Here is a 113,713-nt window from a genome sequence, read left to right as displayed (position 1 = left end):
CGATCAGAAGCCCGCGGCTGGTGTACTCGCACCCGAATGCGTAGAAGCTCGGCAGCAGTGTCACCATGTCGTTCTGCTGATCGAAGTCGACTTCGCATTTCGTCAGCGGGAAGAACGGAGGCGCCTCGGCCGGCATGTCGTACACGATGTCCTCCTAGTACATTTTTCGGGGCGGCAACATGCGCTTGGCCCGCAGGCGCTGCCTGGCAACGGCGCTGGCCTTCTTGCGCTTGCGCTCCGTCGTGGGCTTCTCGTAGCCGGTGCGGGCGCGCAATTCGCGAATCAGCCCGGTTTTCTCGATGCCGCGCCGGAATCGCCGCAGCGCGACATCGATCGGTTCGTTGAGCTTCAGCGTAATTGTCGTCATGTAGATCCTGTCGGGAAAGGCTGGAACGGAAAGCTAGCCGAGCCGCGTCATGACGGCGCTGGCTATCTCGTCGGATTCGAATTCCGAATATCCTGCTCCGATCGAGAGCGCACGTACCGCCATGAACATGTGCAGCTCGGGTTGGTGGCACATCGCTGAATCGGCGATTCTGGCGGGAACGACGGTGTCGATCCGGGTGACTTCATGCCGTTCGATCAAGCCGAGCAGTTCGTCGATGATCATTTCGTCCTCCAAAATACCGAAAAATTGCGTTGTGCCGACGAGCGCGCGTCAGCGCGCGCTGGAAAAGAAGCCCTGTTTGTCCCGATTGTCGTCGATGATGTTCTCGGCAAAGCGCACCGACGCACGACGTGCGTCGCCGGCATTGTCGAATGGGGAGATGTCGTGCAATCGGAAGGTCTGGCTCTGCGTCAGCGTATCGGTGGTGCCGCGCAGGCAAATCTTGACGGCCGCGTCGAACCCGGCGTCGTAGTTGTGCGGGCAGCCATGCGGCGCGGCCACGTGAGGGTAAATCAGCGGATAAATCTCGAATCCACGATAGACGTGCATGCTCATGACGAACTCCTGGCGTTCGGCCACGGCGAGTCGCATGGGCGAACACGTTCGGCCAGTATTCCCATTGCAGGGCGGGCCGGTGGGTGAAGGGGACAACGTTGCAGCGCGAAGGAGGGGCGATGCAGCAAGCGGGTGGGTGGAGGGGCGAACGTCGGAGGGCGGCCGATCGTTCGGATGAGCCCATCATACGCGCATCCTTCGTCGAACGTCCAACTTATTCCGGGTTGGCGCACGCACTTCGTCGAGGACGTCGCCCGGTTTCAGGCGGGTTATTGCGGAGCAGGCGGGCGTTTCTTCGCGCGCGATTTCGTGACCGCAGGCGGTTTGGGCGGCACCCAGTTCAATGCGGTGCCCAGCTTCGGCAAAGTGATGGCCTGGCTGGCACGCGCAGGCGCCTTGTTGCGGCGAGGCTGGTTTCGGGTCATGCGGGTTCTCCTGCTGCACCGCTTGCGCGGTTCGGTGAGCATGACGTGCGCCGCTTGCGCGCGTGCGGTCGGCCGTGCGGCGCGAGTGAGGGCCGGTGTCGGCATACGCACCGGCCGACGGCCGGATGCGAAGCGGGTGGCCGTGCCCGCGCCGAGTCGCGTTACCTGCGACGGAGGGCGCGGCACGTGAAGCGGCAGCGATGTGCCGCTTCACGAACAGGGGCTGACGGTTCAGCGATTACAGCGGGGTGATGTTCGACGCCTGCAGGCCTTTGGGGCCCGTCTTCGTTTCGAAGCTGACCTTCTGGCCTTCCGCGAGGGTCTTGAAGCCATCGCCGCGGATCTCCGAGAAGTGGGCGAACAGATCGTCGCTGCCGTTGTCGGGGGTGATGAAGCCGAAGCCCTTGCTGTCGTTGAACCACTTGACGGTACCGGTATCCATGTTGGATCTCCTGAAAATGAACGAGCGCATACGCCTCGTATGGACGAGGAAAAGGAATCAAGGAGGGAGAGGACAACGAATACCGCAGGCTGCGGTCGATGATGAGCAGCAATCGCGCTTCTTGAATACTTCCGCGGCCGACAGTACGCGTCGGCACGAAGCGTGTCAAGCGCTATCGGCAGGGGCGGAACGCGTGACGCCTGGGTCGCGATCGGTCCCTTGCCGGCACGCCTGTCGCCCGTGCGATACCCCGTCCCGGCGACGACGTCAGAGGGTCGTCAGCAAATGCAACTGACGTTCGGTCTCGTTTCCCGCGACCAACGAAAAGAACCCGGTCTCGCGACGCTCGACTATCGTGAGCCCCTCGCTGTCGGAGAAGACGTTCCAGGCGATGCCGTCGACATGTGCGATCGCTCCGCGCGTTCGCGCGAATGCCAGCAAGAGCCGACTCGCCTGGCGGCGGAGCACCTGACGATCCGAATTCAGCACATAAGGGGGGCAGCCCGCACGCAGGACGAGATAGTGAGGAATGACGCTGGGATCAATTTTCATGGGGCGGTTTCATGTGCGGGCCTGCGTTTGCCGTTCAGTTGCAGTCTGCGCGGTGTCGGGGAAAAGCGTTCGATCGCTCGACGGCAGCCTGCCGTCGCGTGCTTTCAGTTTATGCGCAGAACCGCCCGATTCGCAGGATATCGTCACGATGTGCCGCGGCGTCGACCGCATATCGGGCCCGCATCGGGTTGCGCGGCTGGCGACGAGGCGGCCCGGGCGCGTTTGACGGTCGTTGTTTTTGCCTTCCTGTTCCACGCGTCGAGCATGGCTGCCTGCCGTCGAAATGGTGTAGCGATATCTACCGAATTGCAGTGTTCGTGACGGCCACTTATGCTGCCGTCATGAATGCCGTCCCGACTTCCTGGCTCCTGTTGATCGTCAGTCTGCCGACCTCCGGCGCGACTGCCCGCATGCGCATCTGGCGTACCGTCAAGGCGCTCGGCTGTGGTGCACTGCGGGACGGCGCCTATCTGTTGCCTGCGCATGCCGAGCAGGCGGCGCAACTGCGTGAGCTCGCCGACGAGGCGCGCAACGGCGAAGGGCAGGCGTGGTTGCTGGATGTCCGGGCGGACGATCCTGCCGACGAAGACGCGTACCAGTCGCTGTTCGATCGCGCGGGCGATTACGCAGGCTGGCTCGCCGAGCTTTCGGCGGCCCGCAGCACGCTGCCCGATCTGGCGGTCGCCGAGCTCAACCGCCTGCAACGCCGCCATGCTCGCAACTACGAGGCGATTCGAAGCATCGATTTCTTTCCCGGCGAAACTTCGCTGCGCGCGCAGGCGCAATGGCGGGATTTCACCGCCGCGGTCGAAGCGTTGCGCTCGCCCGGCGAGCCGCATGCCGCGCAGCGCGGCATTCCGCGTCGCGACCGTGCGCAGTATCAGGGCAGGTTGTGGGCGACGCGCCGTCACCTGTGGGTCGATCGCGTCGCCAGCGCGTGGCTGATTCAGCGTTTCATCGATCCGCATGCACGCTTCGTGTGGCTGGACAATCTCGCCGATTGCCCGGCCGACGCGCTCGGCTTCGACTTCGACGGCGCGCCGTTCACGCATGTGGGCGATCGCGTGTCGTTCGAGGTGCTGGTCGCCAGCTTCGGGCTGGGCGACAACGACGGACTCGCCCGGCTGGGCGCCATGGTGCATGCGCTGGATGTGGGCGGCGCCACCGTGCCGGAAGCCGGCGGATTCGAGGCCATTCTCGCCGGCGCCCGAAAGCGCGTCGCCGACGATGACGCATTGCTGACGGAGATCGGCACCGTACTCGATTCGTTGTACGTGCATTTCCGCGGCAACCGCCAACCCTGACCATGCTGCTCGCGCCAACATGAATACACACCGGGACCGCCCGGCCTATACGCTGTGGCAAATGATCGGGTACTTCGCGCGGCTCGGCGCGACGGGGTTCGGCGGGCCGGTCGCGCTCGCGGGCTACATGCATCGGGATCTCGTGGATACGCGCCGATGGATCGCGGACGCGGACTACAAGGAAGGCCTGGCGCTCGCGCAACTCGCCCCCGGCCCGCTCGCCGCGCAACTGGCGATCTATCTCGGCTACGTGCATTACCGCATCGTCGGCGCCACGATGGTCGGGATCGCGTTCGTGCTGCCGTCGTTTGTGATGGTGGTGCTGCTCGGCTACGCGTACACGCGATTCGGCGGCCTGACGTGGATGCAGTCGGTGTTCTACGGCGTTGGCGCGGCGGTGATCGGCATCATCGCGATCAGCGCGCGCAAGCTGACCGCGAAAAGCATCGGCCGCGACACGCTGCTGTGGGCGATCTATCTCGCGCTGGTGGCCGTGACCGTGATCACCGAATCGGAAGTGGCGTGGCTGTTTCTCGCGGCGGGCGTGCTCGTCTGGCTCACGCGTGCGCCGCCCCGGTGGTTACGCCAGCGGCGCGTCGATGCGGTCGTGGCGTGGCCCGTTTCCGCCACGGGCGCATGGCTCGGTATCGTCGACTGGCCGCAGCTCGTGCAACTGGCCGCCTTCTTCGCGAAGGCCGGCGCGTTCGTGTTCGGCTCGGGGCTCGCGATCGTGCCGTTCCTTTATGGGGGCGTGGTCACCGAGCACCATTGGCTCAGCGAGAAGCAGTTTGTCGACGCCGTGGCGGTCGCGATGATCACGCCGGGCCCGGTCGTCATCACGGTCGGCTTCATCGGCTATCTGGTGGCGGGGTTGCCCGGCGCGTGCGTGGCGGCGGCCGGTACGTTCCTGCCGTGCTATCTGTTCACGGTGTTGCCGGCCCCGTACTTCAAGAAATACGGCAGGCTGCCGGCGATCCTGGCGTTCGTCGACGGCGTGACGGCCGCGGCCGTCGGCGCGATCACGGGGTCGGTGATCGTGCTGGCCCGACGCTCGATCGTCGACGTGCCGACCGCATTGGTGGCGCTCGCGACGATCGTGCTGCTGGTCAGGTTCAAGAAGCTGTCGGAGCCGATGGTCGTCGGCGGAGCCGCCGTGATGGGCCTGATCGTGTATCCGCTGTTGCATCACTGATCGTGGAGGCCGCCATGCAATGGATTACTCGCCAACGTCCGAAAATCGACCGGGTAGCGTGTCCTTGGCTCATTGCCCGTTTTATCGACGAGACGCCCGAATTTCTCTATGTTGCGCCGGGCGACGTGCTGCGCATCGCCGGCGAGAGCGGCGCGATCCCGTACGACATTCCCGGCGTTGAATTGACGCACGTCGGCGAGCAATGCAGCTTCGACGCGTTTCTCGGCAAGTACGGCCTGACCGACGATCAGGCGTTGCGGCACATGGCCCGCATCATCCGCGGCGCGGATACGTCGCGGCTCGACCTGACGCCGCAGTCGAGCGGGCTTCATGCGATTTCGCTCGGACTGTCGGACATGTTTCCCGACGATCACGCGATGCTGGAACACGGTCTCGTCATGTACGACGCGCTGTATGCGTGGTGCAGGCATTGTCAGGCCGAAGGCCATGCGTGGCCGCCGAAGCTGGCGGAGTGACGCGGCGGGGAACGGGGATTCGTCGAGCCCTCGGGCGTGGGCGCCGGCTCGCTCGCGCGATGGATGAAAAAAAGCCCGCGGCTGCCGCGGGCTTTACATCAACAATTGCCTTTCTTGGCCTGTCCCGGCGGACAGAATCCATTCCCCGGCCCGCCTTGCGGCGCGACCACGACCGGTGCGCCAGGAACATAGGCGACGCACCCGCCGAGCGCGCCCACCATGCTCGCCGCTGCGAGCAACGCGATCATCCCTTTTTTCACTTCGTTCTCCCGTTGGAAGGAAAGGGCCGTTCGGCCCTTTCGATGATGCCGTCAGCGCGTCAGAAACTGAAGTTGACGTTGGACTGACTGGTCGTTGCGTTGACGTTTGCCGATTGGGTCGCCCCCGATGCCGCGTCGGCCTCGATCGTGTATTGGCCTGCGGCGGCCGGCGCCGCGGCCAGCGCGACCGGCAGCGACCCCGAGTAGGTGCCGACGATCGGCGCGGCCGTGGGCACGGACAGCGAATAGGCGCCGGTGTCCATGTTCGCGTTGATCGACGTGATCTCGTACGCGTTCGCATCGATCGTCTGCAGCGCGCGCACGAAGGCGTTCGCGCTGGCCGTGACCGTACCGCTGACGGTGCTCATCGTCGACGCAGGCAGCGTGATCGGTGCGCTCGACGCCGACACCGCCGTGGTCGTGTTCACCACCACCGGCACCGAGCGGACGATACCCGACGCGAAGTTGTTCTTCACGATCACGACGTCGTAGTTGCCCTGCGTCGAGCTCTGGATCAGCGGCGACAGCACGAACTTCCCGGAACTGTCGGCCACCGTGCCGCGAACGACCTTGCCGCCCTGTTCGGCATAGACGGTCGAGCCGGCTTCGGCCGATGCGACGTAACCGGAAATCGCGCCGCTCACGACGGTCGGGATCGCGGTGACGACCGGCTTCAGCGCATACGAGCCGTTGCCGCGCTGGACGATCGACTTGCATGCATTGAAGTCGAGCACGAGATCGACGAGCGTGTTGGGCTGGACCGTGAACGGCTGGATGATCTTGTAGCCGCTTTGCGTCGCGCTGGGCGTGGCGAGCGCCTGTTCCGAGCCGCCGGTCGGGACGACCGAGTTCGCGAGGTTGTTGCCTTGATTCTGCGCGAGCACCAGCCGGACTTGCTGATACTGGCCGGCGGGCAGCGCGGTCTGGCCCAGATCGGCGAGCACGCCGTTGGTCAGCGACAGCAGGTCGATCTTCTGCGGCGTCGCGAGGGAAACGGTCGACCAGCCGGCATCGTTGTCGGAGGCATTCGCGTTGGCGTTGACCCGGACCTGCGAGACGGTGACGTACACATGGTCGAAGCCGCAGGAAGGCGCGTCCGTCATCGCGACGTGCAGCGTACCGGTTTGCGTGCCGCCGCCGTCGTCGCCGCCGCCGCAACCAGCGAGTACGAACGGCACGAAGGCGGCGCACAGGGCGCTCTTGATGATGGTGTTCATATGTCACCCCCAGATGGGATCGTTATTGTGGGTGACGGAAGAATAGCCGGACGGCAACTCACTATCTGGGCATCTTTGAAACGAACGGTAACTTTTTGTTCGGCCGGTCAATTTTTACCGGAATTGACCTCGCATCGGCGCGCGCCGGGCGGGTGGCGACGGCGATTGATTCGTACGGAGCGGCAGCAAGCATCTTTTGTCAGACGTTAGCGCTGCCTTTGGCGCAGAGTATTTGTGGCGGTCCGGCATCAGCCCGGCCCGTCGCTCGCGGCCGCGAGCAGCGGCACGACCAGATCGCTGATCGGCGTCGGAATGCCGTGCGTTCGTCCGTATCGCTGCACGACGCCATTGCGGCAGTCCCATTCGAGCGGGCGGTTGCCCTGCCGGTCGGCCAGAATGGACGTTCCCAAATCGGGCGGAAAGCCGTGGAATCCATCGATGATCTCCTGCGGCACTTCATCGCCCAGCTTCGCGCCCTCCGCACGCGCGACCGCGAGACATTCCCGCAGGTAGGCGAGCGACAGTTCGGTGATGTCGCTTCGCGAGAACATGCCGGCGCGGCGACCGGTCAGCACCATGAGCCCCGCCACCGCGTTCTGCAAAAGCTTTCGCCACGCGAGCGAGACGAAATCCTCCGCCACCTCGGGCGAGCAGCGCGTGCCGCGCAACGCCGAGGCCACCACGTTGCCGGCCGGCGTATCGGGCAGGGTGAGCCGGGGCCTGCCGCGCAGCCACACCGACTCGCCCGATTCGCGTTGCGCGGGAAACCAGACGACCGATGGCACGACCGCGGCGCCGGCCGCATACGGTGCGAACGCGGCCTGTTGCTCGACGCCGTTTTGCAGCACGCAGACGACGGTATTCGCGTCGCATAGCGCGGAGACCCAGGGCGCCGCGCTCGCTATCTGCGTCGACTTGACCGCAATGAACACGAGATCGAACCGGCCCTCGATCGCTTGCGGATCGGTCAGCACGGGCCCGGGCACGACGATTTCGCCGCCGTCGAAGCGCAACTTCAATTGCGCGTGCGCCGAGCGGCCGCAGATCACCGGCGTGCGGCCGGCTTCATGAAGGGCCGCGGCGACGGTCGTTCCGATTGCGCCCGGACCGACGAGGGCGACGGTCGGGTAGTCAGGTTTCGTCATGGTGTTCATCCTGTCGAGTCGTCCGCCAGATGCGGGCGCAGCGCGAGGGCGAGCGGAAAAATCGCGAGGGCCGTCAACGCGGTCGCATAGGTGGCGCCGTGCACGCCGATCCAGTCGCCCAGGAAGCCGTAGAGCACGGGCGACAGCGCGCCCGACGCGATCGTCCCGGTATAGAAGATCGCGAACGCGCGCTCGGTGCGTTCGGGCGCGGACATCTCCGGCACGGTTCCGTACAGCACCGACGAAGTGCCGTTGAGCATCATACCCAGAATGGGCAGCAGCACCATGGTCGGCGCCAACGGGAGAGACATCACCGCGATGATGCACGCCGCTGTCCCGCCCTCCGTGAGCAGCACCGTCCTGACCATGCCCATGCGCGCGCCGAGCCAGCCGCACATGAATTTGCCGGCCGCGCCGCCGATGAAAACGAGCGCAAGGGCCGTGCCCAGCAGTTGCGGCGAGACGCCCTTGGCCTTGAGCAGGAACGGCAGAAAGGTAAGCAGTCCCATGCGTACGGCCGTATCGAGCACGCCGATCGAAAACAGCGCGGAGAATCCGCTTCGCCCGGTGCCGCTGCGTTGAGTGGACGCCTGGCCTTTGACCGTCATGTTGGCGGCGGCGCGTGGCACGGCCGGAAACCAGAGCGCGATGACGGCGGCCACGACACCGCCCAATCCGGCGACGATCCATAGCGCATGACGCCACGGCATCATCGTCACGAGCAGCGAAATGGCGGCCGGCAGCGCGGATTTCCCCAGATCGCCGGAAAAGTTGTAGATGCTCAGCGGGCCTCGCGCGTCGCGCCCATAGACGCGAGAGACGGCGCCCGACGCGATCGGATGCTGCGTGCTGGAGCCGCCGCCCGAAATCGCGAGCGCAACGCCCAAGCCGAGCAGGCCGCCCGACATGCCCGCGATCGCATAGCCGAGCGCGGCGAGCAGCGTGCCGATTGCGAGGGTCGAGCGGCTGCCCAGGCGTTGCGCGAGGCGCCCGGCCGACAATTGCAGCGTCGCCATCGTGCCGGCATAGACGCCGCGCAGGATGGCGAGGGCCGCGAAGTCGAGCCCGAATTCCGACTGCCACACGGGAAGCAGCGCGTAGATCATGTCCGTATAGCCGTCGTGCATGGCATGCGCAACGCACGATAGCCACAGCACGCGCCGCCGGGGTGGCGCAGTCTCCTGCATCACGGGAGGGGAAAAAACCGGCAGGCGCATCGTCATTCGCTCCGTGCGAGCGGGGGAGGGAAGCCGCCCGTGGCATCGCTTTCACGCTCGATGCGTCGATTTTATGGCCGACGCGACAGCCATTTCAATTGAGCTAAAATCGCGTCAATCGGGAGAAAAAGTCACGTCATGAACGAAAGCCGGGATGCCGCGAAGCACCGGGGCGAGTTGCCCCCGCTCAATGCGCTGCGCGCCTTCGATGCGGTCGCGCGGCACGGCAGCTTCGCGGCTGCCGCGGCGGAACTGCACGTGACCCACTGGGCCGTGGGCAAGCAGATCAGGTTGCTGGAGGACTGGTTCGGGCTGCCGCTGTTCGACCGTCGTCCGCGCGGCGTCGTGCTGACCGACGAAGGGGCCGCGTTGCTGAACGACGTCAGCCACGCGTTCGAGCGCCTCGGTACCGCGGTAGGGCGGCTGCGCCACAACCCGTTCACGCACCGGATATCAGGCGTCGTGCGGGTGAATGTGCCGATGAGCTTCGCGCTTTGCTGGCTGCTGCCGCGGCTCGCCGATTTTCATTCGCGGTACCCCGACATCGACGTGAGGGTGTCGACGACGTCGCGCAAACTGCGCTATGTCGCCGACGCGTTCGATATCGGTGTCCGCTCCGGTCCCGAGCAGGGCGCGGGCGTCGTGTCGCGCTCGTTGATGCCTGATCTGCGCGTGCCGGCCTGCAATCCCGCCTTGCTGCGGCAGCATCCGATCCAGAGCGTGGCCGACCTGAGCCATCACGTCCTGCTGCATTCGGCCACGACGCGCTCCGCGTGGTCGCACTGGTTGAAGGAAGCGGGCGCTTCCGATCTGCGGGCCGCGCGCCATGTCGAATTCGATCACGTGAATCTGCAGTTGGGCGCGGCCATCGAGGGGCTCGGCGTGGCGCTGGCCTCGCTGCCGCTGATCGGCCGCGATCTCGCCGAGGGGCGCCTCGTGTGTCCCATCGCGGCGCCGGTATGGCGTGCCGACGACTACATGCTGGTGACGAACGCCGATCGCGCCGACGATGCCGCCGTGTCCGCGTTCGAGGAATGGATGGAGCGCATGGCGAGTCAGGAGGGCGGCTAGGTCCGCCGGTCAGGCCGGGCGGCACGACGCCGGGGTCGTGCCGCCACTGCGCCGGTGTTGCCGGTCGGCGATCAGAAGCCGTGGAACATGCCGATGTTGACCTGAACCTGGTTGCCGCCCGACGAGGTGTTGCCGAAGTCGGCGGCCGAGGCCTGCGCGCCCTTCGCATGCACGTAGGCGCCCATCGCGTACAGCGCGGTACTCTTCGACAGCGAGTACGTTGCCCCCAGCGACACCTGGTTGATCGAGGCCATCGTGCGACCTTCGGCGGCTTGCGCGGGCGTGGCCGCGGAACCGTAGACATACGTGTAGCCGGTCGCGAGCGACAGCGCCGGCGTGACCCGGTACTGCAGCAGCGCGCCGAGCACGTTGAAGTGGATCGACGGCTGGCCATCGTTGCCCTTGTACTGGGCGTTCGAGTAGCGCAGGCCAGCCGTGTACGGCCCCACCTCGTATTGCGCGGCGACTTGCGCGATGCCCGCGCTCTTGAACGCATTGCCACCGTTGTAGCCCGAACTCGGGTAGCCCAGCGCGCCGCCGAAACTCGGTTGTGCCGTTGCGTTCAGCCAGCCGTTCTCGCCCTGGTTGACCGCACGAAAGTAGCCGCCGGCGACCGTCAGGCCGCCTTGCGCGTAGGTCGCGGCCGCCGACCACGACTGACCCGAGCCCGTTGCGCCGGCCACGCCGCCGAACGAGTACGCGGCTTCGGCCTGGAAGCCGTGGATGATCGGCGAAATGTACTTCACCGCGTTGTTCTGGTTCGTCGTGTTGTCGTTGTTGTCGACGTCGCCCGGGGTCGAGAAGGTCGACGCCGAAATGGCGTCGCCCGTCAGGACCTGGACCATTTCCGTCACGGCGTCGAGCTGGCGCCCCAAGCGCAAGGCGCCGTACTGATTGGACGCGAGGCCCACGTAAGCCTGGCGGTTGAACAGCGAACGCGTGTTACCGATGGGCCCCTGGCCGCCTATGCCGCCCGTCCCAATACTGAAACCGTTCTCGATCTTGAATACCGCCTGGAGGCCGCCGCCGAGATCCTCCTGCCCCCTGAGGCCCCACTTGTTCGAACCGGCGGCACCGCCATCGAGGCCGTACCTGCTGTGGCCATTGATGTTCGACGTGTAGCCGATACCGGCATCGAGCATGCCATACAGGGTGACCGACGACTGTGCCATTGCTGCCGACGATGCTGCGAAGGCGGCAACGGCGATAACGCTGATGTTGATCTTCTTGTTTTTCATCTGCATTTCACTGTGAGGAGAAGTTTCGGGACGGATTGAAACGGCTTGTGTCGCATTCGAATGCAGATGACGACGCACGGCCTGTGCGTCGTTCCGGTCGCGCCGGCCGGCGTCGTATATTCGCTCGGTCCGATCGGCATGCCACATTCGACCATTTCGTTATCCTTACAATTTGATGCGGGGAACGCGACGCTGCTCGACCTATCCTGCACCCCCGATCAGAACGATCGCGGCGCCCCAACCTGAACGAAAGCGACTTCCTTGCTTTCGTTGCCGCTCCAGCTATCCTGTGTCGTCGCGCTTTGCAGGCGGAAAGACCATATCAGGAACATAAATTCCCGTCAAAATTAGTTTGATATAAGTTAATCTCGTTTGATAACGTCGCGCCTTACGGAGTTTCCCTGATAGGAACCGGGGTCCACGGAGGTGTATCGAGGTGCGCGCCGTCGCGCCGCCGAATGTCGACAACGGCAAGCGAAGGCGGAGAACGGAGGTGAACGCGATATTCGGTTGCGGGCCGCCACGACGATCAGCCATCAGGAAGGAAAGTACCGGTCGCCAGGGTCATTCTGGATAACCGTTCCATTTTCTCCGCGATTGCAATAATCGAAATGGAGAAGGCGATCGTTGAATATCTGTCCGGGCCGGCCGGCGCCGGACACTGACGCCGACCGAGATCGAACGTCAGCCGCGGACGAAACTCAGCGCTCGATCCGGCGCTGCATTAGATAAAATTTCATGTCGTCGCGCCCGCGCATTGAAATCGGAATCGGATCGCGATCGAAGCCGAGGATTTCATAGAACCGATATGCCGATTCGCGCGCCGTGCACCAGAGCAGAATGCCGCGTTGTTCGCGCACATGGCGAATGGACAGATTGACCAGCAGGCGTCCGAATCCCAGGCCGCGTACCGACGGATGGACGGCCATGCCGCGCAGGCGCCACGCGTCGGCGTCCGAAACGCCGGCGTGTCCTTCCTTGCAAACCGATGCGACGGCGACGATGGCGTCGTGGTCGCGAACGGCAAAGTGCATGGTGGTGGGGGCGAGGTCGCCATGCAGGGCGCTTCCCTCCTCGTCTCCCGCCATCAGGATTGCGGCTCTGAGGGGATAGGTTTCTTCCGCACGGACGGCACAGATGGTAAAGCGCACATCTTGTGAAATCATATAATTATCGGCTCTCTTCGTGACGCGGATTTTCTTCCGTTTCTCTTTCGGTATACCCACTCGCAAAATTAGCAGTTGCCGTGCGTTATGAGTAAGGGTAATTTCCTATCCGCGACTTCTTTTCAATCATACGCCAACTGCGATCACAGATGACGTCGAAAGTCTCGACAGATGCAGAGCTTGCCTACGACGAGATCCGATCGAGGATCTTTGACGGCCGGCTTGCGCCTGGACAGAAAGTATCTCATCGAGGCCTGTCGGATGAACTGGGTTTCGGCCAGATGCCGGTGCGCAGCGCATTGCATTTGCTCGAGTCCGAAGGGCTGGTCGTCGTGATCGAAAAGAGCGGCACCTATGTCGCTTCGCCGACCACGAGCGATCTCCGCGAAATTTTTGAAATGCGGCTGGCGCTGGAGAGTACCGCGGCGTTTCTTGCAGCGAGGTCGGGCGCAACGGCAGGGCTTCGCGAGGCCGCGGTAAAAATGCAGGAACTGGTTGAGCGGGACGTCTCGGACATCATGCTCGAGCAACGTATCGGCTGGGTGTTTCATCAAGAGTTGTTCGCTGCCGCACGGAACGTCCGGATCTCGTCGGCGTATGGTCTGTTGCGGGCCCAGACCCTGGCCCTGAACGAACTCCCGCGCGGCGACGCCGAAACCGTTCGGCGCGGCACGATCGAGCACCTGCACATCTTTCACGCAATCGAAGCGAACGACGGCGAGCTTGCACGTCAGCATATGTGGAATCACATCGTTGACGGTACGCCGGCACGGATCAAACTGTTAAAGGCGCGGCATGAACACGAAAAATAAAGGGCTTTCCCTCCCGATGCAGATGCTTGGCGGACTCGTCCTGGGCGCCGCGTGCGGCGTGTTTGCGCCGGGCTTTGCAGCGAAGCTCGGCTTTCTGAGCGCGATGTTCGGCCACGCGATCAAGATGGTCGTCATGCCGCTGATCTTCCTGTCGGTCACGGTCGGGGTCTTTCGGGCCGGCAGACTTCGCGAGCGGCTCGGAAAGGTCGCCCTGTCCAGTATCGGCTTCTTCGTGTTGATGACGGGCCTGGCCGCGTCGCTCGGCCTGCTGCTCAATCTTGCATTTCGACCGGGCCTCGGTGCGAGCATGACGCAATCCGGATCGATGCCCGCGGCGCTCGCGTCGAGCATCGACTGGACGAAATTTCTCGTCGATCTGATTCCCGCAAACATCGTCGCTGCGCTCGCGGCGGGAAATTCGCTCCCGGTGCTCGTCTTCGGCGTCATTTTCGGTGCGGCATTGGCGGCGGCCCCCGAGCGCGCCGAGCCTGCGATCGCCGTGTTCGAGGCGCTGCTGTCGGGGCTGTTCAAGATGGTCCAGTGGGTGATCGCATGGTCGCCGCTCGCGATCTTCGCCGCGATCGCGCAGTTGCTGTCAGCCAAGGGCTTCGCGGGCGCGCACTCGCTTATCGAGCTTCTGGGCGTCGCCTATCTCGGCATGGCGATTCTCGCGGTTGTACTCACGGCCGTCATTCGCGTCGCCGGTCAGTCGCCTCTGGCCGTGCTCAGGAAGGTGAAGGAACCGCTGATTCTCGGCTTCACGACGCGCTCTTCCGAAATTACCTACCCGCTGCATCTGAAGAAACTCGTTGAACTGGGCGTTCCGTACGGCGTGGCGTCGACGATCTTGCCTCTCGCCTATATTTTCAACCGCGACGGCGCGGTGCTCTACACGGCCCTTGCGGTCGGCTATCTGGCCGACGCCTATCACCTTGCGTGGTCCTGGCCGCTCGCGATCACGATTCTGATCTTGACGATCATCACCATCGACGGCGCAGCCAACGTGCCGTCCGGGGCGATCGTCGCCATCACCATCGTTCTGACGTCGATCGGGTTGCCGGCCGATGCGGTGCTGCTGCTCCTGGGCGTCGACGCGTTTTTCGACATGGGGAGAACCGCCCTCAACGTCTACGGGAGCACGGCGGCAGCTGCTGTTGCGGTGAGACTTTCCGGTTCCGACAGTATCGCCGCCGAACCCGTCACGGGTCAGGCGAGCGTGTAGGCGCTTCGGAAGCGACGGACGCCGCGCGTGGCGATGTTGAGCCCCGCCGATTACCAGGCGCTGGCGCACGTCCGTTCGAGCATTCAGGCAGGGCGAAGGGAACAGGTTGGATGGACGTGCGTTCCGATCAAGCTTCAGTGGGTGGAACGACGTATTTTTTGCCGGAGAAACAGGATGATTGGTTCAGAGTCCGCTGATTTTTTCATGCTGCGCCTGGGTACGCCGCATCCATCGTGGATGTTCACCGATGACAGCAACATGCTTGGCATCGGCGATTGCGACGGGGTGATGAGCGCCATGTTCGAGCTGGATCGCAACCAGGTCGCACGGATCAGAAAACTGGGCCGATCGGTGGAGAGGATTCGGTGCACGTGCGAGCGCGCTGGCCGGGAGCTGCACTTTTATCTCCATGGCAGGCAGGTATCCCAAGGCGTATGGGTCGGGGTCGCGTCGGCCGATCCCGACTATCTTCCGACCGACGAGATGATCGCCACATGGGAAGTACCGACGCCCGACGATGCGTTCAGGTTCGCGGGCGTGAGCGCAAACCGGGACGCATCGGTTAGCCCGGCCTGAACTGCGATCACAGATTATTGCGCGGGTTCGAGCGGGCAACGCTCCGATCGGCCTGATCGATCTCTTGACCTGCCCGCCCGTCACACCGCGCGCGCCGTTCAATGCATGTGGTTCTGGCACACACCAACCTCGGATCGCCAGGACCTTTTTGCTGGCCGGTTCACCGGCCAGCGCTTTTTATTCCATTGAGCCGATTGCATCGGTTCGTTTGCTTCGCGCTCACCGACCAGAGGGTGACGTGCCGCGCCGAAGCCCGCGTCGAACGAAGACGTCCGGGCTCGGTTGGCCTCATTCGTCGGTGAAGCGCGAGATAATCGGCGAAGGATTTCCGGCCACGCGAGCGCGACGCAGCGAGGCGCACGGGCGACGTCGTGCGTCGTCGATGCCCCGGTGGCGCGGCGCCGCCAGGCCGGGCGCTTGCTTCTCCGTGCATCCTTCGCCAGCCAAAGACAATGTCCCTGACCTTCGTCCCCGTCACGCGCGCCGACGCCGACACGCTCGTCGCGATCCGCATCGCCGCGATGCGCGACAGCCTCGAGCGCATCGGCCGTTTCGATCCGCAGCGTGCGCGCGACCGGTTTCTCGCGTCGTTCGACCCCGCGCAATGCCGTTTCATCGAAGCCGGCCATTCGCGTGCGGGCTTCTACACGCTTCGCCCGATGGTGGATCACTGGTTGCTCGACCACCTGTACATCCTGCCCGCGCATCAGCGCAAGGGTATCGGCGCCGCCGTGCTGCGCCGGATCCTCGCCGAAGCCGACGAACACCGGATGCCCGTTCGCGTCGGCGCATTGCGCGGCAGCGATTCGAACCGCTTCTACGAACGGCACGGTTTCGTGCGAACCGCCGAAGCGCAATGGGACATCTACTACCGGCGCGGACCGGGCACGGCGGCGACGTAGCGTTCGCGCGATGCATGCCGGTTGAAATCGACGCGCACGTATTAGCGTTTCCCCCGATGTGGAAAACGCGGAGCCGGCCGATGTTGCAGAGAGGGCGTAAATAATTGATCCGAGGCCGATTATGACGACATCTGCAACAAACGGCGTGAATGCCGTGCCGCCCGAAACGTCCGACACCGCGGCGGCATCCGGCGAAGCGGCGTCGATCCTGCTGGTCGACGACGAACCGAACGTGTTGTCCGCGCTCAGGCGCGTATTCCGGCCCACCGGCTACGACATCGTGACCGCCGACAGCGGCGAGGCCGCGCTCGACATCCTCGCGTCGACCGACATCGACCTGATCGTGTCCGACATGCGGATGCCGCACATGAGCGGCGCGGAATTCCTGGCGCGCGCGCGGGCGCTGTACCCGGACACGATGCGCATTTTGCTGACCGGCTATGCGGAGATCGCGTCGGTCGTGCAGGCCGTCAACGAAGGCGGCGTCTATCGCTACCTGAACAAGCCGTGGGACGATCACGACCTGCTGCTGACCATCGAGCAGGCGCTGGAGCAGCGCCGTCTGCGTCGCGAAGCGGCGCGGCTGGCGGCGCTGACGGAGGCGCAGAACGAAGCGCTGCGCCGTTTCAATACGGACCTCGAAACGCAGGTTCGCGCGCGCACCGAGGAGCTCGGCCAGACGGTGATGTTCCTCGAAGCGGCGCAAGGCGACCTGAAAAGCAGCTTCACGGCGATGGTTCAGGTGTGCGCGAGCATGATCGAGCTGCGCTGCGGGGCCGCGAGCGGGCATGCGATGCGCGTCGGCGAGATCGCGCGGCGGCTCGCGCTGGCCGCCGGAATGAGCGAACTGCACGCGCAGGACGTCTATTTCGCGGGGCTGTTGCACGGCATCGGCAAGCTGTCGCTGCCGGACGAATTGCTGCACAAGCCGCTCGCGAAGATGACCACGGACGAGCACCGCGTGTTCCAGGAGCATCCGTTGCGGGCGCAGATGGTGTTGACGCCGGTCGCCCAGTTGCACAAGGTCGCGTCGATCGTGCTGCACCAGTACGAGCGCTTCAACGGCCGCGGCACGCCGGACGGGCTGGTCGGCGACGCGATCCCGATCGGGTCGCGGATCGTCGCGATCGCGCGCGATTTCGAAGGCCTGCGCCACGGCGAAATCGGCGCACCGCATTCGATCGAGCAGGCGATCGACGTGTTGCGCTCGCAGGCGAGCGTGCGGTACGACCCGCAACTGGTTGCCGACTTCATCGAGTTGATGCGGGATCCGGCGAGTCTCGGCATTGCGGCGTCCGTCGCGGAAATCCGGTCGGCTCAACTGCGCGAAGGGATGGAGCTCGCCGACGATTTGCGCACGCATCGCGGCGTGTTGTTGATGACGAAGGGAAGCGTGATGTCCGCGCACCAGATCGAGCTCGTGCGCCGCTTCGAGACGCGGGAGGGCACGCCGTTCGACATTCTCGTGCTGGCGCGTCCGGCCGGCCAGACGCACGCTCCCAACGCAGGCGTGCCGCCGGCCTGACATCGAACGTCGGCCTGACGGCCGCGGGGCGCGCGACCGCCCGCGCCGCGGCGATGCATTCAACCCGTTCCGGGCGTCCGATCATGCATGGCATCTACAATCTTCCGCTCGTCCTGCTGTCGCTCGCGATCGCGACGCTGGCCTCCTATACGACGCTCGATCTCGCCGCGTTCATTTCGCTGCTCGACAATCCGAAGCTCAAGCGCGCATGGCTCGGCGGCGGGGCCGCGGCGATGGGCACCGGAATCTGGTCGATGCATTTCGTCGGCATGCTCGCGTTTTCGCTGCCGGTGCCGCTCGGCTACGCATGGCAGGAAACCGGCGCCTCGCTGGCGATCGCGGTGCTCGTGTCGTACTTCGCGCTGAACGTCGTCACGCGCGCACGGCTGGGCTGGCGGCGGCTGTGCGCGGGCGGCGTGCTGATGGGCGGCGGGATCGCCGGCATGCACTACACGGGGATGGCCGCGATGCACATGCAGCCCGGCATTCGCTACGACGCCGCGCTGTTCGCCGCGTCGATCGGAATCGCGGTGATCGCGTCGACGGCCGCGCTGTGGATCGCGCAGGCGTTGCGCATGCGGCAGGCGCATCACGCGACCGCGCAACGCATCGGCGCGGCCGTCATCATGGGCGTCGCGATTACCGGCATGCACTACACGGCGATGGCGGCCGCGCACTTCGCGCCGGATGCGCGGTGCGGCGCCGCGAACGGCGTCGACGCGCCGTGGCTCGCGACGACCGTCGCGTTGTTTACGATGGCGACGCTGGTCGTCACGCTGCTGGTGTGCCGTTTCGATGCGCGCACAACTTTCCTGCGCGGGATGACCGATACGCTCGAACGGCTCGTGCGGTTGCGAACCGGCGAACTCGAACGCGCGCTGCACAGCTACGAGCAGACGACGCGGATGCTGCAGCGCACGCGCGAGAACATGGCGACCGAGATCGACGAACGCAAGGCCGCGCACGCGCTGCTCGAACAGGAGAAGGACGAACAGCGGCGCCTGCTGCATGCGCTCGAGGAAACGCACGAACAGTTGCTGCAATCGGAGAAGCTCGCGTCGATCGGTCAGCTCGCGGCCGGCGTCGCACACGAGATCAACAATCCGATCGGCTTCGTCAGCGCGAACCTCAACACGTTGAAGACGTGGGTGCGCAGCCTGCTCGACGTGGTCGCCGCGCATGAAGCCGCGCTGCCGCAACTCGATCCGGCCACCCGCGACGCGCTGACGGCCGTGCACCGTGCCGCGGATCTCGACTACGTCCGCGGCGAGATCGCGCCGCTGATCGACGAGTCGATCGACGGCGCATTGCGCGTGCGTCGCATCGTGCAGGACTTGCGCGATTTCTCGCGCCCGGCCAGCGACGAATGGAGCGTGGTCGATCTGCATGCGGGCCTTGAGAGCACGCTCAACGTCGTCCATAACGAGCTCAAGTACAAGGCCGACATCGTGCGCGATTACGGCGATCTCCCGCACGTCGAATGCCTGCCGTCGCAGTTGAACCAGGTCTTCATGAACCTGCTGGTCAACGCGGCGCAGGCGATTGCCGAGCGCGGCGTGATCACGATCCGCACGTCGAGCGACGGCGATCAGGTGTCGATCGAGATCAGCGATACCGGTGCGGGCATGACGCCCGACGTCGTCCGGCGGATCTTCGATCCGTTCTTCACCACGAAGCCGGTCGGGCAGGGCACGGGGCTCGGGTTGTCGGTCTCGCACGGCATCGTCGAGCGTCACCGCGGCACCATCGACGTGACGAGCGAGCCGGGGCGCGGCACGACCTTCCGGATACGGTTGCCGGTTCGGCGCGCCGGCGACCGCGCGGGCGCGGCCGCGCTGGAGCAGCGGGCGTGACGACGTGATGGCCGGCGGCGCGGGTGTCGTGCGTCACGCCAGTCGTTTGCGGCGCTGACGACGGAAGAATTGCCAGAACATCGCCGTCGCGTCCGGCCCCTTGGCGGAATGGAACGGCTCGCCGGGATCTCCGCCGCTCCAGGCATGCGGCAGCCCGCGCACGATGCACACCCGGACGATCAACCGTCCACCCTTCAGATAATCGATAAAGTCCGCATCGCCCTGCGCGTAGCTGCGTTGCTCGCCGACGCGGATCGCACCATGTTCGTCGACGAGCCGGTTGAGCCGCGCGAACGCGATGCCGAGCTGCGTTGCGTTCCGGTCGGTCACGACCGTATCGAGCGCGCCGTGCACGACGAGCGCCGGCATGCCGGGATAGGACGCGACGTCGGCGCACGCGTCGAGCGCGTGGATCGGATCGTCGCGGATGCCGCGACGCATCAGGCTCATCGCGGCCATCGTCGACGACGGCGGCGCGATGGCCGGCCCGGAGTGCAGGCCGACGGCCGCGAAGCGGTCGGGATACCGTAGCGCCAGCGCCGCGGCGAGCCCGGCGCCGGCGGACAGGCCGGCTACGTAGATGCGGTCGCGATCGAAGCCGTGGCGATTCACGATCGCGTCGACGAGCGATGCGACGGCCGCGGCTTCGGACTGCGTCGCGTCGCCGTGCCAGTGCCAGCAGCGATGAGCATGGGCCGTCTTGGCCTGCTCGGGAAACAGCACGGCGAAACCGGACCGCTCGGCGAGACGGCAGATGCGCGTGCCCGCGGCGAACGATTCGGCCGTCTGCTTGCAGCCGTGCAGCATGACGACGGCCGGCATGCCCGCTGTGCTGGCAGGTGCCGCGGGCAGGTACAGCGCATACGCAAGATGGTTCACGAGCCGGCCGGCGCTCGGGCCGGCGGAATGAAACGAGCGGAGCCAGGTGCCGGCCGGCCGGGCCGACGGAGCGCGGACGGCGGGCACGATGCCCGTCCGTTTGGCGGCAGGGGCGGCGACGGTCGGCCTGCCGGTTCGTTGAACGACCTTCGTGGCGGCCTTTTTTGCGGCCGGCCGCGCCTTGCCGGCCCGTTTCTTCGGACGCGCGCCGGCCGCAGCGGAAAACAGTTCAAGATGCCGCAACCAGATGCTGGATTTTTTCCTGGGCATGTGCAATCTCGTAGCGGCGGCCGGATCCGCCGCAGGGTGAAAGTCGAATGGGGGCGGGGAGCAAGGTTCGTGCTGCGCCGCCCTGCAAAACGGGGTTGACGCGTGTCCGTTATCGGCGATGCCGGGTTGATCGAAGTACGCCGCTGGTGCGACTCGACTGGTACGCACGTTGCAGTGGGCTTCCCCTTTCCCGTCCCGGCTGGCGATTCCCCGTGGAGGCGAAGATCGAATCGCCCGCCGGGCTTCACGTGATATCGTGCGGTTCGACAGCAGCATCCACCGTTCATTCCATTGTGAGGGGCGACATGCGCCTAGCTGACTTCATCATACGAAACATGGAGCCGATACTGGTCCAGTGGGAGGCGTTTGCCGCCACGCTGTTACCGGCTGCGCGGCACATGAACTCGCATGGGCTGCGCGATCACGCGCGCGAGATCCTGACCGCCGTAGCCCAGGACATCGCCGTTCCGCAAACGCGGGAGGCACAACACGAAAAATCCTTGGGGCGCGCGGCCGAGCCGGCGAATGCCGCGGAGACGGCCGCGCAGACGCATGCCGTGCTGCGTGCGCGGCGCGGCTTCAACATCAACCAGTTGGTGGCCGAGTATCGCGCACTGCGCGCCAGCGTGCTGCGCTTGTGGATCGACGCATGTCAGCCGAGCCCGCCTCATCTGGACGACATGATTCGCTTCAATGAGGCGATCGATCAGGCGGTGGCGGAATCGGTCGCCTTTTTTACCGAACAGGTCGAGCAGTCGCGTAACTTGCTGCTGGGTATGCTGGGCCACGACATGCGCACGCCGTTGCAGACGATTCAGGTCACGGCGTCGTATCTCTCCGCACTCAATGCGGGCGAGGAAGTGTCCGAGGCTGCCGGCCGGTTGATCAGGAGCGGCGGTCGCATGCAGGGCCTTCTCGACGATCTTTGCGATTTCAACCGGACGCAGCTCGGACTCGGCATCAACGTCGTTCCTCGCCATGTCGATCTCGCACACGTGCTCGCCAATGTGGTGGACGAACTGCGGGCGGGGCACCCTGATCGCGATATCGACGTCGATATACGTGGCGACCTCCGCGGCGATTGGGACGATCAGCGAATGCAGCAGTTGCTGAGCAATCTGGTGGGCAATGCCGTGAAGTACGGAACGCCCGGGACGCCGGTGCGGGTGACGGCCGCGGCGAACGATTCGGAAGTGTTCGTCGAGGTCGGCAATCGCGGGCCGGTGATCGATCGGCTCACGCTGGACCGTATCTTCGATCCGCTGCAGCGTGGCGAGGACCGTCCGGACAGGAAGCGTGACGATGGCGGCCTGGGGCTCGGTTTGTTCATCGCCAACGAAATCGCGAAGGCGCATCGCGGCTGGATCGATGCGCGGTCCGACCGGACGGAAACGGTATTCACGGTGCGGTTGCCGAGAGGCGGGTGAAGTGGGGGAGCTGGGGAGACGCGGCTTCAGGCGGCTCGCCATCCAGCTTGCGGCCGGCGGTGGCGACAGGCCGTCACCGGCCAGTTTCAGACGCTCGTTGTTGGGCGAGCCTAGACTTTCAAGCGGCTGGTCCTCCTCAACAAGGGGCCGCTCCGCCTGAGCGGCTGGAGAGGGACAGCAAATCACCGTCCAGGTTGCATATCCGGTTCGCCTCGGTTCAGGAGCGAAACCTATTTCAAATGTAGTCCCAAGGGCTCCGCAGCTAAGCGCGTTATCGTCGGTTCGTTGAAATGACTCCAAGGCGGATCTTGGGAGATATGCCAGCCAAAGACGATTACTCTCCTCAGAAAAAGCGAAAATTCGGGCAAAATTCAAGCTTCCGAAACTGAGCGATGGCACCTTTCCATGTTCGATCCATATATGTCTGTTATCGCTTCGTTGCTGAAAGCTTGGCAACGGGGGGGAGCAAAGTCGCGTGCAGCGATGACGTTGGCAGTGCTCTTGGGTTTTGCTGCAGGAGTCATCGGCGCGCTCGGGCAAGACTCGACTATCGATCCAAAAGTTGCCACACCTATCGCGGTAGGCGCCGCCATTGTCGCGTTCATAACTCTTCTTGTGGTGTTAGCGTACGAGAGCGTTGCGGAACAGCTGGCCCGTGAGCAGCAGATTGAAAGCGTCGAGGAGCGGATTAGAGAGCATCCCGAGAAACCCCAGTTCGCTTGGGATTTAGCCCGCACAAAGCTCGAAAACTATCTGGATCGGAACTTGGCCCAAGTACGTTCGATCTATTGGCTGACACTTTTGGTTACGTTATGCGGTTTTGGCTTTGTGATGTATGGTCTGTTTCAAGCGTCGAAGTATCCCGACAAACTCCCGGTTTCCGTCATCGCATCTGCATCCGGAGTCTTGATTAGCTTTATCGGTGGTTCCTTCCTGCTTATCTATCGCTCGATACTGGCTCAGTCCAAAGAATATGTAACTGTGCTTGAGCGCATTAACGCCGTAGGGATGGCCGTACAGGTGATCGCCAGTATTCCGGATGCCAACGGGGACCTCAAGCACGGTACCACCGCGGAACTGGCGAAGCAGCTGTTGGGACTTTACGCGACCCGACGAAACGATGCAGAAGGCGAAGAAAGAAAATAGCGATTATTGACGTCGCGCCGTCGCCTACGGCCGTTCGTTAGCAGAGAGCGGCCATTGACGTGGCTCCACGTTCAACGGCGGCTAAGGGTCGCAAACAGCCATTCGCCTCTCGCCGCAACGGTCATTCAGCGTCGCCGCCATTCAGCCGGACACACGGCGACAAGCCAGGCAGCCAGACAATTAGCACTCCAGTCCGCAACCTGCGACCACCGGCATAGCCCACCGGCGCGTCGCACCGCGTCGCCGCGCGCGCCGGCAAGCCTCCCGCCATCAATGCGCGTCGATGAACCGCGAATCGATATACGCGTCGACGTCCTGCGACTGCTTGTACACCGCATTACGCACATTGAACGCATTCGCGTTGCGCGTCGAGCCGTAGATCGAATCGAGCCCGTCGCCCTTGCGGAACGCACGCTTCGCGGCCGCCTCGTCGAGCAGATGCGTGCCCTTCAGCAGCGGAAGGTATTGCGCCGGCGCGAGCCCGACGCGCGCCGACATGATCTTGACCGCATCGGCTTGCGTCTTCGGATCGTTGATGTACGCGACGCAGCGATACCAGACCTTGACCACCTTTGCCCAGTCGGCCCGGCGCGCGGCGAGGCTCGCCGGCGCGACGGTGATCGCATCGTAGATCAGCCCCGGCGCGTCCGCCGACGTGAAGATCGCCCGCGCGCCCGGCGCGCGCTTCAACGCCTCGCCGGCATTCGGTTGCCATGCGGCCACCGCCGCGATGTCGGCCGACGACCCGAGCACCTGCGGCAGCTCGTTGGTTTTCGCATTCACGAGCGTGACGTCGCTGTCCTTGAGCCCGTGCTTCTGCAGCGCGGTTTCGAGCAGAAGATGGTCGACCAGGCCGAGCTCGACGCCGATCTTCTTCCCCTTCAGCGCCTCGACGGTGCGCAGCGGCGGCTTCGCGACGATCATGTCGTTGCCGGCCGAATAGTCGGTCAGCAGGATCATCACGTTCTTCGCGCCGGACGCGCCCGTCACGAGCGCATCGCCGTTGGTCGCCGCGACCGCGTCCAGCTTGCCCGCGGAAAACGCGTCGAGCGACGCCGAATAATCGAACCATTCGAAATCGACGTCGACGCCGGCCTCCTTGAACCAGCCCTTGTCGAGCGCGACCTGGAACGCGACCCAGCCGGGCCAGTCGCTGTAGCCGATCTTCAGTGGTGCGGCAGCCTGTGCGGCGGGCGCCGCCCATAGCGCGGCAGCCGCGGCGGCGGCGCCCAGTGCGTGACGGATGAAACGGAAGGACGACAGGCGGCGGAACGCCGAGGCGGGACGGGTCATCGTTGTTCTCCAGGAGACCGGGATCGGGATCGTCGATACGGACCGTGCGCGAGCGCACGGTCCGGCTGCGTGACCGGTTCCTGCAGATGTGCAACGAACGGGGCGGCCACGGAGAGGCGCGACGGCCGTTGCCATCGCCAATCTCCCGGGCTTTTGTCCCGCCGTGTAGCACGCGTGCACCCGCTCTTGCGATCGGATGAACCCGCGCCGGGCTGCTCTCGGACCAGACGTTCGATGAACCGGAACCCTAGCACCCCTAAGATGCGACGCCGCCGCACCTCTCGGCGTCATGCCGAGCGAGAAGCGTGCCAACGGCGCGGGGCAACGCGATTCAACGGCGGCGCGTGGTGCGCTGAAGTTCGATGAAGCGGGCGGCGAACAGCGCGTGCAGTACGCGCCGCAGCAGGTCGAGCTTGTTCATGAAGGATCGGGGATGAGGTGGCGGTGCATGGATTCAGCAATGCCCATGCCATCGCGGATCGGCCGGTGCGCGAGCGCGCGACGCGCACTGCGCCGGTGCGCGGTTGCGTGCGCATGGTGCGCCGCGCGCCCGCCGCGAGGGCAAGCAGACGCGTCCGCCATCCGCATGCCGTGCGGCATCGCGCCGTCGGGCCGTGTCGTGCGGCGATCGGGCGATGGCTGGCACGTAACTCGCTTGTTCGATGCCCGAGAGGTGCGAAGCAATTTGCATCATCTTCAGGATCGCTAGGGTTCCGGTCGTGCGGCGTGCGCCGCGCGATGCCTGGTCCGAGAGCAATCCGGTCTTGCCTTCGCCTCGATACGAGGAAACGGCGAGGCTCCACGGAGGGATAAAAGCCCGGGAGGTCGCGATGTCGTTCGGTCGCCCTCTCACGCCTTTTGTCCAACCGACCCACGGAGCCGCCATGTCGCCGAGCCCCCAAGCCGTCCTCGCCCCCCCGTCGCACGTCGCGTGGGAAACGCTGATTCCCGCCGGAACACACTGGTCCGGCATTCTGCGGCGCGGTCTCGCGCTGCGCATCGTCGATGTCGACGGCGGCGCGAACCTGTCCGCCGTCTTTCATCGTCAGGAAGATTTGCTAGAGCGCTACAACATGGCCGACACGCTGAAGGCGCAGCACACCGCGCATCTCACGCGCGGCCATGCGCTGTACACGGACATGGGGCGCGTGATCGCGTCGATCACGGCCGATACGCTCGGCTGGCACGATCCGCTCGGCGGCGTCGGCGATGCGCGGCTGTTCGCGCACAAGTACGGCACGTCGTCGTATCAGGCCGATCGCAACGCGATGATCCGCAACGGCCGCGACAGCCTCGTGCTCGAGCTCGCGAAATACGGGCTATCGGCACGCGACCTCGCCGCGAACGTCAACTTCTTCAGCAAGCTGAGCACGTACGACGACGGCGCGCTCGAATTCGTCGCCGGACATTCGCCGGCCGGCAGCGCGTTGGACCTGCGCTTCGAGATGAATACGCTCGCGGCGTTCTCGACCGCGCCGCATCCGCTCGACCCGCGTCCGGACTACGCGCCGAAAGCGGTGAAGCTGATCGCGTACCGCGCGTATCCGGCCGACGGCGCGGCGCCCGACGACGACCCGTGCCGGCGCGCGTGCGCGGAGAACACGCGCGGCTTCGCCAACACCGACCGTCTGTTCGCGTAAGGAGCGAGAGCATGCCGATCATCGAAAGCCGTCTCGACCCGCGCGACGCGATCCACGACATCACGCTGAACGCGGGCGACCCGTGGCTGCACGACCTGAAGCGCGGGCAGACCTTGCGCATTCTCGACCTGGAAGGCAACCAGGCCGTCGACACGCTGTTCTACCGCACCGACGCTCCCGAGGAACGCTACAGCGCGCAGGACACGATCCGCGCGCAGCGCAACCTGTACCTGAGCGCGGGCAGCGTGCTCGTGTCGAGCCATGGCAACCCGATGGCGACGATCGTCGCCGACACGTGCGGCCGTCACGACACGCTCGGCGGCGCATGCGCGGCCGAGAGCAACACGGTGCGCTATGCGCTCGACAAGCGTTACATGCACAACTGCCGCGACAGCTTCCTCAACGCGATCACGCACTGCACGTGCGGCGCCGGGGCGCGGCTCACGAAGCGCGATCTCGTGGGCAACGTCAACTTCTTCATGAACGTGCCCGTCACGCCGCTCGGCAGGCTCACGTTCGAGGACGGCATCTCCGCGCCGGGTAAATACGTCGAGATGCGCGCGGAGATGGACGTCACGGTGCTGATCTCGAACTGCCCGCAACTGAACAATCCGTGCAACGGCTACAACCCGACGCCCGTGCGCCTCATCGTGTGGGGGGCGCAATGACCTGCCCCCACGCTCACTATTGTTCGCTGCCCCCCAAGGGGGCGGTTGCCTTCCTTGGGGCGGCCCGGCGGGAGGCAACATGAGATTCGCCAAAGTCCTCGTCGCGAATCGCGGCGAAATTGCCTGCCGCGTGATCCGCACGCTGAAGCGCCTCGGCATCGCATCGGTCGCGATCTATTCGGATGCCGATCGCGACGCGCGCCACGTGGCGCTCGCCGACGAAGCTGTGTGGGTCGGGCCCGCGCCGGCGGCCGACAGCTATCTGAACGTCGCGGCCATCCTCGCCGCCGCGCGCGAGACCGGCGCGCAGGCCGTGCACCCCGGTTACGGCTTCCTGTCCGAGCACGCGGGCTTTGCCGACGCGTGCGAAGCGGCGGGCCTGCGCTTCATCGGGCCGCGCGGCGATCACATACGCGCGTTCGGCCTCAAGCACACCGCGCGCGAACTCGCCGCCGCACACGGCGTCGCGCTGCTGCCCGGCACCGGGCTGCTCGACGACGTGGCGACGGCGCTCGCCGAAGCCGACGCGATCGGCTATCCGGTGATGCTCAAGAGCACCGCGGGCGGCGGCGGCATCGGCATGTCGCTGTGTCGCGATGCCGCGCAGCTCGGCGCGGCTTTCGAATCGGTCGTGCGGCTCGGCGCCGCGAATTTCGCACATGCGGGCGTCTATCTCGAGAAGTTCGTCGAACACGCGCGGCACATCGAAGTGCAGATCTTCGGCGACGGCCGCGGCGGCGCGATCGCGCTCGGCGAACGCGATTGCTCGGTGCAGCGCCGCAACCAGAAGGTGATCGAGGAAACGCCCGCGCCCGACCTGACCGACGCCGAGCGCGACGCGCTGCACGCAAGCGCGGTGCGGCTCGCGCGCGCGGTGGGCTACGCGTCGGCCGGCACGGTCGAATTCGTGTTCGACGCGTCCGCGCGGCGGTTCTATTTCCTCGAGGTGAACACGCGGCTGCAAGTCGAACATTGCGTGACCGAGGCAGTGACGGGCGTCGATCTCGTGGAATGGATGATTCTGCAGGCCGAAGGCGACCTGCCGCCACTCGACACGCTTGCCGTCGCGCCGCGCGGCGCGAGCATCCAGGTGCGGCTCTATGCGGAGGATCCGAACAAGCAGTTCCAGCCGAGCGCCGGGCTGCTTACGCACGTGTCGTTTCCGGAGAACGTGCGGGTCGACGGCTGGATCGAGGCAGGCACGGAGATCAGCGCGCATTACGATCCGTTGCTCGCGAAGCTGATCGTGCGCGGCGACACGCGACGCGACGCGCTGGCCGCGCTGCGTGCCGCGCTCGACCAGACCGAGCTGTACGGGATCGAGACCAACCTCGACTACCTGCGCGCCGTCGTCGGCTCCGACACGTTCGCGCGCGGTGCGCCGACCACTGCCTTCCTGTCGCGCTTCGCGTTTGCGCCGCACACGATCGACGTGCTCGACGGCGGCGTGCAGACCACCGTGCAGCAGGCGCCCGGGCGGGTCGGCTACTGGAGCGTCGGCGTGCCGCCGTCGGGGCCGATGGACGATCGCGCGTTCGATCTCGCGAACGCGCTGCTCGGCAACGCGCGCGACGCGGCCGGGCTGGAATTCACGATGGTCGGCGCGACGCTGCGCTTCAATACCGCGACGCTGTTCGTGCTCGGCGGTGCGCCGCTCGCGGCCACGCTCGACGGCGAAGCGGTGTCGTTCTGGCAGGTCGTGCGCGCACGGGCGGGCGCGGTGCTCAAGCTGGGCGGCGTGACGGGCGCGGGCGTGCGCGCGTGTCTCGCCGTCAAGGGCGGGCTGCAGGTACCCGACTATCTCGGCAGCAAGGCGACCTTCACGCTCGGCCAGTTCGGCGGCCATGCCGGCCGCGCGCTGCGCAAGGGCGACGTGCTGCATCTGCACGCGGACGCCGGGCGCGGCGACGCCGGCGCGACGCTGGCCGCGGCCGACATTCCCGAGCTGACCCACGCATGGACGCTCGGGGTGCTCGACGGTCCGCATGGCGCGCCGGATTTCTTCACGCCGGACGACATCGCGATGCTCTACGGCACGCAGTGGACCGTCCATTACAACTCCAGCCGCACCGGCGTGCGGCTGATCGGCCCGAAGCCGCAATGGGCGCGTGCGGACGGCGGCGAGGCGGGGCTGCATCCGTCGAACATCCACGACAACGCGTATGCGATCGGTGCCGTCGATTTCACCGGCGACATGCCCGTGATTCTCGGACCGGACGGGCCGAGCCTCGGCGGCTTCGTGTGCCCGGTGACGGTCGTGCGCGATGAGCTGTGGAAGCTCGGGCAGTTGCGGCCGGGCGATACCGTGCAGTTCGTGCGCGCGGGCGTGTCGGCCGGGATATCGGCCGGGAAACCGGCTGCCGCGATCGTGGATGCGACGCGTGACGTGGCAACGGCTGCATCCGGCGCATCCGACGATTGCGTGCTGCACCGCGACCCGTCCGCGGGCGGCGGCATCGGCGTCGTCTACCGGCGCTCGGGCGATCGCAACGTGCTCGTCGAATACGGGCCGCTCATGCTCGACCTGAACCTGCGCTTTCGCGTGCACGCGCTGATGTGCTGGCTCGACGCGCACCGGTTGCCCGGCATGCTCGACCTGACGCCGGGCATCCGCTCGCTGCAGGTGCAGTTCGACGCACGGACGCTGCCGCTCGATGCGCTGCTCGCGCATCTGCAGGCGGCCGAGCGCGAGTTGGCCGACGTGGCCGACATGCGCGTGCCGAACCGCATCGTCCATCTGCCGCTGTCATGGGACGACCCGTCGACACGCGTCGCGATCGAACGCTACATGCAGTCGGTGCGGCCCGATGCGCCGTGGTGCCCGAGCAATATCGAGTTCATCCGGCGCATCAACGGCCTGGCGAGCATCGACGACGTGAAGCGCATCGTGTTCGACGCACGCTATCTGGTGATGGGGCTCGGCGACGTCTACCTCGGTGCGCCCGTCGCGACGCCGATCGATCCGCGGCACCGGCTCGTGACGACGAAATACAACCCCGCGCGCACCTGGACGCCGGAGAACGCGGTCGGCATCGGCGGCGCGTATCTGTGCGTGTACGGGATGGAAGGGCCGGGCGGCTATCAGTTCGTCGGCCGCACCGTGCAGATGTGGAACCGCCACCGCACCACGCGGGAATTCGAAGCCGGCAAGCCGTGGCTGCTGCGCTTCTTCGACGAGATCCGCTTCTACGAAGTCAGCGAGGCCGAACTGACTGCGCTGCGTGCGGATTTCATCGCGGGCCGCGCGACGCTGAAGATCGAGGAATCGGTGTTCGATCTGCGCGAATACAACCGCTTCCTGCACGACGAGGCGGATTCGATCGCTGCGTTCAAGGCGACGCAGCAGGCCGCGTTCGACGCGGAGCGCGAGCGGTGGCGCGCGGCCGGCCATGCGGAATACGTCGGCGACGCGGAGCAGGGCGACGCGCAAGCGGACCGGGCGGCGGCCGCGCTCGACGACACGCAGCGGGCGATCGCCGCGGACGTGTCGGGCAGCGTGTGGAAAGTGTTGGTGGAAGCCGGCGAGCGCGTGACCGAAGGGCAGGTCGTCGCGATCGTCGAGTCGATGAAGATGGAGGTGGCGGTGACGGCAACGGAAGACGGCACGATCGAAACGATCGATTGCGCGCCTGGCGCGGCGGTGGTGGCCGGACAGCGGCTGATGGTGATGAAGGCGGGCGCCGCCGAGGAGGTCGCATGAGTACGACGGAACGCTCGATCCTGCCCGGGCTGCACTCGATTGCCGCGCTGCGCGCACGCTACGCGGCGGGCGGCCTGACGCCGCATGCGCTCGTCGACGCGATCGCCGCGCACTTCGACGCGGGCGACCCGCACCATGCGTGGATCCGGCCGCTGACGCGCGACGAGATGATGCCGTATGCCGAAGCACTGGCCGGCCGCGACATCGCGTCGTTGCCGCTCTACGGCGTGCCGTTCGCGGTCAAGGACAACATCGACGTCGCCGGCATCCCGACGACGGCGGGCTGCCCCGCCTACGCATATACGCCCGAACGCAGCGCGCCCGTGGTCGAGCGGCTGATCGCGGCCGGCGCGATTCCCGTCGGCAAGACGAATCTCGACCAGTTCGCGACCGGGCTCTCGGGGCAGCGCTCGCCATACGGCGCGTGCCGCAATGCGCTCGACCCGCGCTACGCGTCGGGTGGCTCGAGTTCCGGCTCGGCCGTGGCCGTCGCGGTCGGCGTCGCGACGTTCTCGCTCGGCACCGATACGGCGGGCTCCGGGCGCGTACCCGCCGCATTTCATGGGCTCGTCGGGCTCAAGCCGACCCGGGGCGTGCTCAGCACGCTCGGCGTGGTGCCGGCCTGCCGGTCGCTCGATTGCGTGTCGGTGTTCGCGCGCTCGGCGGACGACGCACGCACCGTGTTCGCCGCCGCGCACGGCGTGACGGAAGGCGATCCGTACGGGCGCGCCTGGCAGCCGCTGCTGGGCGCGGACGGCTTGCGCGCGCAGCCGGCGCGGCCACTCGCGCAATTGCGTTTCGGCACGCCGCGAGCCGATCAGCTCGAATTCTTCGGCGACGCATCGTATCGCGCCGCATGGGGCGCGGCGCTGGAACGGCTGCGCGCGACCGGCGCGCGGATCGTCGAGATCGACTTCGGCCCATTCCTGGCCGCCGCGCGGCTGCTGTACGAAGGCCCGTGGGTCGCTGAGCGGCTCGCCGCGATCGGCCCGTTCGCCGCGCGCGAGCCCGATGCGCTGCATCCGGTGATTCGCGAGATCCTCGGCGGCGCGTCGCGCTTCAGCGCCGCCGATGCGTTCGCCGCATTCGACCGGCTTGCGGCGCTGCGCGTCGATGCGGCCCGCGCGTGGGACGGCCTCGACGCGATCGTGATGCCGACCTCGGCGACGACCGCGACCGTCGATGCGCTCGAAGCCGATCCGATCGCGATCAATTCACGCTTCGGCTATTACACGAACTTCGTGAACCTGCTCGACCTGTCGGCGATCGCGGTGCCGGCAGGCACGTGCGCGACCGGGCCGCATGCGGGCTTGCCGTTCGGCATCACGTTCGTCGGTCGCGCGCACGACGATGCGCGGCTGCTCGATCTCGCGCAGGCATGGGGCGACGGCGTGGCAGCGGGCGGCGACGTACGGCCGCCTGCGGCCGCGATGCCGCCGGGCGCCGCATCGGCGGGTGTCGTGCGGGTGGCCGTCGTCGGCGCGCATCTGCGCGGCGAACCGTTGAACGGGCAGCTCACGCAGCGCGGCGCGCGCTTCGTCGGCGCGACCACGACCGCGCCGGCCTATCGTCTCTATGCGCTGTCCGCCGATGCAAGCGGCGGCGTCGCCAAGCCGGGGCTCGTGCGCGTGCCGGACGGCGGCGCGCCGATCGCGGTCGAAATCTGGGAGATGCCGGTCGACGCGTACGGCAGCTTCGTCGCCGGTATTGCGGCGCCGCTCGGCATCGGCACGTTGACGCTCGCCGACGGTTCGCCCGTGCAAGGCTTCCTGTGCGAGCACGTGGCGCTCGACGAAGCGCAGGACATCACGCGGTTCGGCGGCTGGCGGGCGTACCGCGCGCAGGCCGCGAGCGGCGCACGGCAATGAACGCACGGTCGCGCGATGCCGCGGCATTCGCGCGACCGGCACCCGAAACGATACGGAGATTCCGATGACAACGACCCGCAACACGACCGGCTGGCTCGCCGTGCGGCGCGAGCTGACGACGCGCGGCAAATGGGCGCTCGGGCTGGCGTCCTTCCTGCTGCCGTTCGCCGTCTGGTGCCTGATCAGCTATGTCCCGTTCGTCTGGCATCCGCAAATTCGCATCACGAATCCGGGCAGCGTCGACTATTTCCAGGCCGGCATGCAGATCGATCGCGACGTGTTCGACGACGAGCTCGCGCATGCGCGTGCGGCGCACGCAGCCGTGCCCGAGGGCGAGCGCGCGAATCCGGTCTACCTGCCGGCGCCGCACCAGGTATTGCGCGCGTTCTACACGGCGTTCACGACACCGCCCGCGTCGCGCGACGGCGTGTGGCTGCACGAAAGCCTGTGGCACAGCATCCGCATCATCTTCTGGGGCTTCGTGATTTCGTCGGCGATCGGCGTGCCGCTCGGCATCGTCTGCGGCACCTTCAGTGCGCTCGCGCGGCTGCAGGAGCCGTTCCTGGAGTTCTTCCGCTACCTGCCGGCGCCCGCGTTCGGCGCGCTGATGGTCGCGATCCTGGGCATCTACGACGCGCCGAAGATCGCGATCATCGTGATCGGCACGCTGTTCCAACAGGTGCTGATCATCGCGAACACCACGCGCAAGCTCGAATACGGGCTGTTCGAGGCCGCGATGACGCTCGGCACGAAGAAACTGAAGCTGCTGACGCACGTCGTGATTCCGGGCGTGCTGCCCGACCTGTATCGCGATCAGCGGATCCTGCTCGGCTGGGCGTGGACTTACCTGATCGTCGCCGAGCTCGTCGGCACGAGTTCGGGCATCACGTGGTACATCAGCCAGCAGGCGCGCTACCAGCATTTCGACAACGTGTATGCGGCGATCCTGATGATCGGGATCATCGGCCTCGGCACCGATATCGTGCTCGCGCTGCTCGGCCGCCGGCTCTTTCCGTGGGACCGCACGCTGAAAGCGTGAGCGCCGCCCGCACGTATCCATCGACCGATTTCAGCAGAGGGCATCATGCAGAACCCGCAAGCCGTCCCCGATTACCTGATTCAATCCGACGCGGTGCGCGAGCGCTTCGCGCGACTGAAGGCCCGAGACGTGATACTCGACGTGCGGCACGTCGGCAAGCGTTTCACGACACCGCAGGGCGAGTGCGTCGCGCTCGACGACATCAGTTTCCGCACGCACCGGCGCGAGTTCGTGTGCGTGATCGGCCCGTCCGGCTGCGGCAAATCGACGTTGATCCGAATCCTCGCCGGGCTCGACGCGCAGACGAGCGGCGAAGTGCTGCTGGACGGCAAACCGGTGGACGGGCCGGGCGCCGATCGCGGAATGGTGTTCCAGGGCTATACGCTGTTTCCGTGGCTCACGGTCAAGAAGAACGTGATGTTCGGCCTGCGAATGAACGGCAGCAGCAGCGGCGTGGCCGAGCGCGAGGCGCTGCAGTGGCTCGATCTCGTCGGGCTGACGCGTTTTGCGGACGTGTATCCGCACCAGTTGTCGGGCGGGATGAAGCAGCGCGTGGCGATTGCCCGTGCGCTCGCGAACCGTCCGCGCATCCTGCTGATGGACGAACCGTTCGGCGCGCTGGACGCCCAGACGCGGGCGAGGATGCAGACGCACCTGCTCGACATCTGGCGCAACATCGACGTGACGATCCTGTTCATCACGCACGACCTCGACGAGGCGATCTTTCTGGCCGACCGGATCCTGGTGCTGAAGGCGAACCCCGGCGGCGTGCAGGAACTGATCGAGGTGCCGGTGCCGCGGCCGCGCGATTACTCGCAGGTCAATACGCCCGAGTTCATCGCGACGAAGGCGCGGCTCGAAGCGCTGATTCATCCGAAGGAGGCCGCGACGGCCGAAGACGACGGCATCAAGCCGCACATGATCCGGATGACGGACGTGGCGGACAACGTCGAATAGCGTGGAGCCAGTTCATTCTGGAACGCCTGACGGTCTCGCCAAAATAATGTCGTCAATTTGCTTACACCCGAATTAATTTTGTCCGCTCTTAGTGGATCTCGACTTCCCACGGTAAGCTGATGAACTCCTGATCGATTCTTCGGCCTGCAGGACAATGCGATGAAGGTAACCATTGCGTACATCGAGGAACCGCCGTTCGGCTGGACCGAAGCGGACGGCACCGCCATGGGTGCCGATCTGGAGCTCGCGGCGACGATCCTGCGACAGATCGGCGTTACCCGGATCGAGTATTGCCCGACGACGTTCAGCGAATTGCTACCCGGCGTCGCATCGGGTCACTGGGACATGAACGTGCCGCTGTTCGTGACGCCGCAGCGCGCCGATACCGTCGCGTTCAGCGTGCCGGTGTGGGGCATCGAGGACGGCTTTCTGGTGCGTCCCGGCAACCCGAAAGCGCTCACGAGCTATGCGTCGATCGCCGAACGTCCCGATGCGCGCCTCGGCATCATTGCCGGACAGGTCCAGCAGGATTCCGCGATGGCGTCAGGCGTGAGTCGGCGGCAAATCGTCGTGTTCGAACAGCAAGCCGACGCGATCGCGGCCGTTCTCTCCGGCGTGATCGACGCCTATGCGAGCACGGCGCTGGGGAATCGAATCGTTGCGAGCCGGATAGGCAGCGCGATGATCGAGGCCGTCGCGCACGAGCCGGGCGTCAACGGCGCACGGCGAGCGCCTCCGCTCGGCGCGTTTTCATTCAACCGGGAAAACCGGCGTCTTCTCGACACGTTTGATCGACAACTTCGTGCCTATCTCGGCTCGCCGGACCATCGCGCCCGCATGGCGAGATTCGGACTGACCGCGCGCGAGATCGATCCTGCCCTCGCGCAGACAGTGTAGCTGGCGCTCGCCGGCGGGCCGCCGCGCGCTCGCGAGCCGGCGCCGGAGCACTAGCGCGTGCCGACGCCCCCGTGCATGCTCGACAGTTCGACCAGAAAATCCAGGAACGCGCGGGTCTTGGCCGGCACGTGATGCCGGGACGGGTAGTACGCGTATAACGGATACCGCTCGTCCGCCCATTCGGGAAAGAGATTGATCAACCGGCCGTCGGCGATCAGCGGCTCGGCACCGAGCAGCAGCATCTGCGCGATGCCGGAACCGGCGACGCATGCGTTGAGCAGGGCGCCTGGATCGTTGACCGTGAGGCGTCCGCGGGTGTCGACCACGATGCGTTTGCGCTTGCGATGGAATTCCCACGCGAACGGCTTGCCTGTTTCCGGGTTCCGAAATTCGAGGCAGCGGTGGTTGCGGTTTTCGAGGTCCTCGGGTTTTTCCGGCCGCCCCCGGCGCGCGATGTACGCGGGCGCCGCGACCGTCACGACGCCGGTATCGAGCAGCTTTCTCGCGATCAGGCTGGATGCCCGCGGTTCGCCGAATCGCACGGCGAGGTCGAAGCCGTCCATGACGAGGTCGCCCAGGCTGTCTCGCGCCATGAGTTCGATTTCGAGTTCGGGATGGGCGTCCATGAACGCATCGAGCCGTTGCCCGAGAATGGCGCGATAGACGACGGGATCCAGATTGATGCGCAGCTTGCCGCGCACCGCGGACGCGCCACCCGCGGCCGCCGCGGCGGCTTCCTCCAGCCCGGCGAGATGGGGCATGACCTGCTCGTAAAAGCGGCGGCCCTCTTCGGTCAGCGACACCGACCGCGTCGTGCGGTTGAACAGCCGGATATTCAATTTTCTTTCCAGCCGCGCAATCGCTCGACTGACGCCCGGCGGCGTCATGCCTATCACGTCGGCGGCGGCCGCGAACGTCCCGGCATCGACCACGGCGGCGAACACGCTGATGCCGCCGGACAGTTTCTCGCTACTGGATCTCATGGTTGCTCGAATGAATACGGTTGGCGGATCGCGAGCGACCCGCGGAAGGCCGGCACGCCCACGCCGCATGATGCCCATTGCCGGGCGTGCGCATCGATCATGCCGAATTGATGACGCGTTGTCACTAATATGATGCCATCCATGTCGTTTTGTTTCGGCCGGCGTTTGTCCACAATGCGACCCACGCATTCACACATGGAGAACGAGCAATGTATGCAATCACTGGAATCACCGGCAAGGTCGGCGGCGCGCTGGCCCGTGAGCTGCTGGCCTCGGGTCGGCCCGTGCGCGCGGTCGTGCGCGATGCGACGCGGGCCGCGGCGTGGGCGGCGCGCGGGTGCGAGATGGCGACCGCTTTCATGGAAGACGCTTCGTCGCTCGCCGCCGCGTTCGCCGGCGCGACGGGCGTTTTCATCCTGCTGCCGCCGGTGTTCGATCCGGCGCCCGGGTTTCCCGAAGCGCGGAAGGTGATCGAAGCCGTGTCCGCCGCGCTGCTGAAGGCGCGCCCCGAAAGGGTCGTGTGCCTGTCGACGATCGGCGCGCAGGCTGATGAGCCCAATCTGCTCACGCAACTCACGCTGATGGAGCAGACGCTGCGCGAGCTGCCGATGCCGGTGACGTTCCTGCGGCCCGGCTGGTTCATGGAGAACGCCGCGTGGGATGTCGCGTCCGCGCGCGACGATGGCGTCGTCGCCAGCTACCTGCAGCCGCTCGACAAGCCCGTGCCGATGGTCGCCACCGCGGACGTCGGCCGCGTGGCGGCGGACCTGCTCCAGCAGACGTGGCGCGGGGTGCGTGTCGTCGAGCTCGAAGGGCCGCGCCGGGTGAGCCCCGACGATCTTGCACAGGCCTTCGCTCGCGTTTTGGGTCGGGACGTGCGCGCGGAGGCCGTCGACAGGCGAACGTGGGAAGCGCTGTTTCGCGCGCAGGGCATGCAGCACCCGCTCCCGCGCATGCGCATGCTGGACGGTTTCAACGAAGGCTGGCTCGATTTCGAAAGTGATCCTGACGAAATCCTGCGTGGCCGCGTCGCGCTGGACACGGTGCTGGGCGAACTGGTGTCGCGTACGGTCTGACGCATCGGATGGCCGGCGAGACGGGCGGGGTTGCGGTTCGCCGAACGCCTCGGCCCGGACGCCACGTCGTCGCGATCATGTGCGACACGGGCGTGAAGTATCTGAAGTCGTTCGCGCAGACGGTCGGCCGACGGCCTTCTCTGGGGGCCGTAGCGGTCGATCGGTCGAACCTGATCAAGTCCTTGAAGATCAGGTATCCCCAGCGTTTTCCGCGCGCGTCACGTTGGCCATCGCCAGACTGGATTGCCCAGATGTTCGGCTATGTAGTCGGACAATGCCGTCACCTTCGCGGGGCGCGCCCGTGCCGACGGCGTAACGAAATAAAGCCCACCCTTCGTCAGCGACCAGTCGGTGAGAATGGCTTCGAGACGGCCATCGGCCAGATAGTCGTAGGCGATGAACTCCGGCAGCTCGGCGATCGCGAGACCATCGAGCAGCGTCGGCAACAGCGCATCGGCGTTGGTGACGCGTAGCGGGCCCGTCGGCATGACCGACTCCTCGTCGCCCGCGTCGTTCGTGAAACGCCAGACGGCACTACGCGCACGATAGGCGTACGAGAGGCAGGGGCGATCCGCGAGTTCGCGCGGATGCGCGGGTTTTCCTTCGCGACGCAAATATTCCGGCGACGCCACCACGAATTGCGTGACTGCGCACAACCGCCGCGCGACCAGCGACGAATCCGGCAGCGCGGCGATACGCAATGCGGCGTCGAATCCATCGGCGATCAGATCGACCGACGCATCCGATAAATGCAGGTCGATCGACACTTCCGGATACGCGCGAAAGAAGCCCGGCAGCAATGGCGCGACCCAGCGCAGCCCGAACGACATCGGCACGGTCAGGCGCACCAGCCCGCGGGGCTGCACCGACATTTCGCGCGCCGAGCTTTCCGCCTCCTCGGCCTGGCGATAGATCTCGCCGGCTTTCTCGCTGATCGTCCGGCCGAACTCGGTCAGCGAGAGCTGGCGCGACGTCCGATTGAACAACCGCGCGCCGAGCCGGTCTTCCAGGCGGGCCACGCCGCGCGAGACGGTGGCGACCGACACCCCGGTCGCGCGCGCCGCAGCCGCAAACGACCCGTGCTCGGCCACCTTCGCGAACATCGCGAGCCCTTCGAAGTCGGGTAGGTACGCCATTGCGCCTCATCCTTGCATTTATGCAACGTTTGATTGCGATCAATTCTATTTCGAAAAGATCAGGCCGTCGATATTCTCCTCACATCGCACTACGCGACACCTGACGCAAACACCACTGATCAACGAAAGGAGCAATACCATGGCACGCAAGCTCGACAACAAGATCGCACTCGTCACCGGCGCCACCAGCGGCATCGGCCTCGCCACCGCCCAGCGCTTCGCGGCTGACGGCGCGCACGTCTATCTCACGGGCCGCCGCCAGGCCGAGCTCGATGCCGCCGTGGAAGGGATTCGCGCAGCCGGCGGCCACGCGACCGGCGTGCGTTCCGATTCCACGAAACTCGGCGAACTCGACGCGCTGTATGCGCAAATCAAGGAAGAGCACGGGCGCCTGGACGTGTTGTTCGTGAACGCCGGCGGCGGTTCGATGCTGCCGCTCGGCAGCATCACCGAGGCGCATTACGACGAAACGTTCGATCGCAACGTAAAGGGCGTGCTGTTCACCGTGCAGAAGGCGCTGCCGCTGCTTGCCGAGGGTGCATCGGTGATTCTGACCGGCTCGACGGCGGGCAGCGCGGGTACCGCTGCGTTCAGCGTGTATTCGGCTTCGAAGGCGGCGGTGCGCGCGTTTGCGCGCAGCTGGATTCTCGACCTCAAGGAGCGCCGCATTCGTGTGAACACGATCAGCCCCGGCGCGACCCGCACGCCCGGCCTGCTTGATCTTGCCGGTGACGATGCGGCTCAGCGGCAGGGGTTGGCCGATTATCTGGCGGCCCAGATTCCGATGGGACGCCTCGGCGAGCCGGGCGAGATCGCGAGCGCGGCGCTGTTCCTCGCTTCAGACGATGCGAGCTTCGTGAACGGCATCGAATTGTTCGTCGATGGCGGGCAGCAACAGATCTGAGCGTGGCTGATCGACGCGACGTCGGGCAGGCGTTCGCGTCGCTTCGCCCGCCGACTGCCCGAAGCAACTCATCGACCATCCACCGCGCGTGCCGGAGCCGTTGCCGCGCCCAACTTCGCGCCACCGATTTTCGGCAACCACGCAAACGCGATCGTGACCAGCGTGACGCCGACGACGAGCATCGGCACCACCATCGGCCACGCGCCCGACTGATAGCGCGGATCGGTGAAAACCGCCGCCGTCTGTCCCACGCTGAAAGCGAAGAACATCATGATGAAGCCGGACCAGGATACCGCGCGGCCGGCAAGATGAGGCAGGCCGCTCACCGCCCCTGCCTGCCCGCATGGCTGATGGATCCCGTGGCCGAGACAATACACGCCGTGCCCGACGAGCAGCGGCCAGATGCTGCCGGGAAGCAGCACACACCCCAACGCCTGGATCACCGCGCCGGAAAGACTCAGCGTCGCGCCCTGGCGCACCGTTCGGAGCATGCTTTGACGTCGGAGCAACTGGCGGCAGCCGTAGGTGCTCAGGACATAGACGAGCGTCCCGCTCGCCGGTATCCAGCCGTATCGCTGGGGCGAGATGCCGAGATACCGGATGTAGACCGTCGGAGACAGCAGCAGAAAACAGAACATGCCGGTGTACGTCGACGCGGCCAGCAGCGTCCATACCCTGAACGGGGCATCGCTGAATATCTCGCGCACGTCCCCGGTCGAATTCCGGCGCGGCGCGATACTGGCGGCGCTCTCCTCGAAGCCGTACCAGCACATGACGAGCAAGCCGAACGCATACAGGCTCATCCCCGCGAGTACCCATCGCCAGCCGGCGTGCTGCGTGACATACGCACCGACAATCGGGGCAAGGAACGCCATCATCCCCATTCCCATGAAACCGCGCGCCATCACGTACGGGCCGTCGCCCGCCGAGTACCGGTCGCGTACCGCCGCACGGGCGCATACCAGGATCGCGGCCATCGCAAAGCCCTGCATCGCACGTGCGGCCACCAGCATCGGGGCGGTTGACGCGAGCGCCGCCGCCAATGCGGTCAGCGCATAGAGCGCCAGGCCGGTCAGCAAGACGGGACGGCGGCCGAACCGGTCGGAAAGACTGCCAATCGGCAATTGTCCGATACCGAATATCAACGCGAAAACCGTGAGGCTGACGCTGGCCGAGCCCAGCGTTGCAGCGATTTCCGGTAGCGCCGGCAGGTAACTGTCGGTCGCCACCGGCTGGGCCGCCAGCAGCAGCGGCAACATGAGCGCGAAGTTCAGGCGAGCGGGGCGCGTGGTGTCCGGCATGACGGTGTTCGGCAGGGTACCGGGTGAGCGGTGAAGGCAGCGGCAAGGCAAGGGCGCCCGGCGTGCGAGCACTGCGGCGGCAAGCTGAAAAAATGCGGGGTGGAAGCGGTGCCGAACACGCCGGCGCATCGATCGCCGGCTGGCCGCGCAATGATGCTGGCATGGGCTTGCGTGCGACGCGCAACCGATCGTATTCGGCAATTGCCGACCGGTTGCGCGTTCGCTCGCCGCAGGTCGTTCACCGGGGAGGCGCCGGGCCTGCCGTCTCGCGCCTGCCGAGGCTGTCGCGATCGATGCCGTCGCGCATCGGGATCGCCTGCATGCCGATCCCATTGCCGGTTCAGTCGAACGGCACGGCCAGCCGATCGATCACCGCGCTGGTCTCGGGGCGCACGCCGCGCCACCATGCGAACGCCTCGGCCGCCTGCTCGACCAGCATGCCGACGCCGTCCGCGATCCCGTGCACGCCGGCGTTTTTCGCGAGCCGGAGGAACGGCGTGAGACGCTTGCCATAGGCGAGTTCGTAGGCGGTTCCCTTCGGACTGAACACGCTCGGCGGGACGGGCGGCAGGTCGCCGGTCAGGCTCGCCGACGTCGCATTGACGACCAGGTCGAAACGTCCCATCCGCGCGAGGTCCGCGTAGCTGCCGGCAACCAGCGGGCCGCGCCCGGCGACCTGCGCGGCCAGTGCGCGCGCCTTGTCGACGTCGCGATTCGCGATCACGAGTTCCGCCGGGCCGGCTTCGAGGAACGGCAACAGCGCGCCGCGCGCCGCGCCGCCCGCACCGAGCACCAGCACGCGCTTGCCGGCCATCGGCAGATTGAGGTTCGCTTCGATATCGCGAACCAGCCCGATTCCGTCGAAGTTGTCCGCCAGGATGCGGCCGCCGTCGAACTTCAGCGCATTGGCCGCGCCCGCGAGCCGCGCACGCTCGCTGCGTTCGTCCGACATCGCGAACGCGTCGAGCTTGAACGGCGCGGTGACGTTGATACCTTTGCCGCCGCCGTCGAAAAACGCGCGAACCGCGGCAGCAAAGGCGCCTGCCGGCTCGACGGGCCCTTCGATCGCCGTATAGCGGAGGTCCTGCCGCGTCGCTTGCGCGAAGAGGCCGTGAATCAGCGGAGATTTCGTGTGTCCGATCGGATTGCCGATCACCGCGTATTGGTCGGTCATGATTGGCTCGCTTTCGAATAGAGGACGCCGTCGGCCTGCATCGCGTCGATTTCGGCCGCATCGAACCCGAGGGAACGCGCGACTTCCGCGTTGTGCTGCCCGAGATCGGGCGCGACGTCGCGAATCGTCGTATCGCAATCGGAGAACCGGAACGGCAAGTTGGGCAGGCGCAGCGTCCCGTAGCGCGGATGCTGTTGCTCGACGACCATGCCTCGGGCCTGGATCTGCGGATCGTTCAACACCTCGTCGATGCGCTGCACCTTCGCGCAGGGCACGTCGATGCCGTCCAGCAGATCCAGTACCGACGCGACGGAACGCGCGGCCACCCACGGCTCGACCACCGACAGGATTTCCGCGCGGTGCGCGTTGCGTCCGGTGCTGTCGTGAAACCGCGTGTCGGCGCCGAAGCCCGCCGGGCCGCCGTGCGCCGCGATCAACTCGGCGAAGCGCTTCCATGCGTCGTCGACCTGCGCGGCGATCACGAGATCGCCGTCCGCGGCGCGGAACACGCCGTAGAGTGTCGACGTCGGCATGTCGTGCCCGGTCTGCTCGGGCAGCACGCCTTTCAGCGTGTAGCACTGCACCGCATACTCGTGCATCGACACCAGCGTGTCGTACAGCGCCATGTCGACGTGTTGCCCGCGGCCGCTCTTCACGCGGCCCAGCAGCGCGGCGTTGATCGCCGCGACCGCATGAATGCCGGTGTACATGTCCCCGAGCGAAATGCGCAGCAGCGGCGGGCGCTCGCCCGGCGTGCCGACCATCTGCATGATTCCGCTCTTCGCTTCGGCGATCAGCCCGAAGCCCGCGCGATGCGCGTCGGGGCCGGTGTGACCGTACGCCGAAATCGAGCAGTAGACGAGGCCCGGATTGCGCGCCGACAGTTCTTCATAGCCGAGCCCGAGCTTGTCCAGCGCGCCCGGCCGATAGTTCTCGATGAAGACGTCCGCGGAGTCGCACAGCCGCTGCATGAACGCCTTGCCGCGCGCGTCCTTCATGTTCACGCTCACGCCGCGCTTGCCCATGTTGAGCTGCAGGAAATAGCCGCTTTGCTGGTCGTCGAGCACGGTCGCGTGCTGACGTCCGGCGTCGCCGGCGCCGGGACGCTCGACCTTGATCACTTCGGCGCCGAGCGCCGCGAGACAGCGCCCGACATACGGGCCGGCCAGGAAATGGCTGTAGTCGACGACGCGAATGCCTTCGAGGGGACGGGCCTGCATCACAGTGCCTCCGGACGGCGCGGCACCATCAGACGATGTTCGCCGCGTTGAACGACCTGGCCGTCCTGATTGATCAGTTCCGACGGCAGCACGACGATGCCCCAGTCCGGGCGGCTCTTGCTGGCCCGCATCGAGCCGACGCGGAACGTCACGTGCAGCACGTCGCCGACCTTGATCGGCAGCAGGAAATCCCAGGTCCAGCCGAGCGACATGCCCGGCAGGAAGCGATAGTCGCTCTGCGTTTTCAGGCCGTCGGCGATGGATAGCCCGAACAGCCCGTGCGCGACGAGGCAGCCGAAATGGCTGGCGTTCGCGTATGCCTCGTCCACGTGAACGGGCGTATGGTCGCCGGTGAGGTCGGCATACGCGAGAATGCGCTCCTTGGTCACCCGGTAGGTCGGGCTCGTGCACGTGTCGCCCTCGCGCGCGTCGTCCCAGTATTTTTCGACGATCGTCATGGTCATGCCTCCGCGCGCGGGTTGATCGCCAGCGCCTGCGCGACGCAGGAAGCCGGCCGGGCCTGAATCAGCTCGACGGCGAGCCCGTCGGGCAGGCGAATCCAGTTGCGCCCCTGCGGCATCTCCGTCACGTCGAATCGCTGTGCAGCGGCCAGCGCGGCCTCCAGGTCTTCGCACATCACGCCGAGATGGGCGAGCCGGCCTTCCGGGCCGTCATGTTCCGGCGCGTGGATGAACTGCAGGCCGCCGAGCGTCCAGTACTGCCGCGGTGCGTCGAGCGTGCCGTCCACTTCGCGCAGCGTCATGCCGAGGACTTCCTCGAAGAAACGGATGTGCCAGCGGATGTCCTTCACCCAGATCGCGACGTGTTCGAGATAGGCTTTCGTGGCGCTCATGCGGCAGGCTCCTCGTGCTGGCGATCGGCCATCGCGCGCTCCAGCCCCTTGATGCAGGCGACGAGCGTGGCATTGACCGGGGTCGGCACGCCGTGGCGCTGCCCGGCGCGCACGACCGAACCGTTGATGAAATCGATCTCGGTGATCGAGCCTTTCTCCAGACTTTGCAGCATCGAGGTCTTGAAGGCTGCCGGCAGCCCCTCGGCGGCGAGCGTCCACGCTTGTTCGGGATCGGTCATCGACAGCCTGACGCCGGCTGCCTGCGCCGCCGCAATGGCCTCGGCCACGGCCGCGAGCGACGTCGCCTTGAGCAGCGGCTCGTCGTAAAGCTGCCCGTAAGTGAGGCCGGTGAGGCCGGTCAGCGCGCCGGTCGCGACATTCACCAGCAGCTTGTCCCACATCGTGCCGACGATGTTGTCGCTGATCGTCGTCGCGAGGCCGGCGGTATCGAACGCGGCGGCGATCGCCTGCACGCGCGGCGTGATGCGTCCGTCGAGTTCACCGATGTAGGTGTGCTTGCCGATCACGCCGGATTCGATATGGCCCGGCCCGCGCAGCACGCCGCCGACGTAGGTCTTGCCCGCGAGGACGCGTTCGCGGCCGACGGCGTCGATCAGGATGTCCTCGTGCCCGAGGCCGTTCTGCAGCGACAGCACGACGGTATCGGGCCCCACCAGCGACTGCGCGCCGCGGATGGCGGCATCGGTGTGAAACGACTTGACCAGGACCACCACCAGGTCGGCCACACCGACTTCGGCGGCCTGCGTCGTCGCATGGACGCGTACTAGGCGCGTGCCGCGGGCGTCGTCGACCCGCAGGCCGTCGCGACGCATCGCGTCGACGTGCGCGGGCGAACGGTCGATCAACCAGGTCTCGTGACCGCCTTCGGTGAGGGTGGCGCCGATCGCACAGCCCAGCGCGCCAGCACCCAGAATCGCAATTTTCAATGGTGTCTCCTTGACGTATGGCCTCACGATAGGAGCCGCCGCTCATGTCGACAATGCAATGGATACAATAGCGTCATTGCGATGGACAATAATGCGACGATGCCCGCCGATCTGCCGGACCTGAAGCTGCTGCAGCTATTCGATCTCCTGTACGACGTGCGCAGCGTTACGCGCGTCGCCGAGCAGCTCGGCCAGAGCCAGCCGACCGTCAGCATCTGGCTCGGGCACTTGCGCGAACACCTGCACGATCCGCTCTTCATCCGCACGCCCGGCGGCATGGCGCCGACACCGCAAGCCGACGCGCTGATCGGGCCATGCCGGGAAATCCTCGAATCGCTGCGACGCTTCACGGCGTGGGAGATCGCATTCGATCCGGCGACCGCGCAGCGGCGCTTTCGCATCTGCATGACCGACGCGAGCCACGTGACACTGCTGCCGCGGCTGCTGGCCCATGTCCGCGCGCAGGCGCCGGGCGTCTGGCTGGAAGCCGCACGGATCGACGGCAATACGGAGCGGGCGCTCGAATCCGGCGAAGCCGATCTCGCGATCGGCTACGTGCCGTGGCTTGGCGGCGGTATTTATCAGCAGAAGCTGTATGACCAGGACTGGATTTGTCTGGTGAACCGGCATCACCCTCGGATTCGCGGCCGGCTTGGGGTAAAGCAGTATCGTTCGGAGGGGCATGTCGCCATTACGGCGGGAACGGGGGCACAACTTCTCGAACAGGCGCTGCGGCAGGCGCGTATCGAGCGGGACGTGGTGCTGGAATTGCCGGGCTTTCTGGGGTTGGGGGCGATCGTGCAGACGACCGACCTGATCACGACGCTACCGCGTCATATCGGCGAGACGCTGGCGCAGGCCAACGATCTGGCGGTTCATGCGTGCCCGATTCCCGTCGAAGGCTTCGCGGTACGGCAGCATTGGCACGCGCGCTATCACCACGAGGCCGGCAACCGGTGGCTGCGCGGCGTCGTGATTCGACTGTTCGGTGCTTCGCATTGATCCGCGGCTTCGGCGTCGCGAGGAAGGCCGGTCGTTCAGACCACCGGCAAATGAAAACGCCGTGGCGATCGTCGATGTCGCCGTGACGGCGCCTGCGGCGGCGCCGGGCTTTCCGGCGGCTATCGGCGCGGCCATCCGAGCGCCTGCGCCTGGTCGAGCGAGGATCGCACGACGAGGCGATGGAAAGGCGCGATGACGCCGAGATAAACCCGGCCCAATGGACGATTGTAGAAAACGAGGGTGGTGAGCGTCAGTCGCCGGGGCAGGCCATCGGATGCGGGCTGCACGAGCACCGACACACGGAAATCGAGATGCGCGTCGTCCTCGCCCAGAATGATCTCGTCGTCGTGTCGTTCGAACACGCGAAAAATGCTGATTCGGTCGCCGTTCGCGGCTTTCAAATCGGCCGTTCCTTTCAGGCCGAACGGCCACACGACCAGGTCCCGGATGCGCAGCAGCAGCGCGATCCACTTGGGTTGCCCGGTAAAGATGTGTCGGGCGAGAGACGCCGCGTCGTTGCAGGCGGTGGCCGGCAAGGCCACCGAAAATGCGTCGGCGAAATCCGCCGTGCCGTATGAGCGGCTCAGCCTCGAGTGCGCCGGGAGGCCGACCTGTTCGGTTTTCTTCGAATGCGTCTGCATGCCAGTTTCCCCACCGTTCATGTTGCCCGGTTACGGCTGCGCCATTCAAGCGAACGCAGTCGACAGCATTCGCGGTATCGCGGCAACGGCCGATGCCCCGTGATCGGCGGAAGTCACGGACGACTCGTCACGGGAACATCGGGCCGAATCACCCTTCTGAAGCCGCCCACCTTTGGCCGCTGACCTCCGCCAGCGCGTCGAACACGGCCGGCGAGCGCTCCAGGCGGGCAATCGTGCGGGCACCTTCGAGCGCGGCGACCAGCGCGGCCGCGGCTGAGGATGCGCGCGCGGAAGCGAAACCGCACCCGCGGAAATGCGCCGCAATGACCTCGGTCGAATCGGCAAACCCGCGCGCGACCCGCTGGGTGAGTTCGGCGTCGAGCGCGGGCAGTTCGTTCGCCAGGTTTTGCATCAGGCACCCGTACTGGAAATCGGTGGCGACCATTTCGGCGGCAAATGTGCTGAGGATCCGGCGAACAAAATTCAGCGCATGACCGGTCGTCTCAGCCGAGATGTTCCGCAAGACGGCAATTCGATTCGTGACGTAATGATCGATGGCTTCCTCCGCGAGTTGCGCCTTGCCGCGCGGGAAGTGGAAGTAGAACGATCCTTTGGGGGCGCCGCTTTCTTCGAGGATCTGGGTCAGTCCGGTCGCGGTGTAGCCCTGGATGCGAAACAGCCGTTCCGCCGTGGCAATCGCGCGAGCGCGAGCGTCAGTCTTGCGTGTCATGCGGCAAACGTACCACGTTTCGCTTGACCGGGCTATGGCGATCGCCATACTATCGTGATCACCATATTTCGGAGCGCCACGATGCCCGTCGACAACAGCAAGCCATCGGCGCCGCGACGAGCCGTCCTCGCGATGGGCGCGGCCGGCCTGGTTGCCGCGTGGCTTCGTCCTGCCCGCGCAAACCCGACAGGAGAAGGCGATTTGGCCATGCCGACCTACGCCGCAGGAACGCTTCCCAAAGGGGTGCGCTCGCGCATGATTCACGGGGTGAACGGCCTCGATGTCCATATTCTCGAAGCCGGTCATGAAAGCGCCGGCCGGCCGCTCGCGCTGCTTCTGCACGGTTTTCCGGATCTGGCCTACGGCTGGCGGCATCTGATGCCCATCCTGGCCGACGCGGGATACCACGTCGTCGCACCCGACCAGCGGGGGTATGGACGCACCACCGGCTGGGCGAACGACTATGACGCCCCGCTCGGGCCCTTCGGCTTCCTCAACATGACGCGCGACGCCCTCGGACTGGTTTCGGCGTTGGGGTATCGGCATACGTCGATGCTGGCAGGACACGACCTCGGCTCGCCCGTGGCCGCGTATTGTGCGCTGGCGCGGCCTGACGTCTTTCCGTCGGTGGTGCTGATGAGCGCACCGTTCCCCGGCCCGCCCGCGCTTCCGTTCGACACGGCACGAAACGAGACATCGTCGGCTCGCCCGAACAGTGAAAGCGGGAAGCTGGCGGCGGCGCTTGCCGCGCTCGATCCGCCGAGAGCGTATTACCAGCAATACCTGAGCACACGGAACGCCAACCGGGACATGTGGTATCCACCCCAAGGTTTGTCCGCGTTTCTTCGTGCATTTTTCCATGTGAAGAGCGCCGACTGGCCGGGGAACAAGCCGCATCCGCTCAAGGCGCTCACCGCCGCGGAGCTTGCGCAAATGCCCACGTATTACGTGATGGATCTCGGCAAGACGATGCCGGAAACCGTCGCGCCATTCCAGCCGTCCGCCGCGGAAGCCCTTGCCTGCAAGTGGCTGACCGACGCGGAACTGGGCGTGTACACGGCGGAGTACGGCCGCACCGGGTTTCAGGGTGCGCTTCAGGCTTATCGTGTGCTGTCCGATCCCGACCTGAACGCGGAGCTGCGCCTGTTTTCGGGCAGAACGATCGACGTTCCGTCGCTCTTCATTGGCGGCAAGCGCGATTGGGGCACCTATTCGGCGCCGGGCGCGCTCGATCTGATGCGTACGAAGGCGGCGACGAGCATGCGCGGCATCGAACTGATCGACGGCGCAGGTCACTGGATCCAGCAGGAGCAACCGGAGAAACTCGGCGAACGCCTGCTCGCGTTCGCGAAGGAGTGAAGCAGGCGGGCGGTGCCGGTTCAGGGCTGACAGCAGCTTCCGGCTGCCCTCGATTGGGGCGTCACGCTCCGATAAGTCGAGCCGCATGCGCGCGACGATCGAAACACGCTCTGGACCGAGAACGTTCCTCGTCCAATCTTATGGACTGCTTTGGATCTCGTCGTGACGACTTGGGGTCGGAGCGCTTCTCTTTCGACGCTGGCCCATGCGCGAGGCGACGTAGTGCATCTCCCGGTCTCGTCCTCCAAGCGGCTATCCGGTACACAGTTACAAGATAACGATTGACGTGGCGGTTGCTGGCCGTTAGTGTATGCCCCGAAGTCCAAGAAGTCCGATTGCTGTTCATCAATTGCTCGCTCCTCCCCGGCGGTATTCGTTGTCCTCTCCCTCCTTGACGCTTCAAGCGCTCTTCAACAGAGCAAATTTTCGTATTTTTTTCTCAAGGAATCTTCATGGATACCGGTATCGTCAAGTGGTTCAACGACAGCAAAGGCTTTGGCTTCATTACTCCGGACAACGGCGGTGACGACCTGTTCGCTCACTTCTCCGAAATCCGCGCCGACGGCTTCAAGACGCTGGCTGAAAACCAAAAAGTGAGCTTCGAAACGAAGCAAGGCCCGAAGGGTCTGCAAGCGGCCAACATCAAGCCGCTGTAAAGTTTGAAGGGCCCGGCCTCCCGCGACGGACGCCGGGCCGCAGCGACATCCCCACGGAGCTTCGTCTCCTCAAGTTGGCGCGATTGCCTGCAGCTGCATCGATTGGGTTAGCAGCTTGCCAAGCGCCACACGTCTCGTTGCACTTCATTCCCCTCCGGCCGCAACGCCTTATTTCCGCTTTCCGACTGCGTCAGATTCGGTCCGCAATGGCTTTTGAATCGGCGTACCCGTGTGCCGGTCGCACGGCTCGCACGCACTCGAACATCATTAAAATTAAAATGCACGACAAACGAATTCAACAATACAACGGCTATGCCGTCCAACCCTCGACGCATCGCTTGCCCGACGGGAGCTTTTCATCCAACCTGCTGCTCGAACGCGTCGACAGCATGCACGACGAAGGCCGCTACCAGTTCTATTCGCTCGATTACTTCGCGAGCGAGGCACAGGCGCTCGCGCATTCGGCACGCTGGGCACGCCACTGGGTCGATACGCGCGGCTAAGGGCAACGCCCGGCAGACGCGAGCGGCGGCGCGATCTGATTCGAGCACCATCGCCTCGGCGCTGTTCCCTCGCGGGCCGGTGTGGATCAACGCTCGCGGTGGGCGAGAACGGAAACGCACTTCGGATCGAAATCGCGAGGTGCCGATGCAATACGGCGCCTTTCGCGATTGGCCGCGGCCGGATCAGATTCCGTGGACCGTTTCGGCGCCGAACCGGTCCACCACGAATTCAGTAAAGCTACGAAGCTTCGGTGATTGCTGCCTCTCTTGCAGATAAAGCAGATTCATCGACCTTTCGGGGGCGGCGAAGGCCGGCATGATCTCGATGAGGCGCTTCTCGCGAATGTCCTCGCGTATCAACATGGAAGGAAGCATCGCGATACCCAGCCCTCTCAATGCCGCCCGGCGCAACGCTTCCGCATTGTCGATTTTCAGTCTGCCGTCCACGGCGACGCTCATCGGTCCATCCGGACCTTCCAGCATCCATTGAGTTTGTGCCGCGTGCCACGCCGATCGAGGCGGATACGCGTACGTCAGGCAGTGATGTTCGCCAAGCGCGTTCGGCGTGGTGGGCGCGCCATGTGCGTGAACGTAAGCGGGCGACGCGCACAGCACCAGCCGATAGGACGCCAACGGACGCGCCACGACATCGGGGTTGGCGATCGCGCCGATGCGAATGGCTGCCTCGAAACCTTCGTCGAACAGATCGGCGAGCGAGTCGGTGGCGACGATATCGAGCTTGATCTCCGGGTAGCGCTGGTAATAGTCCGCGAGCGCGGGAATCAGGCACTCGTTCGTAAACACGACGGGCGCGGTCACGCGCAAACGCCCGCGTGGCTGCTGGAGATGATCGAGCGCGAGCCGTTCCGTGTCGTCGACCAGACCGAGGATTTCGACGCATCGCTCGTAGTAAGCGTGGCCGAACGCGCTGACTTTCTGCTTGCGGGTCGTGCGGTGAACGAGGACCGCGCCGAGCCGGGTTTCCAAGGCCTGTAGGTAATTGCCGACCATGGTCGGCGACAGACCGGACGCTTGCGCGGCCGCTGTCAGGCTACCCGTTTCCACGATGCGGACGAATACGGCCATCGCCTTGAGGAGATCCATTGCGCAATGGTACTGGATTCTGTTTCAAGGGGATGCGCGTTTATCGGCCATCGCTTTGGAAATACATTGCGACATGCAAGCGAAAGGAGGGCAGAAATGCTGTACGAACTCACGACGTTGTCGTGTCCGCTGCTGGACCAGGATACGGTGTCCCGCCGTGCGCATCGGTGGGTATCGAATGCCGACGCGCAAGGAAGGCTGCTTGGCGCATGGCGCACGGAAATTGGCGAGCTATCGCGGATCGTCGTGCTGCGCGGCTTCGGGACGAGGGATGAATTGCAGCATGAACGCGATCGGGCATTGCATGCCGAGCGACCTTTCGGGATTGAAAGCGCATCCGTTCGATTGGACATGGAAAGCTATGCGCTGTTTCCTTTTCTACCCGACATCGAACCGGGCGCATTGGGCGGCTTCTACGAGATTCGCCGCTACTGGCTGAAAGCCGGCGGAATTGCGCCGACCCTTTCCGCGTGGGAACGTGCGGTGGGCCCGGCCAAAGCCTATACGTCGCATCTCGTTTGCAACATGTATGCGCTCGATGGGCCGCCGCGCATCACGCACATCTGGGGATTCCCGAGTCTGGAAGCACGCATGGCGTTGCGAAAGCAACACTATGCAGCGGGCCTGTGGCCGCCGGCAGGGGGGCCGGAGCAGATCGAAAGGGCGACGTCGACGATCGGCCTGCCGGAGGCGTGGTCGCCGTTGCGTTGAAGGCGCCGTGGGTGCCAGATGCGGTAAGCAATGCCAAGCGATATCCACGGAGACGGCATCGAGAAGCCATGTTGCGACGCGCCGGACGAAACGCCGCAACGGAAACCGCTTCAACTCGTCCTTTCACATCTCTTCCTTGATCACGCCCGTCATCGCGATGACGTTCATGCGTTGCGCTCGCAAACATGCGTTGCACCGCCCGCGCTGGATGTCACGTGTTTTCAGTGCGCCAAATCGGTCATCGGCCCGTTCAACATTTACGCATCGAGAAATCGCTCGACCATGACCACGACCATGCGTCCGGCGAAATTTTCGGGGGGATGCCAGAATGTCGTCCTGGTCTATCATTCACGATTTGCCACGCGCGGTCGGTCACAGTGCGCGATCAGCGAGTACTTCGATATCAGGTCGCTGTTCAAGCCGTTGACCAGGAGTGGCGGCGAACCGCAACCGACAGTCGGCACACCATCACCGAAATGAGCGATTTGAAACACGCAGTCTCTCTCGAGACCCCGAATGGCCCCGATTCCTCCCGTCGCCGCTCGCTGATCGCCGCTTGCGGCGCACACGCCGTGCACGACGGGTTGACCGACGTCATTTACGTGCTGCTGCCGATCTGGCAGGCGCAGTTCGCGATCAATTACGCGCAGATCGGCTTGTTGCGCGGGCTCTATTCCGGCGTGATGGCGGGTTTTCAGTTGCTCGCCAGCCGGGCAGCGCGGCGCTGGGGCCGGGAGCGCTTGCTGGTGGCCGGGACGGCCCTCGCGGGCATGGCCTACCTGATCGCGGGGCAGGCCGGCGGGCTGACGGTACTGCTGATCGCGCTGGTACTGGGCGGACTGGGCGCCAGCACGCAGCATCCGCTCGCATCGTCGATGGTCACCGATTCCTACGAGGCGGGCGGAGGCGTGAAGGAGGCGCTGGCTCAATACAACTTCTCCGGCGACATCGGCAAGACGCTGATACCCGGCCTGATCGGCCTGCTGTTGACGGTCGTGACGTGGCGAACCGGCGCCACGCTGATCGGCGTGCTGGGCGTGGTTTCAGCGGGCCTGCTGTGGTGGCTGATTCCGTCGAGCGGCTCGTCGCGGGCGGCGCGCGACAAGACGCCGAAAACGCCCGCGGGCAGCGGTTCGGCCGGCGGCTTGCACGCGCTGCTCGCGACCGGCACCCTCGACAGCGCCGTGCGGATGGGCTTTCTGACGTTCCTGCCGTTCCTCCTCAAAAGCAAAGGGGCCGGCACTGCCGGTATCGGTCTCGCGCTGACGTTGCTGTTCGTGGGCGGCGCGTTCGGCAAGCTGTTCTGCGGCTATCTGGGCGCGCGCATCGGGATGATGAAGACGGTGTGGCTCACGGAGTCCGCCACGTCGCTGTTGATCGTGCTCGCCGTGTTCTCGCCGCTCTTCGCGATGATGGCGATGCTCCCGCTGCTTGGATTGGCGCTGAACGGAACATCGTCCGTGCTCTACGGTGTCGTGCCGGAGCTGGCCGGCGTCGGCAAGCGCGAGCAGGCGTTCGCGTTGTTCTATACGGGCACGATCGGCGGCGGCGCGCTGTCGCCGGTTCTGTTCGGCCGTCTGGGCGACGTCGCGGGCGTCCCGACCGCGCTGCTGGCGCTGGCCTCGGTCCTGCTGCTGACACTTCCGTTATCGTGGTACGTGCAGAAGGGCCTGGAAGCATAGCGCCTGTCCTAGCCGGCTGCGACCGACCTCGCGAACTCGATGAACTGCTCGACGCAGGTTGACGAAAACGGTTCGGACCACGTGACGACCAATTCGAGAACATGCGGCGTCGCCAGCGGCACGTAAGCGACACCCGAGCGTTGCAACGTCGACGTGAAGCTGGGCACGATGGCGACGCCGCGTTCCGCTGCCACCAGCGACACCAGCGTCGTGATCTGCGACGCGGTAGGCCCGATCCGCGGCGCAACGCCCTCGCGGGCGCACAGATCGTCGAGCGCCGCGTTCAGCGCGGAACCGTAGCCCGCGGGGAACGTGACGAAGTTCTCGTTGACGAGTTCACGGAACTCGATCGTCGCCTTGCCCGCGTATCGACTCTGGGCCGGAACCGCGGCGACGAGCGGCTCGATCGACACGACGAGGGACCCGATGCGCGCTTCCGACGTCTTTGCCGCGGCCCAACCGAATCCGACGTCCAGCGTGCCGGCGGCGATCTGCTGGCGTTGACTCGCGGTCGATACTTCCCGAAACGCCAACTCGACTTCCGGCATGCTGCGGCTCGCATGGCGGATGATGTCCGAAAACGCGTCGGACATCGGAATGGAGCTTGCATAGCCGATCACGACACGGCCGACCATGCCTTGCGCCATCTTGCGCGCCGTTGCCTCCGCCTCGTCGACGGCATGAATGACGCTCCTCGCGTGTTCGAGAAACAGCGCGCCTGCCGGCGTGAGCTGGACCGCGCGCGTCGATCGTTCGAACAGCCGGATACCGAGGTCGGTTTCCAGCGCGGCGATATGGCGCGTCAAAGGCGGCTGGGCAATACGCAAACGCAACGCCGCGCGTCCGAAGTGCAATTCGTCGGCGACGGTCACGAAATAGCGGAGGCGGCGTAGGTCGAGCATTTTTGTCGTTTCGGTATCAATGGCCACGAAAACAGTATTGGCGCGCGTGTCGCCCACTCGTCAGACTGTCACACAAACCAGACAGGGCGTCACCAGTGGGCAACAGAACCATTCGATCCGCATTTTTCCTGTGCGGGTTTGCGGCTTTTCTCAATCTTTATTCGACTCAGGGCATTCTGCACGAACTTGCCGCGGCATTTGACGTGAGCCCGGAACAAGCCGGCCAGGGCGTCAGCGCCACCACCTTGGCGGTCGCCATTATCGCTCCGTTCGTCGGCGCGCTGGCCGCCCGCTTCGATCGACGAACGGTCATTTCGTGCGCCGCCGTCGCGTGTGCGCTTCCCGTTCTCTGGTCTGCGCACGCGGCGAGCTTTTCATCGTTCCTCGCCGCCCGCTTTGCCGCGGGCGTGCTGATGCCGTTCATCTTCGCGATCTCGATCGCGTGCATCGGCGAGGTCTTCAGCCACGACGCGGCGACGGAGGTCAGTGCGCTCTTCGTCGCCGGCACGACACTCGGCGGATTCGCCGGGCGTTTCGTGACGAATAGCCTGACGTCCGCGTTCGGCTGGCGCCACGCGCTCGACGTCATCGCGTTCCTGTGTCTGGCAACGGGCCTCGCGATCCATGCGTGCCTGCCGGCGGCCGGCGCCGCGCGTCCGGACGTCGAAGGCGCGTCGGCATCTCGCTGGACGCTCTTGACGCGCGGCCCGCTGCTCGCGTCGTTCCTGGTCGGCGCATGCGTGCTCGCGTCGCAGGTCGCGACGTTCACCTTCGTCGGACTGCGGCTGGCCCGTGCGCCATTTGGCTTCGATACGGTCGAGATCGGCGCGATCTATGCGGTATTTCTCGTCGCGGTCGTCGTCACGCCGCTCGCGGGCCGCGTCGCGGCGCAACGCGGCCCGCGCGATCTCGCCCTTGCGGCGACCGGGCTCGCGATCGTCGGTGCATTGCTGACGGTGTCGAGCAGCGTCATCGCGATCCTGATCGGGCTCGCGCTCAGTTCCACCGCGGTGTTCGTCGAGCAGGCGTCGGCCAACGCGTTCATCTCGCGGGTGGCGCGGGGTGCAAGATCGACGGCGATCGGCATTTACCTTTCCTTCTATTACTTCGGCGGGAGTCTCGGCTCGGTCCTGCCCGTTCCCGCGTGGAATCGCTGGGGCTGGGTGGGCTGCGTCGCATTCGTCGTCGGTGCACAGGCGCTCGCAGGCGCGCTCGTGTTTTTCTTCTGGCGCGGGATGCCTCCCGCCAGCGCAGGCAGACCGCGCTCACCCGAAGTGCGGCTGACCCGGTAGTTCGCTTCAAATCACATCTAGAACCGGAGAGAAAAGGATGGAAACGTTTCAATCGCAAGCGGGGTTGCTCGATATCGTCACGCCTGTGCTTAACGGGATGAAAGGCGGCGTCCTGAAGGAGGCGCTCGTTGCGGCCTTCTCGGCCGAGGAGGAGGCGCTTCGGGACATCGAAGGTGCATTCCGCCGGTTGACGGAGCGCGGCTATTCGGCGCCGGCTCTTCGCACCTTTTTCGCCAGCTGGTCGAAGACCAACAATTCCGCGGCGAGCGTCTCCGGCCTTGCAAACCGGATCACGCTGCTGGCGCGCTCCGACGCCGGTTCGGCGGCGTCGAACCAGCTTCATGACGTATGCGCGAGCCTGCAGCGCATCACCGACGAGGATCTCGGCGCGCTGGGCGGCGTGCTCCATGCCGATCTCTTCTATACGATGGCGACGGCTGCGTGCGGTGACGACACGTGGCTGCTGAAGTCCGCTTGCCTTCCGTCCGCGCAGGCATTCAAGGACTGGACGGATCGTCAGCGGCTGAAGGAACGGGATATCCTCCTCGGCCTGCTTACCACGCTGGTTCACGAGGTTTACACGCACGGTGAAGTCGAGTTCATCCACGATCTCTACAAATCCTGGTTCCACACGCACGTCGGCATTCCGGCCGATCGCGTGCGCCACATCGTCGCGTGGGTCACCGTGCATACCGGCGGGACCGAGAGCAATCACTTCGGGCACGCCGTACAGGCGGTCAACGCGTTCGCCGACGCAATGCAGGTAACGATCGACGCATCGGCCGCGACGACGCTGTTCCAGGACTACCTGCGTCGCAAGGCGACCGTCATGCGCGAGTGCGCGCAAGCGCTCGTCTGACGCAGTGCGGGGTCGGCCCAGGTGCCGACCTGCCGGATTCAGTTCGCACAACTGATTACCGAGGCGAAGCCCACGACCGGCTCGCCTTGCCGTGGCTCCATTTCATTGGTTTTCGCCTACGACGACATGAATACACGCGACATCCCGCAAATCGAGTTGCCGTTGTCGGACCGTGCGCGCAGCGTTACCGCACCGGGCACGTCGAGCATGCGCAGCAAAGCAAACGCATTGAAGGACCGTGGCGTCAAGGTCATCAATTTCGCTGCCGGAGAACTTTCTTTCGATGCATGCCCGCCCATGAAGGCGGGCGCGATCGATGCGGTGGAAAGCAGGCGCAATCGTTATACGCCGCCGATCGGATTGCCACAACTCCGAGAAAAGCTCGCGGAAAGCGTGAGCCGGCGATGCGGGGCGATGTTCACGGCAGACGAGATCGCCGTCACGGCGGGCGCGAAGCAGGCGCTCTTCAATGCGTCGATGGTCCTGCTGAACCCCGGTGACGAAGTGATCGTTCCGACTCCCTATTGGGAGACCTTTCCGACCCAGATCCGGCTCGCCGGTGCGACGGCCGTCTGCGTCGACACGCAGGCCGATCAGTACCGACTGACCTGGCGTTCGGTCGAGGGCGCGCTGACGGACAGAACCCGAATGATCGTGATCAACACGCCCAACAACCCGACGGGAACGGTCTATCAGCGCGAGCAGTTGCTTGGAATCGCAAAGCTCGCGTTCGACCGCCAAATCTGGGTGGTGTTCGACGAGTGCTATCGGCATCTCGTCAGGCATCCGCACGAGCATCACAACATCCTGTCGCTTTTCGAGCCGCTCAGGCGACAGACGGTCCTCGTCGACTCGTTTTCGAAAAGCCAGGCCGTGACTGGCTGGCGCGTCGGCTACGCGTGTGCGCCGGCGCACGTGATAGCCGCGATGCACAATCTGCAGGGGCATACGACGTCGAATCCCAGTAGCCTGTCGCAGTACGCGGCGCTGAGCACGATCACGTCCGGTTCCGACGCATTCATCGCGGAGATCAACCGGTTCCTCGAGCAGCAACTGACCACGGCACGCACGTTTCTGGACCGGATCGCGGGCGTCGCCTATGCCCCGCCGGAAGGCGCGTTCTACCTGTTCGTCGATGTCTCGGAAAAGTTGGGCCGCCATTACCGCGGGCAGCGGATCCGCGACGTCGACCATCTCGCCGAACTGCTATTGACGGAAGCGCACGTCGCTGTCGTTCCGGGCGCCGGCTGCGGCGATTCAAACTGCATCCGGATCTCCTATGCAATCGAACATGAAGAATTGATCGAGGGCCTGCTTCGCCTCGGCCGGTTCGTGGCGGAGATCGACGTCGATTGAACCCGACGGTTGGCGCCGCCACACGGCCCGATCGGCTTGTCGAGTAGCGCCGACATTGGGGGCGCCGATCGTGCAAGCCTCATCACGATCGACACATTCATCAATCGAGGAGGAAGACATGGAGCATTCGACGCACGCTTTCATCGATTACGTCAACGACGCACTGATCGACGTGGAGGACAGGCGGCTCGTCGACGCGCTGCTGACCGGCTTCGAAAATAATCGCGACAGGTTGCGCGAATACCGGAAGACCTATGAAGGCATCACGTCGGGAAAATGGACCACCGACTCGCTTTGTACCTTTTTTTGCGGATGGCGCAGCCCGGATGGCGCCGCCCATGCCGTATCGAGCATCATCGTGCGTCTCCTGCAGGAATCAGAGTCGCTCGATGGCGAACGGAACAAGGTGAAGATGCTGACAGCCGCGCGACACTGCGGCGAGATCATCGTCGAGGATATCGGCCTCGGCGAGCTGCACGGACATCCACACCATTCGAAGCTGTATCACCGGATGGCAACCGCCATCTGCGGTTCGGACAACTGGCGCCTGCAGGACCGGTTTCTCGATCCCGTCACGAAGGAATTCTCTGCATGGGTCGGACAGAAGCGCCCGCTCGCACCGGACCTGATCGAGGCCATCGAGATGATGGCGATGACCGAGCTGTTCAATACGGGCGAATACAACCTGATGACGCCGATGTGGAAGAAATGGATCCGCGAGTCCTTCTCGGTCACGGCGACCGAGGTCAACCGGATCGCATCGTTTCTGAGCGTGCATTGCGGAAGCGTCGAAGCGCGGCATTTCAGGCACGCGGCCGACGCGCTGACGCTTTATGCGGAAGCGTCGAACCAGGAGATCAACTATCGCCGTATCGGCATGCTGTCCGACGAGTACGTGATCCGGGCATGCGAGCACCTTGGAAAGATGGCATCGGTGCTCCGCGCGTAACGGGCCAGGGAAACGAGCCGGCGGGCCGCATCCCGGCGCGATAGGCGAGGCCGGAGCGGGAAGCCGCCAGTGCCTGCCGGCGAATGCATTCGCATCCTGCTTCGCCAGATGAATGAGTCCAACGCTCGCCGCGGCGAGCGACTGAATCGAGGTCAACAAACATGCGTATCGAATCGGATTCGATGGGTTCCATCCAGGTCCCGTCGGAAAAATACTGGGGTGCACAAACCGAGCGTTCCATCATGAATTTCCCGATCGGCCAATCCCGCTTCAAGTGGGGAAGATCGATCATCCATGCAATGGGCATCCTGAAGAAGGCCGCGGCGCTGGCGAATCTCAAGCTCGGCGAATTGCCGGAGGCGATCGCCATCCCGATCTCGGAGGCGGCGGACGAAGTGATCTCCGGGGCGCTCGACGATCATTTTCCGCTGGTGGTGTTTCAGACGGGCTCGGGCACGCAGTCGAACATGAATGTCAACGAGGTCATCTCCAATCGCGCAATCGAAATGAAGGGCGGGGTGCTCGGCAGCAAGACGCCGATTCATCCGAACGATCACGTCAATCGCGGCCAGTCGTCGAACGACACGTTTCCGACTGCGATGTATATCGCGGTCGTCACGGAACTGTTCGACACGTTGTTTCCGAGCGTGATGGCATTGCGCGATACGTTGCTGGAGAAATCCGAGCGGTATTTCGACGTCGTGAAGGTCGGGCGCACGCACTTGCAGGACGCGACGCCGATCACGTTCGGGCAGGAGATCGGCGGCTGGGTGAAGCAGATCGACTATTCGCTCGCGTCGATTCGGACCAACCTGACTGGGCTGTACGATCTCGCGATCGGCGGCACGGCCGTGGGCACGGGGCTGAACGCGCATCCGCTGTTTGGTGACACGTGCGCGGCCATCATCGGTGAACTCACGGGGCATCCGTTCCGGTCGTCGGCCAACAAGTTCTTTGCGTTGTCCGCGCACGACGCGCTCGTCAGCACGTCCGCGGCGATCCGAACGCTCGCGATGGCACTGCTGAAGATCGCCAACGATGTTCGCTGGCTGGCAAGCGGGCCGCGCTGCGGGATCGGCGAGATTCATATTCCCGAGAACGAGCCAGGCTCGTCGATCATGCCGGGGAAGGTCAATCCGACGCAATGCGAAGCGCTCACGATGGTTTGCACGCAGGTATTCGGCAACGATGCGACCGTCGCATTCGCCGGGAGCCAGGGAAATTTCCAGCTCAACGTGTACAAACCGGTGATGGTCCACAACGTGCTGGAGAGCATCACGCTGCTCGCCGACGCGTGTCGCGCGTTCAACGTGCATTGCGCGGTCGGCATCGAGCCCAATCTGCAGCAGATGGACGAGAACCTCGAAAAGAATCTGATGCTGGTCACCGCGCTCAATCGTCACATTGGCTACGACAACGCAGCGATCGTCGCGAAGACGGCTCACCGCGAAGGGAAATCGCTGAGGGAAGTCGCGAATGCGCTGGGATTCGTCGCACCGGAGGATTTCGACCGATACGTCGTGCCGCTCGACATGACGCGATCCTGAAAGGGTATCGACGAGGGGACCGATCGCTGTTTGCTCTATGTCGAGGCCGGTTCGGACGGGGGCATGATTCACGGCCGCACGAGCCGCGATGCCTCGGCATCGATGGAATCGTCGATCTGGTGCCGGGCACGCGATGAACGCCCACAATCGTTCTGGAGAGGGCCTGGCGCATGCGTCAGGCCATTTCTCCAGTTGAAGGCTTCAAATCAGGAGAGGGAGCTGTCGCCAGCGTCGGCTCCACGACGGCGCCGTGCTCAGCCGTCGAGCCAGCGTCGTCCTCAGCACCGCGTACCGCCGGCAACGCAACCCGCACATAAAGAAATGCGCGCCGTTCGCGATCGGGCAGCACTTGCGGCCCGTAGCTGATCCTTACCGCCCCGTCGTCGATCTCGCCGGCCTGCGCAAAGCGCCACGCACCGGGATCGCTGTCGAGCAGGAATTCGGCGCGCGCATACGCGTGCGGCTCGAACAACTCGGGAATCGTCACCGTTTTTCCGTCGAGCCTGTCGAGCAATGCTTCGACCACGTTGAAGCCGTAGCCGTCGCGCACGATGTCGCAGATGAAGCTGCCCGCGATGCGCGGATTCAGTTCGATCACGTGCGGCACGCCGTCGTGCACGATGCAGTCGAGATGCACGGGCCCCCACGTGAGCCCGGCGGCGGCGGTCGCGCGCGTGCCGACGTCGATCAGCGCGCGCAGCGTGTTGGCGTCGAGATCGAGTTCGGACGTATACCCGCGTTCGAGAAAACCCGCGCCATGCCGCTTGAGCTTGCGCAGTGCGCCGACGTAGCGGCCGTCGAAATACTCGACGCAGTATTCGCTGCCCTCCAGGAATTCCTCGATGACGATCCGCTCGGTCGCAAGCGATCGTGCATCGGCCTGCACGGCGGCGAGCGCATCGAGCTGCGCGCGCACGGCGGCGATGTCCTCGCAGCGGCGCACGCCGTCGCTCGCGGAGCCTTCCGACGGTTTGACGACGACCGGAAAGCGCAACGGGGCGGCGGCCGCCGCGAGCGCCGCCGGCGCGGCCAGCGTACCCGACACGAACTGCGCGGCCGGGATGCCGTGCGCGGCGAGCAACGCCTTCTGGTTCGACTTCGACACCGCGTGCGCGACGTGCCGCGCATCGGGGCCGGGCAGCCCGAGCGCATCGGCAACCCATGCGGCGGTGCGCGCATAGGTGTCGTGCGCGGTCGTCACGCGCAGCGTGTCGAGTTCGTCCGGAAAGCGTGCGCGCAGCCAACCGGCGAGCTGGTCGGCGTCGGGCGCGAGGTTGACCGTCTCGACGCCCGCGGGAAACACGCCGTCGAGACGATGGCCGGGCGCGGTGACGACGGTCACGGCCACCTGGCGCGCGAGGGCGGCGCGCACCAGCGCGACGCTGCTGCCGGTGGCGCGTGCGCCGATCACGATGAGTCGCTTCATGGTGAATCCTTGATCGAGGACGGGAGAGCTAGCGTGCGCGCCGGCGCAGGTGCTGCGCTTCGAGGCGGGGCAGCAGATGCTGAACGACGCGCGGCAACGTATAGATCGGCAACTGCGCGCACGCGAACACGAGCGCCATGGTCGGCGTGGCGGCCAGTCCGAGCGCGGCCCACATCAGCCCGACGTTGCGATTGGCGACGATCAATGCGACGTTCAGGCGCGTGCGGACATCGCCGGGCGTGAGCCCGTACGCGACGATCTGGAAACCGGCGTTGACGGCGAACGCGAGGGCGATCGCCGTCAATGCGCGGTGCGGCGCGTCGATGATCGACTGCTGCATGCCGGCCATCGTGCCGAGCGCGAAGATCAGCAGCGCGACGACGACGATCGCGTCGATCGGCGTCGCATGGCGCGCGAGTCGCGCGCCGGCAAAGCGCCGCACGAGCAGCGCGACGCCCTCGGCGCTGCCGATCAGTAGCGCGAGCCGCAGCGCGAGGCTCGACGGCGAGATCGACACCACGGCGTCGTGACTGAACCAGGCCGTCAGCAGCGGCGCGGTCAGCGGCACGAACACCATCGACGCGAGGGTCGCGACGAGCGCGACACTGGCGTCGAGCGACAGCATCCGCGCGATCGTCGACGTGCCGCTCGATGGCGGCGCGCAGTACGCGATCACCAGCGCGACGACCCAGTCGTACGGCAAACCCGCGAGCCGCGCGGCGACGCCGAGCGCGATCGGGCACGCGATCATCGTCAGCGCGGGCAGCAGTAGCGACACGGCGGGGCGCCGCGCGACCGCGCGCACGGCGCTCGGCTCGACGCGCAGCAGCGTGCCGAGCACGAACAGGAACACGGTAACGGGCATCAGCGGCCGCGCGAGCGCCGCGAGCGGCGGCACCAGCAGCCCGAGGCCGACGCCGCACGCGAGCACGGTCGGGCCGCGCCGCACCAGCGCGGCAATCAGTGCGCGCACGGACGAACCTCGGGCCGGCGGCGAACGGGAGTGAAGCCGAAGCGGGCAGCGAATGGCATGCGGATTCCTCGGAAGGGGCCAGCACGGAATACGCGCTAGGCTAATCCGGATGGTGGGCGAAGTAAAATGATATAAACTGAATCGGTAACAAGAGAAACTGATATGAACATCCCATTGCTCGAAACTTTCCGGGCCGTCGTGCAGGAAGGCAGCGCGTTGCGCGCGGCCGAACGGCTCGGCTGCACGCAGTCGAACGTCACGGCGCGGCTGCGTCAGCTCGAGGAATCGCTCGACGCACCGCTGTTCGACCGCCATGGCAAGCGGCTGGTGCTGAACGATGCCGGGCGCCGGCTGATGCCGTATTGCGACCGCATCCTGCGTCTCGTCGACGAAGCGACGCAGGTGGTGCGCGAAACGCCGGTTGCCCGTAGCTTCCGGCTCGGATCGATGGAAAGCACGGCCGCCACGCGGCTGCCTGCGCTGGCCGCCGCGCTGAAGGAGCGCGACCCGGCGCTCGGCCTCGCGGTGCAGATCGGCAGCGAGCCCGATCTGGCGGATGCGCTGCTGCGCGGCCGGATCGACGCGGCGCTCACCGCACGCGCGGTCGTGCGGCCCGGGCTGCGTTACGAGCCCGCGTTCGCGGAGGACATGGTGCTGGTGAGCGCCGCGACCGTCACGCGCCGGCAACTGCTGGCCGACAACGCGGTGCGCCTGCTCGCGTTTCACGACGGCTGCCCGTACCGCGCGGTCGCGGAGCACTGGCTGAAGGCGCGCGGCGTCGCGATCGAATCGGTGTCGTCGTTCGGCACGTTCGGCGCGATCCTCGGCTGCGTGGCGGCCGGGATGGGCGTCGCGATCCTGCCGAAGCGGATCACGACCGAGCACGTGGCGCGCAAGGAACTGCGCGCGCATGCATTCGACGATCTCGACAGCGTGACGACCTACCTCGTCACGCCCGACGAAACGCCCGCGCTGCCGGAACTCGACGCGTTGCGCGCGGTGCTCGGCCGGCAGGCCGGTGCGCTGCTCGCGCGCTGACACGGGCACGCCGCGACCCTAGACCGGCGCGACCGCGCCTTCGTCCGCGAAGAAATCGGCCTCGATTTCGCGAATCCGCCGGCAATCCTCGAGCAGCCGTTCGAAGGTCGGGCTATACAGGCCGACCGTGCCGAGCGCCGTTTGCAGGTCGGTGGTCACGCGCAGCGTGTCGCCGACCTTGATCCACTGCTTGAGCCCGACGAACGACGGCAGCGCCTGAATCGCCTGCCACGTGAAATCCTGCCGCAGCACGCCGTTGCGCGACGACAGCAGCAGCACGTGACCGCAGTACCCGCGAAAATCCGTCGGCGCGGCGACGTCGCCGAACAGCCGCTCCGGATGCAGCACTGCTTCGACGGTGGCCGATACGTGATTCTCGCCGCTGACCGCGCTCGTCAGCCGCGGATCGAGACTGCCGTGCAGCCGCGCGTTCAGCTCGACGATGGTCGGGCCGTCGGCCGTATCGAACAGCTCGAGGTGGGTCGGCCCGAAGCGCACGTCCAGCGCATCGAGCACGTCGGCCGCGTAGTCGAGCAGCGGTGCGTAGCGCGGGTCGGCATGGTTCAGCACCAGCATCTTGTCGAGCCGCGGCGCGTGCGTGCGGTCGCGATGCACTTCCCACAGGCTGACCACGCGATGGCGGCCTTCGAACGACACCGAATCGACGATGTATTCCTGCCCCTCGGAATAGCTTTGGATCACGATGTCGTCGTTCGGCTGGTTGTACAGCGAACGGGTGTTCAGCACGTCGCGCGCGGCGGCCTCGACCTGCTCGAGCGTTCGGCAGATCTTCACGCCGGCCACGCCCGCGCTGCGCGCCGGCTTCACGACGAGCGGCAGTGTGCGCTGCGCGCGCGCCCAATCGAGCGCTTCATCGACCGACGTGCTGTGGAAGTGCGCCGGCGCGCGCAGCCCGGCCTGGCGAATGCGTTCGTTCATCGCGAACTTGTCGCGTCGCGCGGCGGAGGTGGCGAGCGGGTTGCGATACGGCACGTCGAGCCGCTCGGCCAGCGTGTCGGCCAGCTCGAGCGCCGCGTCGAGGCCATGCAGCACCGCGCCGATCCGCAGGTCGCCCAGTTGCGCGAGCGTCGCGTCGATGTCGCCGCGATGCTGGACCTGCCGGATGTAGTCGGACGGCACGAACTGGTCGCGGTAGATGGCCGGCAGATCGGGGTCGCTGATCACGTGCGCGCAACGGATGCCGTATGCGCGAAACGCAGGGGCCAGGTAGGCGGCGGTCGACGCGCCGTCGACGATCAGGACGGTATCGATGAAGCGATGCTGCATGGATTCCTCTCGCTCGGATGGAAAATCGGTTGAAGGAGTGCGTGCGGCAAGGTGCTCAGGCCCGCGTGCCGGTATCGCGGGCGTCGCGAGGCCAGCGCACGGCCAGCACGACGCAGAGTGCGACGAGCACGGCCGCGACGGCGAACGCGCGCGCCGCGCCGGCCACGATCGCCGCGCCCTGGCCGGCGACCAGCGCGCCGAGCGCCGCGACGCCGATCGCGGCGCCGACCTGACGTGCGGTATTGAGGATCGCGGACGCGGTGGCCGAGCGGCCGGCCTCGACGCTGCCGAGCATCGTCGACGTCAGCGCGGGAATCGCGATGCCGCCGCCGATCGCCATCGCCGCGAGCCCCGGCGCCAGCAGCGCGTACGGCGTGTGCGCGGCGAGCGTCCGCCACAGCCACACGTAGCCGGCGAGCGACACGGCGAGGCCGACGATGACGGTCGCGCGGAATCCGTGGCGGACCGCGAGCCGCGCGCTCGCGATGTTGGCGAGCATGATGATCGTGAGCGGCGCGAGCGCGAGCCCCGATTCGGTTGCCGTGAAGCCGCGCGCGTTCTGGAAATAGAGGCTGAGCGAGAAGATCAGCCCGTAGAACGCCGCATTCGTGATCGCGCCGATCGCGAGCACGCCCGGCACGCGCGCGATCCGGAAGAACGCGAGTTGCAGCATCGGCGCGGCCACGCGCCGTTCGATCGCGATGAACGACGCGCCGAGCGCGACCGACGCGATCAGCGCGCCGGCCGCGTAAGGGTCGCCGATCCCGTGCGCCCCGGCCCGGATGATGCCGCCCGTCAGCAGCCCGAGCACGAGCACCGCGACGAGCTGGCCGACCGGATCGAACAGCCGCGTGCGCGCGGCGGCCGAATCCTGCACGTGGCGCAGCGTGAGCCACAGCCCGAACGCGCAGATCGGCAGGTTGATGAAGAAGATCGCGCGCCAGCCGAGCGAATCGATCAGCAGGCCGCCGAGCGTCGGCCCCGCCGCGCTGATCGCGCCGCCCGTCGCGCTCCACCACGCGACGGCCTTCACGCGTGCGGCGGCATCGTTGGCGCACGCATGCGTGATGAGCGCGAGCGACGTGGGCAGGATCATCGCGGCGCCGACGCCTTGCGCGACCCGCGCGACAACCAGTGCCGCCAGCGACGGCGCGAGCGCGCAGCCGAGCGATGCGAGCAGGAACAGCGCAAGGCCGTACGCGAACAGCCGGCGGCTGCCGAAGCGGTCGGCCAGCGTGCCCGACGTCAGCAGCAGCGCGGCGAACGACAGCGTGTAAGCATCGACGATCCACTGCAGCCCGTGGACGCTCGATCCGAACGCGTGGCCGAGGCTCGGAATCGCGACGTTGACGACGGTCACGTCGAGCTGGACGATCGCGAAGCCGAGGCTCGCGGCCGCGACGGTCGGGAAGATGGCGCGCAGCGACGTGCGCGGCGAACCGGTGGTGGCGGTGGCGGTCAGCGCGCGGTCGACGCGGTCGAGCGCCGGGGCACGGTCGCTCATCGCGGCTCCCGGTGCGTGCGGGACTTGTGGATGGTGCGGGACGGCAGGCGGTATCGATTCATCTGGCAGGTTTCCGTATGGCGCATCAAGGGAGCCGGCTGCCCGTCGGGCGCCAGCCGCGGCGTCGAATCCGACAGAAAACTAGCATCGACCCATTGGCGAATACAAATAATAAGCAACGATTTTTTAACAAGTATTCGTGTTAAGGGTCGGCACAAAACGCGGTGAACCGGTTCCGTCCGCATTGCTGAACTTATATCGATAATTTTTGTTTGCAATCGAATTAATATCATTTCGAAATGCAATGACGGTCTCCTAGTCTTGTCGAGCGCTTCGCCCCGAGGACGGCGGCGCGCGGCGGCGATGCCATGCCGCTCTTCGAACCAGATCTTTATACGAGAGACCTATGACCTATCTCGCAGATGCACGCATCGCCTTGACGGCAGCGGAATCCGCTCACATCCGCACGACGCTCGGCGCGCTGGATTACGACCCGGCCGGCGGCGCAGGCTATATCAGCGCAGTTCGCAAGCTGGCCTACAACGCGTTTCCCGACCGGATCGTCGACGCATTCGACCGGGCGAAGGCGCCGACGGCGGACGCGCACGGCTCGATCGAGATCGACAACCTGCCGATCGACGACGGCGTGACGGGCAGCCCGCGATTCGAGGAAACCGGCCGTTCGTTCAAGGCCGGCGTGCTCAGCGAGAACGTGCTGGTCGCGTTGAGCACGCTCGCCGGCGAGCCGTACTCGATCGCGCACGAAGGGCGCGAGCTGGTGAACAACCTGACGCCGCACAAGGCGACCGCGCGCGACTACACGGGCCTCGGCTCCGAGGTCGAGCTCGACTTCCATATCGAGAACGCCGCGCAGGCGCACATGCCGGAAGGCGACACGTCGCCGTTCGCGCTGCTGCTGCTGGGCGTGCGCAGCGAGGCCGGCGGCGGCCCGTACACGCGGCTCGCCGATGCGCGCCGCGCGCTGCAACTGCTGTCGCCGGACGATATCGCGCAACTCTACGACGAGCACTACATCATCCGCGTGCCGTACCGGTGGCGCGGCGCGACGCCCACGCCGCGCGACAACACCGACCTGAGCGCGGTGCTGTCGGGGCCGCTCGACGCGCCGCGCGTGACGGTCGCGTTCTATCCGGACATGGTGCTGGCCGTCAACCCGCGCGCGCAGGAAGCGCTGGCCAACCTGTATCGCGCGGTGCGCGAGGTGTCGTTCGGCGTGCAGGTGTCACCGGGCAAGCTGGTGCTGATCAACAACCATTTCACGCTGCATTCGCGCGACCGCTTCGATCCGCAGTACGACGAGAACGACCGCGCGTTCCGCTGGGTACAGCGCGTGTTCGTCGCGCGCAGCCTGTGGAATTTCCGTGCGTTCACGCCGCTGCAGGCACGCGTGTTCGACCCGAAGGCGGTGTATGCGGGCGAGTCGGCGCACGCGAGGCCTCCGTCGCCCGTCGTGCAACCGGTGCCGCGGCGTGCGGCCGCGGTCGAACTGGACGCAACGCCTGCGTGACCGAGCCGGCGGGGCAGCGACTGGCTTCGGACGTTGCCGGCCCGCTGCCCGCGCCTGCTTCGCGCATCCCCGAATAAAAACAGGATTCCACAAGACATGAGAAGAAACGCTTTTCCCGTCGCACGCATCGCACGCCTCGCCCGCGTGCTGGCCGCCGCGCTGATCGCCGCGAACGCCGTCGCGGTACACGCCGCGTCGTTCGACTTGAGTCCCGAGCAGCCGGCACGGCAGCGCGGCGCGGTGAATCCGGCGGTCGAGCAGGCGCTGCCGGCCGGCTTCCGGTTCGCCGAGGCGAACACGCTGACGATCGGCATCGCGCCGAACCTGCCGCCGCTCAGCACCTATGCGACCGACGCGCGCACGGTGGTCGGCTTCGATCCCGATCTCGCGCAACTGATCGCGGACAGCATCGGCCGCAAGCTGAAGATCGTGCCGCTCGCGTGGGCCGACTGGCCGCTCGCGCTGCAGTCCGGCAAGGTCGATGCGGTGATCTCGAACGTGACGGTGACCGAGCAGCGCAAGGAGAAGTTCGACTTCTCGACCTACCGGAAGGATCAGCTCGGCTTCTACGTGAAGACCGGCAGCAAGCTTGCCGCGATCCGCGAACCGAAGGATGTCGCGGGGCTGCGCGTCGTGACCGATTCGGGCACGAACCAGGAAAAGATCCTGCTCGAATGGAATCGGCAGAACGTCGCGCGCGGCCTCGCGCCGGTCGAGATCCAGTATTACGCGGATGCGGCCGAGCGCTGGGTCGCGCTGCAGTCGGGCCGGGTCGACACGATCTTCAGCGTGAACTCGATGCTCGCGTACCAGGCGTCGCTGCGCGGCGATGCAAAGCTGATCGGCACCGTGAGCGGCGGCTGGCCGCGCACCGCGGATATCGCGATCACGACCCGCAAGGGCAGCGGCCTCGCCGAGCCGCTGACGCTCGCGATCAATGCGCTGATCGCGAACGGCAGCTACCGGAAGGCGCTCGACCACTGGCGGCTGGATGCCGAGGCGATCGACCGGTCGCAGACCAATCCGCCGGGGCTGCCGCGCACCTGAGTACGGCACGCGGCGGGGCGCACGTGAGCGTCGTCGTAGCCGTCCTCCGCCCCGATTGCGTTGAAGTCGGTATTCACCGGCAACGTGAAACGGCCGTCGCGATCCGGCTACGGTGTGGCGCCGGGCTGTTTCGTGTCCGGCCCGCTGCCGGCGATCTCGATCGTCGTTTCCCAGCGGAAATAGCCCGATACGGCGCCGTCGCGATCGAGCACCGCGAAATCGGCCGTGCACGTGGTGGCGCCCGGGGCCAGCACCTCGCCGCGCCAGAAATGGTCCTTCATCGGCTGGCACGACGGATGCAGCAGGTCGTCGCCGTTCGGCACCGCCGTGGCGGCGTCGCGGATCTCCGCTTCGATCGGCGCGACGATGCCGGCGTCCTTCAGCGCGAACCGGACGAACAGCACGGTCACCTCCGCGCGCAGCGCCAGCGCGGTTTCGCGCAGATGAAGCCGGTCGCCCGGCGACAGGCCGGCAAAGAGCCGGTTGTCGTGGTGGCTGACCTGCCCGGCGTCGCCGGGGCTCAACACGTAGATGTGCCGGCCGTCGATCACGGTGGGCGCGTCGGCGTCCCGGCTCGCATCGGGATAGGCCGCCAGCAGCGTGACGGCGTCGACGATCGCGAGCGCATCGCAACGTACACCAGACATGAGCACGTCCTCCGCAACAAGGGGCGGGACGGGCGGCCGTCGTGCGGCCGCCCGCGTGCCGCGATCAGTTATGGATCGAGATGAACGGATCCCACGAGAAGCAGCCCTGGCTCTGGCAATTGCGATCGATGATCTGGAACAGGAAATGGTAGGTCACGCGGCCAACCTTCAGGCATTCGGACGACCAGTAGTAGTTCGCGACCTTCTGGCACGTCGGCACTTCGGGCTTGCTGGTGTTCGGCACCGGAATCGACGCCTCCGCGACGCGCGGCGTCGGCGTCGAGATCAGGTCGTTGCCGACGTTGCCGATGAACTTGTAGAACACCACCTGGTTCTCGAAGCCCAGCGACAGGCTCGTTTCGCGCCAGCGGATCAGGTCGCCGACCTGCGCCTTCAGGTCGAGCTCGCCGCCCGCCTGGCCGGAGATGACGTTGTCCTGGTTGGTCACCATATAGACATAGTGCCAGTCGATCAGCGTGGGCGCCGCCGGATTCTTGCTGGGATTCGGATATTTTTTGAGAATGGTTTCGGTATCGAACGAAACGAGCACATCGGTAACGCGTGACATAGAAGCTCCCGTTTGAAGTAATGGGACTTATCGTTGCGCGAATTGCTTCGTGCGGCCACCATCGCCTTGTGCAGCAAGGCTTTTCACCGATATCGACACGTGCGGAAGCGACCGCGAATGCAGATTATCCCGTTTGATTGCTTGTGGAAGCTGTAAAAGTAAACAGGTCGATAAAATGATTTATCGGGTTAATTTTAAAATCGGAATCAATCGATTCGATGCGTGACACAAATATCGCGACATTGAATCTGTTAATTGATTGGCCGATGGTTGGCGGGGCCGGGAAGGGGGGCTTACCGATACGTCCAGAGCCGGTGCAGCGCGAACGTCGTCGGCGGGATCAGCAGCGCGATCGCGACGACGCTCATCGTGCGCGACGCATCCAGCGCCTCGGCGGCGCGCGCGAGCAGCAGCGTTTCGACGAACCCGGCGAGCGTGACCGCGAGAAAGCGCGTCGCATTGCGGGTGCGTACCGTCGACGAGAAGCTCCACAGCGTATTCGCCAGATACGAGAACACGGTGGCGCAGAGGAACGCGACCGCATTCGCGGTCACCGGTGTCGCATCGCGCAGCGCGAACAGCGCTGTCGCGACCAGCGTGTGAATCGCGGTCGAGCAGAGCCCGGACACGCCAAAGCGCACGAGCCGCGTGCGCTCGGCCTGGAGCAGGCCGATCATGGCGCCGGTGCGTTCAGCGCGCGCCGATGCGCGGCCGGGCCGGCTGCACGCGCCGGCGTGCGGGCTGGCGGCGTGCATCGCGCGCGACCGGCAGTTCGATCACCTTGCCGTGCGCCTGGTAGCGGCGGCGGATCAGGTAGACGGGCCGTTGCTTCGATTCGTCGTAGATGCGCCCGACGTATTCGCCGACGACGCCGATCCCGATCAGCTCGATGCCGCCGATGAACAGCGTGACCGAGATCAGCGACGCATAGCCGAGCACCGGATTGCCGAACAGCAGCGTGCGCAGGATGATGAACGCGCCGTACACGAACGCGAGCGCTGCGATGCCGATGCCGATGTAGGTCCAGCTGCGCAGCGGCACGGTGCTGAAGCTGGTGATGCCTTCGAGCGCGAAATTCCACAGCTTCCAGCCGGAGAATTTCGAGTGCCCGGCGCTGCGCGGGTCGCGCTGATATTCGACGATCACGGTCTTGTAGCCGACCCACGCGAACAGTCCTTTCATGAAGCGGTGCCGCTCGGGCAGGTTGCGCAGCGCGTTCACGACCTTGCGGTCCATCAGCCGGAAATCGCCGACGTTCTCCGGCAGCTTCACGTCCGACAGCAGGTTGTGCACGCGATAGTAGATCGCGGCGGCGGTGCGCTTCGCGAACGAATCGCACGCGCGGTTGCTGCGCTTGGCCGCGACGACCTCCGCGCCGTCGCGCCAGTGTTCGATCATCACCGGAATCAGGCTCGGCGGGTCCTGCAGGTCGGCGTCGAGCGGGATCACCGCATCGCCGGCCGCTTCGTCGAGGCCGGCCGTCAGCGCGGCCTCCTTGCCGAAGTTGCGGGTCAGGTCGATCACGCGCACGCGCCGCTCGGCGGCGCCGATCCGGACCAGGCGTTCCAGCGTGTCGTCGCGGCTGCCGTCGTTCACGCAGACGATCTCGAAGCGGATCGCGTCGATCGCGCTCAGCAACGGAATCACGACGTCGAAGAAGCGCTCGACGGCTTCGCCTTCGTTGTAGAACGGCACGACCAGCGAGACGAGCGGCGTGTAGATGGATTCCCGCATGATGATTCCCCTTGTGATGTCGCTTTACCTGCCGGCGCCGAGCGTCGGGCGGCCGGTGCGGCGCATGCCGTGCGCCGGGCGGTGGTGTGGCCGGAGCCGGTGGGTGAACCCGGTCTCGGTCGAGGTGTCGCGCGCGTCGGGCATCGACGGCACGTCGCGTCTTTCCCGGGCGATCCGGCTGACGAGCAGCGCGAGCGACGCGAGTGTCGCGAGCGGCATGAACTGGAACGACAGGTGCGGCACGATCGCGAGGCCCGCGAGCGGCATCGGCCACAGCAGCATCAGCCATTCGCGGTCGAAGCGCCGCCAGCCGCGCGTCGACGCATAGCGTGCGTACCACGCGATCACGATGCCGTACCACGTCAGGTCGTAGTCGTACAGATAGGGGCTGACGAGCAGGCATGCGCACGCGAGGGTCGCGGCGCGCAGGGCATACGAGCACGCGCCGCGCCACGCGTAGACGACGGCGACCGCGGCAACCGCCGCCGACAGCAGTTGAAGGCCGCGCGCGACGAGCGCGGGCCAGCCGGCCATTGTCGCGAGCGCGAACATGGTCGGCATGCGTGCGAGCTTCGCGTGACCGGTGCCCACGATCGTGTAGACGTGGGCGATCAGGTGCGCGAACGCGATCCACGGGGCGACGCCGAACGCGAGCGTCGCGAGCAGGGCGCTGACGGCGATCGTCGCGGCCCATGCGGCCAGCGCGCGCCATTGGCCCGCGCACAGCAGCGCGAGCGGGAACAGCACCGCGAGCTGCGGCTTCATCGTCAGCAGCCCGAAACAGATGCCGGCGCAGACGGGGCGGCGTTTCAGCGCGAGCAGGCCGACGGCGGCGAGCGTCGCGGTGAAAAGGCTCGTCTGCCCGACGATCACCGTGAGGAACACGCCGGGGAACGCGAGCGCGCACAGCCACGCGACATCGCGCTGCACGGTCGCGCGCATTGCTGCGGCGAACAGCGCGATGCCGATGCCGAGCCACAGCACGAGCGCCAGCGTGTACGGCAGCCAGCCCAGCGGCGCCACGAGCAGCAGCATCGTCGGCGGATAGAGCCACGGCAGCGTGCCGTCCGCGAGCGTCATCGTCGGGACCGCGAGCTTCTGGACCGCGAACAGCGCGGAGTAATGCCACGCGTCGGCGCCGTGCCCGTGCGCGGCGAGCCATGCGGCGCTCCAGACCGGCGAGAAATCCTGCGACAGCGGCTCCAGCGCGCCGCCGTGCGACAGGTGCACGCGGATCAGGTAAATGGCGATGAACAGCAGTTCCGTCAGCAGCACGGCGGCCGCATAGAGCCGCACGCGATCGCGATTGAGCCAGTGCGGATGGCGGCGCGGGCCGGCGATCGGGAGTTCCGGATGCAGATCGGCATTCGGGTGCGCGTGACGGGCGAACGACGGCGTTTTCATCGTGCGCTCCGCGACGCGAGCGCCGTACGGCGCACGACGACGAACAGCACCGCGAGCAGCACGACCGGCCCGATTTGCGGCAGCTTCATCAGCCGGTTCAGCATTTCGAAGATCGGCAGCAGCCACGCGAGCACGAGAATGCCCTGGTCGCCGGGCAGCCAGCCTTCGTCGAGGCCGTGCGCGATCAGGCAGAAGAGCGCGATGCCGAGCCACGTCAGCTCGTAGTTCCACAGGTACGGCGTCGTCAGCAGCGTGGCGACGGCCAGCACCGCGCCGCGCAACCGCATGTCGCGCGTGCGGCGCCATACGTTGACAGCCGCGGCGAGCGCGACGAGCGCGACCGCCGCCTGGGCGGCCAGCGCGGCCGCCACCGGCGCGCCCGCGAGCCGCAGCGCGGCGAACGGCGTCGGCGACGCGAGCCAGTACGACGCGAGCATGAAATGCTGCGCGCGTACCGTCGACATCGCATGACTCAGCCCGTGCAGCGCGGCGGGGCCGGCCAGCGCGACGCCGGCCGCCGCGAACAGCGTCGCGCTGAGCGCCGCCGCCGCGAAGGTGCGCCACGCACGCGTCGCGATCAGCACGAACGGGAACACGACGGCGAGTTGCGGCTTGATCGCGAGCAGCCCGATCAGCACGCCGGCCAGCACCGGCCGCCTGCCGAGCAGATGCAGCGCGAGCGCGGCGAGGCCGGCGGTCAGGATGCTGTTCTGGCCGAACAGCGCGGACATGCACACCGCCGAATACGCGACGACGACGAGCGCCGCGGCGCGCGGCACGGGAAGATGCGCGCGCAGCCCCGACAAGCGCGAGACGGCGAACGCGTAGCATAAAAGACTGCCCGCGAAAAAGAGGAAGTAAGCGGGCAGGAAAGGCACGAGGGCAACCGGCGCGATGAACAGCAGCATCGTCGGCGGATAGAGCCAGGGAAGCGGCCGGTTTTGCAGATACGCACCGAAGTGCGCGAACTCGGCCTGCAGGAATGACGACGTGTCGTAGGCCGCCGCGGCATGGCCTTGCAACACGAGATGCGATGCGGTCCAGAAGACCGAGAAGTCGGTGCCGGGTCGGGCGGTGGCGTTCGATGTGAAGCCGTCGGTCACGACACCCCAGACGATCAGGAGCGCGACGAAGAGCATCAGCATGATGCAGCTGTACGGAATGATCCGGTCGGCCGTCAGCCATTGAGCACAGCGTATTGCGCGATCGCGCGTTTCACGATTGGCTGTGTACATGATGCCCCGTCTGTGGTTTGGCCGCGTGGTTTGTCGCAGCCGTTCGATGTTGTCGTGCCTGCGGATCGAATCGCGCTGAATTGGCGTTGTCCGGTGAATTCATTGTTGAAGAAAAAATCGCGTGATGCAAACCGCGCACGGCCGGCCGACATTGAATGTGTTCAGCGATTCGGGTGAAAACCGCCGTTTCTGGTATGAGAAAACGCCGCCGCCGGCATTCGTGTTTCTGGCCTGAAACATTCCGCGATTTTTAGCGGCCGGGCATGCCGCGGAACCCGCGATGCCCGGGCGCGCCGCCGCGTCCGGGAAAATCCCGAGAAAATTTTTTTGGACCTTTGTGCAGCGCGATGACGGGGTTTCATGCCGGCTACATGCGCCGGCGCCGCATATATCAAAGTTGAAACATTTCGGCGGCCGGGCGGTTGGCGGGAGGCCGGGTCGATCGCCGAAACCCTTGGTGCGTCTCGATTTCGCCCGGGATGGTCCGCTCTTTGCGTAAGCGTTGGCACGGCAGTCGACGATGTGACGACCGGGCGGTTCGGGCAACAGGCAGCGGAACCGGCTCGCGAATCACCTGCGGAAAAAGTCGGGCCGGAGCGCGTCGGGGTACACGCAGCTCCCGTTCGATCCACCGCGGCAACCGTCGTCGAACGACCCGAGAGACCCGGTCGCTTCAGGGCAATAAGAAATCGGCATGGCAGTACATGGGGAATAAAAATGAAAGACCACAGCACATCGCGGATCGCAAGCCGCGTTAAAGACACATTGCGGCTTTGCCGGGAATTCATCTCCCGTTCAACCGGATTCCATGCGTCGGACGGCCGTCGTGCCGTTCAGTTCGATCGACCTGCCCGGTTCATCCGGCCGGTCGCACCGTACGCGCGTCTCTCATGCTCCGTCTCGCCGATACCCGTTCGCATGGACCGCGGTGGTCCGCCGCGTTTCCGCGACTGATCGTCGGCTTCCGATTTCCAGAGTAGTGCCGGTGGTGCCCACCCCCGACGTCATGACCGACGAAGGGTATTTCATAGCAGTCCGAAAGGAGAACGCTCATGTCAAGAATCATCGAAAAGATCGCGTGGTTCGTCCAGGATCAGGACGGTGTGACGGCCATTGAATACGGCCTGATCGCCGCGCTGATCGCGATCGGCATCGTCGCCGCGCTGGCGACGGTCGGTACGGATCTGAAGACCGTGTTCAGCACGATCGCCGCGGATCTGGACTCGGCGGTAGCAGGCATCTGATGGACGGTACGACGAACGGTTCGCCCGAATCGTCCGGATCGTTCGTCGGCGCCACACGGCATCAACGACATTCCTCGACGTATCGATGCACGGTCGTCCGACCAGCCGGTGCGCGAGGGTTTTGAAAGTCACCACGCAAGGAGAACATCATGTCCAAGTTCATTCAACAAGCCGGCCGTTTCATTCGCGACGAAGACGGCGTGACCGCCATCGAATACGGCCTGATCGCCGCACTGATCGCAGTCGGCATCATCCTCGCGCTGTCGACCATCGGGAAGGATCTGAAGACCGTGTTCAGCACGATCGCGGCCGACCTCGATTCGGCGGTTGCAGGCATCTGATGGAGCGTGCCGTGGACGGCTCGGCTGGTGCAGCGTTCGAGCCGTCCCCGGCGATTCCGTCAACCGGACACCGGAGACCATCATGAAAGCCATCGTGCGTGTCGCCCGTCGCTGGATCGCCGACGAACGAGGTGTGACGTCGATCGAGTATGCGTTGCTCGCGTCGATGTTCGCCATCGCGGTACTGGGCAGCGTCGTCACGCTGAAGGGTTCGCTCGGCGATGCGTACGAGACCATCGCCGCGGCCGTGAGCACCGCCGTGACCACCGCGCTGGCGATGGCTTCCTGATCCACCGATTCGACCCGCGAGGTTCGCCATGTTTCCCGTTGCGCCGCCTTACCCGGTTCCGTTGTGCGTGACGCTGCTCGTGATCGCCGCGGCCAGCACCGACATCGCGACCCGTCGCATTCCGAACCGTCTCGTGCTGCTCGGCCTGGCCGGCGCGCTGGTTGCTCAGTGCCTGTTGCTCGGCGTGCCCGCGGGCGTGCTCGGCTGGCTCGCCGGCGCCGCGACCGGCTTCGGCCTGCTGCTGCCGTTCTACCTGCTGCGCGGCATGGCGGCGGGCGACGTGAAGCTGATGCTGGCGATCGGCGCATGGGTCGGCGCGGAAATGACGTTTTACATCGTGCTGGCCACGTTCCTGGCCGGCGGGATCGGCGCCGTCGCCTACGCGCTGCTGCGCGGGCGGATGCGCCGGATGTGGGCGAACGTGCGCACGCTGGTCGCGCGGCGCTCGCACGCGGCGCGCGCCGAGGCCGCCGACGGCCCGGTCGAGATCGCGTCGGTCGGCACGCTGCCGTACGGCGTCGCGATCGCGGCCGGCACGCTGGGCATGCTGTTCGCGTCGTGCGCATAGCGCGGCGGATCCGAAACGAGGACGCAACGATCATGAACACGAACCATACCGAACCGAGACGCGACGCGCAGGTGGCACGCCTGCCCGATCCGCTGCCGTCGCGGGAGGTCCACACGAAGCTGGGCGCGCAACTGCCGCCGGCGCCGCGCTCGCTAGCGGAAACCGGGTTGAGCATGGCGTTCGTCGCCGGCCTCGTGCTGAAGTCGACGCTGGTGCTCGGCCGCCCGTCGTACGGCGACCTGGTCGAGCGGCACTGCCTGCCGCTCGCGGTGCTCGACGACGTCTTTGCATTCCTGGTGCGCGAGCATCTCGTCGAGCTGACCCATCGCGGCGCGACCGATCTCGACGTGACGTTCCGCCTGACCGATGCGGGCCGCGTGCTCGCGCTCGAGGAGCGGGAACGCAGCGGCTACAGCGGGCCCGCGCCGGTGACGCTCGACGCGTATCTCGCGAGCGTGGCCGCGCATTCGGTGCGCAAGCTGCACATCGGCCAGAGCGACGTGTGGGCCGCGTTCGAGGGCGTCGTGATCGACACGGCGGTGCTCGATGCGGCGGCCGCCGCGCTGAATGCGGGCCGGCCGCTGCTGATCTACGGCCCGGCCGGCAGCGGCAAGACCTTTCTCGCCGAGCGGCTCGGCTCGCTGATGCACGGCCGCGTGCCGGTGCCGCACGCGATCTGCGCGGCGGGCGAAGTGATCCAGGTCTACGACCCGCTCGTGCACGTCGATGCGCAAGCCGCGTGCGGCGGCCAGTCGGTCGATCGGCGCTGGCGTCTGTGCCAGCGCCCGGTGGTGATGTCGGGCGGCGAGCTGACGCTCGACGAACTCGACCTGCGTCGCGACGAAGCGGCCGGCTTCTACCAGGCGCCGCCGCACATGAAGGCGAACATGGGCATGTACGTCGTCGACGATCTGGGCCGCCAGCGCGTCGAGCCGCGCGACCTGCTCAACCGCTGGCTGCGTCCGCTCGATCGCGGCGTCGATTTCATGACGCTCGAATCCGGCAACCGCTTCGTGCTGCCGTTCGACGTGTGGCCCGTGTTCTCGAGCAACCTCGCGCCGGAGCAGTTCTGCGACGACGCGTTCATGCGCCGCCTCGGCTCGAAGCTGCACGTCGGCGCGATGTCGATCGACGACTACCGCGCGGTATACGACGCGGCCTGCGCGACGCTCGGGCTCGTCTCGGCGAGCGATGCCTTCGATTTCCTGCTGCATCGGCTGCATCTGCCGACCGGCAAGGCGTTTCTTGCGTGCTTCCCGGCGGACCTGCTGCGCCTCGTGGCCGCCGGCGCGCGTTACCGCGGCGATCCGCCCGAGGTGACGCACGACGCGCTGTACGACGCGTGGGCGAGTTATTTCGGCGCGGCGCCCGAACGGGACGGCGGCCATCCGCCGCCCATCGAGCGCGGAGGCCGTACGTTCGTCACCGGTTGAGCGGTTTCTTTCACGATTCGTCGAGGAGCATTGCCATGAAAAACAGTCGAGCGGTCATGATGCTGGTCGTCGCGATGATCGCGGGTCTTGCCGCGGTCGTATTCGCCTCCCACTGGCTGATGCAGACATCCACGAGCTCGGTCACGTCCGTCGCGGTGGCCACCACCGACCTGAACCTGGGCGAGCCGCTCGGGCCGAACCAGATCCACATGGTGAGCTGGCCGTCGGGCAGCGTGCCCACGGGCGCGTTCACCGACACGAAGGCGCTCGAAGGGCGCGTCGTGCGCACCAGCCTCGCGCGCGGCGAGCCGGTGATCGAGTCGAAGCTCGCGCCGGTCGGCACGAAGGGCGGGCTGTCCGCGGTGATCGCCGACGGCAGCCGCGCGATCACGGTGCGCGTGAACGACGTGGTTGGCGTCGCGGGCTTCGCGCTGCCCGGCAACTACGTCGACGTGATCGTCAACACGCAGGAACAGCAAGGCAAGACCGACGGGCAGAGCATCTCGAAGATCGTGCTCGAGCACATCCTCGTGCTCGCCGTCGCGCAGCAGGTCAGCCGCGACGACACGGCGCCGAAGGTGGTCAACGCGGTGACGCTGGAAGTCACGCCCGACCAGGCCGAACGGCTCGACCTCGCACGCAGCGTCGGCACGCTGTCGCTGGTGCTGCGCAACCAGGTCGACCAGAAGACGCTGGCCACCGGCGGCGCGACGAAGATGACGCTGCTCGGCAAGGCGCCCGCACCGGAAGCGCCGCCGGCGCCCGTCCATGCGCGGCCGGTGCGCGTGCACGTCGCGTCGCATGCGGCACCGGAAGTCCGGCGCGACTGCGTCGGTGTGCTGTCGGGCGTGAAGGGTAGCGTCGAATGTTTCTGAAGCAGATCGAACCAGCCAGATAAACAAACCGGCCGCCGGCAACGCGCGACGGCCTTGGAAGTCGATAACCGGCACGGCGCCGGTCTCTCGGGGGATCAGACGAAATGAAGATCAAACCGCAACGCACAGGTACCGGCCCACTGCGCACACGCGTCGCACGGGGCACGATGATGGCCGCGATCCTCTGTTCGGGATGGCTGACCGTATATGGCGCACTCGCCCAGGAAGGCATCGAATCGGCGGTGCTGACCAAGGGCGGCGCCAGCGCGCCGGCCGCGGTCGGCAAGGGGCCGATGCAGATGACGATCAGCATGTCGCCGGCGCCGGCCGCCGCGCCCGCCGCATCGGCGGGGCCGCTGCGCGGGCCGAACTGCGTCGGCGCCGTGCGCGAATCGACCAGCGTCGCGGTGCCGCTCGGCAAGTCGCTGCTGGTGCCGATGCCGGAGCCGGTCCGCAACCGGACGATCGGCAATCCGGCCGTCGCGCAGGCGACGATGGTGTCGCCGCAGACGCTGTACATCCTCGGGCTCGCGGTCGGCACGACCAACATGATCGTGCAGGGCAGGAGCGGTGCGTGCCGCGTGATCGACGTCGCGGTCGGCGCGGACGCAGGCGGCCTGCAGGCGTCGCTGCTGCAACTGATGCCGAACGAGCGCGACATTCACGTGTCGACGGCGGCCGGCACGATCGTGCTCGCCGGCACCGTGTCGAGCTCGCAGGCCGCGCAGCAGGCGGTGCAGATCGCCCACGCATACGGCGACAGCGCGGGCGATGCAGCGGGCGGCGGCAAGCAGGGCGGCGGCGTGCTCAACATGCTGAACGTCACGTCGCCGCAGCAGGTGATGCTCGAGGTGAAGGTGGCCGAGGTGTCGAAGACGCTGATCAACCAGATGGGCAGCGCGTTCAACATCCAGGGCGGGTTCGGTTCGTGGAGCGGCGCGCTGGTCAGCAACCTGCTCGCCGGTGTCGCGAGCGGCGCCATCTTCAACAAGGCGAACAACAAGCCGTTCAGCATCGCGGCCGACGCGCAGAACACCGACAACCTCGTCAAGATCCTCGCGGAGCCGAACCTCGTGACGATCAGCGGCCAGGAAGCGACGTTCCTCGCGGGCGGCAAGATCTTCATCCCGATCCCGCAGAGCAGCGGCAACGGCACGTCGTCGATCACGCTGCAGGAAGAGGAATTCGGCGTCGCGCTGAAGTTCACGCCGACGGTGCTGGCCAACGGCCGGATCAGCCTGAAGGTCGCGCCGGAAGTGTCGGAGCTGTCGCAGACGGGCGTCACGCTGAGCGCGACCAACATCGGCGGCACGTCGATCCTGCCGCTGATCACGACGCGGCGCGCATCGACGACGGTGCAGATGAGCGACGGCGAATCGTTCGCGATCGGCGGGCTGATCAAGGACAACGCGACCGGCGCGCTGAAGGCGATCCCCGGCGTCGGCGAAGTGCCGGTGCTCGGCGCGCTGTTTCGCAGCACGTCGTTCCAGCAGGACCGCACCGAGCTGATTTTCCTGATCACGCCGCACCTGGTGAAGCCGCTGCAGACCGCGGACGTCGCGCTGCCGACCGACAGCTTCTCGAAGCCGAACGAAATCGACGTGTATGCGACCGGCAACATGGAAGGCCGCCGCGGCGTGCGCAAGGCAGGCGCCCAGCCGATGCAGCCCGCGAACGATGCCGCCGCCGCGCCGCAGACACCGGCCCAGGGGCCCGCACCCGCTCCGGCGCCGAAATCGGAGGCCCCGGTCGCGCCGGCCGCGCTGCCCGCGCCGCGCGCGCCGCAAGCCGACGTGCAGCAGCCGGTGCCGGCCGAGCCGCCGAAAGCGGCGCCGGTCGCGGCCGCCGCGCCGCAGCCCGATGCGGCCACCGCGGCGCGTGTCGCGCGCATCGAAGCCGCGGCCGCGCGCCTCGCGGCAGCCGGCCCCGATACGCCGGCCCAGCCGGCGGTGCGCGCGAAGCACCGGATCGCCGCGGCGCCCAACGCGCAGATTGCGCGCGCCGGCGCGGAACCGCAGTCCACCGATCGTTGAAGCCATCCAAGGGGAAGCTCATGAAATCCGCCTACCTCGTATTCGTGCGCCGCGCGGCGCTCGCCGTCCCGCTCGCGTTCGCGCTTGCCGGCTGCATGTCGTCGACCCCGGTGTGGGACAGCCGCTTCGGCGACTCCGTCCGCACCGTGATGCACGCCCAGATCATCGATCCGCATGCCGGCGAACATCCTTCGTCGGCATCGGGAGTCGACGGCAACGCCGCCGCGGCCGCGCTCGACAACTACGACAAGTCGTTCAAGCAGGCCGTGCCGCCCGCCAACGCATTCGTGATCGGCATCGGCAAGGCCACGCAGTAACGACACCACGCTCAGGGAGAACGCCATGAACCGCGCAGCCCGCTATCCGAAACTCACGCGTCGCAGCCCGCATCGCCAGCGCGGTGCCGTCGCGATCATCGTCGGCCTCTCGCTGGCGGTGATGATCGGGTTCGTCGGGCTCGCGCTGGATCTCGGCAAGCTGTACGTCACGCGCAGCGAACTGCAGAACAGCGCCGATGCCTGCGCGCTGTCGGCTGCGCGCGACCTGACCTCGGCGATCAGCCTGTCGGTGGCCGAAGCCGACGGCATCGCCGCCGGCCATCTGAATTTCGTGTTTTTCCAGAAGAAGTCGGTGCAGATGTCGACGAACGCGAACGTCACGTTCAGCGATTCGCTGACCAACCCGTTCCTGACCAAGAACGCGGTCACGAACCCGGCGAGCATCAAGTACGTGCAGTGCACCGCGACGCTGAGCAACATCGCGCACTGGTTCATCGAGGTGCTGAACGTGCTGCCGGGCACGAAGCTCGCGAATGCGGCGGAAGTGTCGGCGAGCGCGATCGCGACCGTCGGCGGCGGGCAGACGACCTGCGCGATTCCGGTGTTCGTGTGCCGCGGCCCGTCCGACCCGGCCTACAAGGTCGGCGACTGGATCTCGTCGCCGTCGGGGTCGTCGTCCACGTACGGGCCCGGCAACTTCGGCTGGGCGGCGCTCGACGGCTCGACGAACGAAACGACGCTCGCGAGCGAGCTGTCGGGCAATACCTGCAACATCACGAGCCCGCCCGATCTGGCCACCACGGGCATGAAGGCGGCGTCGCAGCGTGCATGGAATACGCGCTTCGGCATCTACACGAACGGCGCGAACGGCTCGAGCGGCCAGCCCGACTTCACCGGCTACGCGTATGTCGGCCCGAACTACGGGCCGCCGGGAACGCCGGGCATCAAGGGTGACGCGTACACGCAGTTCGTGGCCGACCGCGCGAGCTTCAAGCCTTACCAGGGCGACGGCGCGCCACCGTCGGGCAGCGGCATCGCCACCAACGGCACGGCGACGGCGAGCAACTACGCGACCTACGGCAGCGACCGCCGCCTCGCGCTCGCGCCGGAAGGCGACTGTTCGGCGCTGAAGGGCACCAGCGGCAAGGTGCACGTCACGCAATGGGATTGCGTGTTGATGCTCGATCCGCTCCCGTTCAGCGCCGGCAGCGGCGCCGTCGTCGCGCACCTCGAATACCTCGGCTCGTCGGTGTCGGGCAACAACCCGTGCGCGACGCACGGCTTGCCGGGCAGCGGCAGCGCATCGGGCACGCAGGTGCCGATGCTCGTTCAATAGCGGAGAGACGATCATGAAGAAGCCGCCGATTCGTCGTTCGCGCACCCGCGGCGTCGTCGCCGTCGAGTTCGCGCTCGTGCTGATGCCGATGATCATGCTCGCGACGGGCGTGGCCGAATTCGGCCGCGCGATTTACCAGTACGAGACGCTGACCAAGGCCACGCGCGATGCGGCACGCTACCTGTCGGTCTGGCTGCCGACCGACAGCGCGTATCCGGTATCGCAGGCGCAGTGTCTCGTCGTCTACGGCAGCACGACGTGCGGCACGTCGGGCACCGAGCTCGTGCCCGGGCTCACGACGTCGATGGTCACGATCTGCGACGCACAGCGCACGACCGGCTGCAGCGATGCGTCGGACCCGTCGCAGTTCGCGAACCTGCCCACCTACGATTCGAACAACAACGCGCCGAGCGGCACGGCCACGGGCGCGATCAACGTCGTCGAAGTGAAGATCTCGGGCTACCACTACCAGCCGATCCCCGCGTTCCCCGGGTTGCCGTCGATCACCTTCGGCAACATCGTCACCGTGATGAGGCAGGTGTCATGAATGCGCGCCATTTCCCGCTGTCACGCCGGCGCACGCAGCGCGGCGTCGCGATCGTCGAATTCGCGCTGATCGCGTCGGTGCTGATCATGCTGCTGATCGGCATCTTCGAGTTCGGCCGCGTGCTGTTCTACTGGAATACCGCGAGCGAGGCCGTGCGCCTCGGCGCGCGCACCGCGGTGGTGTGCGACGTGAACGCCGCGGGCGTCGTGAAGCGTGTGCGATCGCTGCTGCCGCTGCTGTCGAACGCGAACGTGTCGGTGAACTACACGCCGGCGAGTTGCGACATCAACACGTGCTCGTTCGTGACGGTGAGCGTCACGAACGTCACCGTCAAGACCATGATCCCGTTCATGAACGTCACGGTGAAAATGCCGCCGTTCACGACGACGCTGCCGCGCGAAAGCCTGAATTCCGCGACGGGCGGCTCCGCCTGCAACTAATCGAAAAGACGAGGCACACGACATGATCAACATCCTCGTAGCTTCCGACGATACCGCGCGGCTTTCGCAGATCGCGCGTCTCGTGGCCGACTGCGGACGCTATCGCACGACGCGCGCCACCGGCCGTCCGTCGCAGATCGAACATCGCACCGACGGGCTCGACGCGTTCGACATCCTGCTGATCGACGGCACGTCGCTCGAGCCGTCCGAGCTGTCGGCGATCGAGCGCATCTGCCGCGCGCATGCGGGCCTGACCTGCATCCTCGTGACGGCCGACGCTTCGCCGCACGTGCTGCTCGATGCGATGCGGGCGGGCGCGCGCGACGTGCTGCAGTGGCCGCTCGATCCGCAGGCGCTCGGCAACGCACTCGGCCGGGCGGCCGCGCAAAGCACGCCGCGCGATACCGACGACACGCGCATCGTGTCGTTCCTGTCGTGCAAGGGCGGGGCCGGCACGAGCTTCGCGGCCGGCAACGTCGCGTTCGAGATCGCCGAGGGTTTCAAGCGCCGCGTGCTGCTGATCGACCTGAACCAGCAGTTCGCCGACGCGGCGTTCCTCGTCAGCGACGAAGCCCCGCCGTCGACGCTGCCGCAGCTGTGCGCGCAGATCGAGCGGCTCGACAGCGCGTTTCTCGACGCGAGCGTCGCGCACGTGACGGACAACTTCCACGTGCTCGCGGGCGCGGGCGACCCGGTCAAGGCTGCCGAGATGCGCGAGGACGCGCTCGAATGGATACTCGGCGTCGCCGCGCCGCGCTACGACTTCGTGATCTTCGACGTCGGCGTCGCCATCAACCCGCTGTCGATGGTCGCGCTCGATCGCAGCGACCAGATCCAGATCGTGCTGCAGCCCGCGATGCCGCACGTGCGCGCCGGCCGCCGGCTGCTGGAGATTCTCGTGTCGCTCGGCTACTCGACCGACCAGATGCGGCTGATCGTGAACCGCACGACGCGCGCGAGCGAGCGCACCCGCACCGCGCTCGAGGAAGTGCTCGGCCTGCACGCGGCCTGCACGATTCCCGACGACGCCGACACCGTGCTCGAAGCGATCAACCAGGGCCATCCGGTGTCGCGGCTCGCGCGCGGCTCGGCGGTCGCGCGTGCGTTGCAGGGCTGCGCGAAGCAACTCGTCGACGGCGGAGTGCGCGCGGGACGCGGCGCGACGCACAGCGAACCGTTGATGTCCCGGCTGTTCGGCCGCAAGGCCACGCCGAAGCTCAAGTCGATGTAATTCTTTCGGGGAACCATCATGTCATTGCGCGAACAGATGTCGTTGCACCGGGCCCAGCCGATGGCGGCGGGCAGCGAGCCGGCCGGCCCGGCGCATTCGTCGGTGCGCGACGCATACCAGAAGCTGCGCCGCGAAATTCACCTGGCCGTGCTCGAGCGCGTGGAGCTCGAGCGCCTGTCGCGGCTGCATCAGGATCAGGTCCGCATGGAGATCGGCTCGCTGATCGCGCGCATCCTCGACGAGGAGCGGATGCCGGCGAACGACATCGAGCGGCGCCAGCTCGCGATCGACGTGTACGACGAGATGTTCGGCTTCGGCCCGCTCGAGGCGCTGCTGCGCGACCCCGGCATCTCCGACATCCTCGTGAACACCTATCGGCAGGTCTACGTCGAGCGCTGCGGGCAGCTCGAACTGACCGACGTGACGTTCTACGACGACGCGCACCTGATGAAGGTGATCGAGAAGATCGTGTCGCGCGTGGGGCGCCGCATCGACGAATCGAGCCCGATGGTCGATGCGCGGCTGCCGGACGGCTCGCGCGTGAACGCGATCATCCCGCCGTCCGCGATCGACGGGCCGCTGATGTCGATCCGGCGTTTCGCGGTCAACCCGCTGAAGATGGACGACCTGGTGCGCTTCCACAGCCTGACGCCGCCGATGGCCGAGCTGCTCGACGCGCTGTCGCGCGCGAAGGTGAACGTGCTGGTGTCGGGCGGCACGGGCAGCGGCAAGACGACGCTGCTCAACATCCTGTCCGGCTTCATTCCGCGCAACGAGCGGATCGTGACGATCGAGGACGCGGCCGAGCTGCAACTGCAGCAGCCGCACGTGCTGCGGCTCGAAACGCGTCCGCCGAACATCGAGGGCAAGGGCGAGATCACGCAGCGCACGCTGGTGCGCAACGCGCTGCGGATGCGCCCGGACCGGATCATCCTCGGCGAAGTGCGCGGCGCCGAAGCGCTCGACATGCTCAACGCGATGAACACGGGCCACGAAGGCTCGCTCGCGACGATCCATGCGAACACGCCGCGCGACGCGCTGACGCGGCTCGAGAACATGGTCAGCGTGTCGGGCCTGACGCTGCCGCCGAAGACGATGCGCCAGCAGATCGCGTCGGCGATCTCGGTGGTCGTGCAGGCGGCGCGGCTGACCGACGGCAAGCGCAAGATCGTCAGCATCCAGGAGTTGACCGGGATGGAAGGCGACATCATCAACATGCAGGAGATCTTCACGTTCAAGCGCACGGGCGTGGACCGCGACGGCTCGGTGCGCGGCCACTTCTGCGCGACCGGCGTGCGGCCGAAGTTCGTCGAGCGGCTGCAGGCGTTCGGCATCAACCTGCCGGATTCGCTGTACGACCCGTCCGTGCGTTACGAAACGGACTGACGACAGGCGCCGTGTGCTGCCGGGGAGGCCTCATGAATGCGATCTTTTACGGTTTTGTGATTCTTACCTTCGTCGCGGTCGTGCTGTCGATCGAAGGCATCTATCAATGGTGGAACGCGCGGCACGGCACCGCCGCGCGCCGGATCGAATCGCGCATTCGCGCGATGTCGGCCGGCGGCAACGTCCAGCAGGAGCGGCTGTCGATCCTGAAGAAGCGGATGCTCGACGAGTCGAAATCGTTCGACCGGCTGCTGCTGCGCATGCCGCGCGTGCACGCGCTCGATCTCGTGATCCAGCAGTCGGGCCTCGACTGGACGCTGCCGAAGCTGATCACGCTCAGCGCGACGTTCGCGGCGTTCGCGTGGTTCGCGGCGAGTTTCGCGCGCTTGCCGCAACTGGCCGCGGTGCCGATCGCGCTCGTCGCCGGCTGGATGCCGATGGCGTACGTGCTGCGCTGCCGCGCACGACGGATGCGCAAGCTCGAGCGGCAGTTGCCGGACATCTGCGACATGATCGCGCGCGCGCTGCGCTCCGGTCATTCGTTCACGAGCACGCTCGGGATGGTCGGCGACGAGTTTTCCGAGCCGATGGGCGGCGAATTCCGCGTCACGTTCGACGAGGTCAACTACGGCGTGTCGCTGCACGACGCACTGATGAACCTCGCGACGCGCGTGCCGGTGCAGGACCTGCGCTACTTCGTGATCGCGGTGCTGATCCAGCGCGAGACGGGCGGCAACCTGGCCGAGCTGCTCGACAGCATCGCCGGGCTGATCCGCGAGCGCTTCAAGCTGTTCGACAAGGTGCGCGTGCTGTCGGCGGAAGGGCGGCTGTCGGCGTGGATTCTCGGGCTCTTGCCGTTCGGCACCGCGGCGGTGATGGCGCTGCTGAACCGCGAATTCCTGTCCGTGCTCTGGGAGGATCCCGCGGGCATCCGGATGGTCGGCACGATGCTGGTGTCGATGCTGTTCGGCCTGTTCTGGATCCGCCGAATCGTGCGCATTCGCGTCTGACGCGCGCGCCGAATAACGAACCGTTGCGAGGTTGTCATGCAAAACCTGAGCGTGGTCCAGGCCGTGATGCTGGGCGGCTTGTTCATCTTCGTGGCCGGCGGCGTGCTCGTCGCGATGCTGCTGTTCGCGCCGCGCAGCATCCAGCGCCGGATCGAGCAGGCCGGCGGAGCCGGGGCGGGCGCCGTCGCCGGCCCGGGCGACGGCGACGACATGGCGTCGCGCTGGGTCGCGAAGCTGGTCGAGCTGTCCACCCCGATTTCGAAGCTGTCGGTGCCGAAGGAAGGCTGGGAGAGTTCGCCGCTGCGCATCCGGCTGATGAATGCCGGCTGGCGCAACCAGAGCGCGGCCGCATTGTATTTCACCGCGAAGACGGTGCTCGCGCTCGGCCTGCCGTGCGCGGCGCTGCTGGTGCTGATCACGACGTCGCTCGGCGACGAGCGCGCGCTGCTGTCGCTGATCCTCGTCGCGCTCGCCGGCATCGGTTACTACATCCCGAACGTCGTGCTGTCGCAGCGGGTCAAGGTGCGCCAGCAGAAGATCTTCGAGGATTTCCCGGACGCGCTCGACCTGCTGACGGTGTGCGTCGAAGCGGGGCTCGGGCTCGACGCGGCACTGATGAAGGTGAGCGAGGAACTGCGGTTTCGCAGCGAGGTGGTCGCGAGCGAACTCGATCTGCTGCTGCTCGAGATGCGCTCCGGCTTCACGAAGGAAACGGCGCTGCGCAATCTCGCGCTGCGCACCGGCGTGGAGGACATCGAATCGTTCTGCGCGATGCTGATCCAGGCGGACCGGTTCGGCACGAGCATCAGCGAATCGCTGCGCGTGCTGTCGGACATGCTGCGCACGCGGCGTCGGATGCGCGCGGAGGAACGCGCGGCGAAGATCGCGCTGAAGCTGCTGTTCCCGCTGATCTTCTGCATTTTCCCCGCGCTGATGGTGGTGCTGCTCGGCCCGGCGATGATTCACGTGTATCGCGTGCTGCTGCCCACGTTCGTCGGCATCGCGCAATGAGCGATGCACGGATGCGGCTGCGTTCGCATCGATAAAGGCTACGTGTGCCGGCCTCCGGGCCAATCGGCGGCCGGCACTGCGACAGGCTTCATGGAGGCTCCCTCCCCAGGCGGCGCCGCGAGACAGATCGACCATAGCGGCGTCAATGTATCCTCGACCCATGGTCGATCATGGAACAAGCCGTAGTCCACCGCCTTCACGGCTGCCCCCTACTGCTAACCGTTTGACACGGCGTGCGCCGGATCGGGGCGGCCGGCGCGCGGTGCGTCACTGAAAATGATGCACGTAGCGCAGTACCATCCGCGTCCCCTGGGGCCGGTTGCGCGCATACGTCTCGAAGTACGCGTTGAACAGCAGGTGATCGTGCGGCGAGAAGCTGACCATCGCCCCCGGCCCGATCGCGAATACCGCTTCCCGCGTGCCCGGCACCTCCTGCCCGTTGGCCTTCATGTCGGTGGTCTGGCGCAACCAGTAGCCGTTGAGGCCCAGCCGCAGGCCGGGCCGTACTTCGTACTCGGTCGCGAAGTTCACGTGGATCGCCTGGCCGGCCTGCGTCGACGTCACGTCGGGCCCGAGTGCCGTGGCCGGCTGATGGTTGGTCGCGTTCCACAGATAGTGCAGCCGCCACGATACGGTCCATTTCGGCGTGACCCACAGCGTCGCCGCCCAGTACGGATCGAACGACCAGAAATGGCTGCCCGGATTGATCGCGCGCGACGGATCGTACGCGCCGGTCGGCACGATGAACTGGAATTCGACGCGCTGCGCGAAGCGCGGGCCCTGCGCGCCCATCACCGGGTCGAACTGGACGAACGGGCCGATCAGCAGATCGCCGAAGCCGGCGCGCGCATTCAGCGCGACGTTGCCGATGCCGTCGTCGGTCCGCGCGGACGCGATCCACGGCAGGATCACGTCGAGGCCCGGATGCATGCCGGCGAACGTCAGCGGCGACTGATAGACGAGCTGGCTCAAGCCCGCGAACAGGTCGATGTCCTGCTTCGGCAACCCGACCTTGTTGCCCGCATTGTCGTTGACGCGGCCGGCCGTGTAGTACTGCAGGTACTGCGTACCGTACCAGCCGGCGCCGGCCGGCGGCATGCCGTCGAGGAAACTCGTCATGCCGAGGTTGACCGCCGGCAGGTCGGTCGCAAGGGCCGGCGCGTGGCCGGCGAGACCGACGAGCGCGAAGCCTGCGGCGACGAGCAGGCGAGAGCCGAATTTCATGTTCACCACCTCCTGGAGATTATTTGGATGTACTAATCAAAGCGCGCGTGAAAGATCGGGATGATCGGCGATCGCGCGATACTGGCCGGCATGGAACACGAGCGGCGCCTTGCCGAACGCGTCGAACTGCTCGATCTCGCCGATGAAGAGCAAATGATCGCCGCCTTCGTAGTGGCCGACGTTGCGGCACACGAAGCGCGCGCTCGCGCCGTCGAGGCAGGGCACGCCGCCGCTTTCCGACTCCGCGTGCGGCACGCCGTCGAACTTGTCGGCGCTGGGCGTCGCGAAGCGGCGCGACAGGTCGATCTGGTCGTGCGCGAGGATGTTGATCGCGAAATGGGTCGCCGCGACGAAATCCGGGCGGCTCGGCGCGACCTTGCGCAGGCTCCACAGCACGAGCGGCGGATCGAGCGACAGCGACGAGAACGAATTCGCGGTGAGCCCCACCTTGCGCCCGTCGGCCGCGCACGTGGTGATCACGGTGACGCCGGTCGGGAACTGTCCGAACGCGGCGCGCAACTGCATCGGGTCGAGGGCCGGACGGTCGGTAACGGTCGTTTCCATGACGGTTACTCCGCTCGCACGCTGTGTTGCCGGATCAGCGCCGCGCACGCCGACGGCTCGAACCACCAAGGCGAGAACCGGCGCGGATCGTCGAAGCCGTCGACGATCACCTTGGCAAGCGACGGCGACTGGCCGGCCGCGCCGAGCAGTTCGAGGATGTGCGGCGGCGGCGGGGTGAGCAGCGAGTTGGTCCAGCGCACGACATGCTGCGCATAGGCCCAGTAGCTTTCGAACGTCTGCTGCATCCAGTCTTCGCCGAACGGCGCGGCGTCGCGCGCGACGATCGCCGCGAAATACGCGTTCGCGCATTTCGCGGCGTTGTTCGAGCCCTGGCCGGTGATCGGATCATTGACCACCACCGCGTCGGCCATCCCGAACACGGTGCGGCCCGACGGCAGCCGGAAGAACGGCTTGCGTACCGTCGGCGCGAAGCGCCCGGCCAGCGTGCCGTTCGGATCGGTGAGCTCGACGTCGCGGCTGCGCTCGAATTCCCACGGTACGTACTGCTGCAGGAACGACAGGCTCCGGTCCAGATGCTGCTCGGGCGTCTTCACGTCGGCCCAGCGGTCGAGCGGGCCGCCCGGGATGCCTTCGAACACCATGATTTCGCACGGGCCGGTGGTGGTCAGCGCGGGAAACACGAAGTACTCGCCGATGCCCGGCAGCAGGTTGAAGCGCACGCGCGAATACGGCTCGCTCGGCGTCATCCCTTTCACGTAGGTGAGCGCCAGCGCACGCTGGGGGCGGTCGAACGGGCTGCGCGCATCGTCGCGGCCGAGCAGGTTGACGATGTCGCCCTTGCCCGCCGCGAGCAGCACGAGGTCGTGGCTGCGCGCGAGTTCCTCGAGTTCGGGCACGCCGATGTCGCCGATCCGCACGTCCGCGCCGCGGCGGCGGACGCCGTCGAGCCAGTCGGCCATCTTCACGCGCTGGTCGACCGACTGCGCGTAGCGGGTCAGCCGCGACGACCAGTCGATCACCTTGCGGCCGTTGCCGTCCGGGTGCGGCACCGCGATGCCGATGCCTTCGACGGACGGGCACGCTTCCTCCCACGTATTCAGGCCGAGATCGCGCTCGATCTGCAGCGACGTGTGGAACATGCACTGGCTCGACATGACCTTGCCCGAGCGGATCTGCTCCGCGTCGCGGTTGGTCGCGAGCGTGACGTGGTAACCCTGGTCGAGCAGGGCGAAGGCAAGTTGCAGGCCGGACTGGCCGGCGCCGACGATAGCGATGCGTCTCATGGGAGTGTCCTTGGTTGGCCGTGTGGCGGCCGGAATGATTGCGTGAAGGGGCGGCGCGAAGCGGTCACTCCGCGAGCCGCGGAATCGCCGGCACCGCCTGTTCGGGGCCCATCGCGGCATAGCCGCCGTCCACCGCGTAGTCGGCGCCCGTCACGAAGCTCGCGGCGTCGCTGCACAGGAACGTGACGACCTGCGCGACTTCCGACGGATCGCCGACGCGGCCGAGCAGGTGGAACGGCGCGGCGACGCGATCGGTCTTCGCGCGGTCGCCGTGCGTCAGCTCGTCCATCACGCGCGACCAGGTCCAGCCCGGCGACACCGAGTTGACGCGAATGCGATCGGGCGCGAGATCCATCGCCATGCTGCGCGTGAGCTGTCGGATCGCGGCCTTGGAGGTCGGATACAGCCAGCGGCCGGTCTGCGCGCACTGCGCGGAGATCGAGCTGAAGTTGACGATCGCGCCGCCGCCGCGCCGGGCCATGTGCGGATGCACGGCCTTCGCGAGCATCGCCGCCGACACGACGTTGACGTCCATCGCCGCGAGCCAGTCGTTGCGGGTCGCGTGGATGCCGTTGTCGACGTAGCTGCACGCGAGGTTGACGAGCACGTCGATCGCGCCGAACCGTTCGACGATCGTCGCGATCGCACGCTCGATCGCGCGGTCGTCGGTGATGTCGAGCGCGAGGAACAGCGCCCGTTCGCCGAGCGATGCGGCAACGCGTGCGCCGTTGTCCGCATCGAGATCGAGGATCGCGACGCTCGCACCGGCGCGGCTCAGGTCCTGCGCGACCGCGGCGCCGATCAGCGTGGCGCCGCCGGTGACGAGCGCGACTTTGCCAGCAAGGGCATTCATGGGATGTCTCCGGGAATCGTGGGGTGAGGGTGGGGCCGCGTCAGCGCGCCTCCGTCGACGGCGCGCTGTCGTGCCAGCGGCGCATCAGGCCGTTGGACGGCACGGTTTCGTCGAGCAGCTTGCGGGCCGTGTCGACGCCCGCGACCGGCAGGCCGGACGGGTCGAGCAGGCCGATCTGCACGAGCACGCTCGCCTGATCCCAGTAGATGTGCTCGTGATAGAGCTTGTCGCCGCGAAACTTGACGATCGCGACGAGCGGAATCTCGACGCGCTTGCCGGTCGGCGCGACGCCCGGCAGCATCCAGTCGATCTCGGTGGTGTGCGTGAAGCGGAACAGCAGCTCGTCGACGATCTGGCTCGCGCCGATCGTGCGCGAGATCGGCGTGATCGTCGTGTCGGGCGGGTTCGCATGCACGAAGTGATGCGTGTAGAAGCGCTTGAGCTCGTCGTGGCCGACGCCGCCCGTCAGCGTCGGAATATGGTTGACGTACGGCTGGGCGACCATCGTGGCCATCGTCGCGTCGACGTTGCGCGTGTCGAACTCGTGCTTCAGGTGCGTTTCCCACAGCGCGGACAGGTCGTAGTGCGGGCCGAGCGCGGCGCGGAACGCGGCGATCGCGCGCTGGTGAGCCATGACCGCGGCGGCCTTGTCGAAATGATCGCCGCCGGCGCGGGCGAACGCGTGATCGACGCCGGGGTAGACGTACACTCCGACGCCGTCGCGGCCGGACAGCGCATCCGCGATGCGCTGCTGCGCGTCGGGCGGGCAGAAGCGGTCCTGCGCGGCGATCTGCAGCACGAGCCGCCCGCGCAGGTGCGCCGCTTCGTCCAGCGCATGCTCGATGCCCACGCCGTAGTAACTGACCGCCGCAGCCACGCCCGGCAGCCGGCACGCGGCGAGATAGGCGAGCTTGCCGCCGAGGCAGTAGCCGAGCACGCCGGCCTCGCCCGTGCATTCCGGCCGCTGGCGGAGCATGTCCAGCGCGGCGCCGATGTCCTCCACGCCCTTGTTTTCGTCGAATTCGCGATAAAGGGCCATCGCGCGCTCGAAATCGGCCGCCGCGTAACCGAGCTCGATCCCCGGCGACTGGCGCCAGAACAGGTCCGGCACGAGCACGGTATAGCCTTCCTCGGCGTAGTAGTCGGCCACGTCGCGCATCGTCGCGTTCGCGCCGAAAATTTCGTGACAGAGCACGATGCCCGGCCCAGTTCCACCGGCCGGCGTGCTCAGGTACGCGCGGAACGCGCCGCCGCCCGGCGATGGAACTTCGATGTGACGTCCGTTCATGTGTCCCTCCATGCTGTGGGTTTCGGTGACGGGCCCAGTATTGGCGGACGAAATGCGCGCTTCTATCCGCTTTCTTCGGCCGTTATCCGCGAATTCCGGAAACCTGCGACAGCGGCCGCGGCGGGCCGGCGGGCCTCGGCGGACCGCGGGTATGTGCGGATGCGGACAGCCCGCACAGTTTTCTACGATGCGCGAACGGTCCGCTTCTTGCGTGGCTTGGGCTGAACTTGCGTGTTTCGCGGGACGGACTGTCCGGATACTGCGAGCGCTGTCCGGATCGTGTGACGGATTCCCCGAGATCGGGAATGCGTGCACGGCGCGAGTGCGATCGAGCACGACGGGAGAACTTCGATGGCGCAATTTTCCGAAACCGGCTGGCTGGCCGACGCCGCCTGTTTCAATCACGACACGCTGCTGCTGGAGTCGAACGACGTCGACGAGGTGCGCGCGCGCGTCGCCGACGTGTTCAAGCCGCACCGGCTCACGCCGACCGGCGAATCGCGCGCGCTGCACAGCTGCATGCACCATGCGCGCTGGGGCAACCTGTCGTTGAACCTGCTCGATTACGGCGGCGGCGTCAGCATCGAGCCGGGGCCGCTCGAACATTTCTTCCTGCTGCAGATTCCGCTGCGCGGCCACGCTGAAATCGAATGCGGCGCGACGCGCTTCGTGTCGTCGCCGGGCACCGCGTCGCTGCTTTCGCCGACGCTGCCGCTGAAGATGCGCTGGGGCGATGCGTGCCCGCAGGTCATCCTGCGCATCGAGCGCGAAGTGATGGAGCGCCACGCGCAGCGGCATTTCGGCGACGACCGGCGCGCGAGCGTCGAATTCGAACCGGAATTCGACCTGGCGTCGCCGCAGGGTACCTGTCTCGCGCAATTGCTGCCGGTGCTCGCCGGCGCGATCGCGACGGACGCGCATCCGCTGCGTCATCCGCTCGCGTTCGAGCAGCTCGAATCGACGCTGCTCAACCTGCTGCTGCACGGCCAGCCGAACAGCGCGCGCAACGGCACGCGACACGTGCCGACGGCGCTTGCGCCGTTCTACGTGCGGCGCGTGGAAGAATACATTCGCGCGCATCTCGACGAGCCGCTGACGATCGAACGGCTCGCCGAACTCGCGGGCGTCAGCCCGAGCACGCTGTTCGCCGGCTTTCGCCATCGCCACGGGATCACGCCGATGGGCTTCGTGCGACAGTTGCGGCTGCAACATGTGCGCGAGGAACTGCTGGCCGGCGACACGTCGGGGCTCGCGTCGGTCACCGACGTCGCGCTGAAATGGGGCTTCGCGCACCTCGGGCGGTTCGCGATCGAGTACAAGCGGGCGTTCGGCGAATCGCCGTCGGCGACGCTCAGGATGCGGCGCGGGCGGGGGTGAGCGCGGCGGCGGGAACGATGCCCCACCGCCGCGCCGGTCGGTGCGGCGGCTGGTCCGGAGGCGCGTGCCGCGCCGCCTAGGTCACCGTTCCTTTCTTCAGTTCGTCGATGCACGGGATGCCCGCGCGCCGTTTCGGCCGCAGGAATTTCGGCACCGTACTCGCCTGGCCGACGCCTGCGTGGCTTTGATCGGTCCTCGGCTTCGACGCGACCGGCTTGGCCTTGCGCGGCATCCGGCAGCCGCCGGCCGGCAGGTCGCCGTATGGGTCCTCGTCGACGGCGGCCGCAGGGGCCGCCGGCATCGCGGGGGTGGCCGATGCGACCCGCATCGGCGCGAACGGTAACGCATGCAGCCGCTCGCCCGTCAGCACGAACGCACCGTTGGCCACCGCTGGCGCGATCGGCGGTACGCCGGCGTCGCTCAACCCGGTCGGCCGAGCGTCAGACGGCACGAAGAAGACATCGACCGGCGGCGCTTCCTGCATGCGCACGGGCGGATAGTCGGCGAAACCGGCGTTGCGGACGGCGCCATGGTCGACGTCGATCGCAAAGCCCGGCTTCGTCGTGGAGAGGCCGAACAGCGCGCCGCCCTGAATCTGCGCTTGCGCGCCGGTCGGGTTGACGATGCGGCCCGCATACACGCCGGCCGTCACGCGATGCACGCGCGGCTGCTGCGCTTCGATCGACACGTCCGTGACGTATGCGACGACCGAACCGGCCGTTTCGTGCATCGCGACGCCCCACGCGTGCCCTGCCGGCAGCGTGCGCGTGCCGTAGCCGGACTTGTCGACGGCCAGCGCGAGCGCCTGGCGATGGGGCGCGTGCTCGGGGCCGGCCAGCCGCGCCATCCGGTAGGCGACCGGGTCCTGCCGCGCCGCGTGCGCGAGTTCGTCGACCAGCGTTTCCATCACGAACGCCGTATGCGTATGGCCGCCCGAACGCCATGATTGGACCGGCACGTCGGCGTCGGTCTGATGGACCGATACCTGCATCGGGAAGCCGTACGGGTTGTTCGCGACGCCTTCGGTCAGGCCGGGATCGGTGCCATGCTCGAGCATCGTCGTGCGCTCGAGCGGCGAGCCCTTCAGCACCGACTGGCCGACGACGACGTGCTGCCAGTCGCGCACGGCGCCGCTGCCGTCCACGCCGATGTCGACGCGATGCAGCACCATCGGGCGGTAGTAGCCGCCGCGCAAATCGTCCTCGCGCGTCCAGATCGTCTTGACCGGGCCGAGATGGCCGGCCGCGAGATACGCGGCGGACACGCGGGCGGCTTCGACCACGTAGTCCGACGTGGGGGTCGAGCGCCGGCCGTAGTCGCCGCCCGACGTCATCGTGAAGATCTGGACTTTCTCCGGCGCGACGCCGAGCGCTTTCGCGACCGCGGCGCGATCGGCCGTTTGCAGCGACGAGCCGCCCCAGATCTTGATCCCGCACGCGCAGTTCGCCGGCCCGACGTCGACCGTGCAGCTGAGCGGCTCCATCGCCGCGTGGGCGAGATACGGAAATTCGTAATCCTTCGCGATTCGCGTGGCCGCCGGCGGCGCGCCGCCGGCGTCGGCCGTGCGCACCAGGGTTCCCGGCGTGCCGGCGAGCTGTTTGTACGCCTGCATCTGTTCGGCGGACGTGACGGTCGAGCCGGCGTCCTTCCACGTGATCTTCAGCGCATCGCGGCCGAGCTTGGCCGGCCAGTAGCCGTTCGCGATGACGGCCACGCCGGTGCCGCCGTGATCGGTCGGGATCTCGACGACCTCGACCACGCCCTTGACGGCCCGGGCCGCCGCCGCGTCGTAGCTCGCGACCTGCCCGCCGAAGCGCGGCGGGCGCGCGACCAGGGCCACCTTCATGTCCGGCAGGCGCCAGTCCATCCCGTACTTGAGCGTGCCGTCGAGCATCGGGCGTGCGTCGATGCGCGGTGTCGGCTTGCCGATGAGGCGGAACTGGTCCGGCGACTTCAACGGCACCCGCCGCGGTACCGGCATCGCCATCGCGGCGGGCGCGAGCTCGCCATAGGTCGCGCGGTAGCTGCCGGACGTGACGACGCCATTCGCGGTCCGGCACGTGGCCGGATCGACGTTCCAGCGTTGCGCGGCTGCGGCGACGAGCATCGCGCGGGCGGATGCGCCGAGTTCGCGATATTGCGTGAACGAGTGATTGACCGACGTCGAGCCGGCCGTCATCTGGATGCCCGTTACAGGGTCCTTGTACGGCTCGCCAGCGGGCGCGAGCACGGTGCGCACGTTGCGCCAGTCGACATCGAGTTCGTCGGCCAGCGCCATCGGCAGCGCGGTGCTGACGCCCTGGCCGGACTCGGTGCGGTTGACGGCAACGGTCACGGTGTTTTCCGGCGCGATGATCAGGAATGCTTGAGGTGGTGAAAACTGCGGGGCTTTGCCCGCTTCGGCCGTGGCCCGGGTCGGCGCGATGCCCAGCGCCAGGCAGCCGCTTGCCGCCATCGTGAGCTTCAGGAAGCCGCGCCGGCCGAGTTTCGGAGAACCTGTTCCGGCGGCCGGCGAAGCGTCGGAGTGGGGGGTGTCGGTGCTCGCCGGGCGCCCGGCAGTGCGAGTACGCATGGTCAATGTCTCCCGGCAGGCTCAGGCAAGCGCGCCGGCCGCATCGTGAATCGCGGCGCGGATGCGCTGGTAGGTCGCGCAACGGCACAGGTTGCCGGCCATCGCGCGGTCGATGTCGGCATCGGTCGGCGCCTTGTTGCTCCGCAGCAGGCCGGCCGCACTCATCATCTGGCCGCTCTGGCAGTAGCCGCATTGCGCGACGTCGTGCCGGATCCACGCGTCGAGGACCGCCTTGCCGACCGCATCGTCGGCGAGATGTTCGGATGTCGTGATGCGCGCGCTGCCCACCGCCGACAGCGCCAGCGTGCAGCTTCGAGCGGGGCGGCCGTCGACGTGAACGGTGCAGGCGCCGCAGTCGCCGGTGCCGCATCCGAACTTGGTGCCGGTCAGCCCGAGATTGTCGCGCAGCACCCAGAGCACCGGTGTCGACGGATCGGCATCGATCTCGGCCGGCCGGTCGTTGATGTTCAACGTCACCATCGTGAAGTTCTCCCTTGGACACCTCGTTATCGTTCGAGAAACCAAACCGCTGCGCGGCGGATGTGAATTCATTAAAGCAGATTGGCGAATAAATCAGCGTCCCTGAAACTGGTTTTTTCCTTTCTTAATAATTTCCCTGCTTCGGTTAAAGCGTGAAATTAACATCCATCATACGAATCGACGAATATTCGAGAAAGATTGTTGAGTTTTGACAAAAATATGTTTATCGCGTGGAAAACGTTTGCGGGTCGTGTCTATATTTGTCTCGAGATCACACCGGGAGGCTTATGGACCGAATATTGGGCGCCAGAAAACCTGTACGCGAATCATTCGCAATAGGGTTGATTCGGCGTCCGGTTATTCAGTGTTCGTTTACGACGACAGAAGGGGTTGATGGAAATGGAGCACAGCGCGTTCGTCGTTTGATCTGTACAGGTACAGATGCCATGCGTGCGGATTCACGAGTCAGCGTGTGCTTTACCTCCGTGAAGCAGGAGTCTCCAATAACTGAAAAAATTACCGGGCAGGGGTCAAAAGTAAAAGATGCCGATTAAATAATACTGGTTGATTAATTCCTGATTGTTTTTAATTCGGCCATCCGCATCGGACTGATGGCGGGGCGGCGTTTTTCCAAAAAACATCGAATGGCGTATTCCGGTATTTGCCTCCGGCATTTCGAATGCGTGGACGGAATACCCGCTGTCGTCGATTCTCTTATGGGAAGGTGTGATTATGCGTATGCGCATGGGATCGAACAAAAAGCGCGCGGAAGCACGTCCGAAACTCCTCGTTCCGACCGGCGTGCTGGTCGCGCTGGTCGGCGCCGGGATCGTCCCCGTCGACGCGCTGGCGGCCTGCACCGGAACCACGACCGTCAGTTGCAGCGGAGCCAGCACGTCCTATTCGAACGGCGCGAACAATCTCAACCTGACCGTCGAGCCCGGCGCGACCGTCTCCGTGGTGCCGTTGATCGGCGGCACCGCGCTGTCGCTGACGGGCAGCGGCGTCACGCTGACCAACAACGGCAGAATCGACCCCGCATTGTCCGGCTTGAGCCTCGTGTCGAACGGCACGGTGGTCGGCAATATCGCGTCGGCGAGCACGGTCAACGTCACGAACGCCAGCTCGGGCGTGATGATGGGCTCGACGAGCTCGCTGCTCAATGGCCCGGCGTTGACGGTGTACAACGGCATCGGCGGTACGACGAACATCACGAATGCCGGCACGATCGGCACGACCGGCCTGCTGGGCTTCAGCGCGGGGCCCACCGCGCAGGTCGTCACCACGTCGGGCGGAGCGCAGGCCAACTTCACCAACGCGAGCGGCGGCACGATCAACGGTTCGGTGGTGCTCGCGCCCAGCGGGACGCCGGGCGCCGGCAACACGTTCACCAACGCCGGCACCGTGACGGGCAACGTGTCGCTCGGCGCGTCCGCCGGCACGTCGAACACGTTCAATGCGCTGACCGGATCGTCGGTCGGGCTGGGCGTCGATGCCGGGCTGGGCGGCAACAATACGCTGAACCTGCAACTGAACACCGCGACCGGGAGCCCCGCGAGCGGCGCCATCGCGGTCGATACGTACGGCAATTTCACGCATCTCGCGGTTCAGGGCGGCACGTGGAACATCACCGGCGCGTCGAGTGCGGCCGACGCGTCGCTGGCCGGCGGCACCGCGATCATCAACAACAGCGCGGGGCTGGGCGTGGGGACGATCGTCGCCGGCGGCGGCACGCTGGAGGCCGGCGCGGCCGGCCTCAACCTCCTCAACGACGTGACGCTCGGCGCGGGCTTGACGGTGGACGGCGCGACCGGGCTCGCGCTGTCGGGTACGATCGCCGGCGGCGGCGCGCTGAACGCGAGCGGCACCGGCACGCTCGCGCTGAACGGCGCCAATTCGTTCACGGGAGGAACGAATCTGACGGGCGGCGGCGGGCTCGTCGTCGGCACCGGCACGGCGCTCGGCACGGGCGCGCTGAACGTGAGCGGCGCGGGCGGCACGCTCGGCACCAGCGTCGGCGGCACGTTGCTCGGCAATGCGGTGAATATCGATACCGGCGTGACCCTGGGCCTGACCGGTTCGGCCAGCCTCGGCCTCGGCGGCACGATCGCCGGCAACGGCAGTCTCGCGCAAAGCTGCACGGGGACGACGACGCTGCTCGGCGTGAACACGTTTTCGGGCGGCACGGCGCTGAGCGGTGGCGGACTGATCGCCGGCAATGGCGCGGCGCTCGGCAGCGGCGCGCTTCATGTGACGGGGGCGGGCGGCGCGCTGGCGACGAATGTCGGCGGCACGCTGCTCGGCAATGCAGTCAATCTCGATGCAGGCGCCACGCTCGGCCTGAACGGCGCGGCCGATCTGAGCCTGGGCGGTGCGATCGGCGGGAACGGCGGCCTCGCGCAAAGCGGCACGGGCGTGACGACGCTGCTCGGCGTGAACACGTTTACGGGCGGCACGGCGCTGAGCGGCGGCGGGTTGATCGCTGGCAATGGCGCGGCGCTCGGCACGGGGGCATTGAACGTGTCCGGCGCGGGCGGCACGCTCGCGACGAGCGTCGGCGGCACGCTGCTCGGCAATGCAGTCAACCTCGGCGCGGGCGCGACGCTCGGCCTGAACGGCGCAGCCGATCTGAGCCTGGGCGGCGCGATCGGCGGGAACGGCAGCCTGGCGCAAACCGGCGCCGGTACCACGACGCTGCTCGGCGCGAACACGTTTTCCGGCGGCACAGCGCTGAGCGGCGGCGGATTGATCGCCGGCAACGGCGCGGCATTGGGCACGGGCGCACTGAACGTGGTCGGCACGGGCGGCACGCTCGCGACGAACGTCGGCGGCACCGTGCTGGGCAATGCAGTCAACCTCGGCGCGGGCGCGACGCTCGGCCTGAACGGCGCAGCCGATCTCGGCCTGAGCGGCGCGATCTCGGGCGCGGGTGGCCTGGCGCTCGGCGGTACCGGCGCGACGACGCTGTCCGGCGCGAACACGTTCACGGGCGGCGCGAGCCTGACGGGCGGCGGCAGCCTGATCGTCGACGGCGGCACGGCGCTCGGCGTAGGCGGCGCGTTGAACGTGAGCGGCCTCGGCGGTTCGCTGAGCGCGGATCTGGCGGCCGGCGCGGCGCTTGCGAACGGCATCAACCTGAACGGCGCATCGTTGACGCTGAACGGTGCGAACGACCTCGGCCTGAGCGGCGCGATCGGCGGCACCGGCGGCCTCGTGCTGAGCGGCACGGGCACGACGACGCTGTCGGGCGCGAACACCTTCGGCGGCGGCACGACCCTGAGCGCCGGCACGCTGCTCGCCGGCAGCAATACGGCGCTGGGCGCCGGCGCGCTGAACGTCACGGGCACGGGCGGCGCGTTGGGCGCGAGCGTGAGCGGCACCACATTGGGCAACGCGGTCAACCTCGGCACGGGCGCGACGCTCGCGTTGACCGGCGCGAACGATCTCGGCCTGAGCGGCACGATCGCCGGTAACGGCGGTCTCGCACACATCGGCTCGGGCATCACGACGCTGCTCGGCGCGAACACGTTCACGGGCGGCACGACGCTGAGCGGCGGCGGCATCCTTGCCGGCAACGGCAGCGCACTCGGCACGGGCGCGCTGAACGTGACGGGCGCGGGCGGCTCGCTCGGTACGACCGTCGGCGGCACGGTGCTCGGCAACGCGATCCAGCTCGGCGCGGGTGCGGCGCTGACGGTTGGCGGTGCGAACGATCTCGGGCTGAGCGGGATCATTTCCGGTACCGGCGGCCTGTCCGTGAACGGCCCGGGCACGACGACGCTCACCGCGGCCGAGACGTTCACTGGCGGCACCACGATCGGCGGCGGCACGCTGGCGATCGGCGCGGGCGGCAGTCTCGCCGCGTCGAGCCCCGTGAACCTGACGGGCGCGAGCGCGCAGTTCAGCATCGCCGGCGCGACCACGCCGCAGTCGATCGGCACGCTGTCGGGCGTCGCGGGTTCGGCGATCGATCTCGGCGCGAACAACCTGACGCTGGCCGGCAGCGGCAGCGGCGTCTTCGCCGGCAACATCGGCGGGGCGGGCGGGCTGACGCTTTCCGGCACCGGCTCGCAGGCGCTCACCGGCAACAACACGTATGCGGGCGGCACGGCGCTGACGGGCGGCAGCCTGCTCGTCGGCAGCGGCGCGGCGCTCGGCCTCGGCGCACTCGACGTCGACGGTTCGGCTTCGCTCGGCGCGAGCGTGCCGGGCGTGACGATCGGCAACGCGATCAATCTCGGTACCGGCGTCACACTGGGGCTGAACGGTGCGAACGATCTCGGCCTGAGCGGCACGATCGCCGGCAACGGCAGCCTTGCGCAAACCGGCTCCGGCACGACGACGCTCGGCGGCACGAACACGTACACGGGCGGCACGACGTTGAGCGCCGGCGGGCTGATCGCCGGCAACGGCAGCGCGCTCGGCACCGGTGCGCTGAACGTGAGCGGCGCGGGCGGGACGCTCGCGACGAACGTCGCCGGCACCGTGCTGGGCAATGCGGTGAACCTCGGCGCTGGCGCGGCGCTGGGGCTGAACGGCGCGGCCGACCTGAGCCTCGGCGGCGTGCTGTCGGGCGCCGGCAGTCTTGCGCAAACCGGCACCGGCACGACGACGCTGCTTGGTGCGAACACCTTCACGGGCGGCACGACCCTGAGCGGCGGCGGGCTCATCGCGGGCAACGGCAGCGCACTCGGCACCGGCGCGCTGAACGTGACGGGCGCGGGCGGCACGCTCGGCACGAGCGCGGGCGGCACCGTGCTCGGCAATGCGGTGAATCTGGGCGCGGGCGCGACGCTGACGGTTGGCGGTGCGAACAATCTGGGCCTCGGCGGCGCGATCTCGGGCGGCGGCAATCTGTCGGTGAACGGCCCGTCGATCACGACGCTGACCGGCGCCGGCACGTACACCGGCAACACGACGATCGGCAACGGCAGCACGCTGGCGGTCGGTGCGGGCGGCAGCCTGTCGGGCGCCAGCCTGTTCGATCTGGCCGGCGCGGGGGCGACGCTCGACCTGAGCGCGGCCACGTCGCCGCAGACGACGGGCGGGCTGGTCGGCACGGCCGGCGCGGCGGTGAATCTCGGCGGCAATACGCTGACGCTCGGCGGCGCCGGTAACGGCACGTTCGGCGGCACGATCGGCGGTGCGGGCGGGCTGACGCTGTCCGGCACCGGCACGGAGACGCTGACCGGCGCGAACACTTACACGGGCGGCACGACGATCAACGGCGGCACGCTGGCGATCGGCGCGGGCGGCAGCCTCGCGGCGGGCGGCGCAGTGAATCTGGGCGGAGCCGGTGCAACGTTCGACCTGAGCGGTGCAGCGCTGCCGCAGACGATCGGCGCGCTGTCGGGCGTGGCCGGTTCGACGGTGAATCTCGGCGGCAACGGCCTGACGCTCGGCGGCGCCGGCAGCGGCACGTTCGGCGGCACGCTCGCGGGCGCGGGCGGCAGCCTGACGCTGGCGGGCACGGGCACCGAAACGCTGACCGGGGCCAACACGTATACCGGCGGCACGAACCTGACCGGCGGCGGCACGCTGGTCGCCGGCAGCGGAGCGGCGCTCGGTACCGGCGCGTTGAACGTCGCCGGCGCGGGCGGCACGCTGGCCGCGAGCGTTGCCGGCACGACGCTGAACAACGCAGTGACTCTCGGCACGGGCTCGGCGCTGACGCTCGGCGGCACGAACGATCTGGGCCTCGGCGGCATCATCGCAGGCGGCGGCAGCCTCGCGCAAACCGGCAGCGGAACGACCGCGCTCACCGGCGCGAACACCTACACGGGCGGCACGACGCTGAGCGCCGGCGGCCTGTCGGTCGGCGACAACCTGGCGCTCGGCACGGGCGCACTCAGCGTCACCGGCAGCGGCGGCACACTCAACGCGAGCACGGCGAACCTGCTGCTGGCGAACGCCGTCGATCTGGGCGCCGGCTCTGCGCTGAATCTCGGCGGCGCGTTCGACTTCGGCTTGAGCGGCATGATTTCCGGCGCAGGCGGCGTGGTGCAGTCCGGCTCGGGCACGACCACGCTCGGCGGCGCGAACACCTATGGCGGCGGGACGACGTTGAGCAGCGGCGGGCTGAGCGTCGGCAGCAATACGGCGCTCGGTTCCGGCGCATTGAACGTGACCGGCAACGGCACGCTGAACGCGAGCGTGAGCGGCACGACGCTCGGCAACGCGGTCACGCTCGGCGCGGGCGCGACGCTCGGGCTGAACGGCGCGAACGATCTCGGGCTGAGCGGCACGATTTCCGGCAGCGGCGGCCTCGCGCAGACCGGCGCGGGCACCACGACGCTCACCGGCACGAACACCTATGACGGCGGCACCACGTTGAGCGGCGGCGGGCTCATCGCCGGCAACGGCAGCGCGCTCGGCACGGGGGCGCTGAACGTCACCGGCGCGGGCGGCTCGCTCGGCACGAACACGGCAGGCACGACGCTCGGCAATGCGGTGAATCTCGGCGCGGGATCGACGCTGACCGTTGGCGGTGCGAACGATCTCGGGCTGGGCGGCGGGATCTCGGGCAGCGGCGGCCTGTCGGTCAGCGGCCCGTCGACGACCACGCTCACGGGCGTGAACACCTATACCGGCAACACGACGATCGGCGGCGGCAGCACGCTGGCGGTCGGTGCGGGCGGCAGCCTGTCGTCGGGCAGCGCGCTCGATCTCGCCGGCACGGGCGCGACGCTCGACATCAGCGCGGCGACCACGCCGCAAACGAGCGGCATGCTGTCCGGCGTAACGGGCACGAACGTGAACCTCGGCGGCAACACGCTGACGCTGGCCGGCACCGGCAACGGCACCTATGCGGGCACGATCGGCGGCACCGGCGGGCTGACGATGTCGGGCGCCGGCACCGAAACGCTGACCGGCACCAACACGTACACCGGCGCGACGACGATCAACAGCGGCACGCTGGCGATCGGCGCGGGCGGCAGCCTGTCGGCGAGCAGCCCGGTGAACCTGGCCGGTGCGGGTGCGACCTTCGACGTCAGCGGTGCGACCACGCCGCAGACGACGGGCACGCTGTCGGGCGTGGCGGGTTCGACCGTGAACCTCGGCGGCAACAACCTGACGCTCGGCGGCACGGGCAACGGCACGTACGGCGGCACGATCGCCGGCGCGGGCGGCAGCCTCACGCTGTCGGGCAGCGGCACCGAAACGCTGACCGGCAACAACACGTACACGGGCGGCACGAACCTGACCGGCGGCGGCACGCTGATCGCGGGCGGCGGTTCGGCGCTCGGAACGGGCGCGCTGAACACGAGCGGCGCGGGCGGCACGCTCGGCACGAGCGTCGCAGGCACGACGCTGACCAATGCGATCAATCTCGGTTCGGGCTCGACGCTGACGGTCGGCGGGGCGAACAACCTCGGGCTCGGCGGTGCGATCGGCGGCAGCGGCAATCTCGCCGTGACTGGTCCGTCGACGACGACGCTCACCGGCGCCGGCACGTACACCGGCAACACGACGATCGGCGGCGGCAGCACGCTCGCGGTCGGCGCGGGCGGCAACCTGTCGTCGGGCAGCGCGATCGATCTCGCCGGCGCGGGCTCGACGCTGGACGTGAGCGCGGCCACGTCGCCGCAGACGACCGGTACGCTGTCCGGCGCAGCGGGTTCGGCGGTGAATCTCGGCGGCAATACGCTGACGCTCGGCGGTTCGGGCAACGGTACGTTCGGCGGAACGGTCGGCGGCACGGGCGGGTTGACGCTGTCGGGCACGGGCACCGAAACGCTGACCGGCAACAACACGTACACGGGCGCGACGACGATCAACAGCGGCACGCTCGCGATCGGCGCGGGCGGCAGCCTGTCGGGCAGCAGCCCGGTGAACCTGGCCGGTGCGGGCGCGACGTTCGACGTGAGCGGCGCGACCATGCCGCAGACGACGGGCTCGCTGTCGGGCGTGGCCGGCTCGACGGTGAACCTTGGCGGCAACAACCTGACGCTCGGCGGCACGGGCAACGGCACGTACGGCGGCACGATCGCCGGCGCGGGCGGCAGCCTCACGCTGTCGGGCAGCGGCACCGAAACGCTGACCGGCAACAACACGTACACGGGCGGCACGACTCTCGCCGGCGGCGGCACGCTGATCGCGGGCAGCGGTTCCGCGCTCGGCACGGGGGCGCTCAACACGAGCGGCGCAGGCGGTACGCTGGCCGCGAGCACGCCCGGGACGACGCTTGCCAACGCGGTGAATCTCGGCAGCGGCTCGACGCTGACGGTCGGCGGCGCGAACGATCTCGGCCTCGGCGGCGCGATCGGCGGCAGCGGCAACCTCGCGGTGAATGGTCCGTCGACGACGACGCTGTCGGGCGCGAACACCTACACCGGCAGCACGACGATCGGCGGCGGCAGCACACTCGCGGTCGGCGCGGGCGGCAGCCTGTCGGCTGGCAGTGCGATCGACCTCGCCGGCACCGGCGCCACGCTCGACCTGAGCGCCGCCACTTCGGCGCAGACGACCGGCGCGTTGTCGGGCGGCACGGGCACGAACGTCAACCTGGGCGGTAACACGCTGACGCTCGGCGGCGCAGGCAGCGGCACCTATGCGGGCGTGATCGGCGGCACGGGCGGGCTGACGTTGTCGGGCACCGGCACCGAAACGCTGACCGGCACCAACACGTACACGGGCGCGACGACGATCAACAGCGGCACGCTCGCGATCGGCGGCAACGGCAGCCTGTCGTCGAGCAGCCCGGTCAGCCTGACGACGGCCGGCGCGACGCTCGACCTGAGCGGCGCCGCGTCGCCGCAATCGACGGGCGCGATCTCGGGCGTGGCGGGTTCGACCGTGAACCTGGGCAACAACAACCTGACGCTCGGCGGGTCGGCCAGCGGCACGTACGCGGGCAACATCGCCGGCACGGGCGGCGTGACGATGTCGGGCACCGGCACGGAGACGTTGACGGGCAGCAATACGTACACGGGCGCCACCACGATCAACAGCGGCACGCTGGCGATCGGCGCGGGCGGCAGCCTGTCGGGAACGACACCCGTGAGCCTGACGGGTGCGGGCGCAACCTTCGACCTGAGCGGCGCGACGACGCCGCAGACGACGGGCACGCTGTCGGGCGTGGCCGGCTCGACGGTGAATCTCGGCGGCAACAGCCTGACGCTCGGCGGCACGGGCAGCGGCACGTATGACGGCACGATCGCCGGTGCAGGCGGTAGCCTGACGCTGGCTGGCACGGGCACCGAAACGTTGAATGGCGCCAACACGTATACGGGCGGCACGAGCCTGACCGGTGGCGGCACGTTGATCGTGGGCAACGGCTCGGCGCTCGGCACGGGTACGCTGAACACGAGCGGCGCGGGCGGCACGCTCGGCACCAGCGTGACCGGCACGACGCTGACCAACGCGGTGAACCTTGGCGCGGGGTCGACGCTGACTATTGGCGGTGCGAACGACCTGGGCCTGGGCGGCGCGATTTCCGGCAGCGGCAACCTCGCGGTGAATGGTCCGTCGACGACGACGCTTACTGGCGCCAACGCGTACACCGGCAACACGACGATCGGCAACGGCAGCACGCTGGCGGTCGGCGCGGGCGGCAGCCTGTCGGGCGGCAGCGCGGTCGATCTGGCCGGTGCGGGCGCGACGCTCGATCTGAGCGCGGCCACGACGCCGCAGGCGACGGGTGCGTTGTCGGGCGTGTCGGGTTCGACCGTGAACCTCGGCGGCAATGCGCTGACGCTCGGCGGTTCCGGCAGCGGCACGTACGGCGGCACGATCGCGGGCGCGGGCAGCCTCACGCTGGCGGGCACGGGCACCGAAACGCTGACCGGCACGAACACGTACACGGGCGGCACGAGTCTGACGGGCGGCGGCACGCTGCTGGCCGGCAACGGCTCGGCGCTCGGCACCGGTGCGGTGACGACGAGTGGCGCGGGCGGCTCGCTGGGCACGAGCGTGGCCGGCACGACGCTGACCAACGCGATCGATCTCGGCGCGGGTTCGACGCTGACGGTCGGCGGCGCGAACAACCTCGGCCTTGGCGGCGCGATCTCGGGCAGCGGCAATCTCGCGGTGAACGGCCCGTCGACGACGACGCTCACCGGCGCCGGCACGTACACCGGCAACACGGCGATCGGCAACGGCAGCACGCTGGCCGTCGGCGCGGGCGGCAGCCTGTCGGCGGGCAGCGCGCTCGATCTCGCGGGCGCGGGGGCCACGCTGGACCTGAGTGCCGCGACGACGCCGCAGACGACGGGTGCGCTGTCGGGTGCGTCGGGCTCGACCGTGAATCTGGGCAGCAACACGTTGACGCTGGCCGGTTCCGGTAACGGCACGTATGGCGGCACCGTGGCCGGCACGGGCGGTTTGACGCTGTCGGGCAGCGGCACGCAAACGCTGACGGGCACCAACACGTACACGGGTGCGACGACGATCAACAGCGGCACGCTCGCGATCGGCGCGGGCGGCAGTCTGTCCGGCAGCAGCCCGCTGACGCTGACCGGTGCGGGCGCAACGTTCGACGTCAGCGGTGCGACCACGCCGCAAACGACGACCGCGCTGTCGGGCGTCGCGGGTTCGACGGTGAACCTCGGCGGCAACAACCTGACGCTCGGCGGGGCGGGCAGCGGCACGTTCGGCGGCACGATCGCCGGCGCGGGCGGCAGCCTCACGTTGTCGGGTACGGGCAGCGAAACGCTCACGGGCGCCAACACCTACACGGGCGGCACGAACCTGACGGGTGGCGGCACGCTGATCGCGGGCAGCAACACGGCGCTCGGCACGGGCGCGCTGAACACCGGCGGCGCGGGCGGCACGCTGGCCGCCGGCACGCCGGGCACGACGCTGACCAATGCGGTGAACCTCGGGACGGGGTCGACGCTGACGGTGGGCGGCACCCATAGCCTCGGCCTGAGCGGCCCGATCTCCGGCAGCGGCACGCTCGCGCTCGGCGGCCCCGCGACGACGACGCTTTCCGGCGCCAACACCTACACCGGCGGCACCAGCGTCACGGGCGGCGGCACGCTGGTGGCCGGAACGTCGACCGCACTCGGCAGCGGCACGCTGACTGTGGGCGGCAACGGCGGCACGCTCGGGACCAGCGTGCCCGGCACGACGCTCGCCAATGCCGTGAATCTCGGCACGGGTTCGACGCTGACGGTGGGCGGCGCGAACAACCTCGGCCTGAGCGGGCCGATTTCGGGCGGCGGCAACCTGGCGGTGAGCGGCCCGTCGACGACGACCCTCAGCGGCGCGAACGCGTACACGGGCGGCACGACGATCGGCAACGGCAGCACGCTCGCGGTCGGCGGCAGCGGCAGCCTGTCGGCCGGCAGCGCGCTGACGCTGGCCGGCAACGGCGCGACGCTCGACGTCGGCGCGGCCACGACGCCGCAGACGACGAGCGCGCTGTCGGGCGCGGCAGGTTCGACCGTGAATCTCGGTGGCAATACGCTGACCGTGGCGGGTCCGACGGGTGGCACCTTCGGCGGCACGATCGCGGGCACCGGCGGCTTCGCGGTGCAGGGCGGCGGCACGCAGACGCTGACCGGCGCGAACACGTACACCGGCGGCACGACGATCGGCAGCGGCAGCGCGCTCGCGCTCGCCGGCGCAGGCAGTCTCGCGCCGACGAGCCCGGTGATTCTCGCGGGCAGCGGTGCGACGCTGAACCTGGCGGCTGCGGCCGCGCCGCAGGCGATCGGCACGTTGTCGGGTACGACCGGCTCGAACGTGAATCTCGGCAGCACACCGCTGACGGTCAACACCGCCGGCACCAGCACGTTCGCCGGCACGCTGTCGGGTACCGGCCCGCTGACGCTGGCCGGCACGGGCGCGCAGGTGCTGAGCGGCACGAACACGCTGTCGGGGCCGACCGCCGTGACGGGCGGCACGCTCGCCGTCACCGGTTCGCTGGCCAACTCGCCGGTGACGGTCGGTAACGGCGCGACCGTCACCGGGACGGGCACGATCGGCGGCCTGGTCGTATCGGGCGGCGGCACCGCATCGGTCCTCCAGCTCGGGCAGCCGCTGAAGGTCGCGGGGAACGCGACCTTCCAGCCCGGCTCGACGCTGCAGGTCGGCGCCACGCCGCAACAGAGCGGCGGCCTCGACGTGACCGGCTCCGCCACGCTCAACGGTGGGTCGGTACAGGTCGTCGCGGCAACCGGGCAATACCAGCCGGGCAAGCTCTACACCATCGTGAATGCCGGCGCGGGCGTGCAAGGGCAGTTCAGCGCGGTGAACTCGACGTATGCGTTCCTCACGCCGACGCTCAACGTACAACCCGGCGCAAGTGTTGATGTCGCTGGCGCCGAACGGCACGCCGTTCTCGTCGGTCGCGACGACGCCCGACGGGCAAGCGGTGGCGGGCGCGGTCGGCACGCTCGGCGCCGGCAACCCGCTGTTCGATACGGTGCTGACGTCGGATGCGCCGACCGCGAACCGCGCGTTCACGCAACTGGCCGGCGATCTGTATCCGAGTACGCGAAGCGTGCTGCTGTCGGATAGCCGCTACGTGCGCGACGCGGTGCTCGATCGTGCACGGCTCGGTTCGCAGCCGGGCGGGGCGCTCTGCGGATGCGAGGCGCCGGTGTCGGCGGACGATCACGCGGCGGCGCTCGACCGGCGCATGGCCGCGGAGAACGGCTGCACGCCGGCCAAGTCGTACAAGCCCGCGGTGTGGGGCCGACTGTACGGCTCGCATAGCCGGTTCGACGGCGACGGCGTCGCTTCGATCGATCGCAACCTGTACGGCTTCATCGTCGGTACGGATGCGGAAGTCAGCAGCCACTGGCGCGTCGGTATCGCGGGCGGCGCGTCGCGCAGCCAGCTCAATACCGACCAGAACGAGTCGGCGAAGGTCAACGGCGGGACGATCGCGCTGTACGCCAGCGGCCGATACGACGCGTGGAACGTGCGCGGCGGCGTGTCGCAGTCGTGGTACCGCGTGCATAGCGCGCGCAATCCGTCGTTCGGCAGCTTCGCCGATCACGATACCGCGAGCTACGACGCGAGCGCGACGCAGGTGTTCACCGAGATCGGCTACTCGACGGCGATTCGCAACGTCGCGCTCGAACCGTTCGTCGGGCTCGCGTATGCGAGCCTGCACACCGGCGGCTTCAAGGAGAACGGCGGCGCGGCGGCGCTGCAGGGCGATTCCGACACGACGGGCCTCGGCTTCTCGACGCTCGGCGTGCGGGCGTCGACGGACGTCGCGGTCACAACGAAGGGCAAGATCACGACCTTCGGCACGATTGGCTGGCGGCATGCGTTCGGCAACACGCAGCCGGGTTCGACGCTGTCGTTCGCGAGCGGCGGCGCACCGTTCAGCGTGGTCGGCGTGCCGATCGCGCGCGATGCGGCCGTGCTCGAGGTCGGTGTCGATGCGGCCGTGACGAAGAACCTGTCGATCGGCCTGTCGTATAGCGGCCAGCTCGGCGGCAACATCAGCGATCACGCGCTGTACGGCAATCTGCTGTGGAAGTTCTAAAGGGAGGGCGGCGGCCGCTTGCGATGAAGTTGTCGTGAGCGGCCGATCGTTTGTCGATGGTTCGATGATGGTGGGTTTTCAGATTCGCATTACAGAAGTTTCGTGATGCGAATCATTTTTCAAGAAGTACGTCACGTGGTGTCTGGTATCCCGTTGTATCAGCCTGTTTTAACTTGTTTCAACGCCTTGCCGTATCGGGCAATCCGCGAACGATTCGCGCCGCCTTCGGGCGACGGGGTCCATGCGTCATCGCTCGAGCTGTTCCGCGGTTTTCCAACCGAAATGAGGTTATTCATGAAAACGAAAACGAATGTGAAACTGACAGGCATCGCCTTGTCGGTCGCGGCTTTGTTCAGCCTGGCCGCCACGGCGTCTCAGGCGGGGGTGCTGGCTTCTCCGCTGGGAAGTGTCAGCAAATCCGACGGCCTCATCGTCGGAGGCGGATTGCCCGCGCCCGGGGAACTCGTCGGTACCGTGACGGGATGGGGGAACGGAGTGGTGACGGTCGGCAACCCGAATGCAGGCGGTATCTCGATCGGGCTGGCGGGGACCGGGACGGGAAGCGCGACCATCGATATCGGTAGCGGATTGCTCGAGCCGGTCGCCGGGGTGGCCGGTACGGTGACGGGGCCGTTGGGCGGTGTCGGTAATCCGACCGGTGGGCTTGGTGGTGTGGTTGGCACGGTAACCGGCGCACTGGGCGGCATCGGTGGCGGCGGGACCGGTGGTCTCGGCGGCATTGTCGGCACGGTGGGCAACGCGGCAAGCGGCGCAGTCGGTACGGTGACGGGCGCCTTGGGCGGCGTTGGCAATCCGACTGGCGGGCTTGGTGGCGTCGTTGGTACGGTAACCGGCGCACTGGGTGGCATCGGTGGCGGCGGGACCGGCGGTCTCGGCGGCATTGTCGGGACGGTGGGCAACGCGGCAAGCGGCGCAATCGGTACGGTGACGGGCGCCTTGGGTGGTGTCGGTAATCCGACCGGTGGGCTTGGTGGTGTAGTTGGCACGGTAACCGGCGCACTGGGCGGCGTCGGTGGTGGCAACCCGACGGGTGGTCTTGGCGGCGTCGTCGGAACGGTAGCGAACACGGCAACAGGCGCAGTCGGAACGCTGACTGGCGCACTGGGTGGTGTCGGTGGCGGCGGGGCCGGCGGTCTCGGCGGCGTTGTCGGGACGGTGGGCAATGCGGCAAGCGGCGCAGTGGGTACGGTGACGGGCGCCTTGGGTGGTGTCGGTAATCCGACCGGTGGGCTTGGTGGCGTCGTTGGTACGGTAACCGGCGCACTGGGTGGCATCGGTGGTGGCAACCCGACGGGTGGTCTTGGCGGCGTCGTCGGAACGGTAGCGAACACGGCAACAGGCGCAGTCGGAACGCTGACTGGCGCACTGGGTGGTGTCGGTGGCGGCGGGACCGGCGGTTTCGGCGGCATTGTCGGCACGGTGGGCAACGCGGCAAGCGGCGCAATCGGTACGGTGACGGGCGCCTTGGGCGGCGTTGGCAATCCGACGGGCGGGCTTGGCGGCGTCATCGGAACGGTAGCGAACACGGCAACAGGTGCAGTCGGAACGCTGACTGGCGCGCTGGGTGGTGTCGGCGGTGGCGGGGCCAGCGGTCTCGGCGGCGTTGTCGGAACGGTGGGCAATGCGGCAAGCGGCGCAGTCGGTACGGTGACGGGCGCCTTGGGTGGTGTTGGCAATCCGACCGGTGGTCTCGGTGGCGTTGTTGGCACGGTAGCGAACACGGCAACGGGTGCAGTCGGAACGCTGACTGGTGCCCTGGGCCGTGCCGGCGGCGCGACCGGTGGCCTCGGTGGTGTCGGCGGCGTCGTTGGCACGGTCGGCAACACGGCAACCGGCGCAGTGGGAACGTTGGCTGGCGCAGTGGGCGGTGCCGGCGGCGCGACCAGCGGTCTCGGCAGCATCGTGGGCACGGTCGCCAATGCCGGCACTGGCGTCGTCAACGCCGGAGGTATCCGGAATTTAGTGTGTGAGGCGGGTTGAGATTCAGACTCCAATGTTGAATCGTTCTGGGTAAAGCAGTG

Annotated in this window: 97 protein-coding genes and 2 riboswitches (1 of these 99 cut by a window edge); of the genes, 55 read left to right on the top strand and 42 right to left on the bottom strand. The window is 67.1% G+C overall.

The features are described 5' to 3' along the window. The 4 genes in view from C5F75_RS20925 to C5F75_RS20910 are tightly spaced (at most 48 nt apart) and all read right to left on the bottom strand, a layout consistent with a single transcriptional unit that may run on beyond the window. Positions 1-145, bottom strand: partial view of a hypothetical protein gene (locus C5F75_RS20925; RefSeq protein WP_104012687.1) — the 5' portion only. It extends 62 nt beyond the left edge of the window; 145 of the gene's 207 nt are visible here — the first part of the coding sequence; the start codon lies at positions 143-145; the stop codon falls past the left edge of the window. A 9-nt stretch (positions 146-154) separates the two neighbouring features. Further along, positions 155-367, bottom strand: coding sequence for a 30S ribosomal protein S21 (gene rpsU, locus C5F75_RS20920; protein WP_059577430.1), 213 nt, complete (start codon positions 365-367; stop codon positions 155-157). Positions 368-400: 33 nt separating this feature from the next. After that, positions 401-610, bottom strand: coding sequence for a hypothetical protein (locus C5F75_RS20915; protein ID WP_059577999.1), 210 nt, complete (start codon positions 608-610; stop codon positions 401-403). 48 nt (positions 611-658) lie between these two features. Further along, positions 659-943 (bottom strand): hypothetical protein, encoded by a 285-nt coding sequence (locus C5F75_RS20910; protein WP_059578002.1) that lies wholly within the window; start codon positions 941-943, stop codon positions 659-661. 174 nt (positions 944-1,117) lie between these two features. Between C5F75_RS20910 and C5F75_RS36860 the strand changes: the two genes are divergently transcribed. After that, positions 1,118-1,558 carry a hypothetical protein gene (locus C5F75_RS36860; RefSeq protein ID WP_180278301.1) on the top strand — a complete coding sequence of 147 codons (441 nt, stop codon included), beginning with the start codon at positions 1,118-1,120 and terminating at the stop codon, positions 1,556-1,558. A 48-nt stretch (positions 1,559-1,606) separates the two neighbouring features. On the opposite strand, the gene C5F75_RS20905 is transcribed toward C5F75_RS36860, so the two are convergent. Beyond that, a complete protein-coding gene (locus tag C5F75_RS20905; RefSeq protein ID WP_059637809.1) occupies positions 1,607-1,810 on the bottom strand; it encodes a cold-shock protein in 204 nt (67 codons plus the stop codon). A gap of 267 nt (positions 1,811-2,077) precedes the next feature. Then, complete coding sequence (locus C5F75_RS20900) at positions 2,078-2,362, bottom strand: hypothetical protein (RefSeq protein ID WP_059637806.1); 285 nt, start codon at positions 2,360-2,362, stop codon at positions 2,078-2,080. 341 nt (positions 2,363-2,703) lie between these two features. On the opposite strand from C5F75_RS20900, the gene C5F75_RS20895 reads away from it, so the two are divergent. The 3 genes from C5F75_RS20895 to C5F75_RS20885 are packed head-to-tail and all read left to right on the top strand — an operon-like array spanning position 2,704 to position 5,334. Next, positions 2,704-3,666 carry a chromate resistance protein ChrB domain-containing protein gene (locus C5F75_RS20895; protein ID WP_099318569.1) on the top strand — a complete coding sequence of 321 codons (963 nt, stop codon included), beginning with the start codon at positions 2,704-2,706 and terminating at the stop codon, positions 3,664-3,666. A gap of 19 nt (positions 3,667-3,685) precedes the next feature. Further along, a complete protein-coding gene (locus C5F75_RS20890) occupies positions 3,686-4,858 on the top strand; it encodes a chromate transporter (RefSeq protein WP_099318568.1) in 1,173 nt (390 codons plus the stop codon). A gap of 14 nt (positions 4,859-4,872) precedes the next feature. Then, on the top strand, positions 4,873-5,334 hold the full coding sequence (locus tag C5F75_RS20885; protein WP_099318567.1) for a chromate resistance protein ChrB domain-containing protein: 462 nt from the start codon (positions 4,873-4,875) through the stop codon (positions 5,332-5,334). 319 nt (positions 5,335-5,653) lie between these two features. Here C5F75_RS20885 and C5F75_RS20875 read toward each other — a convergent pair whose 3' ends face one another. The 3 genes from C5F75_RS20875 to C5F75_RS20865 form a co-directional block, all read right to left on the bottom strand. After that, positions 5,654-6,811 carry a DUF4382 domain-containing protein gene (locus C5F75_RS20875; protein ID WP_059637798.1) on the bottom strand — a complete coding sequence of 386 codons (1,158 nt, stop codon included), beginning with the start codon at positions 6,809-6,811 and terminating at the stop codon, positions 5,654-5,656. 248 nt (positions 6,812-7,059) lie between these two features. Then, the gene (locus tag C5F75_RS20870) at positions 7,060-7,956 is read right to left on the bottom strand and encodes an oxidoreductase (protein WP_060010747.1); all 897 of its coding nucleotides are present in this window, start codon (positions 7,954-7,956) and stop codon (positions 7,060-7,062) included. Positions 7,957-7,961: 5 nt separating this feature from the next. Continuing rightward, positions 7,962-9,173, bottom strand: coding sequence for an MFS transporter (locus C5F75_RS20865; protein WP_104012762.1), 1,212 nt, complete (start codon positions 9,171-9,173; stop codon positions 7,962-7,964). A gap of 138 nt (positions 9,174-9,311) precedes the next feature. Here C5F75_RS20865 and gcvA point away from each other — a divergent pair, with 138 nt between their 5' ends. After that, a complete protein-coding gene (gene gcvA / locus C5F75_RS20860; RefSeq protein ID WP_104012686.1) occupies positions 9,312-10,244 on the top strand; it encodes a transcriptional regulator GcvA in 933 nt (310 codons plus the stop codon). Positions 10,245-10,315: 71 nt separating this feature from the next. Here gcvA and C5F75_RS20855 read toward each other — a convergent pair whose 3' ends face one another. Both C5F75_RS20855 and C5F75_RS20845 read right to left on the bottom strand, forming a co-directional pair. Further along, positions 10,316-11,482, bottom strand: coding sequence for a porin (locus tag C5F75_RS20855; RefSeq protein ID WP_059578008.1), 1,167 nt, complete (start codon positions 11,480-11,482; stop codon positions 10,316-10,318). A 701-nt stretch (positions 11,483-12,183) separates the two neighbouring features. Further along, a complete protein-coding gene (locus tag C5F75_RS20845; protein WP_059577460.1) occupies positions 12,184-12,648 on the bottom strand; it encodes a GNAT family N-acetyltransferase in 465 nt (154 codons plus the stop codon). Between the two features lie 149 nt (positions 12,649-12,797). On the opposite strand from C5F75_RS20845, the gene C5F75_RS20840 reads away from it, so the two are divergent. The 6 genes from C5F75_RS20840 (at position 12,798) to C5F75_RS20815 (ending at position 19,538) form a co-directional block, all read left to right on the top strand. Continuing rightward, a complete protein-coding gene (locus C5F75_RS20840; RefSeq protein WP_059577463.1) occupies positions 12,798-13,460 on the top strand; it encodes a GntR family transcriptional regulator in 663 nt (220 codons plus the stop codon). Further along, a complete protein-coding gene (locus tag C5F75_RS20835; RefSeq protein WP_059577466.1) occupies positions 13,444-14,682 on the top strand; it encodes a dicarboxylate/amino acid:cation symporter in 1,239 nt (412 codons plus the stop codon). The genes C5F75_RS20840 and C5F75_RS20835 overlap by 17 nt, the downstream gene beginning before the upstream one ends. Positions 14,683-14,856: 174 nt before the next feature. After that, positions 14,857-15,258 (top strand): hypothetical protein, encoded by a 402-nt coding sequence (locus C5F75_RS20830; RefSeq protein ID WP_060010662.1) that lies wholly within the window; start codon positions 14,857-14,859, stop codon positions 15,256-15,258. Between the two features lie 452 nt (positions 15,259-15,710). Beyond that, positions 15,711-16,160 (top strand): GNAT family N-acetyltransferase, encoded by a 450-nt coding sequence (locus tag C5F75_RS20825; RefSeq protein ID WP_104012684.1) that lies wholly within the window; start codon positions 15,711-15,713, stop codon positions 16,158-16,160. Between the two features lie 121 nt (positions 16,161-16,281). Continuing rightward, on the top strand, positions 16,282-17,685 hold the full coding sequence (locus C5F75_RS20820; protein WP_060010656.1) for an HD domain-containing phosphohydrolase: 1,404 nt from the start codon (positions 16,282-16,284) through the stop codon (positions 17,683-17,685). Positions 17,686-17,768: 83 nt separating this feature from the next. Continuing rightward, positions 17,769-19,538, top strand: coding sequence for a histidine kinase (locus C5F75_RS20815; RefSeq protein WP_060010653.1), 1,770 nt, complete (start codon positions 17,769-17,771; stop codon positions 19,536-19,538). Positions 19,539-19,571: 33 nt separating this feature from the next. Here the strand turns inward: C5F75_RS20815 and C5F75_RS20810 are convergent, their stop codons facing one another. Then, a complete protein-coding gene (locus C5F75_RS20810) occupies positions 19,572-20,687 on the bottom strand; it encodes an extracellular catalytic domain type 1 short-chain-length polyhydroxyalkanoate depolymerase (RefSeq protein WP_099318613.1) in 1,116 nt (371 codons plus the stop codon). A gap of 305 nt (positions 20,688-20,992) precedes the next feature. Between C5F75_RS20810 and C5F75_RS20805 the strand changes: the two genes are divergently transcribed. Continuing rightward, positions 20,993-22,114 carry a sensor histidine kinase gene (locus C5F75_RS20805; protein ID WP_060010647.1) on the top strand — a complete coding sequence of 374 codons (1,122 nt, stop codon included), beginning with the start codon at positions 20,993-20,995 and terminating at the stop codon, positions 22,112-22,114. Between the two features lie 405 nt (positions 22,115-22,519). Continuing rightward, complete coding sequence (locus C5F75_RS20800) at positions 22,520-23,260, top strand: TRADD-N-associated membrane domain-containing protein (RefSeq protein ID WP_060010644.1); 741 nt, start codon at positions 22,520-22,522, stop codon at positions 23,258-23,260. Between the two features lie 270 nt (positions 23,261-23,530). On the opposite strand, the gene C5F75_RS20795 is transcribed toward C5F75_RS20800, so the two are convergent. Beyond that, positions 23,531-24,553, bottom strand: a complete 1,023-nt coding sequence (locus C5F75_RS20795) for an ABC transporter substrate-binding protein (protein WP_060967145.1) — start codon at positions 24,551-24,553, stop codon at positions 23,531-23,533. Between the two features lie 140 nt (positions 24,554-24,693). Next, positions 24,694-24,815, bottom strand: a riboswitch (guanidine-I (ykkC/yxkD leader). A 432-nt stretch (positions 24,816-25,247) separates the two neighbouring features. Then, a riboswitch (guanidine-I (ykkC/yxkD leader) is annotated at positions 25,248-25,379 on the top strand. Between the two features lie 58 nt (positions 25,380-25,437). On the opposite strand from C5F75_RS20795, the gene C5F75_RS20785 reads away from it, so the two are divergent. The 7 genes from C5F75_RS20785 (at position 25,438) to C5F75_RS20755 (ending at position 35,322) form a co-directional block, all read left to right on the top strand. Beyond that, on the top strand, positions 25,438-26,193 hold the full coding sequence (locus tag C5F75_RS20785; protein ID WP_104012681.1) for an urea amidolyase associated protein UAAP1: 756 nt from the start codon (positions 25,438-25,440) through the stop codon (positions 26,191-26,193). An 11-nt stretch (positions 26,194-26,204) separates the two neighbouring features. Beyond that, positions 26,205-26,861, top strand: a complete 657-nt coding sequence (locus C5F75_RS20780) for an urea amidolyase associated protein UAAP2 (protein WP_104012680.1) — start codon at positions 26,205-26,207, stop codon at positions 26,859-26,861. 79 nt (positions 26,862-26,940) lie between these two features. Further along, on the top strand, positions 26,941-30,561 hold the full coding sequence (gene uca, locus C5F75_RS20775) for an urea carboxylase (protein WP_104012679.1): 3,621 nt from the start codon (positions 26,941-26,943) through the stop codon (positions 30,559-30,561). Beyond that, complete coding sequence (gene atzF / locus C5F75_RS20770; RefSeq protein ID WP_104012678.1) at positions 30,558-32,429, top strand: allophanate hydrolase; 1,872 nt, start codon at positions 30,558-30,560, stop codon at positions 32,427-32,429. Before uca ends, atzF begins: the two co-directional genes overlap by 4 nt. 64 nt (positions 32,430-32,493) lie before the next feature. Continuing rightward, the gene (locus tag C5F75_RS20765) at positions 32,494-33,468 is read left to right on the top strand and encodes an ABC transporter permease (protein WP_104012677.1); all 975 of its coding nucleotides are present in this window, start codon (positions 32,494-32,496) and stop codon (positions 33,466-33,468) included. A 45-nt stretch (positions 33,469-33,513) separates the two neighbouring features. Beyond that, entirely contained in the window at positions 33,514-34,425 is a 912-nt protein-coding gene (locus tag C5F75_RS20760) for an ABC transporter ATP-binding protein (RefSeq protein ID WP_099318555.1), read from the top strand. A gap of 159 nt (positions 34,426-34,584) precedes the next feature. After that, on the top strand, positions 34,585-35,322 hold the full coding sequence (locus C5F75_RS20755; RefSeq protein ID WP_060010626.1) for a transporter substrate-binding domain-containing protein: 738 nt from the start codon (positions 34,585-34,587) through the stop codon (positions 35,320-35,322). A 50-nt stretch (positions 35,323-35,372) separates the two neighbouring features. Here C5F75_RS20755 and C5F75_RS20750 read toward each other — a convergent pair whose 3' ends face one another. Next, complete coding sequence (locus C5F75_RS20750; protein WP_104012676.1) at positions 35,373-36,305, bottom strand: LysR family transcriptional regulator; 933 nt, start codon at positions 36,303-36,305, stop codon at positions 35,373-35,375. Between the two features lie 209 nt (positions 36,306-36,514). Between C5F75_RS20750 and C5F75_RS20745 the strand changes: the two genes are divergently transcribed. Then, positions 36,515-37,381 carry an NmrA family NAD(P)-binding protein gene (locus C5F75_RS20745; RefSeq protein ID WP_059577522.1) on the top strand — a complete coding sequence of 289 codons (867 nt, stop codon included), beginning with the start codon at positions 36,515-36,517 and terminating at the stop codon, positions 37,379-37,381. Positions 37,382-37,599: 218 nt separating this feature from the next. On the opposite strand, the gene C5F75_RS20735 is transcribed toward C5F75_RS20745, so the two are convergent. Further along, complete coding sequence (locus C5F75_RS20735; protein WP_059577525.1) at positions 37,600-38,517, bottom strand: LysR family transcriptional regulator; 918 nt, start codon at positions 38,515-38,517, stop codon at positions 37,600-37,602. Positions 38,518-38,656: 139 nt separating this feature from the next. Between C5F75_RS20735 and C5F75_RS20730 the strand changes: the two genes are divergently transcribed. Next, positions 38,657-39,421 (top strand): SDR family NAD(P)-dependent oxidoreductase, encoded by a 765-nt coding sequence (locus tag C5F75_RS20730; RefSeq protein ID WP_060010618.1) that lies wholly within the window; start codon positions 38,657-38,659, stop codon positions 39,419-39,421. Between the two features lie 68 nt (positions 39,422-39,489). Here the strand turns inward: C5F75_RS20730 and C5F75_RS20725 are convergent, their stop codons facing one another. From C5F75_RS20725 to C5F75_RS20700, 6 genes are all read right to left on the bottom strand, one after another. Continuing rightward, positions 39,490-40,722: an MFS transporter gene (locus C5F75_RS20725; protein WP_104012675.1), complete on the bottom strand. Its 1,233-nt coding sequence runs from the start codon at positions 40,720-40,722 to the stop codon at positions 39,490-39,492. Positions 40,723-41,062: 340 nt separating this feature from the next. Then, a complete protein-coding gene (gene aroE, locus C5F75_RS20720) occupies positions 41,063-41,896 on the bottom strand; it encodes a shikimate dehydrogenase (protein ID WP_104012674.1) in 834 nt (277 codons plus the stop codon). Then, positions 41,893-43,116, bottom strand: a complete 1,224-nt coding sequence (locus C5F75_RS20715; RefSeq protein ID WP_104012673.1) for a CaiB/BaiF CoA transferase family protein — start codon at positions 43,114-43,116, stop codon at positions 41,893-41,895. Before C5F75_RS20715 ends, aroE begins: the two co-directional genes overlap by 4 nt. Then, positions 43,116-43,574 carry a MaoC family dehydratase gene (locus tag C5F75_RS20710; RefSeq protein ID WP_060967131.1) on the bottom strand — a complete coding sequence of 153 codons (459 nt, stop codon included), beginning with the start codon at positions 43,572-43,574 and terminating at the stop codon, positions 43,116-43,118. The genes C5F75_RS20715 and C5F75_RS20710 overlap by 1 nt, the downstream gene beginning before the upstream one ends. A gap of 2 nt (positions 43,575-43,576) precedes the next feature. Further along, positions 43,577-43,969 carry a VOC family protein gene (locus C5F75_RS20705; RefSeq protein ID WP_104012672.1) on the bottom strand — a complete coding sequence of 131 codons (393 nt, stop codon included), beginning with the start codon at positions 43,967-43,969 and terminating at the stop codon, positions 43,577-43,579. Continuing rightward, positions 43,966-44,916 carry a ketopantoate reductase family protein gene (locus C5F75_RS20700; protein ID WP_104012671.1) on the bottom strand — a complete coding sequence of 317 codons (951 nt, stop codon included), beginning with the start codon at positions 44,914-44,916 and terminating at the stop codon, positions 43,966-43,968. Before C5F75_RS20700 ends, C5F75_RS20705 begins: the two co-directional genes overlap by 4 nt. Before the next feature lie 81 nt (positions 44,917-44,997). Between C5F75_RS20700 and C5F75_RS20695 the strand changes: the two genes are divergently transcribed. Further along, entirely contained in the window at positions 44,998-45,918 is a 921-nt protein-coding gene (locus C5F75_RS20695) for a LysR family transcriptional regulator (protein WP_104012670.1), read from the top strand. Between the two features lie 119 nt (positions 45,919-46,037). Here the strand turns inward: C5F75_RS20695 and C5F75_RS20690 are convergent, their stop codons facing one another. Further along, the gene (locus C5F75_RS20690) at positions 46,038-46,559 is read right to left on the bottom strand and encodes a DUF2867 domain-containing protein (RefSeq protein ID WP_060010597.1); all 522 of its coding nucleotides are present in this window, start codon (positions 46,557-46,559) and stop codon (positions 46,038-46,040) included. A 148-nt stretch (positions 46,560-46,707) separates the two neighbouring features. Next, positions 46,708-47,289: a TetR/AcrR family transcriptional regulator gene (locus tag C5F75_RS20685; RefSeq protein WP_456151269.1), complete on the bottom strand. Its 582-nt coding sequence runs from the start codon at positions 47,287-47,289 to the stop codon at positions 46,708-46,710. 255 nt (positions 47,290-47,544) lie between these two features. Here C5F75_RS20685 and C5F75_RS20680 point away from each other — a divergent pair, with 255 nt between their 5' ends. The 3 genes from C5F75_RS20680 (at position 47,545) to C5F75_RS20670 (ending at position 49,807) form a co-directional block, all read left to right on the top strand. After that, the gene (locus C5F75_RS20680) at positions 47,545-48,648 is read left to right on the top strand and encodes an alpha/beta fold hydrolase (RefSeq protein WP_104012669.1); all 1,104 of its coding nucleotides are present in this window, start codon (positions 47,545-47,547) and stop codon (positions 48,646-48,648) included. Between the two features lie 452 nt (positions 48,649-49,100). Then, the gene (locus C5F75_RS20675; protein WP_006485974.1) at positions 49,101-49,304 is read left to right on the top strand and encodes a cold-shock protein; all 204 of its coding nucleotides are present in this window, start codon (positions 49,101-49,103) and stop codon (positions 49,302-49,304) included. Positions 49,305-49,582: 278 nt separating this feature from the next. Next, positions 49,583-49,807: a hypothetical protein gene (locus C5F75_RS20670; protein WP_059577552.1), complete on the top strand. Its 225-nt coding sequence runs from the start codon at positions 49,583-49,585 to the stop codon at positions 49,805-49,807. 183 nt (positions 49,808-49,990) lie between these two features. On the opposite strand, the gene C5F75_RS20665 is transcribed toward C5F75_RS20670, so the two are convergent. Continuing rightward, complete coding sequence (locus C5F75_RS20665; RefSeq protein ID WP_104012668.1) at positions 49,991-50,911, bottom strand: LysR family transcriptional regulator; 921 nt, start codon at positions 50,909-50,911, stop codon at positions 49,991-49,993. 96 nt (positions 50,912-51,007) lie between these two features. Here C5F75_RS20665 and C5F75_RS20660 point away from each other — a divergent pair, with 96 nt between their 5' ends. Both C5F75_RS20660 and C5F75_RS20655 read left to right on the top strand, forming a co-directional pair. After that, a complete protein-coding gene (locus tag C5F75_RS20660) occupies positions 51,008-51,622 on the top strand; it encodes an NIPSNAP family protein (RefSeq protein ID WP_060313842.1) in 615 nt (204 codons plus the stop codon). A gap of 476 nt (positions 51,623-52,098) precedes the next feature. Beyond that, the gene (locus C5F75_RS20655) at positions 52,099-53,304 is read left to right on the top strand and encodes an MFS transporter (RefSeq protein ID WP_104012667.1); all 1,206 of its coding nucleotides are present in this window, start codon (positions 52,099-52,101) and stop codon (positions 53,302-53,304) included. An 8-nt stretch (positions 53,305-53,312) separates the two neighbouring features. On the opposite strand, the gene C5F75_RS20650 is transcribed toward C5F75_RS20655, so the two are convergent. Further along, complete coding sequence (locus C5F75_RS20650) at positions 53,313-54,206, bottom strand: LysR substrate-binding domain-containing protein (protein ID WP_059577565.1); 894 nt, start codon at positions 54,204-54,206, stop codon at positions 53,313-53,315. 95 nt (positions 54,207-54,301) lie between these two features. Between C5F75_RS20650 and C5F75_RS20645 the strand changes: the two genes are divergently transcribed. From C5F75_RS20645 to fumC, 5 genes are all read left to right on the top strand, one after another. Next, on the top strand, positions 54,302-55,498 hold the full coding sequence (locus tag C5F75_RS20645) for an MFS transporter (RefSeq protein WP_104012666.1): 1,197 nt from the start codon (positions 54,302-54,304) through the stop codon (positions 55,496-55,498). Between the two features lie 37 nt (positions 55,499-55,535). Further along, positions 55,536-56,357, top strand: a complete 822-nt coding sequence (locus C5F75_RS20640) for a hypothetical protein (RefSeq protein ID WP_059577571.1) — start codon at positions 55,536-55,538, stop codon at positions 56,355-56,357. A 126-nt stretch (positions 56,358-56,483) separates the two neighbouring features. Further along, the gene (locus C5F75_RS20635; RefSeq protein ID WP_059577574.1) at positions 56,484-57,713 is read left to right on the top strand and encodes a pyridoxal phosphate-dependent aminotransferase; all 1,230 of its coding nucleotides are present in this window, start codon (positions 56,484-56,486) and stop codon (positions 57,711-57,713) included. Positions 57,714-57,831: 118 nt separating this feature from the next. Further along, positions 57,832-58,662: a hypothetical protein gene (locus C5F75_RS20630; protein WP_059577576.1), complete on the top strand. Its 831-nt coding sequence runs from the start codon at positions 57,832-57,834 to the stop codon at positions 58,660-58,662. A gap of 161 nt (positions 58,663-58,823) precedes the next feature. Then, on the top strand, positions 58,824-60,209 hold the full coding sequence (fumC, locus tag C5F75_RS20625; protein ID WP_059577580.1) for a class II fumarate hydratase: 1,386 nt from the start codon (positions 58,824-58,826) through the stop codon (positions 60,207-60,209). A gap of 175 nt (positions 60,210-60,384) precedes the next feature. Here fumC and C5F75_RS20620 read toward each other — a convergent pair whose 3' ends face one another. Together C5F75_RS20620 and C5F75_RS20615 are read right to left on the bottom strand one after the other, a co-directional pair. After that, a complete protein-coding gene (locus tag C5F75_RS20620) occupies positions 60,385-61,635 on the bottom strand; it encodes an ATP-grasp domain-containing protein (protein WP_059577583.1) in 1,251 nt (416 codons plus the stop codon). A gap of 28 nt (positions 61,636-61,663) precedes the next feature. After that, complete coding sequence (locus C5F75_RS20615; RefSeq protein WP_059577586.1) at positions 61,664-62,608, bottom strand: hypothetical protein; 945 nt, start codon at positions 62,606-62,608, stop codon at positions 61,664-61,666. A gap of 162 nt (positions 62,609-62,770) precedes the next feature. Between C5F75_RS20615 and C5F75_RS20610 the strand changes: the two genes are divergently transcribed. After that, positions 62,771-63,646, top strand: coding sequence for a LysR family transcriptional regulator (locus C5F75_RS20610; RefSeq protein ID WP_059577589.1), 876 nt, complete (start codon positions 62,771-62,773; stop codon positions 63,644-63,646). 18 nt (positions 63,647-63,664) lie between these two features. On the opposite strand, the gene C5F75_RS20605 is transcribed toward C5F75_RS20610, so the two are convergent. Next, positions 63,665-64,933 (bottom strand): ATP-grasp domain-containing protein, encoded by a 1,269-nt coding sequence (locus C5F75_RS20605; RefSeq protein WP_059577592.1) that lies wholly within the window; start codon positions 64,931-64,933, stop codon positions 63,665-63,667. Between the two features lie 55 nt (positions 64,934-64,988). Further along, complete coding sequence (locus C5F75_RS20600; RefSeq protein ID WP_059577595.1) at positions 64,989-66,437, bottom strand: MFS transporter; 1,449 nt, start codon at positions 66,435-66,437, stop codon at positions 64,989-64,991. Positions 66,438-66,843: 406 nt separating this feature from the next. Between C5F75_RS20600 and C5F75_RS20590 the strand changes: the two genes are divergently transcribed. Together C5F75_RS20590 and C5F75_RS20585 are read left to right on the top strand one after the other, a co-directional pair. Next, the gene (locus C5F75_RS20590; RefSeq protein WP_059577598.1) at positions 66,844-67,965 is read left to right on the top strand and encodes a TauD/TfdA family dioxygenase; all 1,122 of its coding nucleotides are present in this window, start codon (positions 66,844-66,846) and stop codon (positions 67,963-67,965) included. Between the two features lie 96 nt (positions 67,966-68,061). Next, positions 68,062-69,012 carry an ABC transporter substrate-binding protein gene (locus tag C5F75_RS20585; protein WP_059577601.1) on the top strand — a complete coding sequence of 317 codons (951 nt, stop codon included), beginning with the start codon at positions 68,062-68,064 and terminating at the stop codon, positions 69,010-69,012. Positions 69,013-69,119: 107 nt separating this feature from the next. Here C5F75_RS20585 and C5F75_RS20580 read toward each other — a convergent pair whose 3' ends face one another. The 6 genes from C5F75_RS20580 to C5F75_RS20555 form a co-directional block, all read right to left on the bottom strand. After that, entirely contained in the window at positions 69,120-69,659 is a 540-nt protein-coding gene (locus tag C5F75_RS20580; protein WP_060010551.1) for an AidA/PixA family protein, read from the bottom strand. A 64-nt stretch (positions 69,660-69,723) separates the two neighbouring features. Beyond that, positions 69,724-70,227, bottom strand: a complete 504-nt coding sequence (locus tag C5F75_RS20575) for an inclusion body family protein (RefSeq protein ID WP_059577607.1) — start codon at positions 70,225-70,227, stop codon at positions 69,724-69,726. A gap of 293 nt (positions 70,228-70,520) precedes the next feature. Beyond that, positions 70,521-70,904, bottom strand: coding sequence for a GtrA family protein (locus tag C5F75_RS20570; protein WP_104012761.1), 384 nt, complete (start codon positions 70,902-70,904; stop codon positions 70,521-70,523). A gap of 13 nt (positions 70,905-70,917) precedes the next feature. Further along, complete coding sequence (locus C5F75_RS20565; RefSeq protein ID WP_059577610.1) at positions 70,918-71,961, bottom strand: glycosyltransferase family 2 protein; 1,044 nt, start codon at positions 71,959-71,961, stop codon at positions 70,918-70,920. Positions 71,962-71,985: 24 nt separating this feature from the next. Continuing rightward, a complete protein-coding gene (locus tag C5F75_RS20560) occupies positions 71,986-73,365 on the bottom strand; it encodes a glycosyltransferase family 87 protein (protein WP_059577613.1) in 1,380 nt (459 codons plus the stop codon). Beyond that, entirely contained in the window at positions 73,362-74,600 is a 1,239-nt protein-coding gene (locus C5F75_RS20555) for a glycosyltransferase family 87 protein (protein WP_059577618.1), read from the bottom strand. Before C5F75_RS20555 ends, C5F75_RS20560 begins: the two co-directional genes overlap by 4 nt. A 1,052-nt stretch (positions 74,601-75,652) precedes the next feature. Between C5F75_RS20555 and C5F75_RS20550 the strand changes: the two genes are divergently transcribed. The 15 genes from C5F75_RS20550 to C5F75_RS20480 all read left to right on the top strand — a co-directional run bounded on the left by C5F75_RS20550 (position 75,653) and on the right by C5F75_RS20480 (position 88,622). Next, complete coding sequence (locus C5F75_RS20550) at positions 75,653-75,844, top strand: Flp family type IVb pilin (protein ID WP_006483618.1); 192 nt, start codon at positions 75,653-75,655, stop codon at positions 75,842-75,844. Positions 75,845-75,993: 149 nt separating this feature from the next. Then, on the top strand, positions 75,994-76,185 hold the full coding sequence (locus tag C5F75_RS20545; RefSeq protein ID WP_059577621.1) for a Flp family type IVb pilin: 192 nt from the start codon (positions 75,994-75,996) through the stop codon (positions 76,183-76,185). Positions 76,186-76,267: 82 nt separating this feature from the next. After that, a complete protein-coding gene (locus tag C5F75_RS20540) occupies positions 76,268-76,474 on the top strand; it encodes a Flp family type IVb pilin (protein ID WP_060010543.1) in 207 nt (68 codons plus the stop codon). A gap of 28 nt (positions 76,475-76,502) precedes the next feature. Continuing rightward, entirely contained in the window at positions 76,503-77,042 is a 540-nt protein-coding gene (locus tag C5F75_RS20535) for an A24 family peptidase (protein WP_059577626.1), read from the top strand. A gap of 32 nt (positions 77,043-77,074) precedes the next feature. Beyond that, positions 77,075-78,475 carry an ATPase gene (locus C5F75_RS20530; RefSeq protein WP_104012665.1) on the top strand — a complete coding sequence of 467 codons (1,401 nt, stop codon included), beginning with the start codon at positions 77,075-77,077 and terminating at the stop codon, positions 78,473-78,475. Between the two features lie 35 nt (positions 78,476-78,510). Then, positions 78,511-79,350 (top strand): Flp pilus assembly protein CpaB, encoded by an 840-nt coding sequence (gene cpaB / locus C5F75_RS20525; protein ID WP_059577632.1) that lies wholly within the window; start codon positions 78,511-78,513, stop codon positions 79,348-79,350. Between the two features lie 104 nt (positions 79,351-79,454). Continuing rightward, positions 79,455-81,383 (top strand): type II and III secretion system protein family protein, encoded by a 1,929-nt coding sequence (locus C5F75_RS20520; protein ID WP_104012664.1) that lies wholly within the window; start codon positions 79,455-79,457, stop codon positions 81,381-81,383. Between the two features lie 20 nt (positions 81,384-81,403). Next, positions 81,404-81,700, top strand: coding sequence for a hypothetical protein (locus C5F75_RS20515; RefSeq protein ID WP_059577636.1), 297 nt, complete (start codon positions 81,404-81,406; stop codon positions 81,698-81,700). A gap of 25 nt (positions 81,701-81,725) precedes the next feature. Next, positions 81,726-82,997 carry a pilus assembly protein TadG-related protein gene (locus C5F75_RS20510; protein WP_104012663.1) on the top strand — a complete coding sequence of 424 codons (1,272 nt, stop codon included), beginning with the start codon at positions 81,726-81,728 and terminating at the stop codon, positions 82,995-82,997. A 13-nt stretch (positions 82,998-83,010) separates the two neighbouring features. Beyond that, complete coding sequence (locus C5F75_RS20505; RefSeq protein WP_104012662.1) at positions 83,011-83,544, top strand: TadE/TadG family type IV pilus assembly protein; 534 nt, start codon at positions 83,011-83,013, stop codon at positions 83,542-83,544. After that, complete coding sequence (locus C5F75_RS20500; RefSeq protein WP_059637711.1) at positions 83,541-83,984, top strand: TadE/TadG family type IV pilus assembly protein; 444 nt, start codon at positions 83,541-83,543, stop codon at positions 83,982-83,984. The genes C5F75_RS20505 and C5F75_RS20500 overlap by 4 nt, the downstream gene beginning before the upstream one ends. Positions 83,985-84,006: 22 nt before the next feature. After that, on the top strand, positions 84,007-85,215 hold the full coding sequence (locus tag C5F75_RS20495; protein WP_060010530.1) for an AAA family ATPase: 1,209 nt from the start codon (positions 84,007-84,009) through the stop codon (positions 85,213-85,215). Between the two features lie 18 nt (positions 85,216-85,233). Then, positions 85,234-86,601: a CpaF family protein gene (locus C5F75_RS20490; protein ID WP_060313794.1), complete on the top strand. Its 1,368-nt coding sequence runs from the start codon at positions 85,234-85,236 to the stop codon at positions 86,599-86,601. A 32-nt stretch (positions 86,602-86,633) separates the two neighbouring features. After that, positions 86,634-87,611, top strand: a complete 978-nt coding sequence (locus tag C5F75_RS20485) for a type II secretion system F family protein (protein ID WP_059577655.1) — start codon at positions 86,634-86,636, stop codon at positions 87,609-87,611. 36 nt (positions 87,612-87,647) lie between these two features. Then, a complete protein-coding gene (locus tag C5F75_RS20480; RefSeq protein WP_060313788.1) occupies positions 87,648-88,622 on the top strand; it encodes a type II secretion system F family protein in 975 nt (324 codons plus the stop codon). Between the two features lie 267 nt (positions 88,623-88,889). Here the strand turns inward: C5F75_RS20480 and C5F75_RS20475 are convergent, their stop codons facing one another. From C5F75_RS20475 to C5F75_RS20455, 5 genes are all read right to left on the bottom strand, one after another. Continuing rightward, positions 88,890-89,846: a SphA family protein gene (locus tag C5F75_RS20475; RefSeq protein WP_104012760.1), complete on the bottom strand. Its 957-nt coding sequence runs from the start codon at positions 89,844-89,846 to the stop codon at positions 88,890-88,892. Positions 89,847-89,882: 36 nt separating this feature from the next. Continuing rightward, complete coding sequence (locus C5F75_RS20470; protein ID WP_060967112.1) at positions 89,883-90,410, bottom strand: flavin reductase family protein; 528 nt, start codon at positions 90,408-90,410, stop codon at positions 89,883-89,885. Between the two features lie 5 nt (positions 90,411-90,415). Next, positions 90,416-91,654, bottom strand: coding sequence for a styrene monooxygenase/indole monooxygenase family protein (locus C5F75_RS20465; RefSeq protein WP_104012661.1), 1,239 nt, complete (start codon positions 91,652-91,654; stop codon positions 90,416-90,418). Between the two features lie 64 nt (positions 91,655-91,718). Beyond that, positions 91,719-92,507, bottom strand: coding sequence for an SDR family oxidoreductase (locus tag C5F75_RS20460; RefSeq protein ID WP_059577664.1), 789 nt, complete (start codon positions 92,505-92,507; stop codon positions 91,719-91,721). Between the two features lie 40 nt (positions 92,508-92,547). Further along, a complete protein-coding gene (locus tag C5F75_RS20455; RefSeq protein ID WP_104012759.1) occupies positions 92,548-93,795 on the bottom strand; it encodes a dienelactone hydrolase family protein in 1,248 nt (415 codons plus the stop codon). 351 nt (positions 93,796-94,146) lie between these two features. Here C5F75_RS20455 and C5F75_RS20450 point away from each other — a divergent pair, with 351 nt between their 5' ends. Further along, entirely contained in the window at positions 94,147-95,172 is a 1,026-nt protein-coding gene (locus C5F75_RS20450; RefSeq protein WP_104012660.1) for an AraC family transcriptional regulator, read from the top strand. A 76-nt stretch (positions 95,173-95,248) separates the two neighbouring features. Here C5F75_RS20450 and C5F75_RS20445 read toward each other — a convergent pair whose 3' ends face one another. After that, entirely contained in the window at positions 95,249-97,744 is a 2,496-nt protein-coding gene (locus C5F75_RS20445; RefSeq protein ID WP_104012659.1) for a xanthine dehydrogenase family protein molybdopterin-binding subunit, read from the bottom strand. A gap of 21 nt (positions 97,745-97,765) precedes the next feature. Then, positions 97,766-98,224, bottom strand: a complete 459-nt coding sequence (locus C5F75_RS20440) for a (2Fe-2S)-binding protein (protein WP_059577675.1) — start codon at positions 98,222-98,224, stop codon at positions 97,766-97,768. A 744-nt stretch (positions 98,225-98,968) separates the two neighbouring features. Here C5F75_RS20440 and C5F75_RS20435 point away from each other — a divergent pair. The 3 genes from C5F75_RS20435 to C5F75_RS37530 all read left to right on the top strand — a co-directional run bounded on the left by C5F75_RS20435 (position 98,969) and on the right by C5F75_RS37530 (position 113,672). Then, the gene (locus tag C5F75_RS20435; RefSeq protein WP_456151268.1) at positions 98,969-110,689 is read left to right on the top strand and encodes an autotransporter-associated beta strand repeat-containing protein; all 11,721 of its coding nucleotides are present in this window, start codon (positions 98,969-98,971) and stop codon (positions 110,687-110,689) included. Between the two features lie 121 nt (positions 110,690-110,810). After that, the gene (locus tag C5F75_RS37665; protein ID WP_407641357.1) at positions 110,811-111,671 is read left to right on the top strand and encodes an autotransporter outer membrane beta-barrel domain-containing protein; all 861 of its coding nucleotides are present in this window, start codon (positions 110,811-110,813) and stop codon (positions 111,669-111,671) included. Between the two features lie 294 nt (positions 111,672-111,965). Continuing rightward, positions 111,966-113,672, top strand: a complete 1,707-nt coding sequence (locus tag C5F75_RS37530) for a hypothetical protein (protein WP_407641356.1) — start codon at positions 111,966-111,968, stop codon at positions 113,670-113,672. Positions 113,673-113,713: the final 41 nt, after the last annotated feature.

The sequence above is a fragment of the Burkholderia anthinoferrum genome (assembly GCF_002925705.1).
GTDB lineage: Bacteria > Pseudomonadota > Gammaproteobacteria > Burkholderiales > Burkholderiaceae > Burkholderia > Burkholderia semiarida.
The sequence above is the reverse complement of the archived record's forward strand: the minus strand, read 5'-3'. Positions and strand labels throughout refer to the sequence as shown.

What these genes read in the sequence shown, in the direction of transcription:
- C5F75_RS20495 (WP_060010530.1), top strand. Translation starts at nt 84,007, where the DNA reads ATGATCAACATCCTCGTAGCTTCCGACGATACCGCGCGGCTTTCGCAG.
- C5F75_RS20440 (WP_059577675.1), bottom strand. Translation starts at nt 98,224, where the DNA reads ATGGTGACGTTGAACATCAACGACCGGCCGGCCGAGATCGATGCCGAT.
- C5F75_RS20510 (WP_104012663.1), top strand. Translation starts at nt 81,726, where the DNA reads ATGAACCGCGCAGCCCGCTATCCGAAACTCACGCGTCGCAGCCCGCAT.
- C5F75_RS20605 (WP_059577592.1), bottom strand. Translation starts at nt 64,933, where the DNA reads ATGCAGCATCGCTTCATCGATACCGTCCTGATCGTCGACGGCGCGTCG.
- C5F75_RS20710 (WP_060967131.1), bottom strand. Translation starts at nt 43,574, where the DNA reads ATGACGATCGTCGAAAAATACTGGGACGACGCGCGCGAGGGCGACACG.
- gcvA (WP_104012686.1), top strand. Translation starts at nt 9,312, where the DNA reads ATGAACGAAAGCCGGGATGCCGCGAAGCACCGGGGCGAGTTGCCCCCG.
- C5F75_RS20630 (WP_059577576.1), top strand. Translation starts at nt 57,832, where the DNA reads ATGGAGCATTCGACGCACGCTTTCATCGATTACGTCAACGACGCACTG.
- C5F75_RS20560 (WP_059577613.1), bottom strand. Translation starts at nt 73,365, where the DNA reads ATGAAAACGCCGTCGTTCGCCCGTCACGCGCACCCGAATGCCGATCTG.
- C5F75_RS20825 (WP_104012684.1), top strand. Translation starts at nt 15,711, where the DNA reads ATGTCCCTGACCTTCGTCCCCGTCACGCGCGCCGACGCCGACACGCTC.
- C5F75_RS20555 (WP_059577618.1), bottom strand. Translation starts at nt 74,600, where the DNA reads ATGTACACAGCCAATCGTGAAACGCGCGATCGCGCAATACGCTGTGCT.
- C5F75_RS20845 (WP_059577460.1), bottom strand. Translation starts at nt 12,648, where the DNA reads ATGATTTCACAAGATGTGCGCTTTACCATCTGTGCCGTCCGTGCGGAA.
- atzF (WP_104012678.1), top strand. Translation starts at nt 30,558, where the DNA reads ATGAGTACGACGGAACGCTCGATCCTGCCCGGGCTGCACTCGATTGCC.
- C5F75_RS20590 (WP_059577598.1), top strand. Translation starts at nt 66,844, where the DNA reads ATGACCTATCTCGCAGATGCACGCATCGCCTTGACGGCAGCGGAATCC.
- C5F75_RS20885 (WP_099318567.1), top strand. Translation starts at nt 4,873, where the DNA reads ATGCAATGGATTACTCGCCAACGTCCGAAAATCGACCGGGTAGCGTGT.
- C5F75_RS20780 (WP_104012680.1), top strand. Translation starts at nt 26,205, where the DNA reads ATGCCGATCATCGAAAGCCGTCTCGACCCGCGCGACGCGATCCACGAC.
- C5F75_RS20735 (WP_059577525.1), bottom strand. Translation starts at nt 38,517, where the DNA reads ATGGCGTACCTACCCGACTTCGAAGGGCTCGCGATGTTCGCGAAGGTG.
- C5F75_RS20535 (WP_059577626.1), top strand. Translation starts at nt 76,503, where the DNA reads ATGTTTCCCGTTGCGCCGCCTTACCCGGTTCCGTTGTGCGTGACGCTG.
- C5F75_RS20865 (WP_104012762.1), bottom strand. Translation starts at nt 9,173, where the DNA reads ATGCGCCTGCCGGTTTTTTCCCCTCCCGTGATGCAGGAGACTGCGCCA.
- C5F75_RS20830 (WP_060010662.1), top strand. Translation starts at nt 14,857, where the DNA reads ATGATTGGTTCAGAGTCCGCTGATTTTTTCATGCTGCGCCTGGGTACG.
- C5F75_RS20580 (WP_060010551.1), bottom strand. Translation starts at nt 69,659, where the DNA reads ATGTCTGGTGTACGTTGCGATGCGCTCGCGATCGTCGACGCCGTCACG.
- C5F75_RS20750 (WP_104012676.1), bottom strand. Translation starts at nt 36,305, where the DNA reads ATGAGATCCAGTAGCGAGAAACTGTCCGGCGGCATCAGCGTGTTCGCC.
- C5F75_RS20550 (WP_006483618.1), top strand. Translation starts at nt 75,653, where the DNA reads ATGTCAAGAATCATCGAAAAGATCGCGTGGTTCGTCCAGGATCAGGAC.
- C5F75_RS20640 (WP_059577571.1), top strand. Translation starts at nt 55,536, where the DNA reads ATGGAAACGTTTCAATCGCAAGCGGGGTTGCTCGATATCGTCACGCCT.
- C5F75_RS20570 (WP_104012761.1), bottom strand. Translation starts at nt 70,904, where the DNA reads ATGATCGGCCTGCTCCAGGCCGAGCGCACGCGGCTCGTGCGCTTTGGC.
- C5F75_RS20685 (WP_456151269.1), bottom strand. Translation starts at nt 47,289, where the DNA reads ATGACACGCAAGACTGACGCTCGCGCTCGCGCGATTGCCACGGCGGAA.
- C5F75_RS20695 (WP_104012670.1), top strand. Translation starts at nt 44,998, where the DNA reads ATGGACAATAATGCGACGATGCCCGCCGATCTGCCGGACCTGAAGCTG.
- C5F75_RS20675 (WP_006485974.1), top strand. Translation starts at nt 49,101, where the DNA reads ATGGATACCGGTATCGTCAAGTGGTTCAACGACAGCAAAGGCTTTGGC.
- C5F75_RS20465 (WP_104012661.1), bottom strand. Translation starts at nt 91,654, where the DNA reads ATGAGACGCATCGCTATCGTCGGCGCCGGCCAGTCCGGCCTGCAACTT.
- C5F75_RS20705 (WP_104012672.1), bottom strand. Translation starts at nt 43,969, where the DNA reads ATGAGCGCCACGAAAGCCTATCTCGAACACGTCGCGATCTGGGTGAAG.
- C5F75_RS20515 (WP_059577636.1), top strand. Translation starts at nt 81,404, where the DNA reads ATGAAATCCGCCTACCTCGTATTCGTGCGCCGCGCGGCGCTCGCCGTC.
- C5F75_RS20480 (WP_060313788.1), top strand. Translation starts at nt 87,648, where the DNA reads ATGCAAAACCTGAGCGTGGTCCAGGCCGTGATGCTGGGCGGCTTGTTC.
- C5F75_RS20475 (WP_104012760.1), bottom strand. Translation starts at nt 89,846, where the DNA reads ATGAAATTCGGCTCTCGCCTGCTCGTCGCCGCAGGCTTCGCGCTCGTC.
- C5F75_RS20785 (WP_104012681.1), top strand. Translation starts at nt 25,438, where the DNA reads ATGTCGCCGAGCCCCCAAGCCGTCCTCGCCCCCCCGTCGCACGTCGCG.
- C5F75_RS20905 (WP_059637809.1), bottom strand. Translation starts at nt 1,810, where the DNA reads ATGGATACCGGTACCGTCAAGTGGTTCAACGACAGCAAGGGCTTCGGC.
- C5F75_RS20910 (WP_059578002.1), bottom strand. Translation starts at nt 943, where the DNA reads ATGAGCATGCACGTCTATCGTGGATTCGAGATTTATCCGCTGATTTAC.
- C5F75_RS20565 (WP_059577610.1), bottom strand. Translation starts at nt 71,961, where the DNA reads ATGCGGGAATCCATCTACACGCCGCTCGTCTCGCTGGTCGTGCCGTTC.
- C5F75_RS20800 (WP_060010644.1), top strand. Translation starts at nt 22,520, where the DNA reads ATGTTCGATCCATATATGTCTGTTATCGCTTCGTTGCTGAAAGCTTGG.
- C5F75_RS20745 (WP_059577522.1), top strand. Translation starts at nt 36,515, where the DNA reads ATGTATGCAATCACTGGAATCACCGGCAAGGTCGGCGGCGCGCTGGCC.
- C5F75_RS20500 (WP_059637711.1), top strand. Translation starts at nt 83,541, where the DNA reads ATGAATGCGCGCCATTTCCCGCTGTCACGCCGGCGCACGCAGCGCGGC.
- C5F75_RS20505 (WP_104012662.1), top strand. Translation starts at nt 83,011, where the DNA reads ATGAAGAAGCCGCCGATTCGTCGTTCGCGCACCCGCGGCGTCGTCGCC.
- C5F75_RS20470 (WP_060967112.1), bottom strand. Translation starts at nt 90,410, where the DNA reads ATGGAAACGACCGTTACCGACCGTCCGGCCCTCGACCCGATGCAGTTG.
- C5F75_RS20435 (WP_456151268.1), top strand. Translation starts at nt 98,969, where the DNA reads ATGGGATCGAACAAAAAGCGCGCGGAAGCACGTCCGAAACTCCTCGTT.
- C5F75_RS20805 (WP_060010647.1), top strand. Translation starts at nt 20,993, where the DNA reads ATGCGCCTAGCTGACTTCATCATACGAAACATGGAGCCGATACTGGTC.
- C5F75_RS20820 (WP_060010656.1), top strand. Translation starts at nt 16,282, where the DNA reads ATGACGACATCTGCAACAAACGGCGTGAATGCCGTGCCGCCCGAAACG.
- C5F75_RS20890 (WP_099318568.1), top strand. Translation starts at nt 3,686, where the DNA reads ATGAATACACACCGGGACCGCCCGGCCTATACGCTGTGGCAAATGATC.
- C5F75_RS20540 (WP_060010543.1), top strand. Translation starts at nt 76,268, where the DNA reads ATGAAAGCCATCGTGCGTGTCGCCCGTCGCTGGATCGCCGACGAACGA.
- C5F75_RS36860 (WP_180278301.1), top strand. Translation starts at nt 1,118, where the DNA reads ATGAGCCCATCATACGCGCATCCTTCGTCGAACGTCCAACTTATTCCG.
- C5F75_RS20840 (WP_059577463.1), top strand. Translation starts at nt 12,798, where the DNA reads ATGACGTCGAAAGTCTCGACAGATGCAGAGCTTGCCTACGACGAGATC.
- C5F75_RS20655 (WP_104012667.1), top strand. Translation starts at nt 52,099, where the DNA reads ATGAGCGATTTGAAACACGCAGTCTCTCTCGAGACCCCGAATGGCCCC.
- C5F75_RS37530 (WP_407641356.1), top strand. Translation starts at nt 111,966, where the DNA reads ATGAAAACGAAAACGAATGTGAAACTGACAGGCATCGCCTTGTCGGTC.
- C5F75_RS37665 (WP_407641357.1), top strand. Translation starts at nt 110,811, where the DNA reads ATGGCCGCGGAGAACGGCTGCACGCCGGCCAAGTCGTACAAGCCCGCG.
- C5F75_RS20900 (WP_059637806.1), bottom strand. Translation starts at nt 2,362, where the DNA reads ATGAAAATTGATCCCAGCGTCATTCCTCACTATCTCGTCCTGCGTGCG.
- C5F75_RS20575 (WP_059577607.1), bottom strand. Translation starts at nt 70,227, where the DNA reads ATGTCACGCGTTACCGATGTGCTCGTTTCGTTCGATACCGAAACCATT.
- C5F75_RS20530 (WP_104012665.1), top strand. Translation starts at nt 77,075, where the DNA reads ATGAACACGAACCATACCGAACCGAGACGCGACGCGCAGGTGGCACGC.
- C5F75_RS20915 (WP_059577999.1), bottom strand. Translation starts at nt 610, where the DNA reads ATGATCATCGACGAACTGCTCGGCTTGATCGAACGGCATGAAGTCACC.
- C5F75_RS20810 (WP_099318613.1), bottom strand. Translation starts at nt 20,687, where the DNA reads ATGCCCAGGAAAAAATCCAGCATCTGGTTGCGGCATCTTGAACTGTTT.
- rpsU (WP_059577430.1), bottom strand. Translation starts at nt 367, where the DNA reads ATGACGACAATTACGCTGAAGCTCAACGAACCGATCGATGTCGCGCTG.
- C5F75_RS20445 (WP_104012659.1), bottom strand. Translation starts at nt 97,744, where the DNA reads ATGCGTACTCGCACTGCCGGGCGCCCGGCGAGCACCGACACCCCCCAC.
- C5F75_RS20870 (WP_060010747.1), bottom strand. Translation starts at nt 7,956, where the DNA reads ATGACGAAACCTGACTACCCGACCGTCGCCCTCGTCGGTCCGGGCGCA.
- C5F75_RS20485 (WP_059577655.1), top strand. Translation starts at nt 86,634, where the DNA reads ATGAATGCGATCTTTTACGGTTTTGTGATTCTTACCTTCGTCGCGGTC.
- C5F75_RS20855 (WP_059578008.1), bottom strand. Translation starts at nt 11,482, where the DNA reads ATGAAAAACAAGAAGATCAACATCAGCGTTATCGCCGTTGCCGCCTTC.
- C5F75_RS20895 (WP_099318569.1), top strand. Translation starts at nt 2,704, where the DNA reads ATGAATGCCGTCCCGACTTCCTGGCTCCTGTTGATCGTCAGTCTGCCG.
- C5F75_RS20875 (WP_059637798.1), bottom strand. Translation starts at nt 6,811, where the DNA reads ATGAACACCATCATCAAGAGCGCCCTGTGCGCCGCCTTCGTGCCGTTC.
- C5F75_RS20835 (WP_059577466.1), top strand. Translation starts at nt 13,444, where the DNA reads ATGAACACGAAAAATAAAGGGCTTTCCCTCCCGATGCAGATGCTTGGC.
- C5F75_RS20635 (WP_059577574.1), top strand. Translation starts at nt 56,484, where the DNA reads ATGAATACACGCGACATCCCGCAAATCGAGTTGCCGTTGTCGGACCGT.
- C5F75_RS20765 (WP_104012677.1), top strand. Translation starts at nt 32,494, where the DNA reads ATGACAACGACCCGCAACACGACCGGCTGGCTCGCCGTGCGGCGCGAG.
- C5F75_RS20620 (WP_059577583.1), bottom strand. Translation starts at nt 61,635, where the DNA reads ATGAAGCGACTCATCGTGATCGGCGCACGCGCCACCGGCAGCAGCGTC.
- C5F75_RS20715 (WP_104012673.1), bottom strand. Translation starts at nt 43,116, where the DNA reads ATGCAGGCCCGTCCCCTCGAAGGCATTCGCGTCGTCGACTACAGCCAT.
- aroE (WP_104012674.1), bottom strand. Translation starts at nt 41,896, where the DNA reads ATGACCGACCAATACGCGGTGATCGGCAATCCGATCGGACACACGAAA.
- C5F75_RS20600 (WP_059577595.1), bottom strand. Translation starts at nt 66,437, where the DNA reads ATGAGCGACCGTGCCCCGGCGCTCGACCGCGTCGACCGCGCGCTGACC.
- C5F75_RS20665 (WP_104012668.1), bottom strand. Translation starts at nt 50,911, where the DNA reads ATGGATCTCCTCAAGGCGATGGCCGTATTCGTCCGCATCGTGGAAACG.
- cpaB (WP_059577632.1), top strand. Translation starts at nt 78,511, where the DNA reads ATGAAAAACAGTCGAGCGGTCATGATGCTGGTCGTCGCGATGATCGCG.
- C5F75_RS20545 (WP_059577621.1), top strand. Translation starts at nt 75,994, where the DNA reads ATGTCCAAGTTCATTCAACAAGCCGGCCGTTTCATTCGCGACGAAGAC.
- fumC (WP_059577580.1), top strand. Translation starts at nt 58,824, where the DNA reads ATGCGTATCGAATCGGATTCGATGGGTTCCATCCAGGTCCCGTCGGAA.
- C5F75_RS20450 (WP_104012660.1), top strand. Translation starts at nt 94,147, where the DNA reads ATGGCGCAATTTTCCGAAACCGGCTGGCTGGCCGACGCCGCCTGTTTC.
- C5F75_RS20520 (WP_104012664.1), top strand. Translation starts at nt 79,455, where the DNA reads ATGAAGATCAAACCGCAACGCACAGGTACCGGCCCACTGCGCACACGC.
- C5F75_RS20650 (WP_059577565.1), bottom strand. Translation starts at nt 54,206, where the DNA reads ATGCTCGACCTACGCCGCCTCCGCTATTTCGTGACCGTCGCCGACGAA.
- C5F75_RS20760 (WP_099318555.1), top strand. Translation starts at nt 33,514, where the DNA reads ATGCAGAACCCGCAAGCCGTCCCCGATTACCTGATTCAATCCGACGCG.
- C5F75_RS20490 (WP_060313794.1), top strand. Translation starts at nt 85,234, where the DNA reads ATGTCATTGCGCGAACAGATGTCGTTGCACCGGGCCCAGCCGATGGCG.
- C5F75_RS20795 (WP_060967145.1), bottom strand. Translation starts at nt 24,553, where the DNA reads ATGACCCGTCCCGCCTCGGCGTTCCGCCGCCTGTCGTCCTTCCGTTTC.
- C5F75_RS20755 (WP_060010626.1), top strand. Translation starts at nt 34,585, where the DNA reads ATGAAGGTAACCATTGCGTACATCGAGGAACCGCCGTTCGGCTGGACC.
- C5F75_RS20730 (WP_060010618.1), top strand. Translation starts at nt 38,657, where the DNA reads ATGGCACGCAAGCTCGACAACAAGATCGCACTCGTCACCGGCGCCACC.
- C5F75_RS20585 (WP_059577601.1), top strand. Translation starts at nt 68,062, where the DNA reads ATGAGAAGAAACGCTTTTCCCGTCGCACGCATCGCACGCCTCGCCCGC.
- C5F75_RS20610 (WP_059577589.1), top strand. Translation starts at nt 62,771, where the DNA reads ATGAACATCCCATTGCTCGAAACTTTCCGGGCCGTCGTGCAGGAAGGC.
- C5F75_RS20670 (WP_059577552.1), top strand. Translation starts at nt 49,583, where the DNA reads ATGCACGACAAACGAATTCAACAATACAACGGCTATGCCGTCCAACCC.
- C5F75_RS20460 (WP_059577664.1), bottom strand. Translation starts at nt 92,507, where the DNA reads ATGAATGCCCTTGCTGGCAAAGTCGCGCTCGTCACCGGCGGCGCCACG.
- C5F75_RS20690 (WP_060010597.1), bottom strand. Translation starts at nt 46,559, where the DNA reads ATGCAGACGCATTCGAAGAAAACCGAACAGGTCGGCCTCCCGGCGCAC.
- C5F75_RS20680 (WP_104012669.1), top strand. Translation starts at nt 47,545, where the DNA reads ATGATTCACGGGGTGAACGGCCTCGATGTCCATATTCTCGAAGCCGGT.
- uca (WP_104012679.1), top strand. Translation starts at nt 26,941, where the DNA reads ATGAGATTCGCCAAAGTCCTCGTCGCGAATCGCGGCGAAATTGCCTGC.
- C5F75_RS20455 (WP_104012759.1), bottom strand. Translation starts at nt 93,795, where the DNA reads ATGAACGGACGTCACATCGAAGTTCCATCGCCGGGCGGCGGCGCGTTC.
- C5F75_RS20815 (WP_060010653.1), top strand. Translation starts at nt 17,769, where the DNA reads ATGCATGGCATCTACAATCTTCCGCTCGTCCTGCTGTCGCTCGCGATC.
- C5F75_RS20660 (WP_060313842.1), top strand. Translation starts at nt 51,008, where the DNA reads ATGCTGTACGAACTCACGACGTTGTCGTGTCCGCTGCTGGACCAGGAT.
- C5F75_RS20725 (WP_104012675.1), bottom strand. Translation starts at nt 40,722, where the DNA reads ATGCCGGACACCACGCGCCCCGCTCGCCTGAACTTCGCGCTCATGTTG.